104 protein-coding genes (2 of these 104 cut by a window edge) are annotated in these 114892 nt (G+C 70.5%); 72 read left to right on the top strand and 32 right to left on the bottom strand.

Translation table 11 applies throughout. From position 1 onward, the window contains the following. The 6 genes from ACIBVL_RS01055 to ACIBVL_RS01030 form a co-directional block, all read left to right on the top strand. Positions 1-289, top strand: partial view of an MHYT domain-containing protein gene (locus tag ACIBVL_RS01055; RefSeq protein ID WP_399089715.1) — the 3' end only. The gene continues 578 nt to the left of window position 1, outside the view; only the last 289 of its 867 coding nucleotides appear in the window; its start codon lies beyond the left edge, outside the window; it ends in the stop codon at positions 287-289. A 143-nt stretch (positions 290-432) separates the two neighbouring features. After that, complete coding sequence (uvrB, locus tag ACIBVL_RS01050; RefSeq protein WP_399089712.1) at positions 433-2577, top strand: excinuclease ABC subunit UvrB; 2145 nt, start codon at positions 433-435, stop codon at positions 2575-2577. A 160-nt stretch (positions 2578-2737) separates the two neighbouring features. Then, positions 2738-3316 carry a TerD family protein gene (locus ACIBVL_RS01045; RefSeq protein WP_399089709.1) on the top strand — a complete coding sequence of 193 codons (579 nt, stop codon included), beginning with the start codon at positions 2738-2740 and terminating at the stop codon, positions 3314-3316. A gap of 54 nt (positions 3317-3370) precedes the next feature. Further along, positions 3371-5413 (top strand): TerD family protein, encoded by a 2043-nt coding sequence (locus ACIBVL_RS01040; RefSeq protein ID WP_399089706.1) that lies wholly within the window; start codon positions 3371-3373, stop codon positions 5411-5413. Between the two features lie 222 nt (positions 5414-5635). Further along, positions 5636-6637, top strand: coding sequence for a TerC family protein (locus ACIBVL_RS01035; RefSeq protein ID WP_399089703.1), 1002 nt, complete (start codon positions 5636-5638; stop codon positions 6635-6637). Between the two features lie 126 nt (positions 6638-6763). Next, a complete protein-coding gene (locus ACIBVL_RS01030) occupies positions 6764-7078 on the top strand; it encodes a hypothetical protein (protein WP_399089700.1) in 315 nt (104 codons plus the stop codon). 249 nt (positions 7079-7327) lie between these two features. Here the strand turns inward: ACIBVL_RS01030 and ACIBVL_RS01025 are convergent, their stop codons facing one another. Beyond that, entirely contained in the window at positions 7328-8599 is a 1272-nt protein-coding gene (locus ACIBVL_RS01025) for an MFS transporter (RefSeq protein ID WP_399089697.1), read from the bottom strand. 177 nt (positions 8600-8776) lie between these two features. Here ACIBVL_RS01025 and aroQ point away from each other — a divergent pair, with 177 nt between their 5' ends. Beyond that, entirely contained in the window at positions 8777-9250 is a 474-nt protein-coding gene (gene aroQ / locus ACIBVL_RS01020; RefSeq protein WP_399089694.1) for a type II 3-dehydroquinate dehydratase, read from the top strand. 43 nt (positions 9251-9293) lie between these two features. Here the strand turns inward: aroQ and ACIBVL_RS01015 are convergent, their stop codons facing one another. From ACIBVL_RS01015 to ACIBVL_RS00995, 5 genes are all read right to left on the bottom strand, one after another. Then, a complete protein-coding gene (locus ACIBVL_RS01015; RefSeq protein ID WP_399089691.1) occupies positions 9294-10046 on the bottom strand; it encodes an amino acid ABC transporter ATP-binding protein in 753 nt (250 codons plus the stop codon). Next, positions 10043-10963 carry an amino acid ABC transporter permease gene (locus ACIBVL_RS01010; protein WP_399089688.1) on the bottom strand — a complete coding sequence of 307 codons (921 nt, stop codon included), beginning with the start codon at positions 10961-10963 and terminating at the stop codon, positions 10043-10045. The genes ACIBVL_RS01015 and ACIBVL_RS01010 overlap by 4 nt, the downstream gene beginning before the upstream one ends. Then, a complete protein-coding gene (locus ACIBVL_RS01005; RefSeq protein ID WP_399089684.1) occupies positions 10960-11844 on the bottom strand; it encodes an ABC transporter substrate-binding protein in 885 nt (294 codons plus the stop codon). The genes ACIBVL_RS01010 and ACIBVL_RS01005 overlap by 4 nt, the downstream gene beginning before the upstream one ends. A gap of 721 nt (positions 11845-12565) precedes the next feature. Next, a complete protein-coding gene (locus ACIBVL_RS01000) occupies positions 12566-13216 on the bottom strand; it encodes an MBL fold metallo-hydrolase (protein ID WP_399089681.1) in 651 nt (216 codons plus the stop codon). 9 nt (positions 13217-13225) lie between these two features. Then, positions 13226-13912: a maleylpyruvate isomerase family mycothiol-dependent enzyme gene (locus tag ACIBVL_RS00995; protein ID WP_399089678.1), complete on the bottom strand. Its 687-nt coding sequence runs from the start codon at positions 13910-13912 to the stop codon at positions 13226-13228. A 222-nt stretch (positions 13913-14134) separates the two neighbouring features. Here ACIBVL_RS00995 and uvrA point away from each other — a divergent pair, with 222 nt between their 5' ends. Continuing rightward, the gene (uvrA, locus tag ACIBVL_RS00990; protein WP_399089675.1) at positions 14135-17170 is read left to right on the top strand and encodes an excinuclease ABC subunit UvrA; all 3036 of its coding nucleotides are present in this window, start codon (positions 14135-14137) and stop codon (positions 17168-17170) included. 100 nt (positions 17171-17270) lie between these two features. On the opposite strand, the gene ACIBVL_RS00985 is transcribed toward uvrA, so the two are convergent. Both ACIBVL_RS00985 and ACIBVL_RS00980 read right to left on the bottom strand, forming a co-directional pair. Beyond that, a complete protein-coding gene (locus ACIBVL_RS00985) occupies positions 17271-18182 on the bottom strand; it encodes a carbohydrate kinase (protein WP_399089672.1) in 912 nt (303 codons plus the stop codon). A 128-nt stretch (positions 18183-18310) separates the two neighbouring features. Beyond that, positions 18311-19282: a hypothetical protein gene (locus ACIBVL_RS00980; protein WP_399089669.1), complete on the bottom strand. Its 972-nt coding sequence runs from the start codon at positions 19280-19282 to the stop codon at positions 18311-18313. Positions 19283-19666: 384 nt separating this feature from the next. Here ACIBVL_RS00980 and uvrC point away from each other — a divergent pair, with 384 nt between their 5' ends. From uvrC to pgi, 12 genes are all read left to right on the top strand, one after another. Beyond that, entirely contained in the window at positions 19667-21799 is a 2133-nt protein-coding gene (gene uvrC, locus ACIBVL_RS00975; RefSeq protein ID WP_399089666.1) for an excinuclease ABC subunit UvrC, read from the top strand. Then, the gene (gene rapZ, locus ACIBVL_RS00970) at positions 21796-22884 is read left to right on the top strand and encodes an RNase adapter RapZ (protein WP_399089663.1); all 1089 of its coding nucleotides are present in this window, start codon (positions 21796-21798) and stop codon (positions 22882-22884) included. Before uvrC ends, rapZ begins: the two co-directional genes overlap by 4 nt. Next, a complete protein-coding gene (yvcK, locus tag ACIBVL_RS00965) occupies positions 22881-23948 on the top strand; it encodes a uridine diphosphate-N-acetylglucosamine-binding protein YvcK (protein WP_399089660.1) in 1068 nt (355 codons plus the stop codon). Before rapZ ends, yvcK begins: the two co-directional genes overlap by 4 nt. Continuing rightward, complete coding sequence (gene whiA / locus ACIBVL_RS00960) at positions 23939-24928, top strand: DNA-binding protein WhiA (protein WP_388383635.1); 990 nt, start codon at positions 23939-23941, stop codon at positions 24926-24928. Before yvcK ends, whiA begins: the two co-directional genes overlap by 10 nt. Before the next feature lie 145 nt (positions 24929-25073). Continuing rightward, complete coding sequence (locus tag ACIBVL_RS00955) at positions 25074-28031, top strand: M14 family zinc carboxypeptidase (protein ID WP_399089657.1); 2958 nt, start codon at positions 25074-25076, stop codon at positions 28029-28031. 227 nt (positions 28032-28258) lie between these two features. After that, positions 28259-29269 (top strand): type I glyceraldehyde-3-phosphate dehydrogenase, encoded by a 1011-nt coding sequence (gene gap / locus ACIBVL_RS00950; RefSeq protein WP_399089654.1) that lies wholly within the window; start codon positions 28259-28261, stop codon positions 29267-29269. Between the two features lie 135 nt (positions 29270-29404). Continuing rightward, positions 29405-30616 (top strand): phosphoglycerate kinase, encoded by a 1212-nt coding sequence (locus tag ACIBVL_RS00945; RefSeq protein WP_399089651.1) that lies wholly within the window; start codon positions 29405-29407, stop codon positions 30614-30616. 4 nt (positions 30617-30620) lie between these two features. Next, positions 30621-31397, top strand: coding sequence for a triose-phosphate isomerase (tpiA, locus tag ACIBVL_RS00940; protein WP_399089648.1), 777 nt, complete (start codon positions 30621-30623; stop codon positions 31395-31397). 113 nt (positions 31398-31510) lie between these two features. Next, positions 31511-31741, top strand: coding sequence for a preprotein translocase subunit SecG (gene secG, locus ACIBVL_RS00935; RefSeq protein ID WP_399091949.1), 231 nt, complete (start codon positions 31511-31513; stop codon positions 31739-31741). Positions 31742-31951: 210 nt separating this feature from the next. Beyond that, positions 31952-32287, top strand: a complete 336-nt coding sequence (locus tag ACIBVL_RS00930) for an RNA polymerase-binding protein RbpA (RefSeq protein ID WP_003957010.1) — start codon at positions 31952-31954, stop codon at positions 32285-32287. 155 nt (positions 32288-32442) lie between these two features. After that, complete coding sequence (locus tag ACIBVL_RS00925; protein ID WP_399089645.1) at positions 32443-33711, top strand: MFS transporter; 1269 nt, start codon at positions 32443-32445, stop codon at positions 33709-33711. Between the two features lie 73 nt (positions 33712-33784). After that, on the top strand, positions 33785-35437 hold the full coding sequence (gene pgi / locus ACIBVL_RS00920; protein ID WP_399089641.1) for a glucose-6-phosphate isomerase: 1653 nt from the start codon (positions 33785-33787) through the stop codon (positions 35435-35437). Positions 35438-35581: 144 nt separating this feature from the next. Here the strand turns inward: pgi and pgl are convergent, their stop codons facing one another. Genes pgl through tkt form a run of 5 tightly spaced genes read right to left on the bottom strand, consistent with a single transcriptional unit; the run spans position 35582 to position 42252 of the window. Next, positions 35582-36364 (bottom strand): 6-phosphogluconolactonase, encoded by a 783-nt coding sequence (gene pgl / locus ACIBVL_RS00915; protein WP_399089638.1) that lies wholly within the window; start codon positions 36362-36364, stop codon positions 35582-35584. Next, the gene (gene opcA, locus ACIBVL_RS00910; protein ID WP_399089635.1) at positions 36361-37473 is read right to left on the bottom strand and encodes a glucose-6-phosphate dehydrogenase assembly protein OpcA; all 1113 of its coding nucleotides are present in this window, start codon (positions 37471-37473) and stop codon (positions 36361-36363) included. The genes pgl and opcA overlap by 4 nt, the downstream gene beginning before the upstream one ends. Beyond that, the gene (gene zwf / locus ACIBVL_RS00905; RefSeq protein ID WP_399089632.1) at positions 37470-39008 is read right to left on the bottom strand and encodes a glucose-6-phosphate dehydrogenase; all 1539 of its coding nucleotides are present in this window, start codon (positions 39006-39008) and stop codon (positions 37470-37472) included. Before zwf ends, opcA begins: the two co-directional genes overlap by 4 nt. A 4-nt stretch (positions 39009-39012) precedes the next feature. Beyond that, positions 39013-40131 carry a transaldolase gene (gene tal / locus ACIBVL_RS00900; RefSeq protein ID WP_399089629.1) on the bottom strand — a complete coding sequence of 373 codons (1119 nt, stop codon included), beginning with the start codon at positions 40129-40131 and terminating at the stop codon, positions 39013-39015. Positions 40132-40164: 33 nt separating this feature from the next. After that, complete coding sequence (gene tkt, locus ACIBVL_RS00895) at positions 40165-42252, bottom strand: transketolase (RefSeq protein ID WP_399089625.1); 2088 nt, start codon at positions 42250-42252, stop codon at positions 40165-40167. A 354-nt stretch (positions 42253-42606) separates the two neighbouring features. On the opposite strand from tkt, the gene ACIBVL_RS00890 reads away from it, so the two are divergent. The 3 genes from ACIBVL_RS00890 to ACIBVL_RS00880 all read left to right on the top strand — a co-directional run bounded on the left by ACIBVL_RS00890 (position 42607) and on the right by ACIBVL_RS00880 (position 45196). Further along, the gene (locus ACIBVL_RS00890) at positions 42607-43593 is read left to right on the top strand and encodes a heme o synthase (protein ID WP_399089622.1); all 987 of its coding nucleotides are present in this window, start codon (positions 42607-42609) and stop codon (positions 43591-43593) included. Between the two features lie 55 nt (positions 43594-43648). Then, the gene (locus ACIBVL_RS00885; protein ID WP_399089619.1) at positions 43649-43981 is read left to right on the top strand and encodes a hypothetical protein; all 333 of its coding nucleotides are present in this window, start codon (positions 43649-43651) and stop codon (positions 43979-43981) included. 108 nt (positions 43982-44089) lie between these two features. Beyond that, positions 44090-45196 carry an amidohydrolase family protein gene (locus tag ACIBVL_RS00880; protein ID WP_399089616.1) on the top strand — a complete coding sequence of 369 codons (1107 nt, stop codon included), beginning with the start codon at positions 44090-44092 and terminating at the stop codon, positions 45194-45196. Positions 45197-45239: 43 nt separating this feature from the next. Here the strand turns inward: ACIBVL_RS00880 and ACIBVL_RS00875 are convergent, their stop codons facing one another. From ACIBVL_RS00875 to ACIBVL_RS00860, 4 genes are all read right to left on the bottom strand, one after another. Continuing rightward, positions 45240-46250 carry a heme A synthase gene (locus ACIBVL_RS00875; RefSeq protein ID WP_399089613.1) on the bottom strand — a complete coding sequence of 337 codons (1011 nt, stop codon included), beginning with the start codon at positions 46248-46250 and terminating at the stop codon, positions 45240-45242. A 46-nt stretch (positions 46251-46296) separates the two neighbouring features. After that, positions 46297-47013 (bottom strand): ABC transporter permease, encoded by a 717-nt coding sequence (locus tag ACIBVL_RS00870; RefSeq protein WP_399091946.1) that lies wholly within the window; start codon positions 47011-47013, stop codon positions 46297-46299. A gap of 50 nt (positions 47014-47063) precedes the next feature. Beyond that, on the bottom strand, positions 47064-47987 hold the full coding sequence (locus tag ACIBVL_RS00865; protein ID WP_399089610.1) for an ABC transporter ATP-binding protein: 924 nt from the start codon (positions 47985-47987) through the stop codon (positions 47064-47066). A 71-nt stretch (positions 47988-48058) separates the two neighbouring features. Further along, positions 48059-48850: an aminoglycoside N(3)-acetyltransferase gene (locus tag ACIBVL_RS00860; RefSeq protein WP_399089607.1), complete on the bottom strand. Its 792-nt coding sequence runs from the start codon at positions 48848-48850 to the stop codon at positions 48059-48061. 172 nt (positions 48851-49022) lie between these two features. On the opposite strand from ACIBVL_RS00860, the gene ACIBVL_RS00855 reads away from it, so the two are divergent. The 8 genes from ACIBVL_RS00855 to ACIBVL_RS00820 are packed head-to-tail and all read left to right on the top strand — an operon-like array spanning position 49023 to position 55618. Beyond that, a complete protein-coding gene (locus tag ACIBVL_RS00855; protein WP_399089604.1) occupies positions 49023-49793 on the top strand; it encodes a helix-turn-helix transcriptional regulator in 771 nt (256 codons plus the stop codon). Continuing rightward, entirely contained in the window at positions 49790-51211 is a 1422-nt protein-coding gene (sufB, locus tag ACIBVL_RS00850; protein WP_399089601.1) for a Fe-S cluster assembly protein SufB, read from the top strand. The genes ACIBVL_RS00855 and sufB overlap by 4 nt, the downstream gene beginning before the upstream one ends. Positions 51212-51270: 59 nt before the next feature. Next, on the top strand, positions 51271-52452 hold the full coding sequence (gene sufD / locus ACIBVL_RS00845; RefSeq protein ID WP_399089598.1) for a Fe-S cluster assembly protein SufD: 1182 nt from the start codon (positions 51271-51273) through the stop codon (positions 52450-52452). Further along, positions 52449-52781 carry a non-heme iron oxygenase ferredoxin subunit gene (locus ACIBVL_RS00840; protein WP_399089595.1) on the top strand — a complete coding sequence of 111 codons (333 nt, stop codon included), beginning with the start codon at positions 52449-52451 and terminating at the stop codon, positions 52779-52781. The genes sufD and ACIBVL_RS00840 overlap by 4 nt, the downstream gene beginning before the upstream one ends. Positions 52782-52788: 7 nt before the next feature. Then, positions 52789-53553, top strand: coding sequence for a Fe-S cluster assembly ATPase SufC (gene sufC, locus ACIBVL_RS00835; RefSeq protein WP_399089592.1), 765 nt, complete (start codon positions 52789-52791; stop codon positions 53551-53553). Then, positions 53550-54806: a cysteine desulfurase gene (locus ACIBVL_RS00830; protein ID WP_399089589.1), complete on the top strand. Its 1257-nt coding sequence runs from the start codon at positions 53550-53552 to the stop codon at positions 54804-54806. Before sufC ends, ACIBVL_RS00830 begins: the two co-directional genes overlap by 4 nt. A gap of 15 nt (positions 54807-54821) precedes the next feature. Next, positions 54822-55289, top strand: a complete 468-nt coding sequence (gene sufU, locus ACIBVL_RS00825) for a Fe-S cluster assembly sulfur transfer protein SufU (protein ID WP_399089586.1) — start codon at positions 54822-54824, stop codon at positions 55287-55289. Further along, on the top strand, positions 55286-55618 hold the full coding sequence (locus ACIBVL_RS00820; RefSeq protein ID WP_399089583.1) for a metal-sulfur cluster assembly factor: 333 nt from the start codon (positions 55286-55288) through the stop codon (positions 55616-55618). The genes sufU and ACIBVL_RS00820 overlap by 4 nt, the downstream gene beginning before the upstream one ends. Before the next feature lie 60 nt (positions 55619-55678). On the opposite strand, the gene ACIBVL_RS00815 is transcribed toward ACIBVL_RS00820, so the two are convergent. Then, positions 55679-56521 (bottom strand): AbfB domain-containing protein, encoded by an 843-nt coding sequence (locus tag ACIBVL_RS00815; RefSeq protein WP_399089580.1) that lies wholly within the window; start codon positions 56519-56521, stop codon positions 55679-55681. Positions 56522-56713: 192 nt separating this feature from the next. Here ACIBVL_RS00815 and ACIBVL_RS00810 point away from each other — a divergent pair, with 192 nt between their 5' ends. Further along, positions 56714-57034 (top strand): DMT family transporter, encoded by a 321-nt coding sequence (locus ACIBVL_RS00810; RefSeq protein WP_399089577.1) that lies wholly within the window; start codon positions 56714-56716, stop codon positions 57032-57034. Then, entirely contained in the window at positions 57034-57585 is a 552-nt protein-coding gene (locus tag ACIBVL_RS00805; RefSeq protein WP_399089574.1) for a TetR/AcrR family transcriptional regulator, read from the top strand. Before ACIBVL_RS00810 ends, ACIBVL_RS00805 begins: the two co-directional genes overlap by 1 nt. On the opposite strand, the gene ACIBVL_RS00800 is transcribed toward ACIBVL_RS00805, so the two are convergent. Then, positions 57560-58438 carry a winged helix-turn-helix transcriptional regulator gene (locus tag ACIBVL_RS00800; RefSeq protein ID WP_399089571.1) on the bottom strand — a complete coding sequence of 293 codons (879 nt, stop codon included), beginning with the start codon at positions 58436-58438 and terminating at the stop codon, positions 57560-57562. The two genes, ACIBVL_RS00805 and ACIBVL_RS00800, sit on opposite strands and share 26 nt — an antisense overlap. An 83-nt stretch (positions 58439-58521) precedes the next feature. Between ACIBVL_RS00800 and ACIBVL_RS00795 the strand changes: the two genes are divergently transcribed. Genes ACIBVL_RS00795 through dapD form a run of 3 tightly spaced genes read left to right on the top strand, consistent with a single transcriptional unit; the run spans position 58522 to position 61242 of the window. Then, complete coding sequence (locus ACIBVL_RS00795; RefSeq protein ID WP_399089568.1) at positions 58522-59943, top strand: MFS transporter; 1422 nt, start codon at positions 58522-58524, stop codon at positions 59941-59943. Beyond that, complete coding sequence (locus ACIBVL_RS00790) at positions 59843-60199, top strand: VOC family protein (RefSeq protein WP_399089565.1); 357 nt, start codon at positions 59843-59845, stop codon at positions 60197-60199. The genes ACIBVL_RS00795 and ACIBVL_RS00790 overlap by 101 nt, the downstream gene beginning before the upstream one ends. Positions 60200-60252: 53 nt before the next feature. After that, positions 60253-61242, top strand: a complete 990-nt coding sequence (gene dapD / locus ACIBVL_RS00785) for a 2,3,4,5-tetrahydropyridine-2,6-dicarboxylate N-succinyltransferase (protein ID WP_399089562.1) — start codon at positions 60253-60255, stop codon at positions 61240-61242. 81 nt (positions 61243-61323) lie between these two features. Here dapD and ACIBVL_RS00780 read toward each other — a convergent pair whose 3' ends face one another. Then, the gene (locus ACIBVL_RS00780) at positions 61324-61827 is read right to left on the bottom strand and encodes a hypothetical protein (RefSeq protein WP_399089559.1); all 504 of its coding nucleotides are present in this window, start codon (positions 61825-61827) and stop codon (positions 61324-61326) included. A gap of 140 nt (positions 61828-61967) precedes the next feature. On the opposite strand from ACIBVL_RS00780, the gene ACIBVL_RS00775 reads away from it, so the two are divergent. Continuing rightward, positions 61968-62525 carry a SigE family RNA polymerase sigma factor gene (locus ACIBVL_RS00775; RefSeq protein WP_399089556.1) on the top strand — a complete coding sequence of 186 codons (558 nt, stop codon included), beginning with the start codon at positions 61968-61970 and terminating at the stop codon, positions 62523-62525. Further along, positions 62522-63742, top strand: a complete 1221-nt coding sequence (locus ACIBVL_RS00770) for a WD40 repeat domain-containing protein (protein WP_399089553.1) — start codon at positions 62522-62524, stop codon at positions 63740-63742. Before ACIBVL_RS00775 ends, ACIBVL_RS00770 begins: the two co-directional genes overlap by 4 nt. On the opposite strand, the gene dapA is transcribed toward ACIBVL_RS00770, so the two are convergent. Further along, positions 63739-64656, bottom strand: coding sequence for a 4-hydroxy-tetrahydrodipicolinate synthase (gene dapA, locus ACIBVL_RS00765; RefSeq protein WP_399089550.1), 918 nt, complete (start codon positions 64654-64656; stop codon positions 63739-63741). The two genes, ACIBVL_RS00770 and dapA, sit on opposite strands and share 4 nt — an antisense overlap. A 355-nt stretch (positions 64657-65011) precedes the next feature. Between dapA and ACIBVL_RS00760 the strand changes: the two genes are divergently transcribed. The 4 genes from ACIBVL_RS00760 to ACIBVL_RS00745 all read left to right on the top strand — a co-directional run bounded on the left by ACIBVL_RS00760 (position 65012) and on the right by ACIBVL_RS00745 (position 67462). Beyond that, entirely contained in the window at positions 65012-65416 is a 405-nt protein-coding gene (locus ACIBVL_RS00760; RefSeq protein WP_399089547.1) for a phage holin family protein, read from the top strand. Then, entirely contained in the window at positions 65413-65961 is a 549-nt protein-coding gene (locus ACIBVL_RS00755; protein ID WP_399089544.1) for a DUF3618 domain-containing protein, read from the top strand. The genes ACIBVL_RS00760 and ACIBVL_RS00755 overlap by 4 nt, the downstream gene beginning before the upstream one ends. Positions 65962-66106: 145 nt before the next feature. Beyond that, positions 66107-66715 (top strand): ArsR/SmtB family transcription factor, encoded by a 609-nt coding sequence (locus tag ACIBVL_RS00750; RefSeq protein WP_399089541.1) that lies wholly within the window; start codon positions 66107-66109, stop codon positions 66713-66715. A gap of 9 nt (positions 66716-66724) precedes the next feature. Beyond that, the gene (locus tag ACIBVL_RS00745) at positions 66725-67462 is read left to right on the top strand and encodes an SRPBCC domain-containing protein (RefSeq protein WP_399089538.1); all 738 of its coding nucleotides are present in this window, start codon (positions 66725-66727) and stop codon (positions 67460-67462) included. A gap of 204 nt (positions 67463-67666) precedes the next feature. Here ACIBVL_RS00745 and ACIBVL_RS00740 read toward each other — a convergent pair whose 3' ends face one another. Beyond that, entirely contained in the window at positions 67667-69493 is a 1827-nt protein-coding gene (locus tag ACIBVL_RS00740) for an endonuclease/exonuclease/phosphatase family protein (protein ID WP_399089535.1), read from the bottom strand. A gap of 260 nt (positions 69494-69753) precedes the next feature. Between ACIBVL_RS00740 and ACIBVL_RS00735 the strand changes: the two genes are divergently transcribed. From ACIBVL_RS00735 to ACIBVL_RS00720, 4 genes are all read left to right on the top strand, one after another. Continuing rightward, the gene (locus tag ACIBVL_RS00735; protein WP_399089532.1) at positions 69754-71187 is read left to right on the top strand and encodes a hypothetical protein; all 1434 of its coding nucleotides are present in this window, start codon (positions 69754-69756) and stop codon (positions 71185-71187) included. Positions 71188-71358: 171 nt separating this feature from the next. Beyond that, positions 71359-72807, top strand: a complete 1449-nt coding sequence (locus ACIBVL_RS00730; protein WP_399089529.1) for an alkaline phosphatase PhoX — start codon at positions 71359-71361, stop codon at positions 72805-72807. Positions 72808-72972: 165 nt separating this feature from the next. Further along, positions 72973-73611, top strand: coding sequence for a GntR family transcriptional regulator (locus tag ACIBVL_RS00725; RefSeq protein WP_399089526.1), 639 nt, complete (start codon positions 72973-72975; stop codon positions 73609-73611). 14 nt (positions 73612-73625) lie between these two features. Then, complete coding sequence (locus ACIBVL_RS00720; RefSeq protein ID WP_399089523.1) at positions 73626-74651, top strand: 1-aminocyclopropane-1-carboxylate deaminase; 1026 nt, start codon at positions 73626-73628, stop codon at positions 74649-74651. A gap of 46 nt (positions 74652-74697) precedes the next feature. Here the strand turns inward: ACIBVL_RS00720 and ACIBVL_RS00715 are convergent, their stop codons facing one another. Continuing rightward, positions 74698-76155: an MFS transporter gene (locus tag ACIBVL_RS00715; RefSeq protein ID WP_399089520.1), complete on the bottom strand. Its 1458-nt coding sequence runs from the start codon at positions 76153-76155 to the stop codon at positions 74698-74700. Positions 76156-76308: 153 nt separating this feature from the next. Here ACIBVL_RS00715 and ACIBVL_RS00710 point away from each other — a divergent pair, with 153 nt between their 5' ends. Beyond that, positions 76309-76875, top strand: coding sequence for a TetR/AcrR family transcriptional regulator (locus tag ACIBVL_RS00710; RefSeq protein ID WP_399089517.1), 567 nt, complete (start codon positions 76309-76311; stop codon positions 76873-76875). A 161-nt stretch (positions 76876-77036) separates the two neighbouring features. On the opposite strand, the gene ACIBVL_RS00705 is transcribed toward ACIBVL_RS00710, so the two are convergent. The 3 genes from ACIBVL_RS00705 to ACIBVL_RS00695 all read right to left on the bottom strand — a co-directional run bounded on the left by ACIBVL_RS00705 (position 77037) and on the right by ACIBVL_RS00695 (position 79969). Continuing rightward, positions 77037-78215, bottom strand: coding sequence for a TerD family protein (locus ACIBVL_RS00705; RefSeq protein ID WP_399091943.1), 1179 nt, complete (start codon positions 78213-78215; stop codon positions 77037-77039). Between the two features lie 59 nt (positions 78216-78274). Next, entirely contained in the window at positions 78275-79045 is a 771-nt protein-coding gene (locus ACIBVL_RS00700; RefSeq protein WP_399089514.1) for a DeoR/GlpR family DNA-binding transcription regulator, read from the bottom strand. Positions 79046-79159: 114 nt separating this feature from the next. Continuing rightward, entirely contained in the window at positions 79160-79969 is an 810-nt protein-coding gene (locus ACIBVL_RS00695; protein ID WP_399089511.1) for an NAD-dependent epimerase/dehydratase family protein, read from the bottom strand. Between the two features lie 189 nt (positions 79970-80158). On the opposite strand from ACIBVL_RS00695, the gene ACIBVL_RS00690 reads away from it, so the two are divergent. The 23 genes from ACIBVL_RS00690 to ACIBVL_RS00580 all read left to right on the top strand — a co-directional run bounded on the left by ACIBVL_RS00690 (position 80159) and on the right by ACIBVL_RS00580 (position 107115). Next, positions 80159-81166, top strand: coding sequence for a 5-dehydro-4-deoxyglucarate dehydratase (locus ACIBVL_RS00690; protein WP_399089508.1), 1008 nt, complete (start codon positions 80159-80161; stop codon positions 81164-81166). Next, positions 81163-82326 (top strand): hypothetical protein, encoded by a 1164-nt coding sequence (locus tag ACIBVL_RS00685; protein WP_399089505.1) that lies wholly within the window; start codon positions 81163-81165, stop codon positions 82324-82326. Before ACIBVL_RS00690 ends, ACIBVL_RS00685 begins: the two co-directional genes overlap by 4 nt. 227 nt (positions 82327-82553) lie before the next feature. Next, the gene (locus tag ACIBVL_RS00680) at positions 82554-83153 is read left to right on the top strand and encodes a TIGR03086 family metal-binding protein (protein ID WP_399089502.1); all 600 of its coding nucleotides are present in this window, start codon (positions 82554-82556) and stop codon (positions 83151-83153) included. A 335-nt stretch (positions 83154-83488) separates the two neighbouring features. Beyond that, complete coding sequence (locus ACIBVL_RS00675) at positions 83489-84958, top strand: hypothetical protein (RefSeq protein ID WP_399089499.1); 1470 nt, start codon at positions 83489-83491, stop codon at positions 84956-84958. 127 nt (positions 84959-85085) lie between these two features. Then, positions 85086-85838: an MBL fold metallo-hydrolase gene (locus tag ACIBVL_RS00670; RefSeq protein WP_399089496.1), complete on the top strand. Its 753-nt coding sequence runs from the start codon at positions 85086-85088 to the stop codon at positions 85836-85838. A gap of 131 nt (positions 85839-85969) precedes the next feature. Beyond that, positions 85970-86638 carry a GntR family transcriptional regulator gene (locus ACIBVL_RS00665; protein WP_399089493.1) on the top strand — a complete coding sequence of 223 codons (669 nt, stop codon included), beginning with the start codon at positions 85970-85972 and terminating at the stop codon, positions 86636-86638. Continuing rightward, positions 86635-87546, top strand: a complete 912-nt coding sequence (locus ACIBVL_RS00660) for a dihydrodipicolinate synthase family protein (protein ID WP_399089490.1) — start codon at positions 86635-86637, stop codon at positions 87544-87546. The genes ACIBVL_RS00665 and ACIBVL_RS00660 overlap by 4 nt, the downstream gene beginning before the upstream one ends. Then, positions 87543-89288, top strand: coding sequence for an L-arabinonate dehydratase (araD, locus tag ACIBVL_RS00655; RefSeq protein WP_399089487.1), 1746 nt, complete (start codon positions 87543-87545; stop codon positions 89286-89288). The genes ACIBVL_RS00660 and araD overlap by 4 nt, the downstream gene beginning before the upstream one ends. A 108-nt stretch (positions 89289-89396) precedes the next feature. Further along, positions 89397-90332 carry a carbohydrate ABC transporter permease gene (locus ACIBVL_RS00650; protein WP_399089484.1) on the top strand — a complete coding sequence of 312 codons (936 nt, stop codon included), beginning with the start codon at positions 89397-89399 and terminating at the stop codon, positions 90330-90332. Continuing rightward, positions 90329-91228 carry a carbohydrate ABC transporter permease gene (locus ACIBVL_RS00645; protein WP_399089481.1) on the top strand — a complete coding sequence of 300 codons (900 nt, stop codon included), beginning with the start codon at positions 90329-90331 and terminating at the stop codon, positions 91226-91228. Before ACIBVL_RS00650 ends, ACIBVL_RS00645 begins: the two co-directional genes overlap by 4 nt. Continuing rightward, on the top strand, positions 91225-92508 hold the full coding sequence (locus ACIBVL_RS00640) for a polysaccharide lyase family 1 protein (RefSeq protein ID WP_399089478.1): 1284 nt from the start codon (positions 91225-91227) through the stop codon (positions 92506-92508). Before ACIBVL_RS00645 ends, ACIBVL_RS00640 begins: the two co-directional genes overlap by 4 nt. After that, positions 92505-93674 carry a Gfo/Idh/MocA family protein gene (locus ACIBVL_RS00635; protein WP_399089475.1) on the top strand — a complete coding sequence of 390 codons (1170 nt, stop codon included), beginning with the start codon at positions 92505-92507 and terminating at the stop codon, positions 93672-93674. The genes ACIBVL_RS00640 and ACIBVL_RS00635 overlap by 4 nt, the downstream gene beginning before the upstream one ends. Beyond that, positions 93674-94522 carry a PmoA family protein gene (locus ACIBVL_RS00630; protein ID WP_399089472.1) on the top strand — a complete coding sequence of 283 codons (849 nt, stop codon included), beginning with the start codon at positions 93674-93676 and terminating at the stop codon, positions 94520-94522. The genes ACIBVL_RS00635 and ACIBVL_RS00630 overlap by 1 nt, the downstream gene beginning before the upstream one ends. Beyond that, positions 94519-96018 (top strand): family 43 glycosylhydrolase, encoded by a 1500-nt coding sequence (locus tag ACIBVL_RS00625; protein ID WP_399089469.1) that lies wholly within the window; start codon positions 94519-94521, stop codon positions 96016-96018. Before ACIBVL_RS00630 ends, ACIBVL_RS00625 begins: the two co-directional genes overlap by 4 nt. 32 nt (positions 96019-96050) lie before the next feature. Beyond that, a complete protein-coding gene (locus ACIBVL_RS00620) occupies positions 96051-98048 on the top strand; it encodes a pectinesterase family protein (protein ID WP_399089466.1) in 1998 nt (665 codons plus the stop codon). 51 nt (positions 98049-98099) lie between these two features. Next, positions 98100-99437, top strand: coding sequence for an ABC transporter substrate-binding protein (locus ACIBVL_RS00615; RefSeq protein WP_399089463.1), 1338 nt, complete (start codon positions 98100-98102; stop codon positions 99435-99437). Between the two features lie 96 nt (positions 99438-99533). Then, positions 99534-100328 (top strand): rhamnogalacturonan acetylesterase, encoded by a 795-nt coding sequence (locus tag ACIBVL_RS00610; RefSeq protein ID WP_399089460.1) that lies wholly within the window; start codon positions 99534-99536, stop codon positions 100326-100328. Positions 100329-100346: 18 nt separating this feature from the next. Further along, on the top strand, positions 100347-101660 hold the full coding sequence (locus ACIBVL_RS00605; RefSeq protein WP_399089457.1) for a polysaccharide lyase family 1 protein: 1314 nt from the start codon (positions 100347-100349) through the stop codon (positions 101658-101660). 88 nt (positions 101661-101748) lie between these two features. Then, the gene (locus ACIBVL_RS00600; RefSeq protein ID WP_399089454.1) at positions 101749-102867 is read left to right on the top strand and encodes a pectinesterase family protein; all 1119 of its coding nucleotides are present in this window, start codon (positions 101749-101751) and stop codon (positions 102865-102867) included. A 1-nt stretch (position 102868) separates the two neighbouring features. Continuing rightward, positions 102869-103909 carry a pectinesterase family protein gene (locus ACIBVL_RS00595; protein WP_399089451.1) on the top strand — a complete coding sequence of 347 codons (1041 nt, stop codon included), beginning with the start codon at positions 102869-102871 and terminating at the stop codon, positions 103907-103909. Continuing rightward, a complete protein-coding gene (locus tag ACIBVL_RS00590; protein WP_399089448.1) occupies positions 103893-105053 on the top strand; it encodes a dienelactone hydrolase family protein in 1161 nt (386 codons plus the stop codon). The genes ACIBVL_RS00595 and ACIBVL_RS00590 overlap by 17 nt, the downstream gene beginning before the upstream one ends. Before the next feature lie 37 nt (positions 105054-105090). After that, positions 105091-106206, top strand: a complete 1116-nt coding sequence (locus ACIBVL_RS00585; protein ID WP_399089445.1) for a chondroitinase-B domain-containing protein — start codon at positions 105091-105093, stop codon at positions 106204-106206. A 111-nt stretch (positions 106207-106317) separates the two neighbouring features. After that, complete coding sequence (locus ACIBVL_RS00580) at positions 106318-107115, top strand: HAD family acid phosphatase (protein WP_399089442.1); 798 nt, start codon at positions 106318-106320, stop codon at positions 107113-107115. Here ACIBVL_RS00580 and ACIBVL_RS00575 read toward each other — a convergent pair. Continuing rightward, positions 107108-107236, bottom strand: a complete 129-nt coding sequence (locus ACIBVL_RS00575) for a hypothetical protein (protein WP_399089439.1) — start codon at positions 107234-107236, stop codon at positions 107108-107110. The genes ACIBVL_RS00580 and ACIBVL_RS00575 overlap by 8 nt on opposite strands. A 234-nt stretch (positions 107237-107470) precedes the next feature. Here ACIBVL_RS00575 and ACIBVL_RS00570 point away from each other — a divergent pair, with 234 nt between their 5' ends. After that, entirely contained in the window at positions 107471-108625 is a 1155-nt protein-coding gene (locus ACIBVL_RS00570; RefSeq protein ID WP_399089436.1) for a right-handed parallel beta-helix repeat-containing protein, read from the top strand. Positions 108626-108693: 68 nt separating this feature from the next. On the opposite strand, the gene ACIBVL_RS00565 is transcribed toward ACIBVL_RS00570, so the two are convergent. The 4 genes from ACIBVL_RS00565 to ACIBVL_RS00550 form a co-directional block, all read right to left on the bottom strand. Continuing rightward, complete coding sequence (locus tag ACIBVL_RS00565) at positions 108694-110379, bottom strand: rhamnogalacturonan lyase B N-terminal domain-containing protein (protein ID WP_399089433.1); 1686 nt, start codon at positions 110377-110379, stop codon at positions 108694-108696. Between the two features lie 29 nt (positions 110380-110408). Beyond that, positions 110409-111239, bottom strand: a complete 831-nt coding sequence (locus ACIBVL_RS00560; RefSeq protein WP_399089430.1) for a pectate lyase — start codon at positions 111237-111239, stop codon at positions 110409-110411. A gap of 96 nt (positions 111240-111335) precedes the next feature. After that, positions 111336-112220, bottom strand: a complete 885-nt coding sequence (locus tag ACIBVL_RS00555; RefSeq protein ID WP_399089426.1) for a hypothetical protein — start codon at positions 112218-112220, stop codon at positions 111336-111338. Then, positions 112217-112780 carry a SigE family RNA polymerase sigma factor gene (locus tag ACIBVL_RS00550; protein WP_399089423.1) on the bottom strand — a complete coding sequence of 188 codons (564 nt, stop codon included), beginning with the start codon at positions 112778-112780 and terminating at the stop codon, positions 112217-112219. The genes ACIBVL_RS00555 and ACIBVL_RS00550 overlap by 4 nt, the downstream gene beginning before the upstream one ends. A 260-nt stretch (positions 112781-113040) precedes the next feature. On the opposite strand from ACIBVL_RS00550, the gene ACIBVL_RS00545 reads away from it, so the two are divergent. Next, complete coding sequence (locus ACIBVL_RS00545) at positions 113041-114492, top strand: NCS2 family permease (RefSeq protein ID WP_399089420.1); 1452 nt, start codon at positions 113041-113043, stop codon at positions 114490-114492. 56 nt (positions 114493-114548) lie between these two features. On the opposite strand, the gene ACIBVL_RS00540 is transcribed toward ACIBVL_RS00545, so the two are convergent. Next, on the bottom strand, positions 114549-114892 hold the 3' portion of the coding sequence (locus ACIBVL_RS00540; protein ID WP_399089417.1) for a peptidoglycan D,D-transpeptidase FtsI family protein. It continues 1108 nt past the right edge of the window; the window shows 344 of its 1452 coding nt (coding positions 1109-1452); the start codon falls outside the window, past its right edge; the stop codon is at positions 114549-114551.

The following is a 114892-nucleotide window of genomic DNA, read 5'->3' as shown; positions in this document are numbered from 1 at the left end:
GGCCGCCCTGAGCGTCCACCTGCACGCCACCGGCACCCCGACCGAGGGCGACTCGCCCGCGACCCTCCTCGCGCCGATGCTGATCGGTCCCCTCGCCTTCCTCCTCCTCGCCGGCGTCGTCGTGATGTTCGACCCGCTGATGGTCATGGGCAAGCCGGACTGGGCCCCCGTCGAGCACAAGCCCGGCGTCCCGGCCCACCCGCCCGTGCGGCACTCCGCCCGCCGCACCGACCTGCGCACCCGCCGCAGAGTGCCCCACCGGGACTCCCGCACCCCGCAGAACCGCTGATTCGCGGCGCCCTGCGCACGCCTGAGGTCCCGGACCTGCACCCGCCCCGGGGCACCCGCGAGCCCCCTCCCGGGCCGGTGCTCCGCCCCGACGAAACCGCTGATCCGACCGCGTTGTCAGCGGGTGGTCGTACGGTTGATGGCATGCGGCCCGTTTCCCACATCGAACGCACGGTGGCGCCCTTCGAGGTCGTCAGCCCCTACCAACCCAGCGGCGACCAGCCGGCGGCCATCGCCGAGCTGGCCAAGCGCATCGAAGGCGGTGAGAAGGACGTCGTCCTCCTCGGCGCGACCGGCACCGGCAAGTCCGCCACCACCGCGTGGATGATCGAGAAGCTCCAGCGGCCCACCCTGGTGATGGCCCCGAACAAGACCCTGGCCGCCCAGCTGGCGAACGAGTTCCGGGAACTGCTGCCGAACAACGCGGTCGAGTACTTCGTCTCGTACTACGACTACTACCAGCCCGAGGCCTACGTCCCGCAGTCGGACACCTACATCGAGAAGGACTCCTCGATCAACGAGGAGGTCGAGCGCCTGCGCCACTCCGCGACCAACTCGCTGCTCACCCGGCGGGACGTCGTCGTGGTCGCCTCGGTCTCCTGCATCTACGGCCTCGGTACGCCGCAGGAGTACGTCGACCGGATGGTTTCCCTGAAGGTCGGCGAGGAGATCGACCGGGACGAGCTGCTGCGCCGCTTCGTGGACATCCAGTACACGCGCAACGACCTCGCGTTCACCCGCGGCACCTTCCGGGTGCGCGGCGACACCATCGAGATCTTCCCGGTGTACGAGGAGCTCGCCGTCCGCATCGAGATGTTCGGCGACGAGATCGAGGCCCTCTCCACGCTGCACCCCCTCACCGGCGAGATCATCAGCGACGACCAGCAGCTGTACGTCTTTCCGGCCTCCCACTACGTCGCCGGCCCCGAGCGCCTGGAGCGGGCCGTCAACGACATCGAGAAGGAGCTCGGCGAGCGGCTGGCCGAGCTGGAGAAGCAGGGCAAGCTGCTGGAGGCCCAGCGCCTGCGCATGCGCACCACGTACGACATCGAGATGCTCCGCCAGATCGGCAGCTGCTCCGGCGTGGAGAACTACTCGATGCACTTCGACGGCCGCTCGCCCGGCTCCCCGCCCAACACGCTGCTCGACTACTTCCCGGACGACTTCCTGCTCGTCATCGACGAGTCCCATGTCACGGTCCCCCAGATCGGCGCCATGTACGAGGGTGACGCCTCCCGCAAGCGCACCCTCGTCGACCACGGCTTCCGCCTGCCCTCCGCCCTCGACAACCGCCCGCTGAAGTGGGAGGAGTTCCAGGAGCGCATCGGGCAGACCGTCTACCTGTCGGCGACCCCGGGCAAGTACGAGCTCTCGCGCGGGGACGGCGTCGTCGAGCAGATCATCCGCCCCACCGGCCTCATCGACCCGGAGGTCGTCGTCAAGCCCACCGAGGGCCAGATCGACGATCTCGTGCACGAGATCCGCAAGCGCACCGAGAAGGACGAGCGCGTCCTGGTCACCACGCTCACCAAGAAGATGGCCGAGGACCTCACGGACTACTTCCTGGAGCTCGGCATCCAGGTGCGCTATCTGCACAGTGACGTCGACACCCTGCGCCGCATCGAGCTGCTGCGAGAGCTGCGGGCCGGCGAGTTCGACGTCCTGGTGGGCATCAACCTCCTGCGGGAGGGCCTCGACCTGCCCGAGGTGTCCCTGGTGGCGATCCTCGACGCCGACAAGGAGGGCTTCCTGCGCTCCGGCACCTCGCTGATCCAGACCATCGGCCGCGCCGCGCGCAACGTCTCCGGCCAGGTCCACATGTACGCCGACAAGATCACCCCGGGCATGGAGCGGGCCATCGAGGAGACCAACCGCCGCCGCGAGAAGCAGGTCGCCTACAACAAGGCGAACAACATCGACCCCCAGCCGCTCCGCAAGAAGATCAACGACATCGTCGCGCAGATCGCCCGGGAGGACGTCGACACCGAGCAGCTGCTCGGCACCGGCTATCGCGCGAAGAAGGACGGGCGGGGCACCAAGGCCCCGGTGCCCGCCCTCGGCGACAAGGCGGCCAAGGGCGCGAAGACCAGGTCCGCCAAGGGCAAGGCCAAGGAGACGGTCCCCACCGACCGCCCCGCGGCCGAACTCGCCGAGCAGATCGAGGAGATGACGCAGCGCATGCGGGCCGCCGCCGCGGACCTGCAGTTCGAGGTCGCCGCCCGACTGCGCGACGAGGTCTCCGAGATGAAGAAGGAACTGCGGCAGATGAAGGAGGCGGGTCTGGCCTGACGGGCCCGTGCGGTTCCTGTGCCCGGGCCGCGCACGCGCTGTGTTGCAAGACCGACACAAAGTGCGTGCCCGGGTACGGCACTGTCAGTGCCTTTGCGTAGGGTTTCCGGCAACCGCGGACTCCGCGGCAACAGGGGACAGTTCGAGAGGGGAATAAGCCGTGACCGTCAACATGACCAAGGGTCAGGCCATCAGTCTGCAGAAGAGCGACGGGGGCAGCCTGACCGCGGTGCGCATGGGTCTCGGCTGGCAGGCGGCCCCCCGGCGCGGTCTGTTCGGCTCCCGCACCCGGGAGATCGACCTCGACGCCTCCGCCGTTCTGTTCGCGGACAAGCAGCCCGTCGACGTCGTCTTCTTCCGTCACCTGGTGAGCGACGACGGCTCCGTCCGGCACACCGGTGACAACCTCGTCGGCGGCGTCGGCCAGGGAGGCGACGACGAGGCGATCCTCGTCGACCTGGCGCGCGTGCCGGTCCACATCGACCAGATCGTCTTCACCGTGAACTCCTTCACGGGCCAGACCTTCCAGGAGGTGCAGAACGCCTTCTGCCGTCTGGTCGACGAGACCAACGGTCAGGAGCTGGCGCGCTACACGCTCGCGGGCGGCGGCGCCTACACGGCCCAGATCATGGCCAAGGTGCACCGCTCGGGCGCCGGCTGGACGATGACGGCCCTCGGAACCCCGGCCAACGGCCGCACCTTCCAGGACCTGATGCCCACCGTTCTGCCGCTTCTCTAGCAGGACCCGGCCCGCGGACACGACAACACCACACGCGACACAGGGGGACAGGCGATGACGGCCGAGCTGGTGCGGGGGCAGAACCACCCGCTCTCCCAGGTCCGCCTCGAGATCAGGGTCTCGGCCGGCACGCCTGTCGTGGCCGCGGCCACGCTCAGCGACGAGAACGGCAAGGCGCAGGGCGTCGAGTGGGTGGCCCACCCGGGCTCCCCGACGCTGCCCGGCCTCGAGGTCTCCCGTCAGGCGGCCGCCGCCCACCGTCTGGCGGTGGACCTGGACGCCATGCCGGCGAGCGTGCACCGCGTGAACGTCCTGCTCTGCCTGCCCCCGGGCGACGGGGGAGGGCCGGTCAGCTTCGGTTCCATCGCCGCCCCGTCCGTCGCGGTCACCGGCCTCGACGGCACCGAGGTCGCCACGTACACCCTCACCGGCCTGGGCGCCGAGTCGGCTGTCGTCGCCCTGGAGCTCTACCGGCGCCAGGGCGCCTGGAAGGTCCGCGCCGTCGGCCAGGGTTACGCGGAGGGCCTCGCCGCGCTCCTGGCCGACCAGGGGCTGCCACAGGCCCACCAACTCGCGGCCGGCATCAACGAGGCAGTCGCCAGGGGCCTGGCCCGCTCGGTGCCGGCCCCGTCCGCCCGTACGGCCGACGGCGACCGCTCCCGGCAGACGGCGGCGTCCGCGCTCGGCCCGGACCAGAGCGGCTCTCCGTACGGCACGCAGGGCCCCCAGGCCGGGTCAGGGGCGGGCCACCCGGTGAATGCGTCGGCGGGTTCGACACCGGCCGGTTCCGCGCCGACGGGCGTACCGACGGGTTCCGCGCCGACGGACGCCTCCTCCACCCCCCAGCCCGCGCCGCCGACCCCGCCCGCCCCCGGCGGCCCGATCGACTACACCCACCCCGGCCGGCGGAACGCGGCTCCGCCGCCGCCCCCGCCCACCGCGCCCCCGGCCCAGCCCGGGCAGCCCGCCACGCCCGTCGCCGGTGACGCGACCGGCTGGTCCATGGAGGAGCGGCTCTACAACCAGGTCTGGGGCATGTTCGAGGACCTGGCCCGCACCACGGCCGCCTATCGCAGTGCCGTCGACTTCGCCGACACGCGCATGGAGAAGGAGCTCGACCAGGTCCTGTCCGACCCGCGCAGCAGGATCGGCGGCCAGGGCGACGCGGCCCGCGAGGCGGCCCAGGCCCGGCACAGCCACCTCGTGGACCAGGCCCGTGAGGCCCTGGAGCGGGACCTCGTCCAGCTCACCGCAGAGGCCGACGTCGTCGAACCGGCACTGCCCCCGGCGTACGCCCGCTGGGACAACCCCGTCTGGCACGCCTACCGCGTTCCGATGGAGATGCCCATGGCCCTGCGGCTGGGTGACCTCCACCTGCCCGAGAGCGACCCGTTGCGCATTCCGATGCTGGTCCGCCTCCCGCTCGAACGCGGACTGTGGATCGACAGCGGGAACAGGGAGTCGTCCGACGGGTTGTTCCTCGACTCCCACGAACTGCGGCACCTGGCGCTGGTCTCGGCCGTGGCGCACACCGCCCGGCTGCTGGCCGTGCATCCGGCGGACGAGTTCAGCGTGCACGTCCTCGACCCGGCCGGTTCCGGCGCGCACGCGCTCGCACCACTGGTCCGGGCGGGGGTGCTCGCGGCCCCGCCCGCCGTCGGCGCCGCAGGCGTGACGGACGTCCTGGGCCGGCTCACGGAGCGCGTGGACCTGGTGCAGATGGCGGTGCGCGGCGGCGCGGCAGACTCCCTCCCGCCCGGCTTCGACACCTCCCAGCAACTCCTGGTCGTCAACGACTTCCCGCACGGCTTCGACGACCGCGCGGTGAACCAGCTCCGCTATCTCGCGGACGAGGGGCCCTCCGTCGGCGTCCACCTGATGCTGGTGGCCGACCGGGAGGACGCCGCCGGTTACGGTCCGTTGCTGGACCCCCTGTGGCGTGGGCTGCTGCGGCTGACCGCAGTGCCGGACGACCACCTCGCGGACCCCTGGGTCGGGCACGCCTGGACGTACGAGGCGGCGCTCGTGCCCCCCGGCAGCGATGTGCTCCAGCAGGTGCTCACTAAGGTGGCGCAGGCTCGGACCAAGTCCAGGTAAAGCGCCTCTGAGCTGGCACTTTGACCCTTCTTTTGCCTCTCGCTTTACCTTTCCTTGGTGATTGGGGTACTGTTTTCCTCACGGAGGGGAGTACTCCCTGCTGCGGCGCACCCGTCAATACGGATCAGGCCTGATCCCGGGACGCCGGCCCGTTCCGGGTGGAAGAGACCTCCGGCAGCGCGACGACGCTGATTACCTGCCGTTACGACTGCCGGAGGCGCAGTGGATGTTTCCGTGAACCTGTGGGTTCTGACCATCGCGGGCCTAGCGGCCCTCATCGCGGTCGACTTCTTCATCGGCCGCAAGCCGCACGACGTGTCGATCAAGGAAGCCGGCATCTGGACCGTCGTCTGGATCGCCCTGGCCGGACTCTTCGGGCTCGGCCTGTTCGCCTTCGCCGGCGGACAGCCCGCCGGGGAGTTCTTCGCCGGCTTCATCACCGAGAAGTCGCTCAGCGTCGACAACCTCTTCGTCTTCGTCCTGATCATGGCGAAGTTCGCGGTCCCGTCGCAGTACCAGCAGCGGGTCCTGCTCATCGGCGTCCTCATAGCCCTGGTCCTGCGGGCGATCTTCATCGCCGCGGGCGCCGCGATCCTCGCCAGCTTCTCGTGGGTGTTCTTCCTCTTCGGCGCCTTCCTGATCTGGACCGCCTGGAAGCTCATCCAGGAGGCCCGCGCCGACGACGAGGACGAGGAGTTCGAGGAGAACAAGCTGCTCAAGGCCGCCGAACGCAGGTTCGGTGTCGCCGACCGCTACCACGGCACCAAGCTGTGGATCGAGCAGAACGGCAAGCGGGTCATGACCCCGATGCTGGTCGTCATGCTCGCGATCGGCACCACCGATGTGCTCTTCGCCCTCGACTCCATCCCCGCGATCTTCGGCCTCACCCAGGACCCGTACATCGTCTTCACGGCCAACGCCTTCGCGCTGATGGGCCTGAGGCAGCTGTACTTCCTCATCGGCGGCCTGCTGAAGAAGCTGGTCCACCTCAGCTACGGCCTGTCGATCATCCTGGGCTTCATCGGCGTCAAGCTGCTGCTGCACGCACTGCACGAGTCCGGGGTCCATGTCCCCGAGATCAGCATCCCGGTCTCGCTCGGCGTCATCTGCTCCGTCCTGATCGTCACCACGATCACCAGCCTGCGCGCCTCGAAGAAGCAGGCGGCGGCCGAGGCGGCGCAGACGGCGAGCGAAGGCGCTCCGAAGGACAGCATCCAGGCCTGACCACGGACGACGTAGGAACAACCACCCCCGGGAGCGGTGCGCGGCGGATTGCCGACCGCCGCTCCCGGTGCTTCCTTTGAGCATGGCGTTTCGGTCGCGGGACGCCGACCCGGGGGTGGAGGCACCATGAGCACACCACAGAGGTTCGTACAGATCATCAGCTTCGAGACCGACCGCATCGACGAGATGCGGGCGCTCGCCGAGGAGCGGGAGCAGGGCCTCGGGGAGGGCACCGACGGCCCCAGGCGCCGCCTCGTCCTCAAGGACAGGAGCCGGCCGGACCGCTACCTGGTCGTGGTCGAGTTCGACTCCTACGAGGAAGCCATGCGCAGCAGCGACTCCCCGGAGACGAGCAAGTTCGCGGAACGGATGGCCGGGCTGTGCACCACGCCCCCGGCCTTCACCGACTGCGACGTCGTGGACACCACCGAGTTCGGGTAACGGCGGCCGCGCACGGGCCGCAGGGGCCGGAATGCGAAGCCGCTACGGCTCCGCGACCATCGCTGCCTGCTCGCCCGCTCTCAGGTCGCTCACCACCCGGTGGACGTCCCTCGTCCCGGTCCTGGCCGCCGTGCACCACGCCGAGGTCGTCGCCCACCGGGTCGGTGAGCCCTTCGGCTCCCCCTCCTCGCACCCGAGGGCACCGGCGCCGCCCTGGAGATCCTGGCCGCGGCCCGTCCGCAGCAGGGGTCAGTCCAGGGCAGGCCGCGCGGCCGCCACCGGGACCGGCCGTGTCTCCGGCAGCAGCGCGAAGCAACCGAGGCTGAACAACGCGATCCCGGTGAGATAAGCACCCACACCCCACGGGACCCGCCCCGAGTGTTCGGCCAGCGCCGTCGCCGCGATCGGGGTGAGCGCGCCTCCGAGCACACCGCCGAGGTTGTAGCCGACCGCCGCGCCCGTACAGCGCACACGCGGCTCGTACAGCTCCGGCAGATAGGCCGCGATCACACCGAACATGGTCACGAACGCGATCAGCGCCCCCAGGAAGCCCAGGAACATCGGCAGCGGAGCACCGGTCGCCAGCAGCGCCACCATCGGGAGCATCCACAAAGCGGCCGCCGAGCACCCCACGAGACACAGCGGCCGACGACCGAAACGGTCGCCGAGCATCGCCGCCACGGGCGTCAGGGCGCCCTTCACCACCACCGCGCCCATGATGCAGGTCAGCATGACGATCCGGCTCACCCCGAGCCGCTCGGTCGCGTACGCCAGTGACCAGGTGGTCACGGCGTAGAAGATCGCGTACCCGACGGCGAGCGCGCCGGCGGTCAGCAGGACCAGCCGCCAGTGGTCGCGTACGACCTCCGCGAGCGGCACGCGCGCGTGGTCGCCGATCTCCAGGAAACGGGGGCTCTCTGGGAGCGCCGACCTGAGCCACAGGCCGAGCACCGCCAGCACCCCGGCCGCCCAGAACGGCACCCGCCACCCCCACCGAGTGAACTGCGCCTCCGTCAGCGTCGCCGACAGCACCAGCACCACCCCGTTGGCGAGCAGGAACCCGACCGCCGGACCGACCTGCGGAAAGCTCGACCACAGCCCGCGCCGCTCGGCGGGCGCGTGCTCCGCCGTGAGCAGCACCGCGCCGCCCCACTCCCCGCCGAGCCCCAGCCCCTGCAGGAAGCGCAGGCCGAGCAGCAGCAGGGGAGCGGCGACCCCGATCGTGTCGTATGCCGGCACACAGCCGACCGCGACGGTGGACACCCCGGTCAGCAGCAGCGAGAGGACAAGGACCGGCCGTCGCCCGCGCCGGTCCCCGAGATGCCCGAAGAGCACCGACCCCAGCGGCCGCGCCACGAAGCCCACGCCGAACGTCCCGAACGCGGCCAGCGTCCCCGCCAGCGGAGAGAAGGTCGGGAAGAACAGCGGCCCCAGGACCAGGGCGGCGGCGGTCCCGTAGACGAAGAAGTCGTAGAACTCGACGGCGGTCCCCGCGAGCGAGGCGGCGGCGAGCCGTGGCATGGAGGGCGCCCTTACGGTGCGTACGTCGTGCATGCCGCGTCAACTACCCACCGTGACAGTCGGTTACGGGGGCGCGCGGGGTGACGGCACGGTCAGCAGGTGGCCGGAGCGCGCCGGGTGATAAACCGGGTCTGAGCAGCGGTCCCGACGGACCGCCCCGAACGGACCGGAGGAACCGTGCCCCGCACCCTGGCCAACGCCCCGATCATGATCCTGAACGGCCCCAACCTGAACCTCCTGGGCCAGCGCCAGCCGGAGATCTACGGGTCCGACACGCTCGCCGACGTCGAGGCGATGTGTGTGAAGGCGGCAGCCGCGCACGGCGGCACGGTGGACTTCCGGCAGTCCAACCACGAGGGCCGGCTGGTCGACTGGATCCACGAGGCGCGCCTCAACCACTGCGGCATCGTGATCAACCCGGGCGCCTACTCGCACACGTCGGTCGCGATCCTGGACGCACTCAACACCTGCGACGGCCTGCCCGTGCTGGAGGTCCACATCTCCAACATCCACCAGCGCGAGACCTTCCGGCACCACTCGTACGTCTCCCTCCGCGCCGACGGTGTCATCGCGGGGTGCGGCGTGCAGGGATACGTCTTCGGGGTGGAGCGGGTGGCCGCGCTGGCGGGCGCCGGGAAGGCCGACGCGTAAGTAAGCACCGTCCTCCTGGCGAACGGCCCTTACCCGCGCCCGGTCACAGACGTCCGGCATCCACGATCCGCCGCAGGAAGCGCCGCGTGCGCTCCTGCCGCGGATCGCCGAACACCTGCTCGGCGGTGCCCCGCTCCAGCACGACGCCTCCGTCCAGGAAACACACCTGGTCGGCGACCTCGCGGGCGAAGCCCATCTCGTGCGTGGCCAGCACCATGGTCATGCCGTCTTCCTTCAGGTCGCGCACGACGTTCAGGACCTCACCCACCAGCTCGGGGTCGAGGGCCGCGGTGATCTCGTCGAGCAGCAGCAGCCGGGGACGCACGGCGAGGGCCCGCACGATCGCCACCCGCTGCTGCTGGCCGCCGCTGAGCCGGTCGGGGTACTCGTCGGCCCTGCCGCCCAGCCCGAGCCGCTCAAGCAGCTCCCTGGCCCGCTCCTCGGCCTCGGCGCGGGTGACGCCGTGCACGCGGCGCGGGGCGAGCGTGATGTTCTGCAGCACCGTCATGTGCGGGAACAGGTTGTACGACTGGAAGACGACGCCGATACGGCGCCGTACCGCGTCCTGGTCGACCCGAGGGTCGGTGATCTCCTCGCCGTCCAGCCAGATCGCGCCGTCGTCGATGTCCTCCAGGAGGTTGGCGCAGCGCAGCAGTGTGGACTTGCCGGAGCCGGAGGCGCCGATCAGCGCGGTCACGGTGTGCGGGGCGACCGCCAGGTCGACGTCCCGCAGGACGACCGAGCCGCCGAAGGTCTTGCGGACGGACTCCATCCGCAGTACCGGGGCATCGCTCATGTCGTTCCTCCCTGCGCCCGCTGACGGTCCATCCGGGCCGTCACCCAGTCCGTGAAGCGGGTCATCGGAATGGTCAGGGCCACGAAGACCAGCCCCGCCACGATGTACGGCGTGTAGTTGAGGCTGCGGCCCACGATGATGTCCGCCGCGCGGACGGCGTCGATGGCGCCGCCGATCGACACCAGACCGGTGTCCTTCTGCAGGGACACCAGGTCGTTCAGCAGTGGCGGCACCTGACGGCGCACCGCCTGCGGCAGCACCACGTACCGCAGTGCCTGCCGGTTGGACAGGCCCAGCGAGCGGGCCGCGGCGCGCTGCGAGGGGTGCACGGACTCGATGCCGGCGCGGAACACCTCGGCGACGTACGCCGAGTACGTCAGGGTCAGCGCCGTACCGCCCAGCCAGACCGGGTCGACCGTCACGCCCTGCAGACGCAGTGCGGGCACGCCGAGGACCACGATCATCAGGTTGATGATCAGCGGCAGTCCGCGGAAGAAGTCCGTGTACGCCGCCGCCAGCACCCGAAGGGGGAAGAAGACCGGGCCGCGCAGGGTGCGGGCCACGGCGATGAGCATGCCGAGGACCAGGACTGCGGCGCCGCAGATCAGCAGCAGCCGGACGTTCAGCCAGAGTCCTTCCAGGACCTTGGGCAACGCCTCGCGCGCGTACTGCCCGTTGAAGAAGGTCTCCTTGGTGCGCGGCCAGCCGGGCGCACTGACGACGACCAGATAGAGGACGACGGCCGTCACCAGGGTCGACAGCGCGGCGATCGCCGTCGCCCGGCGGGCCCGCGTGCGCTTGTGGCGCTCGCGCTCCAGGCGCCGTTGCGACGGGACGTACGCGTCCCCGCCGCCCCCGGACATGTCCCCCTTGTCGTCCGCGCCCTCCTGGCCGGACTCCTGCTTGGCGACCGTCACTTGAGCACCGGGGCGTCGACGGCGTCCGAGAGCCACTGCTGCTCGATCTTCGCCAGGGTGCCGTCCTCGCGCAGGGCGTCGACGGCGTCCGTCACGCACGAGGTGAGCGCGCTGCCCTTGTCGAGCACCAGCCCGAACTGCTCGGGCGTGCCACCCCGGTTCTCGAACTGGCCGACGATCTCGGCGTCCGTCACCTCCGCGGCGGTGATGTAGAACGCGGTCGGCAGGTCGACCACGACGGCGTCGACCTGGCCGTTCTTCAGCGCGGACTTGGCCTGGTCGTTCTTGGCGTAGACGGCGGCGTCCTGCGTGGGCTTCACGACGTCGTCGATGTAGTCGAGGCTCGTCGTGCCCACCTGGGCGCCCAGCTTGAGGCCCTTGAGATCCGCGATGCTCGTCGCCTTCGCCGCCTTCGTGCCCTTCAGCGCGATGACGGCCTGGCGCACGTCGTAGTAGCCGGACGAGAAGTCCACGGCCTTCTTGCGCTCGTCGCTGATGGAGACCTGGTTGATGTCGAAGTCGAAGGTCTTCTCACCCGGCGCGAACGCCTTGTTGAACGGCACGCTCTGCCAGACGACGGCGCTCTTGTCGTACCCGAGCCGCTTCGCCACGGCGTACGCCACGGCCGACTCGAAGCCCTGGCCGTTGGACGGCTTGTCGTCCTTGAACCACGGCTCGTACGCGGGCTCGTCGGTGGCGATCGTCAGCTTGCCCGAGGTCTTGGTCGCCAACTTGCCCTTGGCGCAGGTCGATCCGGTGGAACCGGAGGACTTGGCGGACGCGTCGGCCTCGGGCTGCGGAGCGCAGCCGACCGCGGTCGCGAGGAGGGCGACGGTGGCGCCGGCGAGGGCGCGGCGCAGAACACGAGGGGCGAGGTGCATGGCGGGAGATTGGCAGCGAAATCCACGTCTGTCCACGTCACGCCATCAGATGTCCGCATACTGGGAACGGGTGTTGCGTTTTCGTGAACAGGTTCGTGGCGGCTTGCCTGGGCCGCCGGCCGAGGGCGGGGATCGAAGACCGGCGGCCCATCCGCGCCGGAGCCGTCATCCCGCGCGGGGCTGCTACCAGTTGACCGCGCAACCAGGTGTGCGGGGAGCGCGCGTGCGGGTCCGGCGCGTGCGCACGATTCACACGGGGCGCGCGTACATTGCCGCGCGCCCCCGGCTGGGGGGACTCACCACCCGCGCGCGTGCCACTCAGGCGCCAACCGTCCTGTGCCGACGAAACAAGGCTGACCAGTAGCGACTCCAGGTCACAGCGGGCTTGCTCGCCTGGCTCCGGGGCCGGCAGGCTGTTTCGCCCGGCACGGGTCGCAGGGAAGGTCACTCACCGTGCGCTGGGCGCACCGAAGCGCAGGCCGTCCGGGGCCGGTCCGCGCTGCCGGGCGAGGCCGTGGAGTCCGTTCGCGCGGCAGGTGCAGGTGCCCGCGTCCAAGCCGGCGCCTGCTCGTCCTTCAGCAGCTTCCAGTACTCAACCAGCTCGTCAAGACCCGTCGGCGCCCGCGCCACGGTCGCCGATCTCAGTCTGCGCTCGACGACGACGGCACACGCTCTGGACGTTAGGTCGCACCCGGAATCTTGACTCGCTGATGCCGTCGACCTACCAGCCGCGCTCGTGCCACTCGCCGAGGTGAGGCCGCTCGGTGCCGAGCGTGGTGTCGTTGCCGTGGCCCGGGTAGATCCAGGTCTCGTCCGGGAGCACGAAGACCTTGGCCTCCAGGCCCGACATCAACGACTTGAAGTCCTCGGGGCGTGTTGTCCTCCCAGGACCTCCCGGGAAGAGGCAGTCGCCCGTGAAGACGTGGGGGTGCCCGTGCGGGTCGTCGTAGACGAGCGCGATCGAGCCCGGGGTGTGCCCGACCAGATGCCGCGCGGTGAGCTCCACGTTCCCCACCCGGATGACATCGCCGTCGTCGACCAGGACGTCGGTCGGCACGGGGATGCCCTCGGCGTCCTCCCGGCCCGCGTACGTACGCGCGCGGGTGGCCGCCACGACCTCGGCGAGCGCCTGCCAGTGGTCGCCGTGCTGATGGGTGGTGACGACGGACGCGATGCCGTCGCCGCCGATCGTCCCGAGCAGCGCCTGGGCGTCGTTGGCCGCGTCGATCAGCAACTGCTCGTCCGTGGCCCGGCAGCGCAGCAGATAGGCGTTGTTGTTCATCGGGCCGACCGCGATCTTGGTGATCATCAGGTCCTTGAGCTCGTGCACGTCCGCCGGGCCGCCGACCGTCACCTCTCCGCTGTACGTCATGGCGGCAGCCTATAGCGGGGGCAGGGCCGGGAGCGTCCCGCCGTCCACGGTCAGGCCGGTTCCCTCGCGGCGCCCGGCCAGCCAGCCCAGCAGGTCGGCCCCGGCTCCCGTGACGGTCACCTCGGGGACGTCCGCCTCCCGGCCGGTGTGCCACGCGCGCGTGCCGTCCGTCAGACGGGTCGGAGGGACGTCCGGGTGGCCGGTGAAGCGCTCCGCGAGGAACGCGATCTCCCGCTCGGTGAACTCCGCCGGAAGATCCTCCAGCTCGTAGCCGATCCCGAGGTCCACATGGTGCAGCTCGACCTCCGCCCACCGCCGGAACGGCACCCGGGCCGCCGCGTCGGTGACGCCGTTGCGCAGTTCCACCGTGCGCGACCAGTCGGCGGGCACGGCCCCCGCCTCCTGGAAGCGGGCCGCGCTCTCCCGGATGTCGGTGAGCTGGATCTCGAGGGGGCGCGGAGCGTCCCGCTCGATGTCGGCGTCCCGGAGCCCTGCCTCGGCGTACATGGGGCGGCCCTCGAGGACGTTCACGAGAGCGTCCGCGTTGCGGGCGAGATGGGCGAGGACATGGCCGCGGCTCCAGCCGGGGAGGCGTGACGACTCCCTCACAGACACGTTGTCCAGTTCGGCGACTGCGCCCAGCAGTCGCTCGGTCGCGTCGCGTACGGACACCAGGTCACGAGCGTGATCAATCATGCTGCTGACCCTAGCCGCGCCACCCCTTCGGGTGAAGGTGGCGGAGCCGGACCCAAAATCGAATGCGCGTGCTATATGGTCGGTGGCGGCGTCGGGCATGCTGGATGGCCGGGGATTGTTGTCAACCGGTGAATCCGTCCGGCGTTGTCAGTGGCTCCCCCTAGTCTGAGAAGGACGGGGGCCCCGCCCCTGTCACTTCTCTCAAGAAAGGTGCGGACCGGCGTGGCCGACCGTCTCATCGTCCGTGGCGCGCGCGAGCACAACCTCAAGAATGTCTCGCTCGACCTGCCACGCGACTCGCTCATCGTCTTCACGGGCCTGTCGGGGTCGGGCAAGTCCTCGCTGGCCTTCGACACCATCTTCGCCGAGGGGCAGCGGCGCTACGTGGAGTCGCTCTCGTCGTACGCCCGCCAGTTCCTCGGCCAGATGGACAAGCCGGACGTCGACTTCATCGAGGGTCTCTCGCCGGCCGTCTCCATCGACCAGAAGTCGACCTCGCGCAACCCGCGCTCGACGGTCGGCACCATCACCGAGGTCTACGACTACCTGCGTCTGCTCTTCGCCCGCATCGGCAAGCCGCACTGTCCCGAGTGCCGCCGCCCGATCTCGCGCCAGTCGCCGCAGGCCATCGTCGACAGGGTCCTGGAGCTGCCGGAGGGGAGCCGCTTCCAGGTGCTGTCGCCGCTGGTGCGCGAGCGCAAGGGCGAGTTCGTCGACCTCTTCGCCGATCTCCAGACCAAGGGCTACTCCCGCGCGCGGGTCGACGGGGAGACCATCCAGCTCTCCAGCCCGCCCACGCTGAAGAAGCAGGAGAAGCACACCATCGAGGTGGTCGTCGACCGCCTCACGGTCAAGGACACCGCCAAACGCCGGCTCACCGACTCCGTGGAGACCGCCCTCGGTCTCTCCGGCGGCATGGTCGTGCTCGACTTCGTCGACCTCCCCGAGGACGACCCCGAGCGCGAGCGCATGTTCTCGGAGCACCTGTACTGCCCGTACGACGACCTCTCCTTCGAGGAGCTGGAGCCCCGCTCCTTCTCCTTCAACTCGCCCTTCGGCGCCTGCCCCGAGTGCACCGGCATCGGCACGCGCATGGAGGTCGACCCCGAACTGATCGTCCCGGACGAGGACAAGTCCCTCGACGAGGGCGCCATCCACCCCTGGTCGCACGGCCACACCAAGGACTACTTCGGCCGTCTGATCGGCGCCCTCGCGGACGCCCTGGGATTCCGGACGGACATCCCCTTCGCGGGCCTGCCGCAGCGCGCCAAGAAGGCCCTGCTCCACGGCCACAGGACGCAGATCGAGGTCCGCTACCGCAACCGGTACGGCCGTGAGCGCGTGTACACCACGCCCTTCGAAGGCGCCGTCCCCTTCGTCAAGCGCCGCCACAGCGAGGCCGAGAGCGACGCCAGCCGTGAGCGCTTCGAGGGCTATATGCGCGAGGTGCCCTGCCCGACCTGTCAGGGCACACGCCTGAAGCCGCTCGTCCTCGCGGTCACGATCATGGACAAGTCCATCGCCGAGGTCTCCGGCATGTCCATCAGCGACTGCGCGGACTTCCTCGGCGAGCTCAAGCTGAACGCCCGCGACAAGAAGATCGCCGAGCGCGTCCTGAAGGAGGTCAACGAGAGGCTGCGCTTCCTGGTCGACGTCGGCCTCGACTACCTCTCCCTCAACCGCGCGGCCGGCACGCTCTCCGGCGGCGAGGCCCAGCGCATCCGCCTGGCCACCCAGATCGGATCCGGACTCGTCGGCGTCCTCTACGTCCTCGACGAGCCGTCCATCGGCCTGCACCAGCGCGACAACCACCGGCTGATCGAGACGCTCGTCCGCCTGCGCGACATGGGCAACACGCTCATCGTCGTCGAGCACGACGAGGACACCATCAAGGTCGCCGACTGGGTCGTCGACATCGGCCCCGGCGCCGGTGAACACGGCGGCAAGGTCGTGCACAGCGGCTCCCTGAAGGACCTGCTCACCAACGCCGAGTCCCAGACCGGTCAGTACCTGGCCGGAAAGAAGGCGATCCCGGTGCCGGACATCCGGCGCCCCCTGGACCCGTCGCGGCAGCTCACGGTGCACGGCGCCCGCGAGAACAACCTGCAGGACATCGACGTGTCCTTCCCGCTCGGCGTGTTCACCGCGGTCACCGGGGTCTCCGGCTCCGGCAAGTCCACGCTGGTCAACGACATCCTGTACACCCACCTGGCCCGCGAGCTCAACGGCGCGAGGAACGTACCGGGGCGGCACACGCGCGTGGACGGCGACGACCTCGTCGACAAGGTCGTGCACGTCGACCAGTCGCCCATCGGCCGCACCCCGCGCTCCAACCCGGCCACCTACACGGGCGTCTTCGACCACGTCCGCAAGCTGTTCGCCGAGACCACCGAGGCGAAGGTCCGCGGTTACCTGCCCGGCCGCTTCTCCTTCAACGTCAAGGGCGGCCGCTGCGAGAACTGCGCCGGCGACGGCACGATCAAGATCGAGATGAACTTCCTCCCGGACGTCTACGTCCCGTGCGAGGTCTGCCACGGCGCCCGGTACAACCGGGAGACCCTGGAGGTCCACTACAAGGGCAAGTCCATCGCCGACGTGCTGAACATGCCGATCGAGGAGGCGACGGAGTTCTTCGAGGCCGTCCCGGCGATCGCCCGCCACCTCAACACCCTGAAGGACGTCGGCCTCGGTTACGTCCGGCTCGGCCAGTCCGCGACCACCCTCTCGGGCGGCGAGGCCCAGCGCGTCAAGCTCGCCAGTGAGCTCCAGCGCCGCTCCACCGGCCGTACCGTCTACGTCCTGGACGAGCCGACCACGGGCCTTCACTTCGAGGACATCAGCAAGCTCCTGAAGGTGCTCTCCGGCCTCGTCGACAAGGGCAACACGGTCATCGTCATCGAGCACAACCTCGACGTGATCAAGACCGCCGACTGGATCGTCGACATGGGACCCGAGGGCGGCGCGGGCGGCGGCCTGGTCGTCGCCGAGGGCACGCCGGAGGAGGTCGCCGGGGTACCGGCCAGTCACACCGGCAAGTTCCTGCGGGAGGTCCTGGGCGCCGACCGCATCAGCGACGCGGCACCGGTGAAGGCCCCGCGCAAGGCAGCGGCCAAGAAGACGGTCGCGGCCGGCTCGACGGCCCGGAAGACGGCGACGGCCAGGACGGCGACCGCCAACAACACGGCGACCAAGAAGGCGGCCGAGGTGACGAAGAAGGCCGCGCCCGCGAAGAAGACGACGCGGACCCGCAAGGCCTGACGCTCACGAGCGACAGAGTCGGCACCTCCCCAGCAGTACGGCGCCCCGCGGGAACTCCCCGCGGGGCGCCGCCCGTCTCCCGCACGATCCCGTTCGGCCTCTACAGCTCGCCCAGCTCCGAGGCGTACGGCGGTTCCGCGCCCGACCGCGAGCAGGTGATCGCCGCCGCGCGCGCCGCGAATCCCAGCAACTCACCCCAGCCGTCCGCACCCATCTCGGCCAGGGCCGCCGGAGACAGCGCGTCCCGCACCGAAAGGCCGTGCAGCAGCGCCGCGCTCACGGTGTCGCCGGCGCCGATGGTGTCCACGACGTCGACCGGCTCACCCGGAACGGGATACACCGCGTGGTCCTGGGTGACGACGCTCAGCCCGGCGCCACCATGAGTGATCACGACGGCCGAGGGACCGGCGGACAGCCACTCGTGCGGAGTGCCGCCCAGCCAGTGGGCGTCCTCCTCGGAGAGCTTGAGCAGGTTCACCGAGGGCAGCCAGCTCTTGAAGCGGGCCCGGTAGGCGTCGGCGTCGGGGATCAGCCCGGGCCGGATGTTCGGATCGAGCGCGGTGAACACGCCCTGCCCCGCCGCGGTCCGCAGCAGCTCCTCGTACGCGCTCGCACCCGGCTCCAGGACCAGCGAGCAGGTGCCGAACGAGACGGCGCGCGTCCCTGCGGGAAGTGCGGCCGGGGCGGCGAACAGGCGGTCGGCGGTGCCCTCGACGTAGAAGGAGTAGACGGCGGAGCCGTTCCCGTCGACGGTGGCGACCGCGAGGGTGGTCGGCTCGGGGCCACGCTGTACGGCGGACACGTCAACGCCCGATTCCCGCAGCCTGCCGAGCAGCGCTTCCCCGAAGGCGTCGTAGGAGACCCGGGAGCAGAAGGCGGTGGGGGAGCCGAGGCGACCGAGGGCGACGGCCGTGTTGAAAGGCCCGCCGCCGAGGGCCGGCTGCAGACCCGCGAGGGCACCGGTGCCCTGCGGTACCAGGTCGATCAGGGCCTCACCGGCGACGACGATCACAGGGCGCTTCCTCTCTCGGGCACTTCGGGTTCCTCACGCTGCTCGGACGGCTCGGACAGCTCGGGCTGTCGAGTCTGCCTGCATCGGGGGGACTCAGGAGAGGAACGGACGGATCCGTGAGCATCCGGTCACTCCCAGTCCCACCCGATCCCCACCAGGCCCGACCGTACCCGGGGCTCGACGAGGTGCACCGAGCGGTGCCGGCCGCTGAGCGGCAGCTCCTGACGGCCGCCGCGTGGGGCCGCCGCCGAGTGCTGGGTGAAACGGTGACAGCGCACGGGCAGCGCCTGCTCGTCGAAGTGGATCTGGAGGGCGTACTGGCCGCCCGCCGCCCCGAAGCCGCGCACGTACTCCCGGGAGACGTCGGCCGTGCCGTCCTCGACGGCGTAGCGGAAGAGGAAGGTGTCGCCGGCCCGCAGCCGGGTGTCGAAGAGGAGCTCGGCCACCAGGACGCCGGTGTCGTGGTGGTGGCGGACGCGTCCGGCGCGGCAGTTCTCCAGCGCGTGCACGGTCATCCGCTCGGGAGCGCACCCGGGGTCGCCGTGGTGGACGGCCACGAACCGGTCGACGCCCTCGCGGTGGGCGCGCACGATGTGCTGCGACTCGCGTCCCAGGAGCTCGCGGCGCGCACCGATACGGACGCGCTCGTGGTGGCCGAGCGTGTGCAGCCCGCCGTCGATTGGGCACTCCAGTTCGGCATGCAACTGTTCAAGGACGTCGGAGGCCTTCAGGAGGGAGCGGTAGGACCGGCCCGCGGGCGGCACGTCCGCGGCGGCGGAGCGGTCCTGTGCGTCGGTGTCCTCCAGCAGCCGGATCAGGGACTCGTCAGGCAGGCGCAGGATCTCCTCCAGCGCACGGACCGCGCGCAGCGACTCGGGGCGCTGCGGGCGGCGTGCGCCCTGTTGCCAGTAACTCAGGCTGGTGACGCCGACTTTGACCCCGTGACGTGACAGATGGTGCTGGACGCGCTGCAGGGGCAGTCCACGGGCGGCGATCGCGGCACGCAGCGCGGCATGGAACGGGCCGCCTCGCAGGACCGTGTCCAGTTCCCCGGCGGCGACGTCCTCGGCGGCGTCCGCGTGCTGTGTGGCGTGCGGCATGCAGGGGCCTTTCTGTGAATGCTCGCGACGGCTGGTCGGACCGTGCGGTGAGGGGTCGGGGCTTCCCCGGTGACGCCGGGGGGCTCCTTCACATCCGTAAGGCGTCCTTCAGGGCCCCGAGTTCCCCCGCATTGAAGCGTGTTGACCAAGTCCCGACAACACCTGATGCCCGAGTGGCACATGCGCCTGGCCGGTGTCCGACGCTCACCTGGCCGACCACCTCCGCAGACGCTCCCCGCGTGTGGTGAGCGACACCGGGCGCGCGTGAGGCCGCTCGGGGGCGAGAGCGGCGGCATCGGGAGTTGTCCACAGGCTCGCCGGGACGGGCCCGCGGTTGTCCACAGGCCCGTCGGAGTGTCACTCCACGCCAGTAGGGTGTGAGACATGGCCGACCCCTCCAGCTACCGCCCCAAGCCGGGACAGATCCCGGACTCTCCCGGGGTGTACAGGTTCCGCGACGAGCACCGCCGGGTGATCTACGTCGGAAAGGCGAAGAGCCTGCGCCAGCGCCTGGCGAACTACTTCCAGGACCTGGCGGGCCTCCACCCGCGCACCCGCTCGATGGTCACCACGGCGGCGTCGGTGGAGTGGACCGTCGTGTCCACGGAGGTCGAGGCGCTGCAGCTGGAGTACTCCTGGATCAAGGAGTACGACCCCCGGTTCAACGTGAAGTACCGCGACGACAAGAGCTACCCCTACCTCGCGGTGACGATGAACGAGGAGTTCCCGCGCGTGCAGGTGATGCGCGGCCACAAGAAGAAGGGCGTCAAGTACTTCGGGCCGTACGCGCACGCGTGGGCGATCCGGGACACGGTCGACCTGCTCCTGCGCGTGTTCCCCGTGCGCACCTGCTCCACGGGCGTCTTCAAGAACGCCGCCCGCACCGGCCGGCCCTGTCTGCTCGGCTACATCGGCAAGTGCTCCGCCCCCTGCGTCGGCCGGATCTCTCCCGACGACCACTGGGAACTGGCCGACGAGTTCTGCGACTTCATGGCCGGCCGCACCGGCACCCACCTCCGCCGTCTGGAGAAGCAGATGACTCAGGCGGCCGAGGAGATGGAGTACGAGCGGGCCGCCCGCCTGCGCGACGACATCGAGGCCCTGAAGAAGGCCATGGAGAAGAACGCGGTGGTGCTCGCGGACGCCACCGACGCCGACCTGATCGCGGTCGCCGAGGACGAGCTGGAGGCAGCCGTCCAGATCTTCCACGTCCGCGGCGGACGCGTGCGCGGTCAGCGCGGCTGGGTCACCGACAAGGTCGAGGAGATCACCACCGGCGCCCTCGTCGAGCACGCCCTGCAGCAGCTGTACGGCGAGGAGACCGGCGACGCGGTCCCCAAGGAGGTGCTCGTCCCCGCCCTGCCCGACCCGGTCGAGCCCGTCCAGGAGTGGCTCACCGGGCGCCGTGGCTCGGGCGTCTCGCTGCGCATCCCGCAGCGCGGCGACAAGCGGGCCCTGATGGAGACCGTGGAGCGCAACGCGCAGCAGGCGCTCGTCCTGCACAAGACCAAGCGCGCCTCCGACCTGACCACGCGCTCGCGTGCCCTGGAGGAGATCGCCGAAGCCCTCGAGCTGGACAGCGCCCCCCTGAGGATCGAGTGCTACGACATCTCGCACCTCCAGGGCGACGACGTCGTGGCCTCCATGGTCGTCTTCGAGGACGGCCTGGCCCGCAAGAGCGAGTACCGCCGCTTCCAGATCAAGGGCTTCGAGGGCCAGGACGACGTCCGCTCCATGCACGAGGTGATCACCCGCCGCTTCCGCCGCTACCTCGCCGAGAAGGAGCGCACGGGGGAGTGGACCGACGGTGACAACCCTCTCACGGAAGGTGACAACCCCCTCGTCGGCGGCACCGTCGCCCCCGCCGACGGCACCGCCCTCACCGACGGCACGGAAGTCCCCCTCGCCAGTAGCCTCAAGGACGACGAAGGCCGCCCCAAGCGTTTCGCCTACCCTCCGCAGCTCGTCGTCGTCGATGGCGGACAGCCCCAGGTCGCGGCCGCGCAGCGAGCCCTGGACGACCTCGGGATCGACGACATCGCCGTCTGCGGCCTCGCCAAGCGCCTGGAGGAGGTCTGGCTGCCCCACGACGACGACCCCGTCGTCCTGCCCCGCACCAGCGAGGGCCTCTACCTCCTCCAGCGCGTCCGTGACGAGGCCCACCGCTTCGCGATCACCTACCAGCGCACCAAGCGCGCCAAGCGTTTCCGCGCCGGCCCCCTGGACGACGTACCGGGCCTCGGCGAGACCCGCAAACAGGCGCTCATCAAGCACTTCGGCTCGGTGAAGAAGCTGCGCTCCGCGACCATCGACCAGATCTGCGAGGTCCCGGGCATAGGCCGCAAGACGGCCGAGACCATCGCCGCGGCCCTCGCTCAGGCGGCTCCGCCCGCCCCCGCCGTGAACACGGCGACCGGAGAGATCATTGATGACGAGGGACCCGAAACGACGGCGGGTTCCCCCGGAGATCCCGTGACAGCGGGCGCCCCGGAAGAACGACGGGGGCAGGAGACATGACCGAGCACCAACACGACACACACCCCACGGACGAGCGAGATCTGGCGCCCACAGCGCCCCAGCAGGGACACGGGGAGTCCGGCGAGGATTCCAGCCGGCACCCGGCGACCCCCGACAGCACCACCCCCACCCCCACAGCCCCTGACGACGCCGAGCACGACGCACGCCACGAAGACGGAGCACAGGTGAGTACGGACAGCACGCCGCCCGGGATCCCCGAAGCGGCCATCCCCGAGCTGGTGATCATCTCCGGCATGTCCGGGGCGGGCCGCTCGACGGCCGCAAAGTGTCTGGAGGACCTCGGCTGGTTCGTGGTCGACAACCTCCCGCCCGCCCTGATCCCCACCATGGTGGAGCTCGGCGCCCGCTCCCAGGGCAACGTGGCGCGGATCGCGGTCGTCGTCGACGTACGCGGCCGCCGCTTCTTCGACAACCTCCGCGAGTCCCTCGCCGACCTGGAGTCGAAGAACGTCACCCGGCGGATCGTCTTCCTCGAGTCCTCCGACGACGCCCTGGTGCGCCGCTTCGAGTCGGTGCGCCGCCCGCACCCCCTCCAGGGCGACGGCCGGATCGTCGACGGCATCGACGCCGAGCGCGAACTGCTGCGCGAGCTGCGCGGCGACGCCGACCTGGTGATCGACACCTCCAGCCTCAACGTGCACGAACTGCGCGCCAAGATGGACGCCCAGTTCGCCGGCGAGGAGGAGCCCGAGCTGCGGGCCACCGTCATGTCCTTCGGCTTCAAGTACGGCCTCCCGGTCGACGCCGACCTCGTGGTGGACATGCGCTTCCTGCCCAACCCGCACTGGGTCCCGGAGCTGCGCCCCTACACCGGCCTCAACGAGGAGGTGGCGGCCTACGTCTTCAACCAGCCCGGCGCGAAGGAGTTCCTCGACCGGTACGCCGAACTCCTCCAGCTGATCGCCGCAGGCTACCGCCGGGAGGGCAAGCGCTATGTGACCATCGCGGTCGGCTGTACGGGCGGCAAGCACCGTTCGGTCGCGACGTCGGAGAAGCTCGCCGCGCGCCTCGCGGCCGAGGGCGTGGAGACGGTGGTCGTGCACCGGGACATGGGACGGGAATGACAGGACGTACTCCGCGGCTGGGCCGGCTGCGCAGGGTGACGCCCGAGAGGGGTGTGAGCCGGCCGGTCGAGGCCCGGGGCGCCAGACCGCGCCGCCGGGGAGCCCAGCCCAAGGTCGTCGCGCTCGGCGGCGGCATGGGCCTGTCCGCCTCACTCGCCGCGCTGCGCCGGATCACCGGCGACCTCACCGCCGTGGTCACCGTCGCCGACGACGGCGGCTCCAGCGGGCGGCTCAGGGACGAGCTGGGCGTGCTGCCGCCCGGCGATCTGCGCAAGGCGCTGGCCGCGCTGTGCGGCGACGACGACTGGGGCCAGACCTGGGCCGGGGTCATCCAGCACCGCTTCCAGTCGCAGGGCGAGATCAACGGGCACGCGGTCGGCAACCTGCTGATCGTCGCGCTGTGGGAGCAGCTCGGCGACCACGTCCAGGCCCTGGACCTGGTCGGCAAGCTGCTGGGCGCGCACGGGCGGGTGCTGCCCATGTCCGCCGTACCGCTGGAGCTCCAGGCCCTGGTCAAGGGGCATGATCCACGGCGGCCCGAGGACGTCGACACGGTGCGCGGGCAGGCGACCGTGGCCCTGACGCCCGGCGAGGTGCAGTCCGTGCACCTCGTTCCGCACGACCCGCCCGCCGTCCCCGAGGCGGTGGCGGCGGTCCTGGACGCGGACTGGGTGGTCCTGGGCCCCGGTTCCTGGTTCTCCTCGGTCATCCCGCACCTGCTGGTGCCCGAACTGCTGGACGCCCTCATGGAGACCAAGGCGCGCCGGGTACTCTCGCTGAACCTCGCGCCGCAGCCCGGAGAAACCGAGGGCTTCTCCCCGCAGCGTCATTTGGAGGTTTTGGGACGACACGCCCCTAAACTCGCCCTGGACGTGGTGCTGGCCGACGAGGCCGCCGTGCCCGACCGCGACTCCCTGACCGACGCCGCCAAACGGTTCGGGGCCGCGGTCGAGCTGGCGACGGTGGCCCGGACCGACGGAACGCCCCGGCACGACCCGGAGCTCCTCGCCGCCGCGTACGACCGTATTTTTCGGATGCATGGAAGGATCGGCCCATGGCGATGACGGCAGCGGTGAAGGACGAGATCTCCCGGCTCCCCGTCACCCGGACCTGCTGCAGAAAGGCGGAGGTCTCCGCCATTCTGCGGTTCGCCGGCGGCCTCCACCTGGTGAGCGGCCGCATCGTGATCGAGGCGGAGCTGGACACGGCGATGGCGGCCCGCCGGCTCAAGCGGGACATCCTGGAGATCTTCGGCCACAGCTCGGAGCTGATCGTGATGGCCCCCGGCGGTCTGCGCCGCGGCTCGCGCTATGTCGTGCGCGTGGTCGCCGGCGGGGACCAGCTGGCCCGGCAGACGGGTCTCGTCGACGGCCGCGGGCGTCCGATCCGGGGGCTCCCCCCGCAGGTGGTCTCCGGCGCGACCTGTGACGCCGAGGCGGCCTGGCGGGGCGCCTTCCTGGCGCACGGCTCGCTCACCGAGCCCGGCCGCTCCTCCTCCCTGGAGGTGACCTGCCCGGGCCCCGAGGCCGCACTGGCGCTGGTCGGCGCCGCCCGCCGGCTGTCGATCGCGGCGAAGGCCCGCGAGGTGCGTGGGGTCGACCGGGTCGTCGTCCGCGACGGCGACGCGATCGGCGCCCTGCTCACCCGCCTCGGCGCACACGAGTCGGTGCTCGCCTGGGAGGAGCGCCGGATGCGCCGCGAGGTGCGCGCCACGGCGAACCGGCTCGCCAACTTCGACGACGCCAACCTGCGCCGCTCCGCCCGCGCCGCCGTCGCGGCGGGCGCCCGTGTGCAGCGTGCCCTGGAGATCCTCGGCGACGAGGTCCCCGAGCACCTCGCGGCGGCCGGCCGGCTGCGCATGGAGCACAAGCAGGCCTCCCTCGAGGAACTGGGCGCGCTCGCCGACCCGCCGCTGACGAAGGACGCCGTCGCGGGCCGGATCCGCCGTCTGCTGGCGATGGCCGACAAGCGCGCCTCCGACCTCGGCATCCCGGGCACGGAGGCCAACCTCTCCGAGGACCTCGCCGACAACCTGGTCGGCTGACGAAGCGTCATCACCCGGATGCGGTGGTCCGATTGGGCCACCGCATCCGTGTTTGTCTGTCCTTGAGGCGCCCTTGACTGGATCATGAACAGTCATGAGCCTGGCAGTGGTTCGCTGCTGTGGCGGACCACGGCTAGGGGGGTACATGAGACACAGAGCGAGATCGATCCTCGCTGTCGGCGCGCTCCTGATCGGCGGAGCGAGCCTCGCACCCATCGCCCAAGCACAGAGCGGAAGTTCGGATCCGAGACCCGATACCGACGAGGTCAAGGTGTTCCGGGCCGAGGTCACCAAGAAGCAGGTACCCCTGCTCCTCGCGGCCGGCCAGGACGGCCACGAACTCAGTGAGCAGGCGCCCGAGAAGGGCACCGCCACCGTCGAGGTCTACCTCACCGACAAGCAGGCGAAGAAGCTCGAGAAGCAGGGCGTCGACCTCACCGAGCACGCACTCTCGGCCAAGGCCGAGGACCGTGTCGAGGCCGCCTCCGACGGAGTGTTCCGCCCCTACAGCGGCAGTGGCGGCCTCAAGGAGGAGATCCTCCGCACCGGTCAGCAGAACCCGGGCCTCACCAAGGTCGTCTCCATCGGCAAGACGATCAACGGCCAGGACATCCTCGCGCTCAAACTGACCAAGAACGCGAAGAAGACCAAGGACGGCTCCAAGCCCTCGGTCCTGTACATGTCCAACCAGCACGCGCGCGAGTGGATCACCCCGGAGATGACCCGCCGGCTGATGCACTACTACCTGGACAACTACAAGACCGACCGGCGAGTGAAGAAGATCGTCGACTCCAGCGAGCTGTGGTTCGTCCTGTCGGCCAACCCCGACGGCTACGACTACACCTTCCAGGACTCCACGACGCGCCTGTGGCGCAAGAACCTGAGGGACGTCAACGGCGACGGCACGATCGCCACCGGCGACGGCGTCGACCTCAACCGCAACTTCCCCTACAAGTGGGGCTACGACGACGAGGGCTCGTCCCCGAACCCCACCAGCCAGACCTACCGCGGCGCGAGCCCCGGCTCCGAGCCCGAGACCAAGGCGCTCGACGCGTTCGAGAAGCGGATCGGGTTCACGTACGGCATCAACTACCACTCCGCCGCCGAACTGCTGCTCTACGGCGTCGGCTGGCAGGTCGCCACCGACACCCCGGACGACGTCGTCTACAAGACGCTGGCCGGCACCCCCGACGACTCCGCGATCCCGGGCTATCACCCGCAGGTGTCCTCGGAGCTGTACACGACGAACGGCGAGGCGGACGGCCACGCGGCGAACGTCAACGGCACGGCGATGTTCACCCCGGAGATGTCGACCTGCCAGACCGCGTCGAACCTCGACCCGAACGACCAGTGGAACGCCTCCGACTGCCAGTCGATCTTCAACTTCCCGGACGACGAGAAGCTCATCCAGCAGGAGTTCGCCAAGAACGTCCCGTTCGCGCTCTCCGTCGCCGAGTCCGCCGCGCGTCCCGACCAGCCGAAGTCCTCGGTCGGTCTGAGCGCCGCCGACTTCACCACGGCGCCGTTCACGACGTCGTACTCGCGCGGCGCCGACCAGGAGGTCTCCGTCGTCGCACGCAAGGCGATCGGCGACAAGGAGCTCAAGTACCGCGTCAACGGCGGCCGTACCCACGACGAGGCGCTCAAGCGCTGGAAGGGCGGCGAGACCTTCGGCGGGGACGACAACCTCTTCTACGACGAGTACCGGGCCAAGGTGCAGGACGGCGAGCCGGGCGACAAGGTCGAGGTGTGGTTCACCGGTGAGACCAAGGCCGGCAAGAAGGTCTCCAGCCCGCACTTCACGTACACCGTCGCCGCGCGTCCCAAGGCCGACACGCTCGTCGTCGCCGAGGAGGGCGCGGCCGCCACACAGGCGCAGACCTACGTCGACGCCCTGAAGGCCAACGGCCGCAAGGCGGTCGTCTGGGACGTCGCCACCCAGGGCGCGCCCGACGCGCTCGGCGTGCTCAGCCACTTCGACACGGTCGTCCATTACACGGGCGCGAGCGTCCCCGGCAACCCGACCCAGCTCGAACTGCGCGCCTTCCTCAACGAGGGCGGCAAGCTGATCGAGGCGGGCGAGCAGGCCGGCGGCAACGTCGACCTCGGCGACGGCACCCCGTCGAACGACTTCAGCCAGTACTACCTGGGCGCCTACTCCCGTACGTCGACGCCCGGCGCCACCGGCTTCACCGGCTCGGGCAAGCTGGGCGGCTTCGCCGGAGCCCTCGGCGCCGCCCCCGGCAACCCGCTGGACAAGGCCGGCACCTACGGCGTCACCTCGGACGAACTGCCGGCCGCCGCCTACCCGCAGTTCGCCAGCTCCGGTGCCGGGCAGTTCGCCGGGACGATCAACCCGTACGGGCCGTACTCGGGCTCGTTCATGGCCGCCGCCGTGCACACCGACGACGCCTACAAACGCCTCACCCGCACCATTGACCTCACCGGTGTCGCCGGGGCGAGCAAGCCCGCCCTGCGGACACAGCTGCTGTGGGACACGGAGCCCGGCTACGACAACGCGATCGTCGAGGTCCACACGGTCGGCGCCGACGACTGGACCACCCTTCCCGAGGCGGGCGGAGCCACCGGCGCGGCCGTACCGGCGGAGTGCGGGGGCGGCTTCTACATCGGCGAGCACCCGTGGCTCAGGCACTACCTGACCCTCGGCTCGAACGACTGCACCGCCACCGGCACCACCGGCTCCTGGAACGCCCTCACCGGCGCCTCCAACGGCTGGCAGCAGGTCAGCTTCGACCTGAGCGCCTACGCGGGCAAGAACATCGAGGTCTCGATCGCCTACGTCACCGACCCCGGCAGCGGAGGCCACGGCGTCCTCGCCGACGACGCCTCGCTGGTCGTCGGCGGCGCGGCCACCGGGACCGAGGGCTTCGAGACGTCCCTGGGCGCCTGGAGGGTCGGCGGACCGCCCGCGGGCAGCCCGGCGGTCCTGAAGGACTGGACGCGCACCGGAGTGCTGTTCCAGACCTACGGAGCCGTCACCACCGACGACACCGTGCTGCTCGGCTTCGGCCTGGAGCACGTCACCTCGGCGGCCGACCGCAAAACGCTCATCGGAAAGGCCCTCGCATCACTTGATCAGTGACGCGCCGGTCAACGTTCTTTGACGGTATGTAACAAAATCGGGTGACAGGGCCTGCAGGCCCGGGCGGTCCGTACCCCTACTGGCGGGTACGGACCGTCCTGCCGTGTATGGGCGAAGTCGATGTCACCCACGGCGCCTCGGAGAGGTAGGGTCGGGGGTGGTCGGGGACATCCCAAATACAGCTCGCCGGCACCGCATGGCCGGCGTACCAACGAGGAGATCGGTTCGTGACGATCCGCGTAGGCATCAACGGCTTTGGCCGCATCGGTCGTAACTACTTCCGCGCGCTGCTGGAGCAGGGTGCTGACATCGAGATCGTGGCTGTCAACGACCTGGGTGACACCGCGACCACCGCTCACCTGCTCAAGTACGACACCATCCTGGGCCGCCTGAAGCAGGAGGTCTCGCACACCGCCGACACGATCACCGTCGACGGCCACACCATCAAGGTTCTCTCGGAGCGCAACCCCGCCGACATCCCGTGGGGCGAGCTGGGCGTCGACATCGTGATCGAGTCGACCGGCATCTTCACCAAGAAGGCCGACGCCGAGAAGCACATCGCCGGCGGCGCCAAGAAGGTCCTCATCTCGGCTCCGGCCAAGGACGAGGACATCACCATCGTGATGGGCGTCAACCAGGACAAGTACGACCCGGCGAACCACCACGTCATCTCCAACGCCTCCTGCACCACCAACTGTGTGGCGCCGATGGCCAAGGTCCTCGACGAGAACTTCGGCATCGTCAAGGGTCTGATGACGACGGTCCACGCGTACACCAACGACCAGCGCATCCTGGACTTCCCGCACTCGGACCTGCGCCGCGCCCGCGCCGCCGCCGAGAACATCATCCCGACCACGACGGGCGCCGCGAAGGCCACCGCCCTGGTCCTCCCGCAGCTCAAGGGCAAGCTCGACGGCATCGCCATGCGTGTCCCGGTTCCCACCGGCTCGGCCACCGACCTGGTCGTGACGCTGCAGCGCGAGGTCACCAAGGACGAGGTCAACGCCGCGTTCAAGAAGGCCTCCGAGGACGGCGACCTCAAGGGCTACCTGGCGTACACCGAGGACCCGATCGTCTCCTCGGACATCGTCAGCGACCCGGCGTCCTGCACCTTCGACTCCTCCCTGACCATGGTCCAGGAGGGCAACTCGGTGAAGATCCTCGGCTGGTACGACAACGAGTGGGGCTACTCCAACCGCCTCGTCGACCTGACGGTCTTCGTCGGCAACCAGCTCTGATCGTCGGATCAGGCACCACGGTGTGAACGCAGGGCTCGGGCGGCGCAGGGACGCGCCGCCCGGGCCCTGAGTCACGTACGCAGCGCCGCTGTCTACGATCACGGAGCATCACCAGCCCTCCCGGGAGCCCCTTTCATGAAGACGATCGACGAACTCCTCTCCGAAGGCGTGTCCGGCCGGCGGGTCTTCGTCCGCGCCGACCTCAACGTGCCGCTGGACAGCGGCACCATCACCGACGACGGCCGTATCCGCGCCGTCCTGCCGACCGTCAAGGCCCTCGCGGACGCGGGCGCCAAGGTGGTCGTCGCCTCCCACCTGGGCCGCCCCAAGGGTGCCCCGGACCCGGCGTTCTCCCTCGCCCCCGCAGCCTCCCGGCTGGGCGAACTCCTCGGTTCCGCCGTCGCCTTCGCGACCGACACCGTCGGCGAGTCCGCCCTGGCGACGGTCGCCGGCCTCGCCGACGGCCAGGTCGCCGTCATCGAGAACCTGCGCTTCAACGCGGGCGAGACCGCCAAGGACGACGCCGAGCGCGCCGCCTTCGCCGACCGGCTCGCCGAACTCGCGGACGTCTACGTCGGCGACGGCTTCGGCGCGGTCCACCGCAAGCACGCCTCGGTGTACGACCTCCCGGCCCGGCTGCCGCACGCCGCCGGCTTCCTCATCGCCACCGAGGTCGGTGTCCTGAAGAAGCTCACCGAGGACGTCAAGCGCCCCTACGTCGTCGTGCTCGGCGGCGCCAAGGTGTCCGACAAGCTCGCCGTCATCGACGAGCTGCTCGGCAAGGCCGACCGGCTGCTCATCGGCGGCGGCATGGCGTACACCTTCCTCAAGGCCAAGGGCTACGAGATCGGCAGCTCCCTCCTCCAGGAGGACCAGATCCCGACCGTCCAGGAGTACATCGAGCGCGCGGAGAAGACCGGCGTCGAGCTGGTCCTGCCCGTGGACGTGCTGGTCGCCCCCGCCTTCCCGGACCTGAAGACCAAGGCTCCGGCGGACCCCACCGCCGTCGCCGCGGACGCGGTCCCCGCCGACCGGATGGGCCTGGACATCGGTCCGGAGACCCGCAAGCTGTACGCATCGAAGATCACCGACGCCGCCACCGTCTTCTGGAACGGCCCGATGGGCGTCTTCGAGCACCCCGATTTCGCCGAGGGCACCAAGGCGGTCGCCCAGGCCCTCCTCGACTCCCCGGCCTTCACGGTCGTCGGCGGTGGCGACTCCGCCGCGGCCGTCCGCCTGCTGGGCTTCGACGAGAACGCATTCGGCCACATCTCGACCGGCGGCGGCGCCTCCCTCGAATACCTCGAGGGCAAGACGCTCCCCGGCCTCGCCGCACTGGAGGACTGACCCCGTGACCACTCGCACGCCGCTGATGGCGGGCAACTGGAAGATGAACCTCAACCACCTCGAGGCCATCGCCCACACCCAGAAGCTCGCCTTCGCCCTGTCCGACAAGGACTACGAGGCCGTCGAGGTCGCCGTCCTGCCGCCCTTCACCGACCTGCGCTCCGTGCAGACCCTGGTCGAGGGCGACAAGCTCGCCATCAAGTACGGCGCCCAGGACATCTCGGCGCACGAGTCCGGCGCCTACACCGGCGAGATCTCCGGACCCATGCTCGCCAAGCTGAAGTGCACGTACGTGGCGATCGGCCACTCCGAGCGCCGCCAGTACCACGGTGAGACCGACGAACTGGTCAACGCCAAGGTCAAGGCCGCCTTCAAGCACGGCATCACCCCCATCCTGTGCGTCGGCGAGGAACTGGAGGTCCGCGAGGCGGGCAACCACGTCTCCCACACCCTCGCCCAGGTCGAGGGCGGTCTGAAGGACCTCCCGGCCGAGCAGGCCGAGACCGTCGTGATCGCCTACGAGCCCGTGTGGGCGATCGGCACCGGCAAGGTCTGCGGCGCCGGGGACGCGCAGGAGGTCTGCGCCGCCATCCGCGGCAAGATCGCCGAGCTGTACTCGCAGGAGCTGGCCGACAAGGTCCGCATCCAGTACGGCGGCTCCGTCAAGGCCGGCAACGTCGCCGAGATCATGGCGCAGGCCGACATCGACGGCGCGCTGGTCGGCGGCGCCTCGCTGGACGCCGACGAGTTCGTCAAGATCGTGCGATTCCGCGACCAGTGAGCCGGGCTGCGAGTATGCGGTAGGCCCGATCCGTCGTACCCTTGCGGGGGCACAGCCAAGGTGCTGTGCCCCCGTCGTTATCCGAATCCGAGGAAGTTGGTCCAGCCGTGGTTCTGGGGTTCTCGATCGCCCTGATCGTCTTCAGCCTGCTGATGATGCTGCTGGTGCTGATGCACAAGGGGAAGGGCGGCGGCCTCTCCGACATGTTCGGTGGCGGCATGCAGTCCTCCGTCGGCGGCTCCTCGGTCGCCGAGCGCAACCTCGACCGCATCACCATCGTGATCGGTCTGCTGTGGTTCGCGTGCGTCATCGTTCTCGGCATCCTGATGAAGACGAACAGCTGATCAGCCTCTCACAGGCACGCACAATCCGTACGTAAGGCCCCATGTTCGGTACGCGCAGCTGAGCGCGGCCTATCATGGGGCTTGCGTCTAGGTGCGGGAGCTGTAACTCCAATCACTGGACGCGCGTTGGGCCTTACGTAGACTGAGGCGCTCGCAGCGAAGCGAAACGCCGACTCGCTTTGCGGCACCATCACGCAGGGAGTTACGACCGTGGCAAGTGGCAACGCGATCCGAGGAAGCCGGGTCGGGGCGGGGCCGATGGGCGAGGCCGAGCGGGGCGAGTCCGCGCCCCGTCTGCGCATCTCCTTCTGGTGCTCCAACGGGCATGAGACGCAGCCCAGCTTCGCCAGCGACGCGCAGGTTCCCGACACCTGGGACTGCCCGCGCTGCGGCTTCCCTGCCGGTCAGGACCGGGACAACCCCCCGGACCCGCCGCGCACCGAGCCCTACAAGACGCACCTCGCCTATGTGCGGGAGCGGCGCAGCGACGCGGACGGCGAGGCGATCCTCGCCGAGGCGCTCGCCAAACTGCGGGGTGAGATCTAGGAGTTGACCGGCCGGGTGCCTCGGAGGGCACCTGGCCGGACCTGTTTCGCGCGCTCGCGGTGGTCGCCGCGAGGCCCGTTGTCAGTGGTCTCCCCTACGGTTTCTCGTGTGGCTTCCCGCGTCCGCGGTGAGTCCGCGAACCGGGAGGGCGAGTGGTGACGGGGGTCGAGGCGGGTCAGGCGCCTGCGCCGGCGTGGCGCGGAGGGTTCGGGCGGTTATGGAGCGCCGCCGTCATCTCACGTCTCGGGGACGCGCTGCGGACCACCGCCCTGCCGCTGCTCGCCGTACGGCTCACGGACGAGCCGCTGGTCATCGCCTCGGTCACCGCCTGCTCCTACCTTCCGTGGCTGCTGTTCGGGCTGCTCGGCGGGGCCGTCGCCGACCGGGTGGACCAGCGGCGTGCCATGTGGGCCGTCGACACGGCACGAGGCCTGCTCGTCGCCGCCTTCGCGCTCGCCGTGGGCCTCGGACACGCCTCGATCCCGCTGCTGCTCGCCCTCGCCTTCCTGCTGACCACCCTTCAGACGCTCTTCGACAACGCCTCCACGGCCATGCTGCCCTCCCTCGTGCCCCGGGCGGCCCTCGGCAGCGCCAACGCCCGGCTGATGACCGGCCAGCAACTCGCCGGTGGCCTGCTGGCGGGCCCGTGCGTACCGCTGCTGCTCGGCGCCGGTGCCTTCATGCCGTTCGCCGCCGACGCGGGCACCTATCTGCTGGCCGCCGCCCTGGTCGCCTCTCTGCGGATACGGCCGCCCGAGCGAGAGCCGCGGCCCACGGGCAGCACCCTGCGGGCCGAGATCGCCGAGGGGCTGCGCCATCTGTGGCGCGACCCCGTCCTGCGCCCGATCTGCGTGGCCACCCTGCTCTGCAACATCGGCATGGGTGCCCTCATCGCCACCCTGGTGCTGCATGTGACGCGCTGGCTGCACGCGGGCAGCACCGCGTACGCCGCCGCCATGACGGTGTACGCGGTCGGCAGCCTCGCCGGCGGCTTCGTCGCCCAGCGCATCGCCCGCCGCACCGGCCGCGCCCGAGCCCTGCTGCTCGGCGGAAGCGTCCAGGTCGCCGCGCTGCTGCTGATGGGCACCGTCCGCCACCTCGGCGGGCTCCTCGTGGGCATGCTGCTGCTCGGCACCATGAACATGGTGTGGAACGTCAACCAGGTCACGCTGATGCAGCAGCGCAGCCCCGAGCCCATGATCGGCCGCATCGCCTCCGCCTTCCGTACGGCGTCCACGTCCGGCGCCCCCGTGGGCGCCCTGCTCGGCGGCGCCACCGCCCGCGCCTTCGGCCTGAACGCGCCCGCACTGCTGGCGGCCCTGCTCTTCACCCTGGCCGTCGCCGCGTTGATACCGGCGGGCAAGACGGACGTACCTGTTGTTGCCCCGCACGACAGCGACGCGTCCGCTCATGCGACGCCCTGATCAACTAGGTTGGAACGGGCGGGGCAACGCGTGCGCAGCAGCACGGAACGGTGAGGAAGGGCTGAAGTCCGACATGAACGCAGACGGCCGTACGAGGCTCAACCAGACGCCCGAGTGGACGGCGCTGGCCAAGCACCGCGAGGAGCTCGGCGAGGTGCGGTTGCGAGAACTGTTCGCCGCCGACCCGGAGCGGGGCAGCGGGTACACGCTGCAGGTCGGCGACCTGCACGTCGACTACTCCAAGCACCTCGTCACCGACGAGACGCTCCGGCTGCTGCGCGAGCTGGCCGCCGCCACCGACGTCTTCGGGCTGCGGGACGCCATGTTCCGCGGCGAGAAGATCAACACGACCGAGGACCGAGCGGTGCTGCACACCGCTCTGCGCGCCCCGCGCGACGCGGTGATCGAGGTCGACGGGGAGAACGTGGTCCCCGCCGTGCACGCCGTCCTCGACAGGATGGCCGACTTCTCCGAGCGCGTCCGCTCCGGCGCCTGGACCGGCCACACCGGCCGGCGCATCAGGAACGTGGTCAACATCGGCATCGGCGGCTCCGACCTCGGCCCCGCCATGGCCTACGAGGTGCTGCGCGGCTACACCGACCGCGACCTCACCGTCCGCTTCGTGTCCAACGTGGACGGCGCCGACCTGCACGAGGCCACCCGCGACCTGGACCCGGCCGAGACGCTGTTCATCATCGCCTCCAAGACGTTCACCACCATCGAGACGATCACCAACGCCACCTCGGCCCGCGCCTGGCTGCTGGACGCGCTGGGCGACGAGTCGGCGGTCGCGAAGCACTTCGTGGCCCTGTCGACGAACGCGGAGAAAGTCGCCGGCTTCGGTATCGACACGGCCAACATGTTCGAGTTCTGGGACTGGGTCGGCGGCCGCTACTCCTACGACTCGGCGATCGGCCTCTCCCTGATGATCGCCATCGGGCCGGACCGCTTCCGCGAGATGCTCGACGGCTTCCACCTGGTCGACGAGCACTTCCGCACCGCCCCCGCCGAGTCCAACGTGCCGCTGCTGCTCGGCCTGCTCGGCATCTGGTACGGCAACTTCCACGACGCCCAGTCGCACGCGGTGCTGCCCTACAGCCACTACCTGTCCAAGTTCGCCGCCTATCTCCAGCAGCTGGACATGGAGTCCAACGGCAAGTACGTCGGCCGGGACGGGCAGGAGGTCGACTGGCAGACCGGCCCGATCGTCTGGGGCACGCCCGGCACCAACGGGCAGCACGCCTACTACCAGCTCATCCACCAGGGCACGAAGCTGATTCCGGCGGACTTCATCGGCTTCGCCCGGCCGGTCGACGAGCTGAGTGACGCGCTCAAGGCGCAGCACGACCTGCTGATGGCCAACTTCTTCGCCCAGACCCAGGCGCTGGCCTTCGGCAAGACGCCGGAGGAGGTGCGCGCGGAGGGCGTACCGGAGGAGCTGGTGGCCCACAAGACGTTCAAGGGCGACCACCCCACGACCACCATCCTCGCCCGTGAGCTGACCCCGTCGGTCCTCGGCCAACTCGTCGCCCTCTACGAGCACAAGGTGTTCGTGCAGGGCGCGGTGTGGAACATCGACTCCTTCGACCAGTGGGGCGTGGAGCTGGGCAAGGTCCTCGCCAAGCGCGTCGAGCCCGCGCTGACCGAGGGCGCGGTGGTGTCCGGCCTGGACGCGTCCACCGAGGCGCTGGTGGCCAAGTACCGCGAGCTGCGCGGCCGTAGCTGATTCCGCTCCTCGGAGACTCCCGGGCGGTCATGGAAACGATCGCTCGGGGGCCTCAGATGGGCGCCGCCTTCCGTACGACGCCCACAACGGACAGAACCCGTACGGCGGTTGACCGTACGGGTTCCATGCCGGGACGCGGTCGCGTCAGGGAGACGCCGGCGGGTACAGCGACCTGGGCAGCTGGGAGGCCGCCGCCGTGTCCAGGAGCCACAGGGTGCGGGCCCGGCCACGGGCGCCTGCCGCCGGGGCCTGGATCTCGCCCGCGCCCGACAGGGCGATCGCCGCGGCCTGCGCCTTGTCCTCGCCGGCCGCGAGCAGCCACACCTCACGGGCAGCCCGGATGGCCGGCAACGTCAGCGTGACCCGGGTCGGCGGGGGCTTGGGGGCGCCGCGGACGCCGACCACCGTGCGCTCGGTCTCCCGCACGGCCGGCAGCTCGGGGAAGAGCGAGGCCACATGGGTGTCCGGGCCGACGCCCAGCATCAGGACGTCGAAGGTGGGCACGGAACCGTGGTTCTCGGGGCCGGCCGCGCGGGCCAGCTCCTCGGCGTACGCCTCCGCGGCGGCCTCCACGTCGGCGCCGTAGGGACCGTCGGACGCGGGCATGGCGTGCACGCGCTTCGGGTCCAGCGGCACCGTGTCCAGCAGGGCCTCGCGGGCCTGGCTGACATTGCGGTCCGGGTCGCCCTCGGGCAGGAACCGCTCGTCACCCCACCACAGGTCGATCCGGCCCCAGTCGATGGCGTCCCGGGCCGGGGCGGCGGCCAGGGCGGCCAGCAGGCCGTTGCCGTTGCGGCCTCCCGTCAGGACCACGGACGCGGAACCCCGGGAGGCCTGCGCGTCCACGATCTTCGTGATGAGCCGGGCCGCGGCGGCCTGCGCCATCAGGTCCTTGTCGTGGTGCACGACCAGCTGAGGGGCACTCACTTCGCCGCCGCCTTCTTGGCCGTGGACTTCTTCACCGGTTCCTGCGCCGCCGCCTCCTCAGCGGGAGCTTCCGCAGCGATCTCGACGACGTCCGGTTCTCCTTTGGCGGCAGCCGACTCCTCCGAGGCAGCCGGCTCCTCCGTGGAAACCGCCTCCTCGGCCCGCGCCGTGGGCGCCGACGTCGACGCGTTCAGCCGCTCGACCCCGAACCGCAGGGCGGAGGCGTATGTGTCGTCCGGGTCCAGCCGGCGCAGCTCCTCCGCGATCAGCTCGGCCGTTTCCCGGCGCTTGAGCGCCACGGCACGGTCGGGCTGGCCCTGGATGGAGAGCGTGGCCAGGGAGCCGTCGGCCCGGTCGAGGACGATCGGACCGGAGGAGGTCGCCATGCGTACGGCGGTGAGCCCGGGGCCGTTCGACAGCGAGCGCTTGACCGGGACGTCCAGCCGGTCCGCGAGCCACATGGCCAGCAGCTCGCAGCTCGGGTTGAACTCCTCGCCCTCCACCTCGACCGACTCCACCTTGCAGGTGACCTGGTCCAGGGCCGCGGCCAGCATCGAACGCCAGGGCGTGATGCGGGTCCAGGACAGGTCCGTGTCGCCCGGGGCGTAGGTGTCGGAGCGGGCGCCGAGCTCGCGCACCGGCTGCTCGGAGGCGTAGGTGTCGGTGACGCGGCGCTGGGCGAGCGCGCCGAGCGGGTCGGCGGCCGGGTCGAGCGGCGCGTTCACCGGCCACCAGACGACGACCGGCGCGTCCGGCAGCAGCAGCGGCAGCACCACCGACTGGGCGTGGTCGGCGACCTCGCCGTACAGCCGAAGGATCACCGTCTCGCCGGTGCCCGCGTCCGCGCCCACCCGTACCTCGGCGTCGAGCCGGGACTGGGTGCGGTCGCGGGGGGAGCGGGAGACGCGCTTGATGACCACGAGCGTGCGCGAGGGGTGCTCGCGGGAGGCGTCGTTGGCGGCCTTGAGCGCGTCGTACGCGTTCTCCTCGTCGGTGACGATGACGAGCGTGAGCACCATGCCCACGGCGGGGGTGCCGATCGCCCGGCGGCCCTGGACCAGCGCCTTGTTGATCTTGCTGGCGGTGGTGTCCGTGAGGTCTATCTTCATGGCCGGCGCCAGCTCCGTCCGTCTCGTTCGAGCATCTGGTCCGCCTCGACGGGCCCCCAGGTACCGGCCGGGTACTGCGCGGGCCTGCCGTTCTCGTCCCAGTACCGCTCGATCGGGTCGAGGATCTTCCAGGACAGCTCGACCTCCTCCGTGCGGGGGAAGAGGTTGGAGTCGCCGAGCAGAACGTCCAGGATGAGGCGCTCGTACGCCTCCGGAGAGGACTCCGTGAACGACTCGCCGTAGGCGAAGTCCATGGACACGTCCCGGATCTCCATCGAGGTGCCGGGCACCTTGGAGCCGAAGCGGACGGTCACGCCCTCGTCGGGCTGGACGCGGATGACGATCGCGTTCTTGCCGAGCTCCTCCGTCGCCGTGTGGTCGAAGGGGGAGTGCGGGGCCCGCTGGAAGACGACCGCGATCTCGGTGACGCGTCGGCCGAGCCGCTTGCCGGTGCGCAGGTAGAAGGGGACGCCCGCCCAGCGGCGGTTGTCGACCTCGACCTTGATGGCGGCGTAGGTGTCCGTCTTCGACCGCGGATCGATGCCGTCCTCTTCGAGGTAGCCGATGGCCTTCTCGCCGCCCTGCCACCCGGCCGCGTACTGGGCGCGCACGGTGTCCCGGCCGAGGTCCTCGGGCAGCCGTACGGCCCCGAGCACCTTGGTCTTCTCGGCGGCCAGCGCGTCCGCGTCGAAGGAGGCCGGCTCCTCCATGGCGGTCAGCGCCATCAGCTGCAGGAGGTGGTTCTGGATGACGTCACGGGCGGCGCCGATGCCGTCGTAGTAGCCGGCGCGGCCGCCGATGCCGATGTCCTCGGCCATGGTGATCTGCACATGGTCCACGAAGGACCGGTTCCAGATCGGCTCGAACATCGTGTTGGCGAAACGCAGCGCCAGGATGTTCTGGACGGTCTCCTTGCCCAGGTAGTGGTCGATGCGGAAGACCTGGTCCGGGGCGAAGACCTCGTGGACGACCTTGTTGAGCTCCTCGGCCGACTCCAGGTCGTGGCCGAAGGGCTTCTCGATGACCGCGCGCCGCCAGGAGTCCTTCGTCTGGTCGGCCAGACCGTGCTTCTTCAGCTGCTGGATGACCACCGGGAAGGAGCGCGGCGGCACGGACAGGTAGAAGGCGAAGTTGCCGCCCGTGCCCTGCGCCTTGTCGAGCTCGTCGATCGTCGCGCGGAGGCGCTCGAAGGCGTCGTCGTCGTCGAAGGTGCCCTGCACGAAGCGCATGCCCTGGATGAGCTGCTGCCAGACCTCCTCGCGGAAGGGGGTGCGGGAGTGCTCCTTGACGGCGTCGTGGACCTCGGCCGCGAAGTCCTCGTTCGCCCACTCACGGCGGGCGAACCCGACCAGCGAGAAGCCCGGCGGCAGCAGACCGCGGTTGGCCAGGTCGTACACGGCCGGCATGAGCTTCTTGCGCGACAGATCGCCCGTGACGCCGAAGATGACCAGCCCCGACGGCCCCGCGATGCGCGGGAGCCGTCGGTCGGCGGGGTCACGAAGCGGGTTCGCTCCGGAACCGGAAAGAGGCGACAAGGATTCAGCCCTCCGAGGGGGCGAGGCGCTCCAGCTCCGCCTCGGTCGACTTGAGCAGGTCGTTCCAGGACGCCTCGAACTTCTCGACGCCCTCGTCCTCCAGCAGCTGCACCACGTCGTCGTACGAGATCCCGAGCTTCTCGACGGCGTCGAGGTCGGCGCGCGCCTGCTCGTAGGTCCCGGCGATGGTGTTGCCGGTGATCGCGCCGTGATCCTCGGTGGCCTGCAGCGTGGCCTCCGGCATGGTGTTCACCGTGTTCGGCGCGACCAGGTCGTCGACGTACAGGGTGTCCTTGTACGCCGGGTCCTTCACGCCGGTGGAGGCCCACAGCGGACGCTGCTTGTTGGCGCCCGCGCTCTCCAGCGCGGCCCAGCGCTCGGTTCCGAAGACCTCCTCGTACGCCTGGTAGGCGAGCCGGGCGTTGGCGAGGGCGGCCTTGCCACGCGCCGCCTTGGCCTCGTCGGTGCCCAGCGCGTCCAGGCGCTTGTCGATCTCGGTGTCCACGCGGGACACGAAGAAGGACGCCACGGAGTGGATCAGCGAGAGGTCGAGGCCCTTCTCACGGGCCTTCTCCAGGCCCGCCAGGTAGGCGTCCATGACCTCGCGGTAGCGCTCCAGCGAGAAGATCAGCGTGACGTTCACGCTGATGCCGTTGCCGATGACCTCGGTGATCGCCGGCAGGCCCGCCTTGGTGGCCGGGATCTTGATCAGCGTGTTGGGGCGGTCGACCAGCCAGGCCAGCTGCTTGGCCTCGGCGACCGTCGCCTTGGTGTTGTGCGCGAGGCGCGGGTCGACCTCGATCGACACCCGGCCGTCCTGGCCGCCGGTGGCGTCGAAGACCGGGCGCAGGATGTCGGCGGCGTCCCGGACGTCCGCCGTGGTGATCATGCGGATGGCCTCTTCGACGGTGACCTTGCGGTAGGCCAGGTCCGACAGCTGCTGGTCGTAGCCGTCGCCCTGCGAGATCGCCTTCTGGAAGATGGACGGGTTGGTGGTGACGCCCACGACGTGCTGCTGGTCGATCAGCTCGGCGAGGTTGCCGGACGTGATCCGCTTGCGCGACAGGTCGTCCAGCCAGATCGCCACGCCTTCCTCGGAGAGGCGCTTGAGTGCGTCTGTCATGGAATTACATCTCCTACGTGTCGTATGTCAGCGTCAGCGTCGGGCGTCGGCGAGGGATTCCCGTGCCTTGTCGGCCACGTTCTCGGCAGTGAAGCCGTACTCCTGGAAGAGGACCTTGCCGTCGGCCGAAGCACCGAAGTGCTCCAGGGAAACGATGCGGCCGGCGTCCCCGACGTACTTGTGCCAGGTCAGACCGATACCGGCCTCGACCGCGACACGCGCCTTCACGGACGGCGGCAGGACGCTCTCCCGGTACCCCTGGTCCTGCTCCTCGAACCATTCCACGGACGGCATGGACACGACTCGCGTCGGCACCCCGTCGGCCTCGAGCCGCTCGCGCGCCCCGACCGCCACGTGCACCTCGGAACCGGTCGCGATCAGGATCACGTCCGGCGTCCCGGTGGAGGCCTCGAACAGGACGTAACCGCCCTTGGCGGCGTCCTCGTTGGGCTCGTACGTCGGCACGCCCTGGCGGGTCAGCGCCAGACCGTGCGGGGCACCCTTGCCGAAGACCTTGGTGTAGCGCTTGAGGATCTCGCGCCAGGCGATCGCGGTCTCGTTGGCGTCGGCCGGGCGGACCACGTTCAGACCCGGGATGGCGCGGAGCGAGGCGAGGTGCTCGACCGGCTGGTGGGTGGGGCCGTCCTCGCCGAGGCCGATGGAGTCGTGCGTCCACACGTACGTCACCGGCAGGTGCATCAGCGCCGAGAGCCGGACGGCGTTGCGCATGTAGTCGGAGAAGACGAGGAACGTGCCGCCGTAGATACGGGTGTTGCCGTGCAGGGCGATGCCGTTCATCTCCGCGGCCATGGAGTGCTCGCGGATGCCGAAGTGCACGGTGCGGCCGTAGGGGTTCGCCTCGGACAGCGGGTTGTCGGCGGGGAGGAACGACGAGGTCTTGTCGATCGTCGTGTTGTTGGAGCCGGCCAGGTCGGCGGAACCGCCCCACAGCTCGGGGATGATCGCGCCGAGCGCCTGCAGCACCTTGCCGGAGGCGGCGCGGGTGGCGACGCCCTTGCCGGGCTCGAAGACCGGGAGCTTCTCCTCCCAGCCGGCCGGCAGCTCGCCCGCGGCGACGCGGTCGAACTCGGCGGCGCGCTCGGCGTTGTTGTCGCGCCAGAGCTGGAAGGACTTCTCCCACTCGGCCTTGGCGTCGGCGCCCCGCTCCAGGGCCTTGCGGGTGTGGGCGATGACCTCGTCGGCGACCTCGAAGGTCTGCTCGGGGTCGAAGCCCAGGACGCGCTTGGTGGCCGCGACCTCGTCGTCGCCGAGCGCCGAGCCGTGCGCGGCCTCGGTGTTCTGGGCGTTGGGGGCGGGCCAGGCGATGATCGAGCGCATCGCGATGAAGGACGGCCTGTCGGTGACCTTCTTCGCTTCCTCGATCGCGTTGTAGAGGGCGTGCGGGTCGAGGTCGCCGTCCGGCTTCGGGGCGACGCGCTGCACATGCCAGCCGTAGGCCTCGTAGCGCTTGACGGTGTCCTCGGAGACGGCCGTCTCGGTGTCGCCCTCGATCGAGATGTGGTTGTCGTCCCACAGCAGGACCAGGTTGCCCAGCTTCTGGTGGCCGGCCAGCGAGGACGCCTCGGCGGAGATGCCCTCCTGCAGGCAGCCGTCACCGGCGATGCAGTAGACGTAGTGGTCGAAGGGCGACTCACCGGCGGGGGCGTCGGGGTCGAACAGGCCCCGCTCGTAGCGAGCGGCCATCGCCATGCCGACGGCGTTGGCGACCCCCTGGCCCAGCGGGCCGGTCGTCGTCTCCACGCCCACGGTGTGGCCGTACTCCGGGTGGCCCGGGGTCTTCGAACCCCACGTGCGGAACGACTTCAGGTCGTCCAGCTCCAGGCCGAAACCGGCCAGGTACAGCTGGGTGTAGAGGGTCAGGGACGAGTGGCCCGCGGACAGCACGAAACGGTCGCGGCCCACCCAGTCGGCGTCCGCCGGGTCGTGCCGCATCACCTTCTGGAAGAGGGTGTAGGCGGCAGGCGCCAGGCTCATCGCCGTACCGGGATGGCCGTTGCCGACCTTCTGTACGGCGTCGGCGGCCAGGACGCGGGCGGTGTCGACGGCCCGCTGATCCAACTCGGTCCACTCGAGGTCTGTGGTGGTCGGCTTGGTGCTCACCCTGAGTCAGGGCTCCTCTCCACATGTCACGCATGTCGAATGCCGGTGCACGCGGCGCCCACCGGCCGTTGTCGAGCCTACCCCCGTAAGAACGTCCATTTTTGCGAGCCGTTCCAGACTTCGGGACGGCCGGGGATCCGCCTCCCGACTGGGAAGTCTCCTGTTCGGCATGTGAATACGGAGGCGCTCGTACGAGTGCTCAACAGAGTGCCGCACGGCTCTTCCGGGGGCCCCTTCCAACACGACCCCACCCCCGCGAATGCCCGGGTCTGGGCAACGTCTACAGTGGCGTGGTACGCGCGAGCCTTTACCCCGCATTCACATGGGGAGGCTTGCTGGGAGTCTCTGTCAGGGGTGTGCGTGACGGCCGTTGAATCCCGTCCAGTAGGTGGGGGTACCGCCCACGCCTTCGGGGCAGTGGGGGAGATCGGGACGAGCCAGAGCCCGAGCCGGCGGCCGTTCGGGGCCCGGGTCAAGGCGTTCGTGGCGCTGACCAAGCCGCGGATCATCGAGCTGCTGCTCATCACCACGGTGCCGGTGATGTTCCTCGCCCAGGGGGGCGTGCCGGACCTCGGCCTGGTGCTCCTCACCTGCGTCGGCGGCTACCTCTCGGCGGGCGGCGCCAACGCGCTGAACATGTACATCGACCGCGACATCGACGCCCTGATGGACCGCACCTCGCAACGGCCGCTGGTCACCGGGATGGTCAGCCCGCGCGAGTGCCTCGTCTTCGGCATCTCCCTCGCGGTCGTCTCCACGCTGCTGTTCGGTCTCACCGTCAACTGGCTGTCCGCCTGGCTGTCGCTCGGAGCGCTCCTCTTCTACGTCGTCGTCTACACGATGCTGCTCAAGCGCCGTACCTCGCAGAACATCGTGTGGGGCGGCATCGCCGGCTGCATGCCGGTGCTGATCGGCTGGTCGGCCGTGACGAACTCGCTCTCCTGGGCACCGCTGATCCTCTTCATGGTGATCTTCTTCTGGACGCCGCCGCACTACTGGCCGCTGTCCATGAAGGTCAAGGAGGACTACGCGCGCGTGGGCGTGCCGATGCTGCCGGTCATCGCCTCCAACAAGGTGGTCGCCAGGCAGATCGTGATCTACAGCTGGGTGATGGTCGTCGTCTCGCTGCTGCTCACGCCGCTCGGTTACACCGGCTGGTTCTACACGGCCGTCGCCCTCGCGGCGGGCGGCTGGTGGCTGTGGGAGGCGCACGCCCTGCAGAACCGGGCGAAGGCGGAGGTCACGGGCGGCAAGCTGAAGGAGATGCGGCTGTTCCACTGGTCCATCACCTATGTCTCGCTGCTGTTCGTGGCGGTCGCGGTGGACCCCTTCCTGAGGTGAGCGTCACGCACCCCGGCCGTCGCCGTTCGATCTACCCGTCGGTAGCATCCTGACCATGGCAGACACGCAGCAGATGGACGCGAAGGACGGGCGCAGGGTCGCCCGGCTCGCCCAGCAGATCAGCGCATTCTCCAAGACGCACGGCGGCGCCGAGGCCCAGGTCGCGTACATCGGCGAACGTGGCGCCCGGATCGTGCTCGTCGGCGAGGACGGCGGCTGGGGCGACCTCGTCGCCCCCTCGGTGGACCTCGCCCACCAGGCCGTTCAGAAGGCCGGGGTCACGCTCCACGAGTCCTTCGACGGCGAGTTCGCGGCGAAGGTGAAGACCGGGCCCTACGAGTGGACCCGCATGGCGGGGATCCAGGTCGGCGGCCCGAAGAACGGCTGAGCCTCCGCCGCGCGGGCTTTTCTCGGGCGAACTCGTCTCACGCAACACCTGACACCGGGTTCACCCGTTAGGACCTTAGGAGTACGAGGTCCAGTCGCGGGAGTCCCGATGATCGATACGCCGTCCCTGGTGGACCAGTACTGCCACGGCGTCCTGAGAACGGAGCTGGGTCTCGGCACCTTCGAGGCCCAGCTGGCGCGTACCGAGGGCCCGCCCGCATCCGGCACCACCCTCTTCGACACCCAGACCGGGTTCGCGGTCCGCCGCTGGTGCCCCCCGCTGCTGGGCCTGGAACCGCACTGCACGCCCGCCCGCTACCTGGCCCGGCGCCGTGAACTCGGCGTCCTGGAGTCGGGCCGCCGGCTGCTGCGCGGCAGTGGCATCACGACCTACCTCGTCGACACCGGCCTGCCCGGGGACCTCACCGGCCCGGACGAACTGGCCTCCGCCGGAGCCGCCGAGGCCCGCGAGATCGTGCGCCTGGAACTCCTCGCCGAGCAGGTCGCCGACACCTCCGGCACCGTCGAGTCCTTCCTCGCCAACCTCGCCGAGGCCGTCCACTCGGCCGCCGCGAACGCCGTCGCCTTCACCTCCGTCGCCGGGGTCCGCCACGGTCTGGCCCTCGCCCCCGAGCCGCCCGGGCCGGGGGAGGTACGGGGCGCGGCGGGACGCTGGCTGGCCGCCCGCCGGGTCGGCGGCGAGCTGAGCGACCCCGTGCTGCTACGGCACCTGCTGTGGATCGCGGTCGCCTCGGGACTGCCGCTCCAGCTGCACGCCGGGCTCGGCGAGCCGGGCCTGCGCATCGACCGCACCGATCCCGTGCTGCTCACGGACTTCGTCCGCGCCACGGCCGGCCTGGGCACGGACCTGGTCCTGCTCCACGGCTACCCCTACCACCGCCACGCCGCCCACCTCGCCGGCGTCTTCCCGCACGTGTACGCCGACTCCGGCGCAGCCCTCGTGCGCACCGGCGCCCGCGCCGCGACGGTCCTCGCGGAGATCCTGGAACTGGCCCCCTTCGGCAAGATCCTTTTCTCCAGCGGGGCCCAGGCCCTGCCCGAGCTGCACGTCGTCGGCGCCCGGCTGTTCCGCGAGGCACTGGGCCGGGTGCTGGGCACCTGGGTCGCGGAGGGCGCGTGGTCGCTGGCGGACGCGCAGCGGGTGGCGGGGATGGTGGCGGCGGGGAACGCGCGGAGGGTGTACGGGCTGGGGTGACCGGCGTGGGTCACACAGGTGCGCGAGGCCGGGCGGACAGGCCCTACGCCCGGGAGCCGACCGTCGCCTCGGGCGCCGGGCCCGGGAGGCCGAGTGCCGGCTGGGGGCGCTCGCGCAGTGCCAGCAGGACCCGCAGTACCCAGATCCACACCAGCCCCGAGCCGAGCATGTGCAGCCCGACCAGGACCTCGGGAAGGTTGGTGAAGTACTGGACGTAACCGATGACGCCCTGCGCGAGCAGGACCAGGAACAGCTCCCTGGTGCGGTCCAGCGGGCCCTTCGGGGCGTCGACGGCCTTGAGGATGAACCACAGGGCGAAGGTCAGGGTCACCACGATCCAGGCGAGCACCGCGTGCAGCTTGGCGACCGTCTCCCAGTCCAGCGGCATCCGCTCGACCTCGCTGGAGTCGCCCGCGTGCGGACCCGCGCCGGTCACCACCGTGCCGACGGCGATCAGCAGCGACGAGGCGGCGACCAGGAACCACACCAGCTGCTGCACGGGCTTGCCGACCAGCGGCCGGGGCTCACCGTCGCCCTCCCGGCTGCGCTGCCACATCACCACGGCCACGGCGATGAGGGCCGAGGCGAGCAGGAAGTGCGCCGCGACCGTGTACGGGTTCAGGCCGACCAGCACGACGATCCCGCCGAGCACGGCGTTGCCCATCACCAGCCAGAACTGCGCCCAGCCCAGGCGGGTCAGCCCCCGGCGCCGCGGCTTCTCGGAGCGCGCGGCGATGATCGCCCAGCCGACTGCGGCGCACAGCACGTACGTCAGCATGCGGTTGCCGAACTCGACGGCGCCGTGGAAGCCCATCGCGCTGGTCGCGGTGAGCGAGTCGTCGGTGCACTTCGGCCAGGTCGGGCAGCCCAGACCGGAGCCGGTGAGCCGTACGGCACCGCCGGTGACCACGATGACCACCGACATCACGAGCGCGGACAGGGCCGCCCGCCGAACCGTCCGGGGGGTGGGGGTCCAGCGTGCGGCGATGAAGGCGAGCGGGTTGCGGACGGCCGCTACGGCGTCGGCGCGGGTCACGTTTGGCACGTGCACCATCGTAGGCCGCCGCTTGTGCACGCTTTCACGAGGGTCGCCGATGCCGTCACTCCCAGCGGAAGAACCGGCCCGCCGCGGCGAGCCCCACGACCGCCCACACCGCCAGAATCCCCAGGTCGCCCCACGGCATGCCGGCCCCGTGCCGGAGCACGTCCCGCAGTCCGTCGGAGAGCGCCGAGATGGGCAGCAGCCCGAGGACGTCCTGGGCGGCGGGCGGGAACTTGTCCAGCGGGACGATGACCCCGCCGCCCACGAGCAGCAGCAGGAAGACCAGGTTGGCGGCGGCCAGAGTCGCCTCCGCCTTCAGGGTGCCCGCCATCAGCAGACCGAGCCCGGAGAAGGCCGCCGTGCCGAGGATCAGCAGGAGCAGGACGGCGAGCGGGTTTCCGCGCGGGTCCCAGCCCAGGGCGAAGGCGATCACCGTCAGCAGGATCACCTGGAGGACCTCCGTGACCAGCACCGACGCCGTCTTCGCCGTCATCAGTCCCCAGCGGGGGAGCGGGGAGGCGGCGAGCCGTTTCAGGACGCCGTACCGCCGCTCGAAGCCCGTGGCGATGGCCTGGCCGGTGAAGGCCGTGGACATGACCGCGAGCGCGAGGATGCCGGGGGTGAGGAAGTCCACAGCCTCGCCGGCACCGGTGTCCACGATGTCCACACTGCTGAACAGGACCAGCAGCAGCGTCGGGATGACGACGGTGAGCAGCAGCTGCTCACCGTTGCGCAGGAGCATCTTCGTCTCCAGCGCCGCCTGGACCGCGATCATGCGGGGGAGGGGCGCCGCGCCCGGCCGGGGGGTGTGGGTGCCTGTGGCGGTCACGAGCGCAGCTCCTTGCCGGTCAGTTCGAGAAAGACGTCCTCCAGGGTGTGCCGTTCGACCGAGATCCGGTCCGGCATCACCCCGTGCTGCGCGCACCACGAGGTGACCGTCGCCAGCAGCTGCGGGTCGACCTTGCCCATCACCCGGTACGAGCCCGGCGTCAGCTCGGCGGCGGAGGAGTCGGCGGGCAGGGCCTTGAGCAGGGAGCCGACGTCGAGGCCGGGACGGCCGGTGAAGCGCAGGGTGTTCTCGGCGCCGCCGCGGCACAGTTCCTCCGGGGAGCCCTGGGCGATGACCCGGCCCGCGTCGATGATCGCCACGTCGTCGGCGAGCTGCTCGGCCTCGTCCATGTAGTGGGTGGTCAGGATGACCGAGACGCCGTCCGCGCGCAGGTCCCGGACCAGGTCCCAGGTGGCGCGGCGGGCCTGCGGGTCGAGTCCGGCGGTGGGCTCGTCGAGGAACACCAGTTCCGGGCGGCCCACGACCGCCATCGCCAGCGCGAGCCGCTGCTGCTGGCCGCCGGACAGGCGCCGGTACGTCGTCCGGCCGCAGGAACCGAGCCCGAGCCGCTCGATCAGCGGGTCCACGTCCAGCGGATGCGCGTGCAGCCTGGCGACATGCCGCAGCATCTCGTCGGCCCGCGCACCCGAGTACACGCCTCCGGACTGCAGCATCACACCGATCCGGGGGCGCAGCTCGGAGGCCTGTCCCACCGGGTCGAGGCCGAGGACGCGCACGGTGCCGGAGTCCGGTTTGCGGTACCCCTCGCAGGTCTCGATCGTGGTGGTCTTGCCGGCGCCGTTGGGACCGAGGACGGCGGTGACGCCCGGCCGGGCCGTCAGGTCCAGGCCCTCCACCGCGGTCTTCGTCCCGTACCGCTTCACCAGGGCCTGGACCCGGACGACAGGCTCAGTTCGCATGGGTCCAGAGTCTAGGTTCGCCGGTGGGGGCTCAGACCGGCGGGTACGCGAACCGGCCACACCGGTGGGTCCTACTCCTCACCGGGCCGGTGCAGGGCCAGCCACCGCTCGGCGTAGGCCACGGCGTCCGCGACCGGAAACAGCCGGGCCTCGGCGGCGCCCACCTTCCCCCGTACGACGGAACGGTCCCGCTCGAAATCATGGCCCAGCTCGTCGAAGCGGTCCGAGGTGATCGACACCTCGGTCACCACCTCCCAGCCGCCCGGCCCCGGCCTGGCCACCTCGACCAGCGCGCCGGGGATCCGGTATTCGGCCAGGTGAAAGCTGGTGCAGGTGTCGTATCCCGCGCCGAGGAGCAGCACCCGCGCACCCAGCTTCTCCAGCCGGGCCAGCGGGCTGCGCTCGCCCAGCCTGCAGTCCGGGGCGTGCCCGTCCACGACCTCCGCCGCCCGCGCTCCGAGCGCCGCGAAGGAGGTCTGGGGGTGCGCGCTGCGCAAGGCGCCGGGCCAGGTGCGCACGGTCTCCGGGATCACGCCGACCCCTCGGGAGGGGGTGACGAGGGGGTCGTAGGCGGGCATGGTGGCCCGGATCGTCCCCCACCACTCCTCGGGCACCGGGGGATTGCTCCACACCCCCGGATCGGACAGGTCGCCGGACTGGGTCGGCACCACGAGCGTGCCGTCGGGGCCGAGAACGTCCATGAGTCCCTGGACGACCGCGACGGCGCCTCCGCAGACCCAGCCGAGTGAGCTGAGGGAGGAGTGGACGAGGAGGATTTCTCCCGGTTCGACACCCAGGGTCCGCAGCTGTGCGGCGAGGCTGTCGCGGGTGACAAGTGGGCCGGTCGGAGGGGGTGTGGGCATGGTTGGGCAGTATCCCGCGACAGGGGCGGGGAGGCGAGTGTCCTGTCGCAGTCGTGATCGAGCGAAGATCCTTTCCGCAGGTCAGCTTAGGTATGCCTAAGTGACGCAGGGCACCGTCGGGTCGCCGGGGCGCGGCTTGCCTGCCTCCGAGGAATTACGCAACAATGGCGTTGTGAAAAACGTCGGCGCGGCTCGGGAGACCCTCGGTGGGACCCCGCAGGAGGAGTTCGCGGCCGGGTTGCGTTCGGACCGCTCGACGCGCAACCGGGTCGCGCGGTCCATCCTGGACCACGGGCCGTCGACCGTGACCGAACTGGCCGGACGGCTCGGCCTCACCCCCGCCGCCGTACGCCGCCACCTGGACGCACTGGTCGCCGACGACGTCGTGCAGGCCCGCGAGCAGCGGGTGTACGGAGCGCGGACCCGCGGGCGCCCCGCGAAGGTCTTCGCCCTCACCGACTGCGGCCGGGACGCCTTCGACCAGTCCTACGACAAGCTCGCCGCGGACGCCCTGCGCTGGATCCAGGAGCGCTTCGGCGGGGACGAGGCGGTTGTCGCCTTCGCCCGTGCCAGGATCGCCGAACAGGCCGCCGCGTACCGTGCGGCCGTCGAGGCCGCCGCCCCCGAGGAGCGGACCGAAGCCCTGGCCAAGGCCCTGAGCGCCGACGGGTACGCTGCAACGGCGCGCAGCGCGCCCCTCCCCCAGAAGGGCGAGCAGCTCTGCCAGCACCACTGCCCCGTCGCCCATGTCGCGGAGAAGTTCCCGCAGCTCTGCGAGGCGGAGACCGAGATCTTCTCCCAGCTGCTCGGCACGCACGTCCAGCGACTGGCGACCATCGCGCACGGCGACGGCGTCTGCACGACGTTCATCCCCAAGATTTCCCAGACCCATCATCAGAGCCACACCGCATCTGCTAGCACGGCCGGGAGGAACCCCGCATGACTCTCCCCACGGAGACTGCCCACCCCGAACTCGAGGGTCTGGGCAAGTACGAATACGGCTGGGCCGACTCCGACGTGGCCGGCGCGGCGGCGAAGCGCGGCCTGAACGAGGACGTCGTCAAGGACATCTCCGGGAAGAAGTCCGAGCCGGAGTGGATGACCAAGCTCCGTCTCAAGGGCCTGAAGCTCTTCGAGAAGAAGCCCATGCCCAACTGGGGCTCGGACCTCTCGGGCATCGACTTCGACAACATCAAGTACTTCGTGCGCTCCACGGAGAAGCAGGCGGAGTCCTGGGAGGACCTGCCCGAGGACATCAAGAACACCTACGACAAGCTGGGCATCCCGGAGGCGGAGAAGCAGCGCCTCGTCGCCGGTGTCGCGGCCCAGTACGAGTCGGAGGTCGTCTACCACCAGATCCGCGAGGACCTGGAGGAGCAGGGCGTCATCTTCCTCGACACCGACACCGCGCTGAAGGAGCACCCGGAGCTCTTCAAGGAGTACTTCGGGACCGTCATCCCCGCCGGTGACAACAAGTTCGCGGCCCTGAACACCGCCGTGTGGTCGGGCGGCTCCTTCATCTACGTGCCGAAGGGCGTGCACGTCGAGATCCCGCTCCAGGCCTACTTCCGCATCAACACGGAGAACATGGGCCAGTTCGAGCGGACCCTGATCATCGTCGACGAGGGCGCCTACGTGCACTACGTCGAGGGTTGTACGGCCCCGATCTACAAGTCGGACTCGCTGCACAGCGCCGTGGTCGAGATCATCGTCAAGAAGAACGCCCGCTGCCGCTACACGACCATCCAGAACTGGTCGAACAACGTCTACAACCTGGTCACCAAGCGCGCCGTCGCCTACGAGGGCGCGACCATGGAGTGGATCGACGGCAACATCGGCTCCAAGGTGACGATGAAGTACCCGGCCGTCTACCTCATGGGCGAGCACGCCAAGGGCGAGACCCTCTCCATCGCCTTCGCCGGCGAGGGGCAGCACCAGGACGCCGGCTCCAAGATGGTCCACATGGCGCCGAACACCTCCTCCAACATCGTGTCGAAGTCCGTGGCGCGCGGCGGCGGCCGCACTTCCTACCGCGGTCTCGTCGAGATCGGCGAGGGCGCCCACGGCTCGAAGTCCAACGTGCTGTGCGACGCGCTGCTCGTCGACACCATCTCCCGCTCCGACACGTACCCCTACGTGGACGTCCGCGAGGACGACGTGTCCATGGGCCACGAGGCGACCGTCTCCAAGGTCTCCGAGGACCAGCTCTTCTACCTGATGAGCCGGGGTCTGAGCGAGTTCGAGGCGATGGCGATGATCGTGCGCGGCTTCGTCGAGCCCATCGCGAAGGAACTTCCGATGGAGTACGCGCTGGAGCTCAACCGGCTGATCGAGCTGCAGATGGAAGGCGCGGTCGGCTGACGCCCGCCCCCTGGCAGCACGCAGAATTTCTGACGTAGGAAGAGAGCAAACCGACAGCCATGGCTGAGGCTCAGAACATCCCGGTGGGCAGCACCACCGCCGGCGCGATCGCGGTCGCCGCCGAGTCGACCGTCGCCACCCGCATGAGCGCGCCCCCGTCCTTCGACGTGGCGGACTTCCCGGTCCCGCACGGCCGCGAGGAGGAGTGGCGGTTCACCCCGCTGGAGCGCCTGCGCGGTCTGCACGACGGCACCGCCGTCGCGACCGGCGAGGGCGTCAGGGTCGCGGTCGAGGCCCCCGAGGGCGTCACCGTCGAGATCGTCGACCGCGGCGACGCGCGCCTCGGCAGGGCCGGCACCCCCGTGGACCGGATCGCCGCCCAGGCCTACTCGGCGTTCGAGAAGGCCGGCGTGATCACCGTCCCCAAGGAGACGGTTCTCACCGAGCCCATCCGGATCGCGGTGCACGGCGACGGCGGCACGTCCTTCGGCCACCAGGTGATCGAGCTGGGAGCCTTCGCCGAGGCCGTCGTCGTCATCGACCACACCGGTGACGCCGTTGTCGCGGCCAACGTCGACTACGTCCTCGGGGACGGCGCCAAGCTGACCGTCGTCTCCGTCCAGGACTGGGACGACAAGGCCGTCCACGTGGCCCAGCACAACGCGCTCGTCGGCCGGGACGCCTCCTTCAAGTCGGTCGTCGTGACCTTCGGCGGTGACGTCGTACGGCTTCATCCGCGCGTCCAGTACGCCGGCACCGGCGGCGAGGCCGAACTGTTCGGCCTGTACTTCACCGACGCCGGCCAGCACCAGGAGCACCGTCTGCTGGTCGACCACAACGTCCCGCACTGCAAGTCCAACGTCGTCTACAAGGGCGCCCTGCAGGGCGACGACGCGCACGCCGTGTGGATCGGTGACGTGCTGATCGAGGCCAAGGCCGAGGGCACCGACACCTACGAGATGAACCGCAACCTGGTCCTCACGGACGGCGCGCGCGTCGACTCGGTGCCGAACCTGGAGATCGAGACCGGCGAGATCGTCGGCGCCGGCCACGCCTCCGCCACCGGCCGCTTCGACGACGAGCAGCTCTTCTACCTGATGGCCCGCGGCATCCCGGCCGACGAGGCCCGCCGCCTGGTGGTCCGCGGGTTCTTCGCCGAGCTGGTCCAGCAGATCGGCGTCCCGGACATCCAGGAGCGCCTGCTCGCCAAGATCGAGACCGAGCTGGAGATCGTGTCATGAGCGGGCCGACGGCCCCCTTCGTACGCGCCTGCGGACTGAGCGAGCTGGAGGAGGACACCCCGAAGCGGGTGGAACTCGATGGCACGCCGGTCTCGGTCGTGAGGACCGAGGGGGAGGTGTTCGCGATCCACGACATCTGCTCCCACGCGAACGTCTCGCTCTCCGAGGGCGAGGTGGAGGACTGCCAGATCGAGTGCTGGCTGCACGGCTCCTCGTTCGACCTCCGCACCGGCAAGCCGTCCGGCCTTCCCGCCACGCGCCCCGTCCCCGTATACCCCGTAAAGATCGAAGGGGACGACGTACTCGTCTCCCTCACCCAGGAGTCCTGAGGCCACCATGGCAACGCTTGAAATCCGAGACCTGCACGTCACCGTCGAGGCCGACAACGCCACGAAGGAGATCCTCAAGGGCGTCGACCTCACCGTGAAGCAGGGCGAGACGCACGCCATCATGGGCCCCAACGGCTCCGGCAAGTCGACCCTCGCCTACTCGCTCGCGGGTCACCCGAAGTACACGATCACCAGCGGCACCGTGCTGCTCGACGGCGAGGACGTCCTGGAGATGTCCGTCGACGAGCGTGCCCGCGCGGGCCTGTTCCTGGCGATGCAGTACCCGGTCGAGGTCCCCGGCGTCTCGGTCTCCAACTTCCTGCGTACCTCCGCCACCGCCATCCGCGGTGAGGCCCCCAAGCTGCGCACCTGGGTGAAGGAGGTCAAGGAGACCATGGAGCGCCTCAACATGGATCCCTCCTTCGCCGAGCGCAACGTCAACGAGGGCTTCTCCGGCGGTGAGAAGAAGCGCCACGAGATCCTCCAGCTCGAACTGCTCAAGCCGAAGGTCGCGATCCTCGACGAGACGGACTCCGGTCTGGACGTCGACGCCCTTCGTATCGTCTCCGAGGGTGTCAACCGCGTCCGAGAGACCGGCGAGGTCGGCACGCTGCTGATCACGCACTACACGCGCATCCTGCGCTACATCAAGCCCGACCACGTCCACGTGTTCGCCGCCGGCAAGATCGTCGAGTCCGGCGGTCCCGAGCTCGCGGACAAGCTGGAGAACGAGGGCTACGAGGCTTACACGAAGGGTGGCGCATCCGAGTGACACAGCTGCCGGGCCTCCTCGACACCGAGGCGATCCGTAAGGACTTCCCCGTCCTGGACCGGCTGGTCCACGACGACAAGAAGCTCGTGTACCTGGACAACGCGGCGACCTCGCAGAAGCCGCGCCAGGTGCTGGACGCCCTGAGCGAGTACTACGAGCGCTACAACGCCAACGTCCACCGCGGTGTGCATGTGCTCGCCGAGGAGGCCACGGCGCTGTACGAGGGCGCGCGCGACAAGGTCGCCACGTTCATCAACGCGCCCAGCCGCGACGAGGTGATCTTCACCAAGAACGCCTCCGAGTCGCTGAACCTCGTGGCGAACATGCTCGGCTGGGCCGACGAGCCCTACCGGGTGGACCGCGAGACCGAGATCGTCATCACGGAGATGGAGCACCACTCCAACATCGTGCCGTGGCAGCTGCTGTCGCAGCGCACGGGCGCGAAGCTGAAGTGGTTCGGTCTGACGGACGACGGCCGCCTCGACCTCTCGAACATCGAAGAGATCATCACCGAGAAGACGAAGATCGTCTCCTTCGTCCTGGTCTCCAACATCCTGGGCACCGTGAACCCGGTCGAGGCGATAGTCCGCCGCGCCCAGGAGGTCGGCGCCCTGGTCCTGATCGACGCCTCTCAGGCCGCGCCGCACATGCCGCTGGACGTGCAGGCGCTCCAGGCCGACTTCGTGGCCTTCACCGGCCACAAGATGTGCGGTCCGACGGGCATCGGCGTCCTCTGGGGACGCCAGGAGCTCCTGGAGGACCTGCCCCCGTTCCTGGGCGGCGGCGAGATGATCGAGACGGTGTCGATGCACTCCTCGACCTACGCGCCCGCTCCCCACAAGTTCGAGGCGGGTACGCCCCCGATCGCCCAGGCGGTCGGTCTCGGCGCCGCGATCGACTACCTCCAGTCGATCGGCATGGACAAGATCCTCGCCCATGAGCACGCGCTCACCGAGTACGCGGTGCAGAGGCTGAGCGAGGTCCCGGATCTCAGGATCATCGGCCCGACCACGGCCGAGGACCGGGGAGCGGCGATCTCCTTCACGCTCGGCGACATCCACCCGCACGACGTGGGCCAGGTACTGGACGAGCAGGGCATCGCGGTCCGCGTGGGCCACCACTGCGCCCGCCCGGTCTGCCTCCGGTACGGAATTCCCGCGACCACGCGAGCGTCGTTCTATCTGTACTCCACGCCGGCCGAGATCGACGCACTGGTCGACGGCCTGGAGCACGTACGGAACTTCTTCGGCTGAAGGGCGTGCTGAAAGGTGAAGCTGGACTCCATGTACCAGGAAGTCATCCTGGACCACTACAAGAACCCGCACGGGCGTGGTCTCAGGGATGGCGACGCCGAGGTGCACCACGTGAACCCGACGTGCGGTGACGAGATCACCCTTCGCGTGAGGTACGACGGCACGAAGATCGAGGACGTCTCCTACGAGGGCCAGGGCTGCTCCATCAGCCAGGCCAGCGCCTCCGTCCTCAACGAGCTGCTGGTCGGCAAGGAACTGTCCGAGGCGCAGAAGATCCAGGAGACGTTCCTGGAGCTGATGCAGTCCAAGGGCCGGATCGAGCCCGACGACGCGATGGAGGAGGTGCTGGAGGACGCGGTCGCGTTCGCCGGTGTCTCCAAGTACCCCGCCCGGGTGAAGTGCGCCCTCCTCAGCTGGATGGCGTGGAAGGACGCGACGGCCCAGGCCCTGGGCGGAGCCGACGCCGAAAGGAAGACGGCATGAGCGAGACCCTCGAAATGAAGCCGGCCTCGGAGGAGGAGCTCCGCGAGGCCCTGATGGACGTCGTCGACCCCGAACTGGGCATCGATGTCGTGAACCTGGGCCTGATCTACGGCATTCACATCGACGACGCGAACATCGCCACCGTCGACATGACCCTGACCTCGGCGGCCTGCCCGCTGACCGACGTCATCGAGGACCAGGCCAAGTCCGCCACGGACGGCCTCGTCAACGAGCTGCGCATCAACTGGGTCTGGATGCCCCCGTGGGGCCCGGACAAGATCACCGACGACGGCCGCGAGCAGCTGCGCGCGCTCGGCTTCAACGTCTGAGATCCCCGCACACGAAAGCGGCGGCACCCTTGACGGGGTGCCGCCGCTTCTTCGTGCGTCTCAGCTCAGCCCGCCCACGAGGCGGAAGAAGAAGTCCTGGCGATTGGTCGTGGTGTAGCCGTACGGGTCCAGGCGCAGCTGGCGGTCCTTGTGGCGCAGCGCGTAGTTGGGGTAGTTCACCGACGAGAGCAGCACCGCCCCGGACACCCCTGAGTATCCGGTGCAGAAGGTGGCGTCCTGCTTGAACAGCGTGGAGCCGTCGTTGCGTTCGGCGCGCAGGACGAAGTCGCGATGGCGCAGGTACTTGCCGTCATGCGTCTTGAACGTGAGGCAGGAGCTGTTGGACAGCCCCTTGACCACGGTGAAGGTGGAGTCCTCGCGGGACTCCGAGCCGCGCGGCGCGTCGAGTTCCACCAGACCGCCGCTCACATGCCAGTAGCCGTCCGGGTAGTTGACCGCCTGCACCGACCGCTCGTCACCGGACGACGTCGGACTGGACGGCCCCTTCGTCGGGGAAGCCGAGGCCTTCGCCGAGGTGTGCGGCTTCGCACTGCCGGCGCCGGCGGACGAGGAGGCCGAGGCGGGCGGGGACGTACTGGCCGCGTTCTTGCCGCTCTTGTGACCGCCGGCCGACGAACTGGCGGCGCTCGCCGAGGGCGTGGCGAACGAGATCAGCCCGTCCGAGGTCGCGTCGTCGGACGTGGTCCGCCCCTCACGGGCGTCCGACTGGCCGTCAGAGCCCTGCTCATTGACCACGATCGCCGTGACACAGGCGATGACGGTGGCCACGGCGAGGGCGCCGGCCAGCCAGAGCCGTCGGGTTCCGGGAGCCCGGGAGGTGTCCGGGGCCCAGCCGTTCTCCCACGGTTGATCCTGGGGCGGCCGGGACTTGTTTTCTGGCATGCGCTGTTCCTCCAGCGGCGCCGACGGCGGCCGCGGCTGCGATGGCCCGGTGTGTGAACGGTGAAACAGTAGTGGAACCCGTGGCTCGCGTTCAGCCGTTCGCTGAGCGCTTTCGATAACGCTTTCGCAGCCTTCCCCCTTTCTTGTGTACGCGCGTACGCATCGCTGCCGCCGTTGTGTACGCTCGTACACATGGGATACCTGACGCTCTCCGGAGCCATCGCCGCCGAGGTGGCCGCGACGACCGCCATGAAGTACAGCGAGGGCTTCAGCAGGCTCTGGCCCACCCTCCTGACGGCCGCCGGCTACGCCGTCTCCTTCATGCTGCTCGCCCAGACCCTGAAGTCCGTGGGGATCGGCACGGCGTACGCGATCTGGTCCGGGGTCGGCACCGCGACGATCGCCGTCCTCGGTCTCGCCCTCTTCGGCGAGGTCCTCACCGCCACCAAGATCGCCGGAATCGTGCTGATCGTCGGCGGAGTGGTGGTCCTCAACCTCGGCGGCGCGCACTGATGGCCCGCCGCTACGATCCCGAGCGCCGGCAACGGATCATCGACGCGGCGATCCGCGTGGTGGGGGCGACGGGCCTGGCCGGCCTCACCCACCGTTCCGTGGCCGCCGAGGCGGACGTCCCCCTGGGCTCGACGACCTACCACTTCAGCACCCTCGACGACCTCATGGTCGCCGCCCTGCGTCAGGCCAACGAGGGTTTCGCCAAGGCGATCGCGGCCCGTGGCGGCCTCTCGGACCCGCTGGCCGACCTGCCCGCCGAACTGGCCGGCTGGCTCGGCGAATGGCTGGCCGGCGACCGCACCGGCGTGGAACTGGAGTACGAGCTCTATCTGGCCGCCCTGCGCCGCCCCGCCCTGCGTCCGGTGGCCGCCGAGTGGGCCGACGACCTGGCCACCCTGCTGGCCCGCCGCACCGACCCGGCCACCGCCCGGGCCCTGGTCGCCCTGATGGACGGCATCTGCCTCCAGGTCCTGCTCACGGACGCCCCTTACGACGAGAGGTACGCCCGCGAGATGCTGGCCCGCCTCATCCCCCCGAGCGCACCACGCTGAGCGCGGCCTCCACGCTCCCCACGACGTCCGTCACCGGATACTGCACGTCCCGCACCACCCGCTCGCGGTCCACGACCAGCGTCAGCCGCTTCATCCGGCTGGCGCCGGCCGCCCGGAACGTGGGCAGCCGCAGCGCCCCGATCAGCGACAGCTCGGCATCCGACAGCAGCGGAAACCCGAGCCCCTCCTTCTCGGAGAACGCCCGCTGCTCGTCCGCCCGTTGCGTGGACACCCCGTGCACGGCGGCACCCGCCGCCCGGAACTCCCGCAGCCGGTCCCGATACGTGCAGGACTCCAGCGTGCACCCCGTGGTCCCGGGGATGTCCGCCCACCCCGGGGGGTAGGCGTCGCCCCGCGCATAGGCGCCGGGAAAGCAGTACAGAACGGTGTACGGAGCCCCGCCGTCCACCGGATCGCGCAACGCTCCCCGGTCGTCGACGAGTTGCAGTTCGGGCACCCGCGTACCCACCAGCGAGTGCACCCGCCGCCCCTCGGCGGACGCCTCCGCGCCCGTGGCCGTCGTGACCCCGTCCCCCAACACCCACGCGTCCCCCCAGTCCTGAAGGGCCACCAGCACCGGCAACAGCGCACGCCCCCGAGGTGTGAGCCGGTACTCGTAGCGCACGGGCCGCTCCTGATACGGCACCCGCACCAGCACGTCCGCCTCCACCAGCAGCCGCAGGCGCTCGGTCAACACCTTCCGGGACAGCCCGAGTTCACGCTGCAGCGCGTCGAACCGGTGCACACCCCGCGCGCTGTCCCGCACGATCAGCAGCGTCCACCAGTCACCCACGACGTCCAGAGCCTGCGCGATGGCACACGTGGAGTCCTCAAGGCTGGTCCGGCGGGCCATGGCGGGCCTCCTTTCTCCGTTGACCCCGAGGCTGCCATGCCGACATAGTGAGTTCCCAAAGGGAACTTAGCAGAGGGGGAAGGGTGCGAGGGTTGCGGGACTTACCGCGCACGGTGTGGCTGCTGGCGGCGGGGACGTTCGTCAACATGACGGTCAGCGTCTGCTTCGTCTTCGTCTTCCTCTATCTGACCGGCCCACGCGGCATGAGCCCCGGCGAGGCGGGCCTGCTGGTCGGACTCGGCGGTACGGGACTGGTCGCCGGCAACTTCACCGGCGGCTGGTACGGCGACCACCTGGGCCACCGTCGCGTCCTCCTCGTGGCCGCGGCCACCGGCGGCCTCCTGCTGGCCGCTGTCCCCCTCCTCCCGACCCCCGCCCTCTTCCTCACCCTCCCCCTGGCCCAGTACGTCTCCGGGGTGCAGCGCGCGGCCAACTCCGCGCTGGTGGCGGTGATCGTCCCCGAGGGCACCCGCCGCCAGGCCTTCGCCCTGGTGCGGGCCTCGGCCAACGGCGGCTTCACCATCGGCCCCGTCCTCGGCGCACTGGTCGCGTCCAGACTGTCGTACGACTGGCTCTACCTGGCCGAAGGCGTCGGCAGCCTCGGACTGGCCGCCTGGACGGCCCGCGTGGTCCCCGCCAGGGTGGCGCCCCGCAACCGGCCACCCCGCGAGAAGGGCGGCCTCTGGCCCGAACTGCGCGCACGGCCGTCGGTGCTGGTCCTGCTCGTCGCGATCCTCGTGACCGACGTCGTCTACCGGCAGCAGTACTCCACGTTCCCCCTCTTCCTCGCCGACCACCACATGGACACCGGGGTGTACGGGGCGCTGCTGGCGGTCAACGGCGGTGTGCTGCTCCTCCTGGAACTCCCGGCGGCCCTGGCCCTGCGCCGACACGCGCCCCTGCGCATCGTGGGCACCGGGCTCCTCCTCGTGGGCGCGGGCTACGGCACCCTGCTGCCGGGCGCGAGCGTCACCACGGCGGTGACGATGATGATCCTGCTCACCCTGGGTGAACTGCTGTACAAGACGACGGCCACCGCCTACATGGCCGACGAGGCGCCACCCCACGTCCAGGGCCGCTTCCAGTTGCTGTACGCAGGCGTGTCGATCAGCGGCGTGGTCCTGGCGGCCCCGGTCGGCGGCACCCTCTACGAAACGAGCCCCGCCATCCTCTGGCCCCTGTGCGCGGCACTGGCCGCCACGGCGGGAACCGCCGTACTGCTCTCTGCACGCGACGCAGGCCGCCCACTCGGGAGAGCCGGGAAAGCCGGGAGAGGGCGGGGGCGGGCCGTGGCGGTATGTCGCAGCCGGTCGCCCGGAGCTCCCCCCGCGATGGCGGCGGGGGGTGAAGCGCGCGATGGTGTGGTGCCGGCCCGCCGGATCGCCGTCCTGGCAAGATGGCGGCATGGAACGTGTGCTCGGCATCGGTGGATACTTCATGCGCGCCTCCGACCCGACGGCCCTGAGCGCGTGGTACCGCGATTGCCTGGGTCTGGACGCCGATGAGAACGGCCTGTGGCATCAGGGAGCCGGACCGACGGTGTTCGCCACGTTCGAGTCCGGGACCGAGTACTTCGGGTCGCCCGCCCAGCGGACCATGATCAACTTCCGGGTCCGGGACCTGGACGCGATGCTCGCGCAACTGCGCGCCAAGGGGGCGGACGTGGCCGAAGAGACGCAGGACATGGAGGGCGTCGGCCGCTTCGGATGGGTCACCGATCCCGACGGCAATCGGATCGAGCTGTGGCAGCCCGCCACCTGAGACAGCCCCCCGCTGGTTAGCCTCAGAACGCCCCATCCGGTTAGGTTTCCCTCATGACCGACACGACTGCTCCAAGCACCACCGGCGCGGTGGCCGCCGGCCTCGCCACCATCGCCGCCGACGGCACGATCCTCGACACCTGGTTCCCCGCCCCCGAGCTCGTGGCCGACCCCGGCCCCTCCGGCACCGAGCGCCTCTCCGCCGAACAGACCGCGGAGCTCCTCGGCGGCGGCGCGACCGCGGCCATCGGTCCCGACGCCCGCCGAGGCGTCGAAGTCGTGGCGGTCCGCACGGTCATCGCCTCCCTGGACGCCAAGCCGCTCGACGCGCACGACGTCTACCTGCGCCTCCACCTGCTCTCCCACCGCCTGGTCCGGCCGCACGGCCAGAACCTGGACGGCATCTTCGCCCACCTCGCCAACGTCGCCTGGACCTCACTCGGCCCGGTCGCCGTCGACGACGTCGAGAAGGTCCGGCTGAACGCCCGCGCCGAGGGCCTGCACCTCCAGGTGACGTCCATCGACAAGTTCCCCCGCATGACGGACTACGTCGCCCCCAAGGGCGTCCGCATCGCCGACGCCGACCGCGTCCGCCTCGGCGCGCACCTCGCCGAGGGCACGACGGTCATGCACGAGGGCTTCGTGAACTTCAACGCCGGCACCCTCGGCACCTCGATGGTCGAGGGCCGCATCTCGGCCGGCGTGATCATCGGCGACGGCTCGGACATCGGCGGCGGCGCCTCCACGATGGGCACGCTCTCCGGCGGCGGCAACGTCATCATCTCCATCGGCGAGCGCTGCCTCATCGGCGCCGAGGCCGGCGTGGGCATCGCGCTCGGTGACGAGTGCGTGGTCGAGGCCGGCCTCTACGTCACCGCGGGCACCCGCGTCACGATGCCCGACGGCCAGATCGTCAAGGCCCGCGAACTCTCCGGCGCCTCCAACATCCTCTTCCGCCGCAACTCAGTCACCGGCACGGTGGAGGCCCGCCCGAACAACGCGGTGTGGGGCGGCTTGAACGACATCCTGCACAGCCACAACTGATCACGAGCCGAAGCGCCCTCCAGCCAGCCACCACCCACCGGCCGGAGGGCGCTTTCGTCGTACAGCCCGACGCCGACGGCGTCACGCGCCCAGCCCGTTCGCGAACCGCGACAGGGTCTCGAAGTCGCCGTCCCGCAGGCCCAGCCGTGGGCTCACGTGGTGGAGCAGGGCCGGTCCCGGATGGCGGGCGGTGACGTACGTCGTGTCCGCGGGGGACTGTTCGTCGTCCACCCAGGCGAAGGGGCGGCCCGCCGCGTGCTCGACGAGCGTCTCCGTCTTCCAGTGCACCCCGTCGGGCCGCTGGGCGAAAAGAACCGCGCCGAAGTCGACGTACGGCAGCTCGGGCAGTCCCACCACGGGCGCGATCCAGCGGTTGGCCTCGGCCATCCAGGTCGTGGCCCAGCACAGGTCGTACGGGAGGCGGAGCAGGGCCGCGCCGTGCCCGGGGTTCAACCAGACCCGCAGCGGCCGCCCCGGCCGTACGGCCGCCCTGATCGTCGTATAGCCGGCGGGACGCCGCTCGGGCTTGGCGGCGTACGGGTTGAGGGGGCCGTCGACGTCGAGGTACAGCAGCGGGCGGCTCATTCACCCACCGTAGGCCAGCGCCTGCGCCAGGACCCCGGAATTTTCTTCGTTCCGCAGGCATAGCGGCGCCCGTCCGCAGGCGTCACAGGGGGCACAGGGGTCGGGCAGCGGGCCCGCACCCGGGGGAAGAGAAGGTGACGATGGATGCCGAGGATCTGGAGAGCTTCCGGGACTTCGTGGACAGCAGGTCCTCCGCGCTGCTGAGGACCGCGGTCCTGCTCAGCGGTGGCGACCGGCACGCCGGTGAGGACCTGCTCCAGAACGCCCTGGCCAAGGCCGCGGGCCGGTGGCACCGCATCGACGAACCCGAGGCTTATGTACGGCAGGTGCTGTACCGGCAGCAGGTCAGCCGCTGGCGGCTGAAGTGGCGCAGGCGGGAGGTGAGCGTCGCCGAGCCACCGGAACCCCTGGCCGACCCGGACGCCTCGTCCGCCGCCGAGCTGCGGGTGGTGATGCGCGCGGCCCTGTCCCGGCTGACCGCCCGCCAGCGCACCGTCCTCGTGCTGCGCTACTTCGAGGATCTGCCCGAGGCCGACGTGGCCCGGCTCCTGGGGTGCTCGGTGGGCACCGTACGGTCCACCACCCACCGCTCCCTCGCCCGGCTGCGTTCCCTCGCGCCGGAACTCGCCGCCCTCGGCCCCGCGGACGCCGAGCAGCCGCCGTCCCGTGACTTCTCGCCCGTGGAGGTGCGTCCGTGAACGTCGACGAACTCGTGCGGGACTCCCTGCGTGAACAGGCCGAGGAGCAGACACCGGCCGGACCGGGGCTCGCCGACCGGGTGCTGGCCCTGCGCCGGCGCCGCCGTACCCGTCGGATCGTCTCCCTCGCGGCCGCCACCGCCGCCGTGGTGGCCGTCGCGGTGGCGGCTCCGATGCTGGACTCCGGCGGCACCAGGGACGTGCGTCCGGCGGACGTCCCGGAGCCCAAGCGGATCAGCGCGCACCCGGACCAGTCGCCGCCGCGTGACATGATCGCCGCCGGGCAGACGGCGCTGGCCGCGTACTACGGCACGACGCCCCTCCCGAAGACGAAGAAGACGCAGGTGCTGACGCGCACCTACTGGCTGCTGAACCCGGTGACGAAGAAGTACGTCAAGACCACCAAGTGGTCGTGGGTCGCCGTCGCCCCGGGTCTGAAGACCGCCGCCGTCCTGGAGCAGAACCTGCCCGTGAGCCGGATCGGCCTGCTCGACATGGCCAGTGGGGAGGTCAAGCGGTGGATCCGGGTCGACCACACCGTCGGCGGGCTCGCCTTCTCCCGCGACGGACGGGAACTCGTCGCGACGACCTACAGCGAGAACCCGGATCTGCAGCCCATCCCGAAGAAACTGGCGGGAGGTGGCTTCGAAACCGAGGCCACGACGTCCCACCGCACCGGTTTCCACGTCATCGACGTGGCGTCCGGGAAGAGCGAGTGGAGTCGGATCAGCGCGGGTGGCGGGCCCGGGGACCTCGATACCGTCAACAGCCGCCAGGACTTCGCCTTCAGCCGGGACGGCAGACTCATCTGGGCCGGTACGCCCATGGAGCCGGGCTACCAGTACTACGACCGGAGGGGCGACGAGGTCGATCCGCCGGCCGACGGGAAGTACCGGCGGTGGTACGTCGACGCCGGCTTCTCACCCGACGGCAAGCTGCTCGCCGGTGACTTCGCGGGCGAGAAGTACAAGACGTCGTCCTGGATCCTCGACCCGAAGACCGGTGAGCCGGTCACCGAGTCGCGCGGGCAGCAGCTGCTCGCCTGGGCCGACGACTCCTCGCTGGTCGCGTGGGACATCGGCAAGGACGGCAACGAGTACCACCAGCGGCTCGTCCTGGTGACGCTCGAGAGCGACAAGGAGGTCCCGCTCAGCGACTTCCGCTCGACCAAGGACAACACGCTGGGCCGCTGGGAGCCGGTCTTCGCCGACCGTTAGCCGACCGGCACAGGGAGCACGAGCCGTTCGTAGGCCGCCCGCAGCCCGTCTACCGTCTTCCGGTCGGCGGGCCGCAGCGGCGGGCGGACCGGGCCGGACGGGAGTCCCAGGTCGCCCAGCAGGCCCTTGGCGGTGACGGTGCCGGGCAGTCCCGAGGACATCACCAGTTCGATGAGTTCCGTGGCCCGTTGCTGGAGCAGGGCCGCCCGGCCGGTGTCTCCCGCGTCGAACGCGTCCAGCACCGCCCGGAGTTGCTCCGGAACCACGTTCGCGACCGTGCTGACGTACCCCGCCCCGCCCACCGCGTACAGGGCGAGATTGTGCTCGTCGCAGCCCGCGTAGTACGCCAACGCGGTGCGGGCGAGCACCTTTTGGGCGCCGAGGAAGTCGTAGGAGCAGTCCTTCACGGCGACGATCCGGGGATGCGCGGCGAGCCGGATGAGGGTCTCCGGCTCGATCCGGGTGCCGGTGCGGCCGGGGATGTCGTACAGCATGACCGGCAGCCCGGAGGCGTCGGCGACCTCCCGGAAGTGCGCCTCCAGGGCGTCCTGCGGGGGCCGGCTGTAGTACGGGCTGACGACGAGCACCCCGTCCGCGCCCGCCTTCTCGGCGGACCGGGCGAGCTCGACGGTGTGCCGGGTGTCGAAGGTGCCGACGCCCGCGACGAGGGACGCCCGCTCGCCGACCGCCTCCCGCACCGCCGCGACCAGCTTCGCCTTCTCGGCGTCCGAGGTGGTCGGAGACTCGCCCGTCGTCCCGGACAGCACCAGCCCGTCGCAGCCGCGCCCCACCAGCCGCTCGGCGAGCGCCTGCGCCCCGTCGAGGTCGAGCGCCCCCGACGGCGTGAAGGGCGTGACCATCGCGCAGAGGGCACGGCCGAAGGGCGGGGGCGCGGAAGCGGTGTTCGTCGTCATGACGGTAGTCTCGGCGCCACCACTGTGAAGCTCCACTTAAATTCGCTACGAGGTACAGGTAAGCATTTCTGAGAGGTGGGGTTCATTCGGCGCGGCCCTGCCCTTTGCTCGAAGCGCCCTCTCGGGTCACCGGCCGGAACTCTCCGGGGCGCACGACCGGGCGACGGAGCCGAAGGCTTCCGGCGGGCTGGGCGTGCCCGAACTCCCCGCGCAGGCGGCCCTGTTGCAGGGCCGCCTCGACCGGTTCCGGCCCGCTCGGCCCCTTCGACGGGCGCGGACCGGACGGTACGGCGCAGGGGTAGGCGGGGCCGGCCGGGGTACCCGGTGTTCCGCAACCGAGAGGAGGCGGAACACCGTGACCGTGACACAGCCCGCCGGGCACCGCACCGTCGGTGAACTCGTCGGCCAGGCCACTGAACAGCTCTCCCGGCTCGTACGGCAGGAGCTCGCCCTCGCGAAGGTGGAGCTCGCCGAGAAGGGCCGGCGTGCCGGGCGCGGCGGGGGGATGCTCGGCGCCGCGGGAGCGTTCGCGTACGCCGGGCTGCTCGCGCTCGCCGGCACGGCCGTCGCCGCCCTCTCGCTGACGCTGCCCGTCTGGGCCGCGGCGCTCATCGTGACGGCGGTGCTGTTCGCGATCGCAGCCGTGCTGGCCGCGACCGGCCGCGCGCAACTGCGCCGGGCCGCACCTCCCACCCCCGAGGAGACCCTGGGCAGCGTCAGGGCCGACGTCGAGGAGATCAGGGAAAGGGCGCACCGATGACGGACAAGGGCACGACCAGGGAGACGGCGGCGCACCTGCGCCGGCAGATAGCCCATACCAGGAGCCAGCTCGGCGCCACGGTCGAGGAGTTGGCGGGCCGGACGGACGTGCGCGGCCGGGCCCGCGCCCGCGCCGCCGACATCATGGACCGGGCGGGCGCGATGACGGTACAACTCCGCAGCACGGCCGCCCAGGCCCGCCACACGGTCCAGGACACCGCGGCCCGGGCGGGTCACACGGTCCAGGACACCGCGGCCCAGGCCCGCCACACGGTCCAGGACACCGCGGCCCGGGCGGGCCACACGGTCCAGGACAGGGCCGGCCGCGCAGGTCACCTCGTCCAGGACCGTGCGGCGCACGCAGGCCACGTGGTTCGCGGCAACGCGGCGCACACCGGTCACGGGGTGGAACGGCAGGTGCCGGCCCCGATCCGCGGGCCCGTGCGGTTCGCGGCGCGGCACCCGCGGCCGATCGTGATCGTCGGTGCGGCGGCCCTGGCGCTCGTGGCGGCGGGAGTTCTCGGGAGGCGCCGGGCCGAGCGATAGTCCCACCCGAGCCCGTACACCACACGGCCCGGCATTCGCGTGGCGCGGATGCCGGGCCGTCGTACGTCCAGTCGGCGGAGCGAGAGCCCTCACCGAAAAGTAATCCCTCCTGGACAAAAAAACTTTTCGGTGAGAGTGTGGACGCATGCTGGACGTCACCGTGATCGAGGACCCGGAGGCCGCCGCCGCCTCCCTGGACCCCATAAGGGCCCGGCTGCTGGCCCAGCTGGCCGCGGGACCCGCCTCGGCGGCGATGCTGGCCGGGAAGGTCGGCCTGCCGCGGCAGAAGGTGAACTACCACCTGAAGGCCCTGGAGCGGCACGGCCTGGTCGAACTGGCCGGCGAGCGCCGCAAGGGCAATGTCACCGAGCGGCTGATGCGCGCCACCGCCGCCTCGTACGTGATCTCGCCGCTCGCCCTCGCCGAGGTGCAGCCGGACCCGGACCGCTTCCGCGACCAGCTCTCCGCGCGCTGGCTGCTCGCGCTCGGCGCCCGCCTGGTGCGGGACGTCGGCTCGCTGATCACCGGCGCCACCAAGGCCCGTCAGCGGCTGGCGACCTACGCCCTGGACGGCGAGGTCCGCTTCGCCTCCGCCGCCGACCGCGCCGCCTTCATCGAGGAACTGACGGCCGGGGTCGGCGCCCTGGTCCGCAAATACGACGCCCCCGACGCCGAGGACGGACGCGACCACCGGATCGTGCTGGCCGTCCATCCCACGGTCAAGGAACCGGCCGCCCTGGAAACGCACCCCTAGGAGCCAGTCATGTCACAGGACAAGGAATTCGAGATCGTCCGCGAGTTCGAGGTCGACGCCACGCCCGAAGAGGTGTGGGAGGCGATCACGAACGGCACCGGGGGCTACCTCTGGCCGATGGAGCCGCCCGAGCCCAAGGTGGGCGGCACGGCGGCCTTCGGGTCGACGGTCACCGTGTACGACCGGCCGCACCACCTCACCATCCGCAGCGAGGACGTCGGCTTCTCCATCCAGAGCGTGAACCAGCTCGAGCACGTCATCGAGCCCCGCGACGGCGGTCGACGCGCCTGGGTGCGGTACGTGCACAGCGGCATCTTCACCGACGACTGGGACAACCAGTACGACGGAGCGAGCAGGCACACCGACTTCTATCTGCACACGCTGCGCGAGTACCTCACCCACTTCGCGCCCCGACCCGTCACGTTCGCCCAGTTCAACGGGCCGGGGACGAGCACCGCACCCGACGCGCTCACCCAGGTCGGGCGGGCTCTCGGGCTGGCGGAGGACACCGCCCAGGGGGCCGGCGTGACGGTGCGCGGTCCGCGGGAGTTCGAGGCCGTACTCGACTACCGGAACCCCTACTTCATCGGACTGCGCACCGAGAACGCGCTCATCCGCATCTTCGGGCGCAACCACTGGGGTGCCCCGGTGGGGATCAGCGTCCACGACTTCGCCGCGGACGCCGACGCCCAGGCGAACGAAGCCGCCTGGCAGGGCTGGCTGAACGAGGTGTTCAGCACGCCCTAGTACCGCGGCAGGCGACGTTCGCCCCGTCGCGACGCCCGGCACGCCCTCTCGCCGCACCGGGCACAACCCCGAGTACGTCCAGTACGAGGGCTTGCGCCCGGCACGCCGAGAGCACGCTTCCCCACTCTCGGCTTCGCTCGAGCGGGAGGGACCCCCACGACGCCGCTCCTTGACGGGCGAACGTTGCCTGCCGCGGCACAGGGTTCACGGACTGAAGCGCAGCACCTGCGGGTCGTGGTCGCTGATCTGGTCGTGGAACTCGGAGTTGATGTGCACGCTGTCGTACTCGAAGCCGCAGCCGCGCCGGATCGACGGGCTGACCAGGATCTGGTCCAGGACCTGCTGGTTGCCCTGGTAGTCGTAGGTGTAACGCTCGCTCTTCGGCAGCGACTTGATCGCCGACCACAGCTCGCCGTCACCCTCGAGGATCCGCGCGGTGCCGGAGAACTCGAAGTCGTTGATGTCGCCGAGGGCGATCACGTCCGCGTCCTTCTGCACGTCGAGGATGTCCTTGACGAACGTGTTGACCAGCGTCGCCTGCTGGTGGCGCTGGGTCTCCGAGCTGCGCACCACCGGCTGGTACTGCGCGTGCAGCGACTGGTCGCCGCCCTTGGAGTTGAAGTGGTTGGCGATCACGAAGACCGTACGGCCCCGGAAGACGAACTCGCCGACCAGCGGCTTGCGGCTGGTGTTCCAGGCGGTGTTCGCGGGGTCGATACGGGCCGGGGAGGCCGTGAGCCGCGCCTTCCCGTGCACCTTCGTCACCCCGACGGCCGTCGTCGCGTCGCCGCCCGCGCGGTCCGTGAAGGACACCCGCTCCGGGTTGAACAGGAACACCTGGCGGATGTTGCCGCCCGGCTCGCCGCCGTCGGTGTCGTTCGCCGGGGCGATCGAGCGCCAGTCGTACTGCGGGCCGCCCGCCGCGACGATCGCGTCGATCAGCTTGGTCACGGTGACGTCGGCGGCGGTCGTACCGTCGTCCTTGGCGCCGTTGTTGTCCTGGATCTCCTCCAGGGACACGATGTCGGGCGACTTCAGGTTGTTCACGATCGCGGAGGCGTGCTCCTCGAACGTGGCGTCGGAGGGGTCGAGGTTCTCGACGTTGTACGTCGCGACCGCCAGCTCGCCCCTCTTCTGCTTCTCGGTCGTCTCCCGCTCCAGGCCGCCGCTCTTGAGCGTGCCGAGGGCGCCCGCGACCAGGGTGTAGCCGCCGAACTGGTTGTAGTCCAGCGGGCCGGTGGTGGTGCCGGCCAGGGTGTCGCCGACGTTCGCGACCGGGAAGTCGGCCGTCGGGCCCAGCGACTGGATCTGCAGCCGGCCGGTGTTCTGCGACTCGTACGAGCCGTACACCGTGCCGCCGCGGCGGCTCGCGTTCTCCCGCGGCTTCACCGTCACCCACAGCTCGCTGTACGGGTCGGTCGCGGTGACCACGCGGGCGTCGGCGACCTGGACGTTCATGCCCTCCAGGGACTCGTAGTAGTCCAGGGCGTATTTCGCGGGCCGGAGCGTGAGGCCGCCCACGGAGTTGTTCGCGGCGGTGTCGCCGGCCGGGGTGTAGGCGGCCGGGACCGACTTCGCGTCGATCACCGTGGCGGCCGGGACCGCGTTGCCGCTGGAGACGACGGTGACCGTCGGCTTGGTGATCTCGGTGACCGACTGGTTGCCGGACGAGGCGCCGCCCGGGACGTACTCCGAGACCGTGCCGCCCACCGTGACCGAGTCGCCGACGGCGACCTTCGGGGCGGAGCCGGTGAAGACGAAGACGCCCTCACTGGTGGCCGGGTCGGCGTCCGGGTTCGGATCCTGGATCCAGAAGCCTCTGGACGAGCCGTAGGTGCGTACGCCGGTGACGATTCCGGTCACACCCGTGACCGCCTGGCCGGCGTACGGCGATATCCGGGTCGTGCCCTGGACGTCATGGACGGCCACCGTCTCCGCGTGCGCGGGCGAGGTCAGGACGACGGTGGACGCCGCGGAACAGACTGCGGCGACGGTGAGCGCGGCGACGCGCGCGGACTTCTTGCTCGGCAACGGGATCCCTCCGGGGACATGCGTGGGCGCCGGGACGAGGGTGGAGCGTGGGAGTGCTTGACGCGCGTAGAAAAGGGGGACGGCATGAGTGAACACTCGTTCCCCCAACTTCTACGCGCGTCAATCTCCTGCTTGATCAGGCCAGTTGTCAAGGATTGAGCCATGTATGCCTCCCGACGGAGAGATGAACCGGATGGGATGGGTGGAAATCCCTCTAGGCTGAACGCCTGAGTGAAACGACGCCCTAGGAGAACCAGCCGATGTCAGACAGCTCCCCCCTGCCGCCCGTACGGCTGCACCCCGAAGCGGAGCTGGCGCGCGACGCGCTGTCCACGCCGTTGCTCTCCCGGGCCGCCCGGCTCGCCCGCTGGGCCGGCCCCGACACCCGCGTCGATCCCGGGGGCCAGCTCGTCGAGGAGCAGCTGCCGGCCGCCGCCGAGGTACTCGGCCTGACCGGCGACGACGCGGCCGCATACGCGAGCGAGGCCTGGCGGGTCGCCATGGACATCGGGCTCGTGGAAGTCGTCGACGAGCAGGCCGACACCGTCGTCGCGGGCGCCGACCTCGCCCTGCTGACCGGCGGCACCCCGCACGACGTGCTCGGCGTCTGGCTCGGCGCCCTGGAGTCCGTGATCGCCGACGCGGCCGTACCCGACCTCGACGAGCTGATGGACGCCATGGACGAGGGCGGCGCCGTCGACCTCTCCCAGCTGGACTGGGATCCCGAGGGCGAGGCGGAGTTCCTCAACGGCGTCCTCGGCAATCTCTACCTGCTCACCGCCAGCGAGGACGGCCCCGGCGACGGCCCCGTCCCGCTGCCCGCGCTCGCCGCCTCCATGATCGTCCCCGGTGACATGGGTGAGCCCACCAACGACATGCTGGAACAGATCTCCGACGCGATGATGCGCCTCGACGACCAGTTCCGGCTCCTGGAGCCGATCGGCCTCGTCGTCTACCAGCCCGTCGACGAGGCCCTGATGGCCGACCCCGAGGAAGAGGCCCCCGCCGCCACCCCGGTCGACGAGACCGACGTCACCCGCTACGGCATGGTCCGCCTCACCCCGCTCGGCGTCTACGGGCTGCGGGCGCGCCTGCTGGAGTCCGGCTTCCAGGCCCCGGCCGTCGGCGAGTTCGCCGACAAGGGCGCCGACGCGCTCCTCGACGGCAGCGCCGGGTACGGCCCGCACGCCGCCCGCGCCGAGACCGAGCAGTGGCTGGCCCGCCGCGAACCCGTCGACGCGGCACGGGAGTTGCTCGCCGCGGCCCGCGGGTCGGACCCCGGCGCGCCCCTGCGCCGGCTCCGCTGCCAGCAGGCCCTCTCCCTCGTCGGCGGCCAGGCCGAACCCGCCGTACGCGAAGTCCTCGACGACCCCGAGCTCGGCGGGCTCGCACGCGTCTGGCTGACCGAACTGGGCGCGACGGACGTACCGGCCCCCTCCGAGGACCTGGTCTTCTGGCTCACCATCGACACGGTGGCCGCGCAGCTCGCCGCCGAGGGCAACTCCGAGGAACTCCACGCCCTCGTCGAGGGGCTGGCCCAGCAGCACAGCGGCTTCTTCGCGGCGGCCTGGCGCGTCGAGCACCCCGCGACCCCGGACGTCCTGGAGGCGATGGGCCGTCTGCACCCCGACAAGCGGGTCGCGAAGGAGGCCCGCAAGGCGGCCTTCAAGGCGCGGTCGCAGCAGGGCGGCTGACCCTTCCCGGGGGTGCGCCCGAGGAGGGAGGGACCGAAACCGTACGGGTTCACGGAACCGGGTCCCCCGAAGCCGCCCCCCGTTCAACTCCCGTTCAGGCATGGGCGAAACGGTGTCGCCGAACCGAGGTCCGCCACCCTCCACGGCATACCCACCGTCTCAGGAGACACCATGTCGCTCACCCGCAGGGACTTCGCCAGACAATCCGCGCTCACCGGTGCCGGGGTGGCACTGGCGGGCAGCGTCGGCGCCCTCGCCACCGCGCCGAACGCCCTCGCCTCCACGGAGGCCGAGAGCGCGACGGAGGAGACCGCGGCCGGTCACCACGGCGGCGTCGGCTACGGACCGCTGATCCCCGACCCCGACGGCATCCTCGCGCTGCCCGCCGGGTTCACGTACGAGATCATCACCTACAGCGGGAAGACCAAGCTGGAGTCCGGCGAGTTCACCCCCTCCAACCACGACGGCACCTCCACCTTCGACGGCCCGCGTGGCGCGACCCTCCTGGTCAACAACCACGAACTGAAGGGCCCGCGGTCCGCCTGGAAGTACCCCGTCCCGCTCACCGAGGGCCTGGTCTACGACCCTGCGGCCTCCGGTGGCTGCACGGTGGTCGAGGTCCGCCCCGGCGGCCGGGTCGCCGAGTGGGTCGGCATCGCCGGCACCTCCACCAACTGCGCGGGCGGCAACACCCCTTGGGGCACCTGGCTCACCTGCGAGGAGACCGAGGACAAGGCCGGCCAGAACGGCATGACCAAGGACCACGGCTACGTCTTCGAGGTCGACCCCGAGGACCGTCGCGCCAACAGGAACCCCAGGCCCGTCAAGGCGCTGGGCCGGTACGCCCACGAGGCCGTCGTCGTCGACCCCGCGCGCGGCCACCTCTACCTCACCGAGGACGCCTCCGGCCCCAACGGCCTCCTCTACCGCTGGACCCCGCCGGAGGGCTTCTGCCACGGCCGCGGCAAGCTGCGTACCCTCGCCGACGACGCCGGCGTCCTGCAGGCCTTCAAGTGCTTCGACTCCGGCGGCAAGTTCGTCGACGACCTCTCCCGCGCCACGAGGACCGGCACGGTGTACGGCGTCGACTGGGTGACCGTCCCCGACCGCGACGCGAGGACGACCTCCGTCCGCAAGCAGTTCACCGACGGCCAGGTCACCCGCGCCCGCAAACTGGAGGGCATGTGGTGGGCCGACGGCGGCACCTACATCGTCTCCTCCTACGCCCGTGACGAGAGCCCCGTGCAGCACGACGGCGCCGTCTGGTTCTACGACCCCAAGCGCCGCACCCTCACCCTCAAGGTCCTGATCGGCGTCAACCCCGACCCGGCCGTCGACGGCAACTTCGACGGCCCCGACAACATCACGGTCTCCCCGTACGGCGGCCTCGTCATCGCCGAGGACGGCGAGGGCGTCCAGCACCTCTTCGGCGCCACCGACAGCGGCCGCACCTACCCGATCGCCCGCAACGAACTCAACCTCGGCACCGCGGACGACCCGGAGTACAGCGAGTTCACCGGCGTCACCTTCTCACCCGACGGCCGGACCCTGTTCGCGAACATCCAGGACCCGGGGATCATGCTGGCGATCACCGGTCCCTGGAAGCGCCAGAAGCGGTAAGGATTTCGTTCCGCCGAACGAGTGACCTTCTTCTCGCTTCGGCCGGCCCCTGCCCGTACCGGCTGGGTGCTTCCGTCTCGTCCTGGTCACCGGTCGAGGTGGGGAGGGGCCGCGAACGCGGCACCCCTTGTTCGCGTCGCCATCTGACATCTAACATTTCAGTTCATGGAGGCCGTACCCCGCACACTGCTCAGGGACCGCGCTTACGCGGCGATCCGGGACGCCATCGTGACCGGGGCCATCGAGCCCGGCGCGGTGGTGCGGGACGCCGAGCTCGCGGAGCGGCTCGGGCTGTCGCGGGCGCCGGTGCGGGAGGCGTTCGCCCGGCTGGTGGACGAGGGGCTGCTGGAGAGCAAGCCGCAGAGCTACACCCGGGTGACGCCGGTCGTCGCCGCCGATGTGCGGGACGCGGCGGCCGTGGTGGGTGCCATGCACGAACTGGTCACGCGCGTCGCGGTGCCCCGGCTGTTCGCGGCGGACGTCGAGGGGATGCGCGCGGCCAACGAGCGGTTCGCCGCCGCCGTGCGCGCCGGGGTCGTGGACGCCGCCCTGGTCGCCGACGACGAACTGCACGACATCCTCGTCCGCGCCGCCGGCAACCGCGCGGCCGCCGCCACCATCGCCCGCTACACCCCCCTGATCCGGCGGCTGGAGCGACGGCGCTTCGGCGAGGGCGGCACCTGCCGTTCGGCCGGGCTGCACGGACGGCTGATCGAGGCCTGCGCCGACGGTGACGTGGACGAGGCGGTCCGGGTCACGGCGGAGATCTGGCGCACTCTGGCCGACCTGGCCGACACCGACTGAGCCAAGGAGGCTCCATGGCGCCCAAGTCCCTCTCCTCCTATGAGCGTTACCCCCTCCTGTTCGGTCCCTCGCCGGTCCATCCGCTGCAGCGGCTCACCGCCCACCTCGGGGGTGCCTCCCTATGGGCCAAGCGGGAGGACTGCAACTCCGGGATCGCGTACGGCGGGAACAAGACCCGCAAGCTGGAGTACCTGGTCGCGGACGCGCTCGCGCAGGGCTGCGACACACTGGTGTCGATCGGCGGGGTCCAGTCCAACCACACCCGCCAGGTCGCCGCCGTCGCCGCCCGTGCCGGACTGAAGTGCGTGCTCGTGCAGGAGAGTTGGGTGGAGTGGCCCGACTCCGTGTACGACAAGGTCGGCAACATCCTGATCAGCCGGCTCGCCGGGGCCGACGTACGCCTCGTCCGCGCCGGTTTCGGCATCGGCTTCAAGGAGAGCTGGGAGCAGGCGCTCAGGGAGGTCGAGGAGTCGGGCGGCAAGCCGTACGCCATTCCGGCCGGGGCGTCGGACCATCCGCTCGGCGGGCTGGGTTTCGCCGGGTGGGCGTACGAAGTGGCCGAGCAGGAGCGGGAGTCGGGAGTCTTCTTCGACACCGTGATCGTGTGCTCGGTGACCGGTTCGACCCAGGCCGGCATGGTCGCCGGGTTCGCCGCGCTGGAGGAGGCGGGTGGCCGCCCCCGGCGGGTGATCGGGATCGACGCCTCGGCCAAGCCCACCGAGACCCGCGAGCAGATCGCCCGCATCGCCCGGCGGACCGGCGAACTCATCGGTGTGGAACGTGCGGTGACCGTCGACGACATCGAACTCGACGAGCGGTACCACGCGGGCGTCTACGGCGTCCCCGACGACACCACCCTGGAGGCGATGCGGCTCGCCGCCCGCACCGAGGGCATGGTCACCGACCCCGTTTACGAGGGGAAGTCGATGGCCGGCCTCGTCGACCTGGTCACCCGCGGCGAGATCACCCCCGACTCCACCGTGCTCTACGCCCACCTGGGCGGCCAGCCGGCGCTGAACGCGTACAGCGCGCTCTTCTAGAGTCGCGGCAGGCGACGTTTGCCCGTCAACGTTGCCTGCCGAGGCATCAGGCGTCGGCCGTCGGCGTCCTCCGCCTTCCCCGGATCGCGAACGCCGCCACCAGCAGGGCTGTCAGGGCGATCAGGGCGGCCGTTCCGAAGGCGCGGGAGGCGCCGTGGGTGAGGATGTCGGTGGGCGTGCCGGTGGCGTCGCGGGTGGCGGTGCCGTAGACCGTGACCAGCACGGAGAGGCCGAGGGTGCCGCCGAGCCACTGGAGGGTCTGCAGGAGGCCGGAGGCGGCGCCGGCCTCGTGGGGGGTGACCTTGGCGAGGATGGTGGCGTTCAGGGGCATCAGGGCCAGGCCGATGCCGACGCCCAGGATGACGAGCGGGCCGAGCAGGGCCGGCGCGTAGCCGTCGCCGGGGCGCAGGCGCCACAGCCAGGCGCCGGCGGTGGCGAGCAGGGTCATGCCGGTCAGGACCAGCGGCTTGGCGCCGAAGCGTGCCAGCATCCGCGGCACGAACCGCACGGTCGTGAACATCACCGCCGTCATGGGGAGGAAGGCGATGCCGGCGCGCAACGGGCTGTAGTCCAGGACCTGTTGGCTGATCAGGGTGAGGAAGTAGAAGGCGCCGAACATGCCCGCCGGAAGCAGCAGGACGCCCACGAAGGCGCCCGCCCGGTCGCGGTCGGCGAAGAGTCGCAGCGGCATGATCGGCTGCTGGGCACGGGACTCGGTCAGGGCGAAGCCGACCAGGAGGACGGCCGCGAGCGTGAACCCGAGCAGCGCCCGGGTGTCGCTCCAGCCCTCCTCCGACACCCGGATGAACGAGTACACCAGCGAGGTGGTCCCCGCGGTGCCGGTCAGGGCGCCCGGCGCGTCGAAGCGGCCGGCCTGGCGCGGGGTCTCGGTGACGAGGCGGGGCAGCGCGAGGGCGACCGCGAGGCCGATGGGTACGTTGATCAGCAGCGCCCAGCGCCAGGACGCCCATGACGTGAGCATGCCGCCGAGGACCAGGCCGATGGAGGCGCCGATGCCGGCCGTGGAGGAGTAGACGCCGAGGGCGTGGTGGCGGCGGGGGCCCTCGGGGAAGTTGGTGGTGATCAGGGCGAGGGTGCTCGGTGCGGTGAGTGCGGCGCCGACCCCCTGCAGCGCGCGGGCGGCGAGCAGCCCGCCGTCGTCGACGGCGAGTCCGCCGAGGAGGGACGAGCCGGCGAAGAGCAGGACACCGAGGGTGAGCGTACGGCGGCGGCCGAGGATGTCGCCGGTACGGCCGCCGAGCAGCAGTAATCCGCCGAAGGCGAGGGTGTAGGCGTTGAGCACCCAGGACAGGCCGGTGGGGCTGAAGCCCAGGTCGCGCTGGATGTCGGGCAGGGCGACGTTGACGACGGTGGAGTCGACGCCGACCATCAGGTACGCCGTGACGATGACCAGGAGGACGGCGCGCAGCCGGGTCGCGGACTCCGGAGGTGCGGAAGGGGGCTCGGCGGTCGTGGACGAGGTGGATGGGGACGGGGTGGACATGGGGTACTCCCTGTCTGGTGTCCCCGCGTCAAGTGGTGGAGCATGCGGGCAGCACGAAGTAGCCCGCAGAGACAAGCGCAATAAGCGGGGACTGTCTCCGTTTAGTGCTCGATAAAATACGGAGAGAGTCCCCGGTTCGCAAGGAGTAACTGGATGACGCAGGTCAGACCCATGCGCGCGGACGCTCGCCGCAACTACGAGCGGTTGCTGAAGGCGGCGGTGGAGGCCTTCGCCGAGCATGGGGAGGGCGCCTCCCTCGACGACATCGCCAAGCGGGCGGGCGTTGGCTCAGGCACCCTGTACCGGCACTTTCCGACGCGGCAGGCGCTGCTGGAGGCGGCGTACGTGGACCGGATCGAGGCGCTCGCGGTGCGCGCCGACGAGCTGGGCTCGGAGCTGGCGCCGGGGGAGGCGCTGGTGGAGTGGCTCAATGAGCTGTGCGTCGGGACGATCCAGGTGCGGGGGATGAAGGCGCTGCTGGGGTCTGCCGTGACCGATGGGAGTGCGGCGGCGGTGACGGTCTGCGGGACGCGGATGAAGGACGCGGCGACCCGGTTGGTGGAGGCGGCGCAGCGGGAGGGGGTGCTGCGGGGGGATGTCGAGCCAATCGATGTGCTGCGGCTGGCGCACGGGGTCGCCACCGCGTCGGAGTTGGCGAAGGGGGACGGGAGCGCGATTCGGCGGTATGTGTCGCTGTTGACGGAGGGGCTGCGGGCGTAGGGGGGCAGGCGCCGTGTGCCGGGGCCGGCGGCCGGGGGTGGGTTGGCTCGCCCGCGCCGGCGGGGTGCCGCTGCGCCCACCCTCCCCCACTTCCGTCGTCGCTCGAGCGGGGGGACCGCCATCGCCCCAGCGTCACGACTGCCCTGGGACGCGATCGATGTCTACAGTGCCTCCGCCGCCGGTTTCACCATGTTGCGTACCGTCCTCGCCTTGACGAACCGGCCCATCGCCGTCATGTCCCACTCGCCGGAGAACTGGCGGATGAGCTTGGCCATCATCACGCCTGTCTGGGGTTCGGCGTTGGTGAGGTCGAAGCGGACCAGTTCCTCGCCGGTGGTGGCGTCGAGGAGGCGGCAGTAGGCCTTGGCGACCTCGGTGAACTTCTGGCCTGAGAAGGAGTTGACCGTGAAGACCAGGCCGGTGACCTCCTGGGGGAGCCGGCCCAGGTCGACGACGATCACCTCGTCGTCGCCTCCGCCCTCGCCGGTGAGATTGTCGCCGGAGTGCTTGATCGCGCCGTTCACGATGGACAGCTTGCCGAAGTAGCAGCTGTCGATGTGGTTGCGCTGGGGGCCGTAGGCGATGACGGAGGCGTCCAGGTCGATGTCGCTGCCGCGGTACGCCGGCTCCCAGCCGAGGCCCATCTTGACCTGCGAGAGCAGCGGACGGCCGCCCTTGACGAGGGAGACGGTCTGGTTCTTCTGGAGGCTGACGCGGCCCTTGTCCAGGTTGATCTTCCCGGCGCCGGGGGCCGGGGCGGCCGGAGCCGGCGGGGCCGGGGGCATCGGCGGGGCGGCCGCGGGAGCCACGGGTGTCGCGGCCGGCGCGGGCTGCGCGGGTGCCGACGGTTCCTCCACCGTCACGCCGAAGTCCGTCGCGATCCCGGCCAGGCCGTCGGCGTACCCCTGGCCGACGGCCCGGGCCTTCCAGGCGCCGTTGCGCAGATAGATCTCCACGACCACCAGGGCCGTCTCGGTGCCGAGCTGCGGGGGTGTGAAGGTGGCCAGGACGCTGTTGTCGTCCGCGCTGCGGATCGTCGCCGTCGGTTCGATGCCCTGGAACGTCTGGCCCGCGGCGTCCGGGCTCGCGGTGACGACGATCTTCTCGATGCCCGGGGGGACGGCGCCGGTGTCGACCGTGATCGCGTCGGGGGACGTTCCGCCGCCGGAGCGGTACGTCACGCCGGGGCCGCTCGGCTGGTTGTAGAAGATGAAGTCGTCGTCGGAGCGCACCTTGCCGTCGGCGGTGAGCAGCAGGCCCGATACGTCGAGCCGCACCGGTGCGGCGACGTCCACCGTCACGCGCGCGACGGGGAGAGGGATGTTCGAGCCGGGGGTCATAGCTGTCATGCAGGGGGAACGAACGGGGCCGCTTTACCGTTCCCTTACCTGCGGGTGGATCAGACGCGCAGGACCTGCGGCCCCAGCAGTGAGTAGCGGTGGGCCTCGGCCGCCGGCAGCAGCGTGCTCGTGACGATCGCCTCCAGGACGCCGACCTCCGCGAACCGGCAGAAGCTGACCGCTCCGAACTTGGTGTGCACGCCCACGAAGACCACCCGCCGCGCCGCCCGCACGGCCTGCGCCTTGACCTCGCCGACGGCCGGGTCGGGGGTGGTCAGACCGTGTTCTCGGGAGATGCCGTTGGCGCCGAGGTAGGCGAGGTCGACGACGAAGCCGGCCAGCATGTTGGTCGTCCAGTGGTCGACGGTCGCCAGGGTGCCTGCGCGGACCCGGCCGCCGAGGAGCAGCACGGAGACGTTGCCGTTTCCGGCGAGCGCGCTCGCGACCGGCAGGGAGGCGGTGACCACGGTCAGCGGCCGGTCCACGGGCAGTGCCTCGGCGATGAGCTGCGGGGTGAAGCCCTCGTCGACGAAGACCGTCTCGGCGTCCCCGAGCAGCCCGGCCGCGGCGGTGGCGATCCGGCGCTTCTCGGGGACGTGGCTGGTGGCGCGGAAGGCCAGCGTCGTCTCGAAGCCGGCGCTCTCCACGGGGTAGGCGCCGCCGTGCGTACGGCGCACCAGTCCGTGGTCCTCCAGGGCGCGCAGATCCCGCCGTACGGTCTCCTTGGCCACGCCCAGTTCGGTGGCGAGCGCGGCGACGTCGACCGAGCCGGTGGCGCGGGCGGCGCGCACGATCTCCCGCTGCCGGTCCTCCGCCGTTCTCGGGACCATGTTCCCGCCTCCCTTCGCTGCCCGTTCGGGCCCCTGAGGGAAGTTCTACAGCGGGTGCGCGGCGCCGACCAGGTCCGTTGCGGGACCGAGGCGGCCCGCGCCGGCCCGTTTCGGTCAGTACGGCCAGATGGGCGGGTCGCTGACGAAGTGGCCGCCCAGGTAGGCGTGTGCGATGTTCTCCGGGTCCAGCTCGCCCTGCTCGGCGATGAGCTTCTCGGCGTACGGCTCGGAGTCGTCCTGCGGCTCGTAGCCGAGCGCACGCGCCGAGGTGAGGTCCCACCACAGGCGGGTGTTGGCGGAGGAGCCGTAGACGACGGTGTGGCCGACGTTCTCGGCGGTCAGCGCCGCGTGGAAGAGGCGGGCGCCGTCGGCGGGGCTCATCCAGACCGACAGCATCCGCACACCGGTCGGCTCGGGGAAGCAGGAGCCGATGCGCACCGACACCGTCTCCAGACCGTGCTTGTCCCAGTAGAGCTGGGCGAGGTCCTCGCCGAAGGACTTGGACAATCCGTAGAAGGTGTCCGGGCGGCGCGGGGTGTCGACAGGGATCAGGGGGTCGTCGCCCTGCGGGCGGGGGGTGAAGCCGACCGCGTGGTTGGAGGAGGCGAAGACGATCCGTCCGACGCCCTCCGCGCGGGCGGCCTCGTACACGTTGTACGTCCCCTCGATGTTCGCCTTGAGGATCTTCTCGAAGGGGGCTTCCAGGGAGATGCCCGCGAGGTGGATGATCGCGTCGACGCCCCGCACGGCCTCCCTGAGGGCCTCCCGGTCGGCGAGGTCCGCGACGATCGCGTCCGGCTCGCCCTCGATGGGCCGCAGGTCGAGCAGGCGCAGCTCGTAGCCGTGGTGGGGGAGCAGGTCCCGCATCAGCGTGCCGAGGCCGCCGGCGGCGCCGGTGAGCAGGACGGTGCGGGGAGCGGGCATCCTCGGGTCTCCTCGGATCGACTCTTGGCAGCGGCCGTCTACTTGGACGCTATTCACATGCGTGGACACGCTAAGGATCTCCCGCATGCTGCGTCAAGTGTGCCGCCGACCTGGCGGTTTCGCTCGTGTGGCGCCGCCTCCGAGCTTGACCGGGCCGGAAAGGGCTTCATAGGGTGAGCGTGTTCAGAAATGTGGACACTGGTCAGAAGAACGCACGCGTCGTTCCAGGGAGAGCCCGTGACGTCAGCCCCGCTCGCCGCCCCTCTCTCCGCCCGTCTCCGCGTCCCCAGCGGACCGCTGTTCTTCCCCGTGACGGCCTACGGCCCCGACGGCTCCGTCGACCTCGACGTCTTCCGCGCCCATGTGCGCCGAGGGGTGGAGGCCGGGGCGGCCGCCGTCTTCGCCTGCTGCGGCACGGGAGAGTTCCACGCCCTCACCCCGGAGGAGTTCCAGGCGTGCGTAGGGGCGGCCGTCGAGGAGACCGGCGGCCGGGTGCCGGTCGTCGCGGGCGCCGGGTACGGGACCGCCCTCGCCGAGCGCTACGCGCGGCTCGCGCGGGATGCCGGGGCGGACGGGCTGCTCGCCATGCCGCCCTACCTCGTCGTCGCCGCCCAGGAGGGCCTGCTGCGGCACTACCGGGAGCTGGCGGCCGCGACGGCGCTCCCCGTGATCGTCTACCAGCGCGACAACGCCGTCCTCACCCCCGGCACCGTCGTCGAACTCGCCCGCACCGAGGGGATCATCGGCCTCAAGGACGGCCTCGGCGACCTCGACCTGATGCAGCGGATCGTCAGCGCCGTGCGCACCGAGGTCCCCGGCGACTTCCTCTACTTCAACGGCCTGCCGACCGCGGAGCAGACCCAGCTCGCCTACCGCGCCATCGGCGTCGCCCTCTATTCCTCCGCCGTGTTCTGCTTCGCCCCCGAGATCGCCCTCGCCTTCCACCGCGCGCTCACCACCGGCGACGAGACGACCGTCCACCGTCTGCTCGACGGCTTCTACCGTCCGTTCGTCGAACTGCGCGCCCAGGGCCGCGGCTACGCCGTCTCCCTCGTCAAGGCCGGCGTCCGGCTGCGGGGCCTCGACGTGGGCGAAGTCCGCCCGCCGCTGCACGAACCGGGCGAGGATCACCTCAAGCAGCTCGCCCAGGTGATCGAGCGCGGATACGCGCTCCTGGAGGAGGAGAAGAACAAGTGAAGGCGTCGACGTTCGTCTATCCCTGGGACGTCAACGGCGATCCCGCGGCCGCCGCCCGGATCGCCTCGCTCGGTGTGGAGCAGGTGACCCTGGCCGCCGCCTACCACTCCACCCGCGCCCTCACCCCCCGCCACCCCCGCCACCGCATCGTCACCGCCGAGCACGCGGCCGTGCTGTACCCGGTGGACGGCCGCTGGGAGGGCCGGGCGCTGCGCCCGTACGCGGCCGGCGACTGGGCTCCCGGCGACGCGTACGGCGAGGCCGCCGAGGCCCTCGCGGGCGCGGGCCTGGAGGTGCACACCTGGGTCGTCCTCGCGCACAACTCCCGCCTGGGCGCCGAGCATCCGCAGACCTCCGTCGTCAACGCCTACGGCGACCGCTATCCCTGGGCGCCGTGCATCGCCCAGCCCGCCACGCGCGCGTACCTCGTCGACCTGGCCGCCGAGGCCGCCGTACGCCCGGGCGCGAGCGGCACGGAACTGGAGTCCCTCGGCTGGTACGGCCTCCAGCATCTGCACGCCCACGACAAGACGGGTGGGGTCGGCCTCGGGGACGCAGGACAGTACCTGATGGCGCTCTGCTTCTGCCCGGCCTGCCGGGACGGCTACGGCGCACAGGGCCTGGACGCCGACGCGCTCGCCACCGCCGTACGCGAGGCGCTGGAGCCCCTGTGGCAGGGGACGCAGCAGGACGAAGGCTGGGCGGGCGTCGAGAAGCTGCTCGGTGCGGAGACCGCCGCGGCCACCCGCGCGTGGCGGGACGACACCGCCCGCACGCTCCAGGAGGCGGCGGTCGCCGCCGTCCGCGCGGCCGCCCCCGACGGTTTCCAGGTGCTGCTGCACGCCGACCCCGTGACCTACCACGTCGGCGCCAACGCGGGAGTCGACCCCGCGCACATCCTGTCCGTCGCGGACGGGGTCGTGGTGCCCTGCGCGGGCGGACCCGGCCTGATCACCCCGTTCGCCGGGCAGGGCCGGGAGGACGCCGTCCTCGCCGCGAACTTCGGCGTCGTCTCCGGCATGGGCGGCAGCCCGGGGACACTCGCGGCCGACACCGCCCGCGCGCGGGAGCACGGCGCGACGGAGATCCGGCTGTACCACGCCGGGCTGGCCTCGGACGCGGACCTCTCGGCCGTACGGGAGGCGCTGGCCGCGCGCTGAGCCGGAAAACAGGAACGGCTCGTCAGGATGACTGACGGACCGGGAGACCCCGGGGATGCGAGAGGCCAACCGCTCGCGGTCGCTCAGCTGCCGCGACGTCTCTTTACCCGAACACGGCCCGACCGTGCAGTGCCAGGTCGCGATCGAATCCGACCGATGAGTTTCGCGGTCGGCGCGGGTCACTTCTGGAGTACACCGTTGGGACGACGCACCCCTCGGAGGCGCAGATGACCGGCACGACGACGCTCGACCTCGGGCCGCAGACACGGGTCGTGGCCCGGCTCGTGGAGGGCGTGAGGGACGAACAGCTCACGGATCCCACCCCGTGTCCCGGATGCGCGGTGCGCAACATGCTCGGGCATCTGACGGGTCTCTCCGTCGCCTTCCGGAACGCGGCGCGCAAGGAGTCGGGGCCCGTGACCGACACCGCGCCGGACGCGGCCGCCTCGGAGCCCGGTCCTCGATGGCGTGCGGAATGCCCCGCCGTGCTCGACGGCCTCGCCGCCGCCTGGCGTGACCCGGCCGCCTGGACCGGCATGACCAGGGCGGGCGGCCTCGACCTGCCCGGCGCGGTCGCCGGTGCCGTCGCCGTCGACGAACTGGTCATCCACGGCTGGGACCTGGCGCGGGCCACCGGCCAGGAGTACGTACCCGACCCGGCGGCGCTGCGGGCGGCGTACGCCTTCCTGCGGGCGGCCGCCGACGAGGCGGACCGCGGCGGCGCCTTCGGCCCCGTCGTGCCCGTCCCGGACGAGGCCCCGCTGCTCGACCGTGCGGTCGGGCTGAGCGGGCGCGATCCGGGGTGGACGCCGGAGGTGGCGGGCTGACCCGTGGGCCGAGCGGTACCGCACAGGTCCGAACTTCTTTCCCAGAGCCGCGGGTTCGTCACGCGTGGACGCACCGGGGCGCGGGTCGGTCTTCCGCGGGCCGCCTGTGCCTGGTCTCCTGGGGGGTGCGTGGATCGCAGGGCGCGTGGCCTCTTTCGGGTGGGGAGTCGGGCATGGCGGCAGCCACCGTGCGGTACCTTCCGTCGCCCCTTCGGCGGCCGGCGCACACGAGCGCCCCACGGGCAGCGGCGTCGCCGCCGGCGATGCGATCCGCGCGAGGCTCCTGGACCGGGCCTTCGACCACGTGCTGAGGGATGTCGCGCTCTGGAGGACTTGTGGGTCTCGTATTTGACCGTTGGTCGGCCGAACGGACCTGGACGGAGGTGGAGAAGTCGATCGAGGCGTGCGGCTGCGGCGACGGACGCCCCTGCGCGGACCCCCGGCTGAGCCGGCGTCATCGGATGCTGCGCCGATTCTGCCGCCCGTCGGCCCTCCACGGCGGTGGTGTCGACATGTCGCCGAAGCTGCTGAGCGTGCTGGGGGCCGACCACGGGCACATCGGCACCGCGGAGGTCATGGACATCGTGCGCGGCGCGTGGGGCGCGGGGCGCGGATACATGTCCACCGCCGCCGGGGACGCCGCCATCTCGTGGGCACTGCGCCACATCGCGCTGAGCGGTGTCACGGACGGGTGTCCGTGCGGCGGAACCTACGACGAGCAGGCCGCGAGCATCCTGGCGGTCGGCATCGCCGAAGACGTCCTGTCCGGTGCCGGGACGCAAACCACCATGGCGCTGGAGAAGCGGACCGTCGGCGCCGCACCCGAGGCGAGCTATGTGCACGACGTATGGGTCGCGCAGCTCTTCGGCAGCCTGTACTACCTCGGATACTCCAGCAGGTCGACGGCACCGATATGGGCTGCCTGGGAGGTGTGGCTGTCGCACCGGCGTCAGAAGCACGGCCAGCCGCAGCTGGAAGGTTTCCTCGGGCTGCCGGGCAGCGACGATCTGGACGAGAGGACCGTCGTCGACGGGGTCGCCGACTGTCTGCGCTCGATGGCCACCCGGCTGATCGACGGCACGGTGGTCGCCAGGGGCGATCTCGACGTCCATGACATGCGTGACCTGATGAGGGTGCGCTCCGGCCTCAACGTCCACGGGGCGGGGTTCGGGTGCCGCACCGAGGTGTCCGTGGCCGCGCAGATGTCGGCCCAGACCCAGGAGGTCTTCGACAGCCGCTACCTGGACGGATACAACACGGGTTGGTACCGGTACTACGACACCCCGCAGGGCGTCGACAGGCTCTGCAACCGCCTGTGGACCCTGGGGGCCACCGCCCCGGGCGGTCTGTCCGTCCTGACCACGTTCGTGTACGGGATGTGCGACCCGCGGCACAGCCTGGTCGGACGACTGCCGTCACCGGCCGACCCGGGCGCCGTGTGCGACTGGCCGCTCGCCCGCGAAACGGAGACCCTCCTTCGGTGCGACCCGGCTCCGATCACGACGACGGACTGCCCTCCCGTGCCCGACAGCGCGGCGGACTACGCGCGGGACATGCTGGAGGCGCTGTGCGCCGAGCCGGATTCCCCTCACCCCGTGGTGCTGTTGAAACGCTGGGAGAGGATGTTACGCATGGCCTTCAAGATCGACGCCCGGTCGGTCGCCTCCGTGGCCCTGCCGATGCTCGCCGCCATGGTGCGCGTCTTCCGGTATGTGCTCGTTCTGTCCGGCGAACGCCATCGCGCGCGACGGCTGTCCGCCCAGACGCCTTTCGGGCGGCGAGCCGGGGGTGCCGACGCCTTCTGACGCCGCGCTGCCGCCAGGAGGCCGCTCCGCGCCGGACGGGCCGGGTGCCGTAGACGGTCCCATGATCCCGGCGTAGACCCACGCAAACCGGCCGCGTCCCGCGGGGGCGGAACGTACGCTCCCCACCATGCCCCTCAGCCTCACCATCCTCGGCACCGCCTCCCCGTACCCCCGGCCGGGCCGTCCCTGCTCCGGCTATCTGCTGCGTGGTGGAGGCACCGAGATATGGATCGACGCGGGGCCCGGGACGTTCGCCGAGTTGCAGCGGCACACGGATCCCGAGCGGCTCACGGCGATCTGGATCTCACACCTGCACGCCGACCACAGCGCAGATCTCCTCGCCGCCGCCTACGCGTTCGCCTACGGCGGCATGGTCCCGCCGGTGCCGATCCGGGTGTACGCGCCCACCGACTGCGCCCGGCGTCTGGCGGGCTTCTTCGGGCGGCCGGACATACGGTTCCTGAGCGGCGTCTTCGACTTCCGTCCCCTGTACGACGGCCACACCGTCCGGCACTGGAACCTGCGTCTCACCTCGCGCGCGGTGGCGCACGACACCGAGGCGTACGGGCTGCGCGCCGAGTCGCAGGGCAGCGTCCTCGCCTACTCCGGGGACAGTGGTCCGTGCGACGCGCTCGCCGAACTCGCCTCCGGGGCCGACCTGTTCCTGTGCGAGGCGGACATCGACCGGCATGGCGGAAGCGAACAGGCACATCTGACGCCGGAGGACGCCGGGGACATCGCCCGCAAGGCCGGCGTGCGGGAGCTGTTCGTCACCCATGTCGGGCCCACCCTCACCCGCGAGGCGGCCACCTCCAGGGCCGCCGCCGCCTTCGGGCATCCCGCCCGCACCGCACGCGAGGGCGAAACCATCCCTTTCTGACGCCTCGGGCGCCGCAATCCCCACTTCTTTTGCCGGAAGCATTGACGAAACACAGGGGCCCTCCTACCTTCAACGCGTCGTACTTCGTACGTCATATATGAGACGCGATATGTGAGATCAGAGAGGCGCGCATGACCTCCGTGCCCACGCCGATCCCGTCCCGCACGCAATACGTGCTGGAGGAGATCAAACGCCGCATCCTCACCGGGCAGTTGACGCCGGGCCAGGCCCTGGTCGAGACCGAGCTCGCCGCACGCTTCGGGGTGTCCAAGACCCCGGTGCGCGAGGCGCTCAAGACCCTGGCCGGCACCGGACTGGTCGTCATGAGCCAGTACAAGGGCGTCACGGTGCGCATGGTGGACGCGGACATGGCGCGCGAGGTCTACGACGTACGACTGCTGCTCGAACCCGAGGCGCTGAAGCGGGCCGTGCGTCGCGGAGCCTCCCTGGACGCCGCGCGGGAAGCTCTGACCAGGGCAGACGAGGCGACCGACACCGCCGAACGGTCCCTCGCCAACCGCGAGTTCCACCGCGCGCTGTACCTGCCGTGCGGCAACCCGCTGCTCGGCCGGATGCTCGACGAGGTCCGTGACCAGGCCGCCCTGGTCTCCGCCGTCGCCTGGGCCGCCTCACCCTCCTGGGAGCGCGAGGCCGGTGAGCACCGCGAGATCCTGCGGCTCGCCCTGGCCGGCGACGCGGACGGCGCGGCCCGCGCGCTCCACGCCCACATCGCGTCCTTCGTGCACCGGGCGTTCCCCGAGACCGCCGACGGCATCCAGGCAGAGGAAGGTCAGGAATGAGCAGCGTGGCGTTCGAGACCCAGCGTGCGGCCCTGGCCGACGTGGTGGCCATCCCGGTGACCCCGTTCGCCGAGGACGGCTCCGTCGACCGGGACGCCCACCGAGCCCTGCTGCGCCGTCTGCTCGACGGCGGGATCACCACCCTGACCCCGAACGGCAACACGGGCGAGTTCTACGCCCTCACCCCCGAGGAGCGGCGGCTCGTCACGGAACTGACGATCGACGAGGCGGGGGAGCGTTCCGTCATCCTCGTCGGGGTCGGCCATGACGTCCCCACCGCGGTCGCCTCCGCCCGGCACGCCCTCGAGCGGGGCGCCCAGATGGTGATGGTGCACCAGCCCGTCCACCCCTACGTCTCGCAGCGCGGCTGGGTCGACTACCACCGGGCCATCGCCGAGGCCGTGCCCGAGCTGGGTGTCGTCCCGTACATCCGCAACGCGCAGCTGCACGGCGAGCGCCTCGCCGAACTCGCCGACGCCTGTCCGAACGTGGTCGGCGTGAAGTACGCCGTCCCGGACGCGGCGCGCTTCGCCGCCTTCGCCCGCGACGCGGGCCTGGAGCGCTTCGTCTGGGTCGCGGGCCTCGCCGAGCCCTACGCTCCCTCGTACTTCTCCGCGGGCGCCACCGGCTTCACCTCGGGGCTGGTGAACGTCGCCCCGGCCGTTTCGCTGAACATGATCGAAGCGCTTCGATCAGGGGACTACCCAGCGGCGATGAAGGTCTGGGAACAGATCCGCCGCTTCGAGGAGCTGCGGGCCGCGAACGGCTCCGCCAACAACGTCGTCATCGTCAAGGAAGCCCTTGCCTCCCTGGGCCTGTGCCGCCGGGACGTCCGTCCGCCGAGCCGCCAACTGCCTGCGGACGAGCGTGCCGAGGTCGCCGCCATCGCCGCCGGGTGGTCCATATGAAGCGCTTCGACGATCTTCCCCGGAAGCGCCCGGAGGAGCTCAGGAGCCACCAGTGGTACGGCACCGACGGCCTGCGCTCCTTCAGCCACCGCGCCCGCACCCGCCAGCTCGGCTACCTCCCCGAGGAACACCTCGGCAAGCCGGTCATCGCGATCCTCAACACCTGGTCGGACATCAATCCCTGTCATGTGCACCTCCGTGATCGCGCCCAAGCGGTCAAGCGGGGCGTGTGGCAGGCGGGCGGCTTCCCGCTGGAGTTCCCGGTCTCCACGCTGAGCGAGACCTTCCAGAAGCCGACCCCGATGCTCTACCGCAACCTGCTCGCGATGGAGACGGAGGAGCTGCTGCGTTCGTACCCGGTCGACGGCGCCGTCCTGATGGGCGGCTGCGACAAGACCACCCCCGCGCTGCTCATGGGCGCGGCGAGCGTCGACCTGCCGACCGTCTTCGTGCCCGCCGGACCCATGCTGCCCGGCCACTGGCGCAACGAGGTCCTCGGCTCCGGTACCGACATGTGGAAGTACTGGGACGACAAGCGCGCCGGCCTCATCGGCGACTGCGAGCTGGCCGAACTGGAGAACGGCCTCGCCCGCTCACCGGGCCACTGCATGACCATGGGCACGGCGTCCACGCTGACGGCCGCGGCGGAGGCGCTGGGGGTGACGGTTCCGGGCGCGTCGAGCATTCCGGCGGTGGACTCGGGGCACGATCGGATGGCGGCACAGTCCGGCATGAGGATCGTGGAACAAGTCCACCGGGGACGTGTTCTCTCGTCGATCCTCACCCGTGACGCCTTCGAGGACGCCGTCACCACCGTCCTCGGTCTCGGCGGCTCCACCAACGCCGTCATCCACCTCATCGCCATGGCCGGCCGCGCGGGCATCCGCCTCACCCTGGACGACTTCGACCGCATCGCCCGCACGGTCCCCGTGCTGGCCAACGTCCGTCCCGGCGGCCAGAAGTACCTCATGGAGGACTTCCACTTCGCCGGCGGCCTGCCCGGCTTCCTCTCCCGCATCCCGGACCTGCTCCACCTGGACCGGCCCACGGTGTCGTACGACACGATGCGCGAGCAGATCGCCGGTTCCCAGGTCCACGACGACGACGTCATCCGGCCCCGGGACAACCCGGTGGCGAGCGAGGGCGGGGTCGCCGTGCTGCGCGGCAACCTCTGCCCCGACGGCGCCGTCATCAAGCACATCGCCGCCGAGCCGCACCTGCTCAAGCACACCGGTCCCGCGGTCGTCTTCGACGACTACAGGACCATGCAACGCACCATCAACGACCCGGAGCTGGGCATCACCGCCGACAGTGTGCTGGTGCTGCGCGGCTCCGGCCCCAAGGGCGGACCCGGCATGCCCGAGTACGGCATGCTGCCCATCCCCGACCACCTGCTGAAGCAGGGCGTGCGGGACATGGTCCGGATCTCCGACGCCCGGATGAGCGGCACGAGTTACGGCGCCTGTGTGCTGCACGTGGCGCCGGAGTCGTACGTCGGCGGACCGCTCGCCCTGGTCCGCACGGGCGACCGGATCACCCTGGACGTCGACGCCCGCACCCTCCATCTCGAGGTGGACGACGAGGAGCTGGAGCGGCGCCGGGCGGCCTGGACACCGCCGCCCACCCGCTACGAGCGCGGCTACGGCGCGCTCTACAACGAGCAGATCACCCAGGCCGACACCGGCTGCGACTTCGAGTTCCTGGCCCGCCCGGGCAAGGTCGCGGACCCCTACGCGGGCTGAACGGCACCAAGGACGACAGCGCACACCCCTGCCCGGCGAGAAAGCGCTTCCTGCACGCGAGAGAACGAGCACGACGCACGCACGACGTACCGAGAACGGAGAACAGTCATGGCCCAAGCCGCAGCCGTGGCGAAACCGCCCGCGCCACCCCGGCGGCGCCGTGCCTCCGCCACGCCCCGCAGGCTTCCGTACCTGCTGATCGCGCCGGCGGCCCTGCTGATGCTGGGCTTCATCGCCTACCCGGTCATCAGCGTCTTCTACTACAGCCTGCAGAACTACAACCCCACCAAGCCGTGGCGGAACGGCTTCGCGGGCTTCGACAACTTCGTCCACGCCTTCACCGACGACCCGCAGTTCTGGGACACGCTGACCTTCAGCGCCAAGTGGGTCGTCGTCGAGGTCGGCCTGCAACTGCTGTTCGGTCTTGCCCTGGCGCTGATCGTCAACCAGACCTTCGTGGGCCGGGCGCTGGGCCGTGCCCTCGTCTTCTCCCCGTGGGCCGTCTCCGGGGTGCTGACCTCCGCGATCTGGGTGCTGCTCTACAACTCCCAAACAGGCATCACCCGTTACCTCGCCGACATGGGCATCGGCTCCTACGGCACCAGCTGGCTGTCGGACACCTCCACCGTCTTCCCGGCGGCGATCGTCGCCGACCTGTGGCGCGGCGTCCCCTTCTTCGCGATCCTCATCCTCGCCGACCTCCAGTCCGTCTCGAGGGACCTGTACGAGGCCGCCGAGGTCGACGGGGCGAGCCGGGTGAAGCAGTTCTGGCACATCACCTTGCCCCATCTGAAGGACGCCATCGTCCTGTCCACGCTGCTGCGCGCGGTGTGGGAGTTCAACAACGTCGACCTGCTCTACACGCTCACCGGCGGCGGTCCGGCGGGGGAGACCACCACCCTCCCGCTGTACATCGCCAACACCAGCGTCGACGCCCACAACTTCGGCTACGCGTCCGCGCTCACCACGGTCGCGTTCGTGATCCTGCTCTTCTGCTCGATGGTCTATCTGCGGCTCAGCAAGTTCGGAGGTGAAGGCAAGTGATCACCAAGGAGGCCACCGAGGTCGCGCCCGCCCCCGTGCCCCTGACGCCCGCCGCCGACCAGCGGCCGCGCAAGAAGCACCGCGCCTGGGACGAGGTCCCGCGCTGGCAGATCTACGTCCCGCTGTCGATCTACCTGGTCTTCACTCTCGTCCCCTTCTACTGGATCCTGCTCTTCGCGCTCCGCCCGGCCGGCTCGACCTCGCTCGTGCCCTGGCCGATGACCTTCGACCACTTCGAGAAGGTCTGGAACGAGCGGGACTTCGGCGTCTACTTCCAGAACAGCGTCCTCACCGGCGTCGCGACCCTGCTGCTGACCACCCTGGTCGCGCTGACCGGCGGCTACGCGCTCGCCCGCTTCGACTTCAAGATCAAGCGCGGTTTCATGCTGGCCCTGCTGTGCACCCAGTTCGTCCCGGGCGCGCTGCTCCTGGTCCCGCTCTTCCAGATCTTCGCCGAGCTGAAGATGATCAACTCCCTCGGCAGTGTGATCATCGCCGAGACGGTCTTCCAGCTGCCCCTGTCGATGATCCTGATCAGCGGCTTCATCCGGAACGTGCCCTACTCCCTGGAGGAGGCCGCCTGGGTCGACGGCTGCAACCGGCTCACCGCCTTCCGTATCGTCGTCCTGCCCCTCCTGCGACCCGGACTGATCGCCGTCGGCTCCTTCGCCTTCGTGCACGCCTGGAACCACTTCCTCTTCGCCCTGATGTTCCTGTCCGACCAGACCAAGCAGACCATCCCGGTGGGCCTCAACACCCTGATGAGCGCGGACAGCGTCGACCTCGGCGCCCTGGCCGCGGGCGGCATCATCGCCGCCGTCCCCGTGGTGATCGTGTTCGCCTTCATCCAGAAGTGGCTGATCACCGGGTTCAGCGCGGGGGCGGTGAAGGGATGAGGCTTCGTCAGGTACTGGTCGTGGTGGCCGCTTTGGGGCTGCTGTGCGTCCCCGCGCACGCCGACGCCCGCGACATCGGCCGCGACACCCTCGCCCCCGACGACGGCTGGGCCGCGTACGGCACCGGAACCACCGGCGGAGCGGCCGCCGACGACGCCCACGTCCACACGGTCACCGACCGCGCCGGACTGGTCCGCGCCCTCGACGGCGGCAGCGCCACCCCGAAGATCATCAAGATCGCCGGGACGATCGACGCCAACACCGACGACGACGGCGACCACCTGGACTGCGCCGACTACGCCACCGACGGCTACAGCCTGAAGAAGTACCTCTCCGCCTACGACCCCCGCACCTGGGGCCCGGCCAGGCCGAGCGGCGCGCAGGAGGAGGCCCGCCAGGCCTCGGCGGCCAAGCAGGCCGAGCGGGTCGTGCTCACCGTCGGCTCCAACACCACGATCGTCGGCCTGGGCGAGGGCGCCGTCCTCAAGGGCGCGAGCCTCCAGGTCAGGAACGCGGACAACGTCATCCTCCGCAACCTCGACCTGCGCGACGCCTACGACTGCTTCCCCGTCTGGCAGCCCAACACCGGCGGCCTCGGCGACTGGAAGACGGCCTACGACAACGTCTGGCTGACCGGCTCGACCCATGTCTGGGTCGACCACATCACGGCGAGCGACCGGGGCCACCCCGACGCGAAGGAGCCCACCTACTTCGCCCGCAACTACCTCCGCCACGACGGTCTGCTGGACATCACCAACGGCTCCGACCTGGTCACCGTCTCCTGGAGCCGGTTCGCCGACCACGACAAGGCGATGCTCATCGGCAACGGGGACACGGCCACCGGCGACCGGGGCAAGCTCCGGGTCACCCTGCACCACAACCAGTTCGAGTCCGTCGTACAGCGCGCGCCGCGCGTCCGCTTCGGGCAGGTGCACGTCTACGACAACCGGTACGTGGTCACGGACGACCACCGGTACTCGCTGGGCGTCTCCACCGAGTCCGCGATTCACGCCGAGAACAACGCCTTCCACACCCCGGGACACGTCGAGGTCGCCGACCTGGTCAAGAGCTGGAACGGCACCGCCCTGCACCAGAGCGGCACCCTCTTCAACGGCTGGCCCGTCGACCTGCTGGCGATCCACAACGCGTACAACAGCGGCAGCGAGCGCGATCTCACGGCGGACGTCGGCTGGACGCCTACCCTGCACGGAAAGATCGACAGCGCCGAGGTGGCCGACCGCGAGGTGGCCCACGGCGCGGGCGCAGGGAGGATCCCATGAGTTCCACAAGCACCGCCGTACCCGTCGTCCTCGCGGGCGCGCGCGGCCACGGCCGCTGGCACCTGGACAACATCCGCCGGCTCCAGGACAAGGGGATCGTCCGGCTGGCCGGCATCTGCGAGCTGACCCCGCTCACCCCGCACGAGATCCCCGAGGGCCTGGGCACGCCCGAGCAGTCGGCGGACTTCGACGCGCTCCTCGACGCCACGGGCGCCCGCATCGCGGTGATCTGCACACCGATCCCGACCCACACCGACCTGGCGCTGATCGCGGCCCGCAAGGGGGTGCACCTGCTCCTCGAGAAGCCGCCGGCGCCGTCGTACGCGGAGTTCCGCCGGATGGCCGACGGGGTCGCCGAGGCGGGCGTGGTCTGCCAGATCGGCTTCCAGTCGCTGGGCTCGCACGCCGTGCCCGCGATCCGCGAGCTGATCGCCGACGGGGTGATCGGCGAGGTCGCCGGGGTCGGCGGCGCCGGGGCCTGGGCGCGGGCCGAGGCGTACTTCCGGCGGGCGCCCTGGGCGGGCAGGCGCCGGCTGAACGGCGTCGACGTCATCGACGGCGCCCTCACCAACCCGCTCGCGCACGCCGTCGCCACCGCGCTCGCCCTGGCCGGCGCCACCCGCGCCGAGGACGTCACCGGCATCGAGACCGAGCTGGCGCACGCCAACGCCATCGAGTCCGACGACACCTCCTGCGTCCGGATCACCACCGCCGACGACCTGCCGATCGTCGTGGCCGCGACCCTGTGCGCGGAGGACCCCGACGACCCCTACGTCGTCGTCCACGGCAGCCGGGGCCGGATCACCTACTGGTACAAGCAGGACCGCGTCCTGCTCCAGCGCGCCGACCACGGACCCGAGGAGTTCGAGTACGGCCGCACCGACCTGCTGGAGAACCTCGTCGACCACCTCACCGACGGGACGGAACCGCTCGTCCCGCCGGCCGCCACGGAAGCCTTCATGAAGGTCGTCGAGGCGATCCGGGTGGCCCCCGACCCCGTGCAGCTGCCCGATGACACCTGGCACCTGCTCAAGGACGAGGACCGCCGGGTCGTCCCCGGCATCGACGGGCTCGTCGCGGCGGCCGCCGACACCCTCGCCCTCTACTCCGAACTGGGCGCCCCCTGGGCGCTCACGACCGCGCATCCGAAAGAGGTGAGCACCTGATGACGGCACCCGACTCACCGGTCGTCCTGCGCGTCGCGGGCCGCCCGGTCGGCCGCTACGTCACCCGGCCCGAGCTGTCCGCCCGGCACTCCCCGCGCCCCTACCTCCACCCCGTCACCACCCTGGCCGGCACGGCGGTCACCGAACTGACCCCGGCCGACCACACCCACCACCTCGGCGTCGGTGTAGCCGTTCCCGACGTCGAGGGGCACAACTTCTGGGGCGGGCGCACCTACGTCCGCGACCAGGGCCCGACCGAACTCGACAACCACGGCACCCAGCGCCACAGCTCCTTCCAGCTCCGCGACCCCGACGGCTTCGTCGAGGAGCTGCGCTGGATCGCCTCGGGGGCCGAGCTGCTGCGCGAGCGCCGTACGGTCGCCGCCACCGAACTCACCGACGCCGCCTGGGCGTTGGACTTCACCTTCTCCCTCACCAATGTCACCCCCGCCCCGCTGTCCATCGGCAGCCCGGCCACCAACGGACGCCCGGGCGCGGCCTACGGCGGCTTCTTCTGGCGGGCGAGGAAGGAGGGTTCGGCCCCCGACGTCTTCACCGCCGACACCGAGGGCGAGGCGGAGGTCCACGGCGCCCGCGCCGACTGGCTCGCCCTGGCCGGCGCCGGCTGGACGCTCGTCTTCGCGGGCGCCACCGACGCCACCCGACGTGACCCCTGGTTCGTCCGCGCCGCCGAGTATCCGGGCGTCGGCTCCTCCCTCGCCTCCGAGGCACGGCTGCCGATCCCGCCCGGCGAGACCGCCGTACGCCGGATCGTCACCGTCGTCGCCGACGGCCGCCTGGGCCGCGACGAGGCGGCGGCGCTGGTCAGGAAGGCGGTGACCCAGTGACGTACCGCAATCCGATTCTCAACGCCGACTGGTCGGACCCGGACGTCGTCCGTGTCGGCGACGACTTCTACCTCACCGCCTCCAGCTTCGGCCGGGCCCCGGGCCTGCCGCTGCTGCACTCGCGGGACCTGATCAACTGGACGCTGGTCGGCCACGCGCTGCAGTTCCTGGAGCCCGCCTCGGAGTTCAGGACCCCCCGCCACGACTGCGGAGTCTGGGCGCCCTCCCTGAGGCACCACGACGACCGCTTCTGGATCTTCTGGGGCGATCCCGACCAGGGCATCTTCCAGATCAACGCCCCCGAGATCAGGGGCCCTTGGACCCGCCCCCACCTGGTGAAGGAGGGCAAGGGACTCATCGACCCCTGCCCCCTGTGGGACGAGGAGACCGGCGAGGCGTATCTGGTCCACGCCTGGGCGAAGTCGCGCGCGGGGATCAAGAACCGGCTCACCGGCCATCGTATGCACCCCGACGGGACGTCACTTCTCGACGAGGGCAAGCTGATCGTCGACGGGGACCGCATCCCCGGCTGGTTCACCCTCGAAGGCCCCAAGCTCTACAAACACGACGGCTGGTTCTGGATCCTCGCGCCGGCCGGCGGCGTGGAGACCGGCTGGCAGGGCGCCTTCCGCGCGCGGGAGTTCTTCGGCCCGTACGAGGAGAAGACCGTCCTGGAACAGAAGGACACCGAGGTCAACGGCCCCCACCAGGGCGGCTGGGTGCGCACCCCGTCCGGGGAGGACTGGTTCGTGCACTTCCAGCAGCGGGGCGCCTACGGCCGGGTGGTCCACCTCCAGCCCATGAGCTGGGGGGCCGGAGGCTGGCCGGTGCTCGGCGACGACGGCGCCCCCGTCCTGGAACACCGCCGTCCCGACCTGCCCGCCCAGCCGCCAGCCGCGCCCGCCACCGACGACGACTTCCCCGGGGGACGCTTCGGCCGTCAGTGGCAGTGGACGGCCAACCCCCAGGACGGCTGGGCCACCCACCACTCCGGCGACGGCCTGCGCCTGGCCTGCGTACGGACGGCGGACGCGCACGACCTGCGCAGACTGCCGAACGTCCTCACCCAGCGGCTCCCCGGAACCCCGTCGGCCGTCGAGGTGGAGCTGGCACTGCACGGCGAGGAACCGGGCGCCCGCGCGGGGCTCGCGGTCCTCGGCGACGCGTTCGGCTGGATCGGCCTCCAGCGCGGCACCGACGGGACGGTCCACCTGGTACACCGCTTCGCCGAACCCGTCGCCGAACGGGAACGGGACGCCGACCATCCACGGCTCGCGCCCGAGGGCCGGGCGCGCCTGCGGATCGAGATCGGCGCGGGAGCGCGATGCCGGTTCGCGTACGACATCGGAGAGGGCCTGCGTTTCTCCGGTCCCGTCTTCGCCGCCACTCCCTGGCGCTGGGTCGGCGCCCTGCTCGGTCTCTTCGCGCTCGCCCCCTCGGGAGCGGGGCATGCCGGAGCGGCCTCGTTCACGGAGTTCCGGATCAGACCGCTCTGACCCTTTCCCCTGTACGCCCGTTGGGAGCCGCAATGACGCACTTCCATAGCAAGCGCTTGTCGAGGCGGGATGCCGCCCTGAGACCGGGTGTCGTCCTGGTCGCTGTCGCCGCTCTGCTGGCGGCCCTCGGCCTGGCCTCCGTCGGTGAGGCGCAGGCCGCCGCCGGGCCGAAGGCGGTCACCGCCGATCGCCTGTCCGACCGGGCCCACGGCTTCGCCTCCCTCGCCGGCGGCACCACCGGAGGCGCCGGAGGCAAGGTCGTCACCGTCACCGACCAGGCCGCGCTCGCCGAGTACGCGGCCGCAGAGGAGCCGTACGTCATCCGGGTCAAGGGCTCGGTAGCGGTCGAGCCCTTCGGCTCGGACATCGTCGTGGCCTCGGACAAGACGATCATCGGTGTCGGCGACACCGGCGAGATCGTGCACGGGGAGCTGCACCTGAACCCCGGCACGCACAACGTGATCATCCGCAATCTGACCATCCGGGACTCGTACGTCGAGGGTGACTGGGACGGCAAGACCACGGACTTCGACGCCATCCAGATGGACACCGTCGACCACGTCTGGATCGACCACAACCGCTTCACGCACATGGGCGACGGGCTGCTCGACATCCGCAAGGACAGCCAGTACATCACCGTCTCCTCCAACCAGTTCAGCAACCACAACAAGGCCTTCGGCATCGGCTGGACGACGAACGTCCTCACCCAGATCACCATCGACCACAACTGGTTCACCGGCACCAAGCAGCGCAATCCGTCCGCCGACAACTGCGCCTACGCGCATCTGTACAACAACTACCTGTCCGCCCAGGTGGCCGACGGCGACCCGGTGTGGACGTACGGGAACTGGTCCCGGGGCCACACGAAGATGGTCATCGAGAACAGTTACTACGACGGGGTGCAGCACCCCTACCAGGCCGACGCGACGGCCGAGTTGGTGCAGCGCGGATCGATCCTGAAGAACACGGGCGGTCGCACGGACGAGTGGGGCGCCGCCTTCGATCCCCGGGAGTTCTACGACTACCGGCTGGATCCGGCCGCCGCCGTGCCCGCGCTGGTCAAGCGGTTCTCGGGACCGCAGCGGCGACTCGGTGTCGTGCTCGACGTACCGGCCGCCTACCCGACCGTCCAGGCCGCCGTGGACGCCGTGCCCGACGGCAACGCCGACGCCGTGACCATCGCCGTCGCGCCGGGCACGTACCGCGAGAAGGTCTTCATCCCCGCGACCAAGCCGAACATCGTGCTGCGGGGGACCGGACACGACCGCTCCGACACCGTCATCGTCCACGACACCCCTGCCGCGTACGGGGGTTCGACGGGAAGCGCGACCGTCCGGATCGCCGCGAACGACGTCACGGCCCGCCACCTCACCTTCAGCAACGACTTCGACGAGGCCGCGGTCGAGCTGAACGGCGAGCAGGCCCTCGCCATGAAGACGACCGGTGACCGGATCGTCTTCGAGGACACCGCCTTCCTGGGCAACCAGGACACGTTGATGACCGACAGCCCCAGGCTGACCGCCGTCAGCCGGGTCTACATCCGCGACTCCTACATCGAGGGCGACGTCGACTTCGTCTACGGGCGGGCCACGACCGTGATCGAGCGGTCGGTGATCCGGCTGCTGAGCCGGGGCTCCGCCACCAACAACGGTTATCTGACGGCCGCTTCGACCTGGACGGGCAATCCGTACGGCTTCCTGATCACCCGCTCGAAGGTCGTGAGCGACGCCCCCGACCAGAGCTTCCACCTGGGCCGGCCCTGGCATCCGGGCGGGGAGCCGGAGGCGGTCGCGCAGGTGCTGATCCGGGACACCGAGCTGCCGGCGGCGGTCAAGTCGTCGCCGTGGACCGACATGAGCGGCTTCTCGTGGCGGGACGCGCGGTTCGCCGAGTACCGCAACCACGGCCCCGGGGCCCTCACTTCGGCCGACCGGCCGCAGCTGAACGACGAGGAAGCGTCGACGCACACCGTCGCGCGCTACCTCGAGGGTGCGGACGGCTGGGCGCCGTACGCCCGCGCCACCCACTGACCCCCCACAACTTCATCACTCCGCTGGATCCAGAAGAAGAGAGCCGACCACATGAAGAGCAGCATCCGCAGAAGCAGGCGCGCCGCACTGGCCGTCGCCCTGGGCTCCGTGCTCGCGCTGACCGCCACCGCCTGCGGCGACGACGGCAGCGGCAGCGCGGGGGACAAGGGCAACGAGGGCTCGGGCAAGGGCGAGATCACCTTCTGGGACAACAACGGCGGTGTCCGCACCGACATCTGGAAGGAGATCATCGCCGACTTCGAGAAGGCCAACCCGGACATCAAGGTCAAGTACGTCGGTGTCCCGGCCGACAGCGTCCAGTCCAAGTACGACACCGCCATCCAGGGCGGCGGCCTGCCCGACGTCGGTGGAGTGGGCACCGCGATGCTCGCCGAGGTCGCCGCACAGGGCGCCCTCGAACCGCTGGACAGCCGCCTCGCGAAGAGCGATCTGAACGGCCAGCTCAACGTGAAGTTCCTCGACAGCGTCAAGGCGGCCGGCGTCGACGGCAAGACGTACTCGGTGCCGACCTCCGCCAACAACGGCACCCTGTGGTACCGGACCGATCTGTTCGAGCAGGCCGGGCTGGACGCGCCGACCACCTGGACGAAGTTCTACGAGGCCGCGGACAAGCTCACCGACAAGAGCAAGAACACGTTCGGGTACACCATCCGGGGTGGCGCGGGATCCATCGCCCAGGCGCTGGACGCCACCTACGGGCAGAGCGGTGTCACCGAGTTCTGGAACGGCGACAAGACCACGGTCAACGACCCCAAGAACGTGGCCGCGCTGGAGAAGTACGTCGGCCTGTACAAGAAGGACACCCCGGCCGCCGACGTCAACAACGACTTCACCAAGATGGTCGCCCAGTGGGACAGCGGCACCATCGGCATGCTGAGCCACAACCTCGGCTCCTACGCCGACCACCAGAAGGCCCTCGCCGGCAAGTTCAAGGGCATCCCCGCGCCCACCCAGGACGACGGCACGCGGGTGCAGGTCTCCAACCCCGTCGACGGGCTCGGACTGTTCAAGTCCAGCAAGAACAAGGCCGCCGCCTGGAAGTTCATCGAGTTCGCCGCCTCGCACGAGTCGAACAGCAAGTGGAACGAGACGGCGGGGCAGGTGCCGGCGAACCTGGAGGCGGCCCAGGACAGCTGGGTTCAGTCCTCCGAGCCGACCAAGCTCGCGGCGGAGGCGCTGTCGGGGGACGGAACCAAGATCGTGCAGCTGCCCTACTACCTGCCCGACTGGAACACCATCTCCAAGGCCGACAACGAGCCGAACTTCCAGAAGGTGCTGCTCGGGAAGATGAGCGCGAAGGACTTCCTGGACACGCTCGCCGAGCAGCTGAACGCCGCGCAGGCCGACTGGAAGAAGAACCACGGATAGCCGTTCGGGTGATTGCCCTCGTGGGGAGCTGCGGGTCCGTCGTGGCTGGTCGCGCAGTTCCCCGCGCCCCTGAAAACTCTCGAGAGGTGCACGTTCGTGTCCCTTACCCGTAGGCAGGTCACCTCGGCGGCGCTCGCCGCCCTTCCCCTCGGTGTCGCGGCGGCCGGTACCGCCCATGCCGGGGGACGCAAGCGGACGATCTACATCGCCGGTGACTCCACCGCCGCCCAGAAGTACTCCGACGCCGCTCCCGAGACCGGGTGGGGCATGGCGCTTCCCTTCTTTCTGCACGCCGATCGGCCCGTCGCCAATCACGCGGTGAACGGGCGCAGTTCCAAGAGCTTCATCGACGAGGGGCGGCTCGACGCCATCCTCGCGGCCGTCCGGCCGGGGGACTTCCTCGTCGTCCAGTTCGCGCACAACGACGAGAAGACCACCGACCCCACCCGCTACACCGAGCCCTGGACGACGTACCAGGACTACTTGCGGCAGTACATCGCCGGTGCCCGGGCCAAGGGGGCGCGGCCGGTGCTCGCCACGCCCGTGGAGCGGCGGAGGTTCGACGCCGACGGGAACGCCGTGCCGACGCACGGGGAGTACCCCGCCGCCATGCGGGCGCTCGCCGAGGAGGAGCGGGTCGCGCTGCTCGACATCCAGGCGCTGTCGCTCGCGCTCTGGCAGGAGCTGGGGGTCGAGGAGACCAAGACCTACTTCAACTGGACCGGGACCGAGCAGGACAACACGCACTTCAACCCGCCGGGCGCGATCGCCGTGGCGCGGCTCGTCGCCCGGGAACTGCTGCGGGCGCGGGTGCTCGGACCCCGGGACGTGGTCCGGCTGCGCGACGAGATCCCCACGTCCTGGATCACCTGGCCAGAGCCGCTGTCGTAACAAGAGGAGACCCGCACAGTGCGTACACAGAAATGTCATGGACGTGTCATAGCTGCCCTCGTCGGGTGCACCGCCCTGGTGCTCTCGGTCACCGGTACGGCCTCCGCCCACGCCGCCTCCCGCGACCTCGGCCGGCAGGTCCTGGCCGCGAACGACGGCTGGGCCTCGTACGGGACCGGGACCACGGGCGGGTCGGCCGCCGACGCCGACCACGTCTACACCGTCACCACCTGGGCGGAGTTCAAGGCCGCCCTCGCGGCCGGCGGCTCCGCACCGAAGATCATCAAGGTGAAGGGCGTCATCGACGCCGTCGCCGAGGGATGCGACGCCTTCGCCGCGCCCGGCTACGACTTCGACGCCTATCTCGCGAAGTACTCGCCGGAGGCCTGGGGCCTGGACACCGACCTCGGTGCCGAGCCCGACGACAGCCCGGAGGGGCTGCGCCGCGCCTCCCAGGCCAACCAGGACACGGCCATCAAGGCCAACGTCCCGTCCAACACCACCATCGTCGGCATCGGCAGGAACGCCGGGTTCAAGGGCGTCAGCCTGCAGATCAAGGCCGTCGACAACGTGATCATCCGGAACCTGGCCTTCGAGTCGCCCATCGACTGCTTCCCGCAGTGGGACCCGACCGACGGCTCCAGCGGCAACTGGAACTCCGAGTACGACACCGCCGTGGTGTACGGGGCCACGCACGTCTGGCTGGACCACAACACGTTCACCGACGGGTCCCACCCGGACAGCTCCGCCCCGTCCTACTTCGGGATGCTCTACCAGCAGCACGACGGCGAACTGGACATCGTCCGCGGCTCCGACTACGTCACCGCCTCCTGGAACGTCTTCACCGAGCACGACAAGACGATCCTGATCGGCAACAGCGACAGCGAGTCGACGGCGGCCGGCGACCGCGGGCACCTGAAGGTGACCTTCCACCACAATCTGTTCTCGGACCTCGTGGAGCGCGCTCCACGCGTCCGCTTCGGCCAGGTCGACTCCTACAACAACCACTTCGTCGCGAACGGCGACTACTCCTACAGCTTCGGCATCGGCAAGGAGTCCCAACTCGTCGCCGAGCACAACGCGTTCACGCTGCCGACGGGAATCAGCGCGGCGAAGGTGCTCAAGCGGTGGAACGTCTCGCCGGTCACCGCCGACGACAACTACGTCAACGGCACCGCGACCGACCTGATCGCCGTCCACAACGCCGAGATCCCCGGCGAGGTCCTGCAGTCCGGCGCCGGCTGGACCCCCACCCTGCGCACCAAGGTCGACCCGGCGAAGTCCGTCCCCCGGATCGTCGACTGTGGCGCGGGCGCGGGACGCCTGGGCTGATCCGTCCGTACGACGGCCGGGGCGGCGGCGTCCGCAACGTCGCCCCGGCCACCCCCTCCGCAGAGCCGCACCGCCAAGGAGCACCCGCATGCACCCCCTGACACGAAGGCGGTTCCTCGCCGCGACCGCCGGCGCGATCGCCGCCCCGGTCCTCGCCTCGGCACCCGCGCGGGCCGCCGCCGGCGGCAGACGCGGCCCGTTCGGCCGCCATGGCTCCCCGGCCGCCCGCCGCACCCCGCAGACCCTGTACGTCGACCCGCTCGGCCGGGGCGACTTCACCTCCGTCCGCGCCGCCGTCGCCGCCACCACCGGCAGTGGCTGGACCCTCGTCCTGGCCCCGGGCGTGTACCGCGAGACGGTCGCGCTGGACGCCACCCGCACCGAGGCCACCTGGATCGGAGCCTCCGAGGACCCCCAAGACGTCGTCATCGTCCACGACAACGCGGCCGGCACCCCCAAGCCCGGCGGCGGCACCTACGGAACCACCGGCTCGGCCACCACGACCGTGCAGGCCGACGGCTTCACCGCCCGCTGGATCACCTTCGCCAACGACTGGCTGCGCGCCGACCACCCCGACATCACCGGCACCCAGGCCGTCGCCATCAAGGTCCAGGGCGACCGCTCGGCCTTCCACCACTGCCGCTTCCTCGGCCACCAGGACACGCTGTACGCCGACTCCCTGTCCCTCGCCACCTTCGCCCGGCAGTACTTCGCCCACTGCTACGTCGAGGGAGACGTCGACTTCGTCTTCGGCCGGGCCACCGCCGTCTACGAGCACTGCCACTTCCGCACCCTGAACCGCACCGACCTCACCACCGCGCCCTACGGCTTCGTCTTCGCCCCCTCCACGGCGGGCGCCAACCCCCGCGGCTACCTGGTGACCAGGAGCCGTATCAGCAGCGAGGCCCCGGACGCCTACTACAAGCTGGCCCGCCCCTGGGTCCCCAGCTCCGACACCACCGCCCGCCCCAGCCTCACCGTCCGCGACACCCGCCTGGACGCCGGCATCGACGCCGTCGCCCCCTACACCGACATGTCGGCCTCCTTCCCCTGGCAGAACCAGCGGTTCGCCGAGTACCGCAACTCCGGGCCGGGCGCCGAGATCACCGTCCCCGCGAACCGTCCCCAACTCACCGACGAGGAAGCCGGGTCGGCGACCCGCGCCGCCTACCTGGGCGACTGGGCGCCCTGGACGGGGGAGTGCTGACATGTCGCTCCCCAGGCGCACCCTTCTCGCGGGCATCGCCGGCGGCCTGACCGCCACCGGTACGGCCCCTGCCTTCGCCCACAGCCGCCGCGTCCTGCACGTCCGCCCCGGTGACTCCGTCCAGGCGGCCGTGGACGCGGTCGACGGCCCCGGTCGGACGATCCTCGTGCATCCGGGGACGTACCGCGAGGTCGTGAACATCCCGGCCGACAAGGGCGAGTTGACGCTTCGAGGCGCGAGCCGCGACCCCCGCGCCGCCGTCATCGTCTTCGACAACGCCAACGGGACGCCGAAGCCCGACGGCTCGGGCACCTACGGCACCGCCGGCTCCGCCACCTTCACCTCCGCCGCACCCGGGCTCACCGTCCGCGATCTCACCCTCGCCAACGACTGGCTGCGCGCCGACCACCCGGACATCACCGGCACCCAGGCCGTCGCCGCCTACGTCACCGGCGACCGCAGCCACTTCGAGAAGGTCCGTCTCCTCGCCCACCAGGACACCCTCTTCGCGGACACCACCGCACTCGACGCCTTCGACCGGCAGTACTACCGCCACTGCCACATCGAGGGCGACGTCGACTTCGTCTTCGGCCGGGCCCGGGCGGTCTTCGACGCCTGCCACTTCCACACCCTCCAGCGGGACGTGGCCTTCACCCCCAAGGGCATGGTCTTCGCACCCGCCACCGCCCGTGCCAACCCCTACGGCTTCCTCGCCCTCCGCGGCCGGATCACCTCCGGCGCCGAGGACGCGGCGTACAAGATCGCCCGGCCCTGGGTGCCGTCGTACGAGACGACCGCCTGGCCCTCGCTGGTGGTCCGGGACACCTGGATCGGCCCCGGCATCGACGCCGTCGCCCCCTACACCAACATGCGGGACGCCTACCCCTGGCAGACCATGCGGTTCCGCGAGTACGCCAACTCCGGTCCCGGCGCGGTCGTCCCCGTGCCGGAGAACCGGCCCCAGCTGACGGCGGAGGAGGCGGCCACGCACACCCGGCGGACCTATCTCGGGGACTGGAGGCCGTATGAGCGGCGTCCGTGACCCGGTGGGGCGGCGGGCGTTCGTGGTCGGGACGGGGGCGGCGCTGCTCGCCGGGGGAGCGGCCCCCGATGCCCGGGCGGCCGTCGTCGACGGGCCGCTGCCCGACTTCCACCCCGCCCTCAAAGCGGCGCTGACCTTCCCCCTCGCCTGGGGAAACTCCCCGCTCCGCGACTTCGGCGCCTGGCGCCGGGCGGCTCGTGCCAAGGCCGAGGAGCTGATGGTCGTAGAACGGGAGGACGGCACCCCGTACGCTCCCGAGTACGGCCCGCCCGTGCGACGGGACGGCTACACCGCCCGGTTGGTGACGCTCTCCCTCACCCGGTACGAACGCGTCCGCGCCGCCCTCCTCACCCCCGACGGATCCGGCCCCTTCCCGGCCGTGCTGCTCCTGCACGACCACGGGGCGAGATTCGACATCGGCAAGGAGAAGCTGGTCCGGCCCTGGTACGACGACGTCCGGCTCGCCTCCGCCCAGGCGTGGGCGGACACGTACTTCAGCGGACGGTTCGTCGGCGACGAGCTGGCCCGGCGGGGGTACGTCGTGCTGTGCGCGGACGCCCTCGGCTGGGGCGACCGCGGGCCCCTGGCCTACGACCAGCAGCAGGCCCTGGCCTCCAACCTCTTCAACCTCGGCTCCTCGCTCGCCGGGCTCATGGCCCGTGAGGACGCCCGGGCGGCCGGTTTCCTGGCCGGCCTCGACCGGGTGGACGCGCGCCGGGTCGCGGCCGTCGGGTTCTCCATGGGCGCCTTCCGCGCCTGGCAGACCGCCGCTCTCACCGACGACATCGCGGCCGCCGCCTCCGTGTGCTGGATGACCGGCCTGAAGGACATGATGGTGCCCGGCAACAACACGCTGCGCGGGCAGTCCTCGTACTACATGCTCCACCCGGGGCTTCCCCGGCACCTCGACTTCCCCGACGTGGCGAGCATCGCCGCACCCAGGCCGATGCTGTTCTTCGCCGGCGGGCTCGACCCGCTCTTCCCCACCGACGGCGTCCGCACCGCCCACACCAGGCTGCGCGCCGTCTGGCGCTCCCGCCACGCCGAGGAGCGGTTGCACCTGAAGACCTGGCCCGACCTCGGCCATGTCTTCGTCGACCGCATGCAGGACGAGGTCTTCACCTGGCTCGACTCCGTCCTGTGAACCATCTCCCCACCCGCACGAGAAAGGACCGCACTCCATGTCTCGTCGTACCGCTCTCACGGCCCTCGCGACCCTGACCCTGGGCGCCGGCCTCGCCGTCGTCCTGCCCACCCAGGCCCAGGCCGCGACCGTGGTCGTCAGCAACTCGACCGACCTCTCCAACGCCATCAAGAACGCCACCGCGGGCACCGTCATCCAGGTCCGCGGCGGCACCTACTACCCGACGGCCACCCTTCAGTCCACGGCCAACGGCACCTCCTCCGCGCCGATCACGCTGACGGCGTACGGCTCGGAGACGGTGAAGATCGACGGCTCCTCGCTCCCCGACGGCGACTGGATCTTCAAGCTGACCGCCGACTACTGGAACGTCTCCAACATCACCTTCCAGAACTCCCCGGACAGCGCGGTCGTCTGCCAGTCCTGCACCGGAACGGTGTGGAACAACATCAAGACCGTCAACGGCGGCGACTCCGGCTTCACCCTCACCGGCGACGGGACGGTCAACAACACCGTCAAGAACATCGACAGCTACGGCAACTACGACGCCGCCAACCACGGCGAGAACGCCGACGGCGTCGCGGTCAAGTTCGGTTCCGGCACCGGCAACCTCATCACCGGAGCCCGCCTCTACAACAACTCGGACGACGGGATCGACTTCTGGTCCTTCTCCTCGCCCGTCACCATCGAGCACACCTGGTCCTTCGGCAACGGCGCCAACCGCTGGTCCGACTCCGCCTTCGCGGGCGACGGAAACGGCTACAAACTGGGCGGCGACGGCGAGGTCGTCGCCCACGTCGTCAACAACTCCGCCGCCTGGGGCAACGCCGGAAACGGCTTCACCGAGAACTCCAACACCGGTGCGATCGTCATCAACCGCACCACCGCCTACGCCAACAGCAAGTGGGGCTACTACTTCGCCACCAGCTCCGCGAAGCTCGGCAAGAACCTGGCGGTGAGCAACGGCGGCGGGCTCGTCAACAAGGGCTCGTCGGTGACCTCGGCCGGCAACAACTGGGACAGCGGCATCTCGACGCCGGCCTTCAAGTCGACGGACTCCTCGACGACGTACAACGCCCGCAGCTCCAGCGGCACCCTGCCCGCCACGACGTTCCTGACGACGGGCTCGACCACGATCGGGGCGACCATGAACTGACCTGTGGACCGAGCCGTCCGGGGCGCTTGACCCGTTTTTTGCCCGCCGAACGGGTATCGATCGGGCAACGGGTCTCGCGCCCGCCCGGGTGACGCGCGTAGAAAGCGTGTCATGCATAAGTCACTGCGCATCGCGGCCGTCAGCGCCGCCTGTGCCGTCGCCGCCGGCGCCCTCTACGGCGCAGGCGCGGCCACGGCCGGCCAGTCCACGGCCAACTCCACTCACGAGCCCTACAACATCGGGCTCCTGGTGAAGGACATCGACACCTACTACGGCACCGCGCTCGACGCCAACGGCGTCTACCAGGCGTCGCCGACCAGCCCGTACGCCAAGGACCTCGCGGCCCTCGACAAGGCCGCGCACAAGTACATCGACCAGGCGGCCCGCAAGGCCCGCCACAAGGGCGAGAAGCCCGCGGTCGTCTTCGACATCGACGACACGCTGCTGCTCAGCCTCGACTACGAGAAGAAGACCAACTACACCTACAACTCGACCACGTGGGCCGAGTACGTGGCCAAGGCGGACCGTCCGGCCGTCTTCGGCAGCCCCGAGCTGGTGAAGTACGCCAAGTCCAAGGGGGTCGAGGTCTTCTACAACTCGGGCCTGAAGGAGTCGCAGCGCGTCTCCGCCGTCGACAACCTGAAGAAGGTCGGCGCCGACATCAACCTCGACTCCGCCCACATGTTCCTCAAGGACGCGGCCAACCCGCCGGCCTACCTCAGCGCCTGCGCCACCCCGAACAACTGGACCTGCACCACCGTCCAGTACAAGGCGGGCACCCGCAAGCACATCGAGGACGACCTCGGCTACGAGATCATCGCCAACTTCGGCGACCAGTACTCCGACCTCGAGGGCGGCTACGCCAACCGGACGTACAAGCTCCCGAACCCGACGTACTTCGTCAGCTGACGTCCCGTACGGGTTCGATCGCCCCGAGGGTCGGCGCCACCGGCTCGATACCGCCGTCCGCGGCGGAGGTGGGATGCCGTACTCCGGGACGCTTGGACGGGATCGTCCCCGCTCGGTCCACGGGCCGAGCGGGGACCATCCCGTCGTGTACGCCACGTGGTGGTCCTCGCTGCGGGCCCGTCCCGTTCCGCACCGGGCTCCGAGAGACGCCCGGAGTGCGTCGCGAAGGACTCTCGATCTTTTCCGCGGGGCGCGGCAACCCTTTCCGGCCGCGGCGGCGACTGGTGTGCGGAAACGGGGCGGGGCGGCCCCTCCGGCCCGTTTCCGCTTCACACCTCACGTGAAAGGAACGCCCGTGCCTTTGAGCACCGGACGCCACCGCAGGACGCGCACCCTCTCGATCGCCGCAGCGGTGGCGGTCGCCGCGGGGGCGGGCGGTGTCTACCTCGGTCTGTCGAACGGCGGCGCCCAGGCCGCCTACACGACGGTCACCGTCTCCACGACAACGCAACTGGAGTCGGCCGTGAAGAACGCGGTCGCCGGCACGGTCATCCAGGTCCGGGGCGGCACGTACTATCCCACCGCCACCCTCAAGTCCACGGCCAGCGGCACCGGTTCGTCCCGTATCACCCTCCAGGCGTACGGCACCGAGAAGGTGAAGATCGACGGCTCCGAGCTGGCCGACGGCTCCTGGCTCGCCGGGATCTACGGCAGCTACTGGACCGTCCAGAACCTCACCTTCCAGAACTCCCCGGCCCAGGGCTTCGTCGTCACCTCCTCCACCGGCGGCATCTTCAAGAACCTCGTCACCGCCGACAACGGCGACTCCGGCTTCACGCTCCGCGGCGACGACACGGTCGGCAACCTCGTCCAGAACCTGGACAGTCACGGCAACTACGACGCCGCCGGACACGGCCAGAACGCGGACGGCATCGCCATCAAGTTCGGCTCCGGGACCGGCAACAAGATCACCGGTGCGCGCCTCTACGACAACTCGGACGACGGCCTCGACCTCTGGCAGTTCTCCACCCCCGTCACCGTCGAGCACTCCTGGGCCTTCGGCAACGGCGAGAACCGCTGGAACGACTCCGCGTTCGAGGGCAACGGCAACGGGTTCAAGCTGGGCGGCGGGGGTGTCACCGTAGCGCACGTCGTCAACAACAACGCGGCCTGGGACAACACCCTGAACGGCTTCACCGAGAACTCCAACACCGGGGCGATCGCGCTGAACCGCAACACGGCGTACGCGAACGCCCAGGCGGGGTTCTACTTCGCCACCGGCAAGGCCCGGCTCGCCCGCAACCTCGCGGTGAGCAACAGGGGCGGGCTGTCCAAGCTGGGGACCTCCACGGTGTCCGCCGCCAACAACTGGGACAGCGGGGTGGGCGCGCCGGCCTTCAGATCGACGGACGCGACGACGGCGTACGGGGTGCGGAAGTCGGACGGTTCGCTGCCGGCCACGACGTTCCTGACCACGGGCTCCACCACCATCGGCTCGACGATGAAATAGGACGGCACAAGGAAACGCCCCCGCCGGTCTTATCGCGGGGGCGTTCCTTCTGCTGACCTGAGAGGGGCTCAGGCCAGCAAGTCGACGCAGTCGAACGACGTGCCCGGGCTCAGGAACGCCGTGCCGCTCGAGCCGCTCACGATGTCGAGCCTGAGCACGTTGTACTGCGACACGTCCGTCTTCCAGGCGCTCGCCGGGACGTGGTACGTGAACGTGTGGTTGTTTCCCCGGTAGGAGCCCGTGGTGAGGGAGCGGGTCGAGGGCTGGGGGACGGCCGCGGGGACCGCGGACACCCAGTCGTTCACCGTCACGCGCGGGCGGCCGTTCGCGAAGGCGTCCGTGACGCCCACGCGGAGGGTGTGGGCGGCCGCCGCCTGCTCCTTCGTCAGCTTGAAGTAGATCAGGATGCCGTCGTTGACGTCCTTCCAGACGTATGCGGGGAAGGACTTGGCCGCGTCACCGCCGCCGATCGTGACATTGCCGGTCCACTTGGCCGCGCGGGCGTCGGACGGATGGGCGTAGGTCATGAGCTCGGCGTTCTTGAACTCGCCGGGCGTGCCGTCCCAGTCGCCGAGCCGCCAGAGGGTCTTGGCGGTGGACGGGTCGCCGGTGATCGAGAGGGTGTGCAGGCTCGTGGTGGCGCCCGCGGTCACCTTCACCTCCTGGGTCAGTACGGCGAGTTCGCCCTTGTGGACGGTCAAGGTGTACGTCCCCGGCAGCATCCCCTTGCAGGAGAACGCGCCGGTGCCGGTCGCCGCCTTCGCCCAGTACTGGGCGTCCTTGTTGGCGAAGCCGACGGTGTAGGGGTACTTCGCGTCCATGCCCTTCAGGCCCACGCCGGCCACCTTGCCGCGGCCGGCCATGCCGACCCAGCCGGTGATGCCGAGGCCGTCCACCCAGGAGGTGTCCAGCCTGTCGTGGAAGAGGGAGGAGGAGGGCGTACCGCCGTCGGTGAAGGCCAGGACGTACGGGCCCTGCAAGCCGAAACGTTCCGCCTCTGTCTGGGCCTCGTTGTAGTGCAGGATCTCGTAGAGGCCCGCGCCCTTGTCGTTGGAGTGGCGCAGCAGGGAGCGGTAGAAGGGGCCGCCGGAGGCCTTCTCGTGGCGGGAGCGGACGAGATACAGGCCGACCGAACCCGTGGTGAAGCCGACGTGGTCGTAGTCGATCGTGCGCTTGCCCGAGTAGTGCTTGGAGTGGGTGGTGCCGTCGGCGCGCTTCCAGACGTCCCCGGCCTCGATGATCGTGTCGGAGGTCTCGATCCAGGAGTCCGAGCCGGTGTTGGGGAACATCCCGGGCTTGAGGCGGACGATGTAGCGGGTCGCGGTGAAGGAGGCGTCCGCCTTGTTGGTCCAGAGGTACACGTTGTTCTGACCGCTGCGGGCCGCGTACCACTGGGTGATCGCGCCGTGCGCCACCTTGACCAGGATCGTGGAGCCGGACTGCTTGATCGTGACGGTGGAGGCGCCGAGGCCGGACTCGACATGCGAGTGCTTGCCGCCGTAGCCCTCGTACTCCTTGCCCTTGTAGACGAGGGAGGTGAGGTCGCCGGTGGTCTTGGAGACCTTGAAGACCAGGAAGGCGCCGGTGTCGACGACGTAGTTCCTGCCGTCGTCCTTGTAGCCGAAGGTCGCGGCGGACGCGGAGGACAGCAGGCCGGCGCCGCCCGCCACGGCGGCGCCGGTGGCGGCGACTCCGATCGCGGAGGCCCCGAGCACACGTCGGCGCGTGAGGTGTCGTCTCTTGTGCGTGCTCAAGGGTCGCTCCGTGGCTCTTGAAAGTTCACTTACTTATACGTGAGGGCAGATGACGAGAACCTGCAGGTGGTTCCGTCCGCACCCGTACCGATTTCGGTCGGCTCCTTGCCGGTGTTGTTGCCCTTGAAGCGCACGCAGGTCTTGACCTTCTTCCTCGGGTCCCCCTGGATGCGGATCTTCGACAGGGTGGCCCTGTCGCCGTAGTTGGCGTTGACGCCGACGATCGCCTTCAGGGGCGCCACGACGTCGATGTCGCTCAGCACGATCGTGCGCTTGTACTGCGTCCTGCAGTTGCCGCAGGAGCGCACCAGCTTGCCGGAGTTCTGCACCCGGAAGCCGGTCACGGTGAGCTTGCCGGCGCCGTTGAACTGCAGCACCTTGTCGTCGGCGTTCCTCGCGCCACCGCCGATGACCTTGTACACCGCCGCGGACGACTTGCCCTTGAAGGTGGCCGCGTCCTCACCGACGTCCAGCCACCACACGTTCCGCAGCGTGCAGGAGCCCTTGCAGTGGACGCCGTCCGCGGCCGGGGCACCGATGATCACGTTCTTCAGGACCGCGCCGTCGGCCAGCTCGAAGATGGCGCCCTGCGACTCGTCCTGGTCGGAGGTGCCGAGCGCGCCCCTGCCGTAGAACTTCTTCAGCTTGCCGTCGTAGGTGCCCGACACCTTGATCGTCGAGGAGACGGCCTTGCTGCCGGTGGCCGTCGGCCAGGTGGACGCGGCGCCCGCCGAGGACAGCAGCGTCGTGGTGACGATCGCAGCGCCGGTGATGCCCAGGGCGGTGGAGCCCGCGATCAGCGCCCGCCGCTCGGTGACCTTGCGGCGGTGCCGGACACGCGGTTCTGCTGAAGCAGTCATGTGCCGATTCCTCAGGTGGGTGGTGACTCTCGCGCTGTGTCGTCGCCACCGGTGAGGAAAGGGTTGCCGCTGTGTCAGAAGTTTTTGCGCGGCCTTCTACGAGTCGCCGTCGTCCCCGTCGTGGGCGGCGAAGTCGCCGCCCAGGAAGAGGGCCTTGCCGTCCGACTCGCCCGTGATGACGTAGCTGTCGCCCGTGGCGTCCCGGCCCCCGCGGTCGTGGTCGTACTGCCCGGCGAACACCCACTCGCCCACCGGGACCGTACGGCCCTCCTTGAGCACAAAGGTGTAGACCAGGAATCCACCCTGCTCGGTGACCGTGAGTGTGAAGTCGTCCTCGGGCAGCGAGCGCCAGGCACCGGACGAGGACACCCCGCCGGTCTGAGCGATCCTCAACTGCACGGTGAGCGCGGTGACCTCCTGCTTCGCCCGCAACGTGATGTTGCTCTGCGCCCAGAAGTCGTTGCTGTGCGGATCGACGGAGCCGTCCGACCAGAGCGGCCCGTCGTCATCGTCGTCGGTGCCCGGCAGCAGGGCGGCGGCCGACGCGGAGGGCTTCGACGAGGTGGAGGGCGCCGGGGACCTGCTGGGCTTCGCCGGTTCGCCGGTGCCACCGCCGGAACCGGAACTCGGTGTGGCCTTCGGCGAGGCCGGCGGCCGGCTCGTCGCGTCCGGGGACTCCACCGGCGGCGAGGAGGCGGCGACCGTCTGCGGCGACGGTGTGTCGTCCTTCACCGCCGACGCCACCGCGTAACCGCCGACCGCGAGCATGCCCGCGACCGCCGCCGTGGCGCCCACGATCCGGGCCCAGCCCCAGACCGGCGGGCGCGTCGCCCGGTGGTCGCGCCGGTCCTGGTCCTGGACCTCGCCCGCCATACCGCGTTCGATCCGGGCGAGCATGTACGCCCGGTCCGGCTCGTGCGCCTCGGCCGCCTCGTGCAGCCGGGCGCGCAGCTCGTCGTGCACGTCCCGCTGCACCGTCATCGGTTCCTTCCCGAGGTCTCGCCGGTGCGGGCCATCGCACGCACCGTGAGCGGAGCTCCCTTGACGCCGAGCAACTTCTGCAGCTCGGCCATTCCCTTGGAGGTCTGGCTCTTCACCGTACCGACCGAGACCCCCAGGGCCAGCGCGGTGTCCTTCTCCGAGAGGTCGAAGGCGTGCCGCAGCACCACGCAGGCCCGTTTGCGGAAGGGGAGTCTACGCAGCGCGGACTGGACGTCCACAACGCCGGCGACGTCGGGGTTCTCCGTCTTCTCCTCGCGTTGCGACCAGAACAGGGCGATCCTGCGGCGCTCGCGGACGGCGCTGCGGATGCGGGTGCGGGCCAGGTTGGCGACGACGCCACGGGCGTACGCCACCGGATGGTCGGCCGCGCGCACCCGGTCCCAGCGGTTCCACAGGGCGAGCAGCGCGTCCGCCGCCAGGTCGTCGGCGGCGTCCGCCTCACCGGTCAGCAAATGGGCCAGACGGGACAGTTCCGCGTAGTGGCGGTCGAAGAAGGCATGGAATTCCACGGAGGCGGCGTCGTCGACGACTGTGCCCACGGGTGACCTCTTCTCGATGCGACTGTGCGTGTCATGTGAATGACATGGGGATGCCCCGGGGAGGGCCTGGGACGAGATCCGGAAGCGTAGCAGTGATCATCCACTTGGTTTGGTACGGGGGTTCGAACATCATGTGGCCCCCGGGAGCTGCGCGGAAGCCTGATTCCGTAACACGGCGAAAACCCGAACAGGGTTCAACGAGGGAACAATCCAGCCAGCATCCGCACACCGATCATTCAGGCAGCAAGGAGCAACACGTCATGTCCGAGACGAAGAAGGTCGCCGACCGGTCGAGCGCACCGCCACCAGGGGTGAACGGCGTCGACCGGTTCTTCAGGATCTCCGAACGGGGGTCCACCTTCGGCCGGGAGATACGCGGCGGCTTCGCCACATTCTTCACCATGGCCTACATCCTTGTCCTGAATCCCATCATCCTCGGTAGCGCGAAGGACAAGTTCGGCCACTCCCTGGACGCCGTCCAACTCACCACCGCCACCGCCCTGGTGGCCGCCGTGATGACGATCATCATGGGCGTCGGCGGCAACCTGCCGCTCGCCCTCGCCGCGGGCCTCGGCCTGAACGCGGTCGTCGCCTTCCAGATCGCCCCGCTGATGAGCTGGGACGACGCGATGGGCCTGATCGTCCTCGAAGGCCTGCTGATCTGCGTCCTTGTGGTGACCGGTCTGCGCGAGGCCGTCATGCACGCCATCCCGCAGCCGCTGAAGCAGGCGATCAGTGTCGGCATCGGCCTGTTCATCGCCTTCATCGGCTTCGTCGACGCCGGGTTCGTCAGCCGGATCCCCGACGCCGCCAACACCACCGTGCCCGTCCAACTGGGCGGCACCGGCACCCTCTCCGGCTGGCCGGTTCTCGTCTTCTGTCTCGGTGTGCTGCTGACCATCGGACTGCTCGCCCGCAAGGTCAAGGGCGCCATCCTGATCAGTATCGTCACCATGACGATCCTCGCGATCGTCATCAACTCGATCGCCGACATCAAGTCCTGGGGCCTGACCACGCCGTCCTGGCCCGACAAGATCGTCGACACCCCCGACTTCGGGCTGATCGGTCACTTCAGCCTGTTCGGCGCGTTCGGCGAGACCGGTGTCATCACCGTCGTCCTGCTGGTCTTCACCCTGATCCTGTCGGACTTCTTCGACACCATGGGAACGGTCGTCGGCATCAGCGCGGAGGCCGGACTCCTCGACGAGCGGGGCGAGGTGCCCAACCTCGGCCGCGTACTGCTCATCGACGGAGCGGCGGCGGTCGCCGGCGGCGCGGCCTCCTCGTCCTCCGCGACCTCCTACATCGAGTCCGCGGCAGGCGTCGGCGAGGGCTCGCGCACCGGTTTCTCCAACCTGGTCACCGGCGGTCTGTTCACCCTCGCCCTGTTCCTGACCCCGGTCCTCACCATCGTGCCGCTCCAGGCGGCGGCCCCGGCCCTCGTCGCCGTCGGCTTCCTGATGATGACCCAGGTCAAGAGCATCGACTGGGACAAGTACGAGATCGCCATCCCGGCGTTCCTCACCATCGCCGTGATGCCGTTCACCTACTCGATCACCAACGGCATCGGCGCCGGCTTCCTCGCCTACGTCGTGATCAAGACGGTCCTCGGCAAGGCGAAGGACGTGCACTGGCTGCTGTGGGCTGCTTCGGCGCTGTTCGTGGTGTACTTCGCGATCGATCCCATTGAGCAGGTTCTGGGAGTCAAGTGAACCGAGGGGGCGGTTTCTTCGGCACCGCCCCCTTCTGTCCAGCACCTGCCGCGGCACTAGCTCTTGAGTGCCGCCTCCATCATCGCCTTGGCCACGGGGGCGGCCAGCCCGTTGCCGCTCACCTCGGACCGTGCCGCGTCCGACTGTTCGACGACCACCGCCACGGCCACCTCCTTGCCGTCCGTCTTCCCGTACGACGTGAACCAGGCGTACGGCGCCTTGCTGTTGTTCTCGCCGTTCTGGGCCGTGCCCGTCTTGCCGCCGACGGTGACGCCGTCGATGAGGGCGTTGGTGCCGGTGCCCTTCTCGACGACCGTCTGCATCGCCGACTGCAACTGCCCGGCGGTGGAGGAGCTGAGGATCCGGGTGCCGGACGCGTCGTCGTCGTAGTCCTTGAGGA

It is taken from the genome of Streptomyces sp. NPDC049687 (assembly GCF_044465285.1).
Taxonomy (GTDB): Bacteria; Actinomycetota; Actinomycetes; order Streptomycetales; family Streptomycetaceae; genus Streptomyces.
This window is presented reverse-complemented; position numbering and strand designations above follow the sequence as displayed.

Coding starts and splice junctions, on each gene's coding strand:
- ACIBVL_RS01030 (WP_399089700.1), top strand. CDS start 6,764: ATGAGCACACCACAGAGGTTCGTACAGATCATCAGCTTCGAGACCGAC.
- whiA (WP_388383635.1), top strand. CDS start 23,939: ATGGCGATGACGGCAGCGGTGAAGGACGAGATCTCCCGGCTCCCCGTC.
- ACIBVL_RS00620 (WP_399089466.1), top strand. CDS start 96,051: ATGACGCACTTCCATAGCAAGCGCTTGTCGAGGCGGGATGCCGCCCTG.
- ACIBVL_RS00700 (WP_399089514.1), bottom strand. CDS start 79,045: ATGGTCCCGAGAACGGCGGAGGACCGGCAGCGGGAGATCGTGCGCGCC.
- ACIBVL_RS00745 (WP_399089538.1), top strand. CDS start 66,725: ATGTCACAGGACAAGGAATTCGAGATCGTCCGCGAGTTCGAGGTCGAC.
- ACIBVL_RS00840 (WP_399089595.1), top strand. CDS start 52,449: ATGAGCGGGCCGACGGCCCCCTTCGTACGCGCCTGCGGACTGAGCGAG.
- ACIBVL_RS00695 (WP_399089511.1), bottom strand. CDS start 79,969: ATGCCCGCTCCCCGCACCGTCCTGCTCACCGGCGCCGCCGGCGGCCTC.
- ACIBVL_RS00730 (WP_399089529.1), top strand. CDS start 71,359: ATGTCGCTCACCCGCAGGGACTTCGCCAGACAATCCGCGCTCACCGGT.
- pgi (WP_399089641.1), top strand. CDS start 33,785: ATGAACGCAGACGGCCGTACGAGGCTCAACCAGACGCCCGAGTGGACG.
- ACIBVL_RS00945 (WP_399089651.1), top strand. CDS start 29,405: ATGAAGACGATCGACGAACTCCTCTCCGAAGGCGTGTCCGGCCGGCGG.
- ACIBVL_RS00580 (WP_399089442.1), top strand. CDS start 106,318: ATGCATAAGTCACTGCGCATCGCGGCCGTCAGCGCCGCCTGTGCCGTC.
- ACIBVL_RS00885 (WP_399089619.1), top strand. CDS start 43,649: ATGGCAGACACGCAGCAGATGGACGCGAAGGACGGGCGCAGGGTCGCC.
- ACIBVL_RS00995 (WP_399089678.1), bottom strand. CDS start 13,912: ATGATTGATCACGCTCGTGACCTGGTGTCCGTACGCGACGCGACCGAG.
- ACIBVL_RS00640 (WP_399089478.1), top strand. CDS start 91,225: ATGAGGCTTCGTCAGGTACTGGTCGTGGTGGCCGCTTTGGGGCTGCTG.
- ACIBVL_RS00865 (WP_399089610.1), bottom strand. CDS start 47,987: ATGCGAACTGAGCCTGTCGTCCGGGTCCAGGCCCTGGTGAAGCGGTAC.
- ACIBVL_RS01040 (WP_399089706.1), top strand. CDS start 3,371: ATGACGGCCGAGCTGGTGCGGGGGCAGAACCACCCGCTCTCCCAGGTC.
- ACIBVL_RS00750 (WP_399089541.1), top strand. CDS start 66,107: ATGCTGGACGTCACCGTGATCGAGGACCCGGAGGCCGCCGCCGCCTCC.
- ACIBVL_RS00725 (WP_399089526.1), top strand. CDS start 72,973: ATGGAGGCCGTACCCCGCACACTGCTCAGGGACCGCGCTTACGCGGCG.
- ACIBVL_RS00875 (WP_399089613.1), bottom strand. CDS start 46,250: ATGGTGCACGTGCCAAACGTGACCCGCGCCGACGCCGTAGCGGCCGTC.
- rapZ (WP_399089663.1), top strand. CDS start 21,796: ATGACCGAGCACCAACACGACACACACCCCACGGACGAGCGAGATCTG.
- ACIBVL_RS00705 (WP_399091943.1), bottom strand. CDS start 78,215: ATGACCCCCGGCTCGAACATCCCTCTCCCCGTCGCGCGCGTGACGGTG.
- yvcK (WP_399089660.1), top strand. CDS start 22,881: ATGACAGGACGTACTCCGCGGCTGGGCCGGCTGCGCAGGGTGACGCCC.
- ACIBVL_RS00880 (WP_399089616.1), top strand. CDS start 44,090: ATGATCGATACGCCGTCCCTGGTGGACCAGTACTGCCACGGCGTCCTG.
- dapD (WP_399089562.1), top strand. CDS start 60,253: ATGACCGACACGACTGCTCCAAGCACCACCGGCGCGGTGGCCGCCGGC.
- ACIBVL_RS00710 (WP_399089517.1), top strand. CDS start 76,309: ATGACGCAGGTCAGACCCATGCGCGCGGACGCTCGCCGCAACTACGAG.
- ACIBVL_RS00670 (WP_399089496.1), top strand. CDS start 85,086: ATGCCCCTCAGCCTCACCATCCTCGGCACCGCCTCCCCGTACCCCCGG.
- ACIBVL_RS00630 (WP_399089472.1), top strand. CDS start 93,674: ATGACGGCACCCGACTCACCGGTCGTCCTGCGCGTCGCGGGCCGCCCG.
- ACIBVL_RS00755 (WP_399089544.1), top strand. CDS start 65,413: ATGACGGACAAGGGCACGACCAGGGAGACGGCGGCGCACCTGCGCCGG.
- ACIBVL_RS00715 (WP_399089520.1), bottom strand. CDS start 76,155: ATGTCCACCCCGTCCCCATCCACCTCGTCCACGACCGCCGAGCCCCCT.
- ACIBVL_RS00980 (WP_399089669.1), bottom strand. CDS start 19,282: ATGCCGCACGCCACACAGCACGCGGACGCCGCCGAGGACGTCGCCGCC.
- ACIBVL_RS00635 (WP_399089475.1), top strand. CDS start 92,505: ATGAGTTCCACAAGCACCGCCGTACCCGTCGTCCTCGCGGGCGCGCGC.
- ACIBVL_RS00775 (WP_399089556.1), top strand. CDS start 61,968: ATGGATGCCGAGGATCTGGAGAGCTTCCGGGACTTCGTGGACAGCAGG.
- uvrB (WP_399089712.1), top strand. CDS start 433: ATGCGGCCCGTTTCCCACATCGAACGCACGGTGGCGCCCTTCGAGGTC.
- ACIBVL_RS00870 (WP_399091946.1), bottom strand. CDS start 47,013: ATGATCGCGGTCCAGGCGGCGCTGGAGACGAAGATGCTCCTGCGCAAC.
- ACIBVL_RS01025 (WP_399089697.1), bottom strand. CDS start 8,599: ATGCCACGGCTCGCCGCCGCCTCGCTCGCGGGGACCGCCGTCGAGTTC.
- ACIBVL_RS00955 (WP_399089657.1), top strand. CDS start 25,074: ATGAGACACAGAGCGAGATCGATCCTCGCTGTCGGCGCGCTCCTGATC.
- ACIBVL_RS00790 (WP_399089565.1), top strand. CDS start 59,843: ATGGAACGTGTGCTCGGCATCGGTGGATACTTCATGCGCGCCTCCGAC.
- sufC (WP_399089592.1), top strand. CDS start 52,789: ATGGCAACGCTTGAAATCCGAGACCTGCACGTCACCGTCGAGGCCGAC.
- ACIBVL_RS00735 (WP_399089532.1), top strand. CDS start 69,754: ATGTCAGACAGCTCCCCCCTGCCGCCCGTACGGCTGCACCCCGAAGCG.
- sufB (WP_399089601.1), top strand. CDS start 49,790: ATGACTCTCCCCACGGAGACTGCCCACCCCGAACTCGAGGGTCTGGGC.
- ACIBVL_RS00690 (WP_399089508.1), top strand. CDS start 80,159: ATGTGGACACTGGTCAGAAGAACGCACGCGTCGTTCCAGGGAGAGCCC.
- ACIBVL_RS00805 (WP_399089574.1), top strand. CDS start 57,034: ATGGCCCGCCGCTACGATCCCGAGCGCCGGCAACGGATCATCGACGCG.
- ACIBVL_RS00720 (WP_399089523.1), top strand. CDS start 73,626: ATGGCGCCCAAGTCCCTCTCCTCCTATGAGCGTTACCCCCTCCTGTTC.
- ACIBVL_RS00555 (WP_399089426.1), bottom strand. CDS start 112,220: ATGACGGTGCAGCGGGACGTGCACGACGAGCTGCGCGCCCGGCTGCAC.
- sufD (WP_399089598.1), top strand. CDS start 51,271: ATGGCTGAGGCTCAGAACATCCCGGTGGGCAGCACCACCGCCGGCGCG.
- uvrC (WP_399089666.1), top strand. CDS start 19,667: ATGGCCGACCCCTCCAGCTACCGCCCCAAGCCGGGACAGATCCCGGAC.
- ACIBVL_RS01005 (WP_399089684.1), bottom strand. CDS start 11,844: ATGCACCTCGCCCCTCGTGTTCTGCGCCGCGCCCTCGCCGGCGCCACC.
- ACIBVL_RS00820 (WP_399089583.1), top strand. CDS start 55,286: ATGAGCGAGACCCTCGAAATGAAGCCGGCCTCGGAGGAGGAGCTCCGC.
- ACIBVL_RS00780 (WP_399089559.1), bottom strand. CDS start 61,827: ATGAGCCGCCCGCTGCTGTACCTCGACGTCGACGGCCCCCTCAACCCG.
- ACIBVL_RS00860 (WP_399089607.1), bottom strand. CDS start 48,850: ATGCCCACACCCCCTCCGACCGGCCCACTTGTCACCCGCGACAGCCTC.
- ACIBVL_RS00615 (WP_399089463.1), top strand. CDS start 98,100: ATGAAGAGCAGCATCCGCAGAAGCAGGCGCGCCGCACTGGCCGTCGCC.
- tal (WP_399089629.1), bottom strand. CDS start 40,131: ATGACAGACGCACTCAAGCGCCTCTCCGAGGAAGGCGTGGCGATCTGG.
- araD (WP_399089487.1), top strand. CDS start 87,543: ATGAAGCGCTTCGACGATCTTCCCCGGAAGCGCCCGGAGGAGCTCAGG.
- ACIBVL_RS00585 (WP_399089445.1), top strand. CDS start 105,091: ATGTCTCGTCGTACCGCTCTCACGGCCCTCGCGACCCTGACCCTGGGC.
- ACIBVL_RS00595 (WP_399089451.1), top strand. CDS start 102,869: ATGTCGCTCCCCAGGCGCACCCTTCTCGCGGGCATCGCCGGCGGCCTG.
- ACIBVL_RS00560 (WP_399089430.1), bottom strand. CDS start 111,239: ATGACTGCTTCAGCAGAACCGCGTGTCCGGCACCGCCGCAAGGTCACC.
- dapA (WP_399089550.1), bottom strand. CDS start 64,656: ATGACGACGAACACCGCTTCCGCGCCCCCGCCCTTCGGCCGTGCCCTC.
- ACIBVL_RS00800 (WP_399089571.1), bottom strand. CDS start 58,438: ATGGCCCGCCGGACCAGCCTTGAGGACTCCACGTGTGCCATCGCGCAG.
- ACIBVL_RS00545 (WP_399089420.1), top strand. CDS start 113,041: ATGTCCGAGACGAAGAAGGTCGCCGACCGGTCGAGCGCACCGCCACCA.
- ACIBVL_RS00680 (WP_399089502.1), top strand. CDS start 82,554: ATGACCGGCACGACGACGCTCGACCTCGGGCCGCAGACACGGGTCGTG.
- ACIBVL_RS00600 (WP_399089454.1), top strand. CDS start 101,749: ATGCACCCCCTGACACGAAGGCGGTTCCTCGCCGCGACCGCCGGCGCG.
- ACIBVL_RS00665 (WP_399089493.1), top strand. CDS start 85,970: ATGACCTCCGTGCCCACGCCGATCCCGTCCCGCACGCAATACGTGCTG.
- ACIBVL_RS00660 (WP_399089490.1), top strand. CDS start 86,635: ATGAGCAGCGTGGCGTTCGAGACCCAGCGTGCGGCCCTGGCCGACGTG.
- ACIBVL_RS00650 (WP_399089484.1), top strand. CDS start 89,397: ATGGCCCAAGCCGCAGCCGTGGCGAAACCGCCCGCGCCACCCCGGCGG.
- ACIBVL_RS00810 (WP_399089577.1), top strand. CDS start 56,714: ATGGGATACCTGACGCTCTCCGGAGCCATCGCCGCCGAGGTGGCCGCG.
- ACIBVL_RS00815 (WP_399089580.1), bottom strand. CDS start 56,521: ATGCCAGAAAACAAGTCCCGGCCGCCCCAGGATCAACCGTGGGAGAAC.
- ACIBVL_RS01000 (WP_399089681.1), bottom strand. CDS start 13,216: ATGACGTACAGCGGAGAGGTGACGGTCGGCGGCCCGGCGGACGTGCAC.
- ACIBVL_RS01015 (WP_399089691.1), bottom strand. CDS start 10,046: ATGAGCGATGCCCCGGTACTGCGGATGGAGTCCGTCCGCAAGACCTTC.
- opcA (WP_399089635.1), bottom strand. CDS start 37,473: ATGAAGATAGACCTCACGGACACCACCGCCAGCAAGATCAACAAGGCG.
- ACIBVL_RS00590 (WP_399089448.1), top strand. CDS start 103,893: ATGAGCGGCGTCCGTGACCCGGTGGGGCGGCGGGCGTTCGTGGTCGGG.